Here is a 112,665-nt window from a genome sequence, read left to right as displayed (position 1 = left end):
GCAGTTGCCAGTCACCCCGGATCCAGCGTGAACGTCGTGCAACATCCGACAGATAATTATTAGGGTACTGTTCGTACAGTAACACCTCGCTCAGCAGACCCGAACGTGCATAGCATCCTTCAAGCAGATCGTGGCTGAGTACCAGATTTTCCGGGCAGATGTTCGTAGTGGCCTGCATAAAAATATCAACATCGTAAATCCCTTTGCCCACAAACGAGCCTTCCCCAAAGAGATCCTGATAAATATCCGAAGACATCATCGAATAAGGGTTATTGCCCGGTACGCTGCTGCGCAGGGCTGCGTAACGCCCCTGACCGTTGCGTGGTATCTCCTCCGCAAGACCGGGCTGTAAAATACCGAATCCTTTGACAACCCTCTGGCGTACCGGATCATACTCAGGCGTATTCAGCGGATGCGCCATCGTCGCGACGAGTTTGTGTGCCGTATCGCGCGGGAGCACCGTATCGCTGTCCAGGGTAATGACGTATTTTATGTGACCCGGTAAAAGGTGGGCAGGCATCTCTGCAACGCTGACGAATTGCGTTCCGGGATGGCGCAACCAGCTGTTCAGTAACGCCAGTTTTCCCCGCTTGCGTTCATAGCCCATCCACGCGCCTTCCGAGGGGTTCCATTCAGGCTGGCGATGTAACAGATAAAAACGTGGTCTGCCGGAGGGGTAGCGGCGATTAAGCGCCTGCGTATCGGCGATAGCCTGTCTGAGCAGTGCGTGACTTTCCGGCGAGGGTTCATTTTCAGAATCAGCAAAATCAGTGAGCAGCGCGAATCTGAGATTTTCGTTTTCATTCCCCAACCAGCAGACTTCAAGACTGGTGAGGAGCTGGCTGAAACTTTCGTGGCTGGTCAACATGCAGGGAATAACTAACATGGTGGCACTGTCAGCGGGAATACCGGCTGAAAAATCCATCCCCGGCAAGGGTCGAGGAACGCGAAAACGGGTGGTTGCATCACTGAGTAAATCGCTCATTAACTGAGTTAATGCGATAATCAGAGGTAATATCACCGCGATCAATAGCCAGTCTGCGCCCTGCATGGCGGTTTCGTGCAATATTGCTGCGGTCGCTGCGGTTGTCAGCAACGCCAGGCTTCCAAGCCATGACAGCAGGGTTATTCTGTTGAAACTGTGCCGCAAGCGTATGAGCCTTGAGGCGTCTGCCAGGAGATGAATATCCAGCGCCTGTCGACCTTCGCCCGCAAGATAATAACCAACATGATGTTCCGGTGTATCGGGCGCTTTTTCCTCTGAAAGCGCCAGCACCTTCTCAGCAACCTCAGGCTCGCTGAGACCGCTGTCCCTGGCCAGAACCTCAACTATGTGCCGGTAATGATCCCGGGTATTGAAGTGCATCCGGGGATAGATGCCGGCAGGATCATTGCGTAATGCCTGTTCGACAACGCTTATCGTTTCGGCGAAATCAGCCCAGTCCGTTTCACTCAATAAACGCAGGCCCGCGATGCTGTTACTGACGGACAGCTGGCTGGCGGCAAGCTGCTGATTGAAACTATGTATGAGAACGTCAGTGGTGATCCCCTGTTCCCGAAGGCACTGATCAACCCAGGTCAGAGGTAACGACAGCGCGTTGCCATGCCCCTGCAGGCGCCGTACCAGCTCTGCGACAAACGCACTGGTTAACGGAGGTCGGGAGCGCGCCATATCGGCAACCACCATGATTAAATCACCAGGCGCACTCTCTGCGCATTCGACAATCCTTGTTATCCACGTATCAGCAATGTTTCTGTCCTGCTGCGCTTTTATCACTTCCATACTGATACGACGAAGATTTTCAATCAGCGCAAGGCGCAGCATTCCCGGTAACGCCCAGACTTCACCCAGCGTCAGCGGCGTCACCTGTTGATAGGCAGTGAGATAGCTGGTCAGGCTTGCGGCATCCCAGCGGCCATCGCCGTGAGCAATGGCCTCTGATGCAATATGATAAATTCGTGGGCAATTCAACGGCGATACCAGCGACGGAAGACCTTTGCCAAAGCTTTTCGGCAGATGCTGGCGGACAGTGCGGATTTGTTCCTCAATCAGATAATAATTGTCCAGCAGCCATTCAGCGGCAGGCATGATACTGGTCTTTTTACCCGCGTTAAGCTCATAGCAGTTTTGGGTAATGACGGCTTCATTGTCGCCAAGCCGTTTCAGAAGATAATAAGGATGCCTATCCGGTGATACTTTATGAGTCCGCGCCAGCTTCTGGCCGTAGCGTTCCATCTGGACGGTCGAAAAGAGTTCTGACCGCGGCGAGCTTTCACCGGCAGGATCGTTCGCCGAAAATGTTATGTTTTCGGCAGCATTCATCAGAATACGGGAGCGGTTAAACCACGCTCTTGGGTTCATTTTCATAGCATTGCTCTGATGCGACGTTAGCGCGCAGGAGCAGTTGCGAAATCAGTTCAGAAACGTTCTCTCAGGATGGGCGTCAGGCATCAGGGATTTAACAGCTGCCGGAATCTAACATAAGTATAGGACATGAGCTCTGTTTTACGGTTTTGGTCGAGCTAGCGTCGGAAGATAAACAGAGCCTGACATCCGGGGCAAAGCATGGTCTGGTTGAGCCGGATTTTTGACAACGGTTGTACTGATTTTAAGCCACAAACAGGACAGGCAGCAGTGGCAGTAGACGCACTGCTGAAGAATTTCATTGCGTAATTGATAACAGACATAACCATTAACCTTTCAATGAATGAGCTTCACTGTACCACATGTGGTTAAGTTTTAACCTATCTATTTTGACACACTGAAAATCAGGAAAGATAAATGTTCGCAGCCACAGGCCCCCTGAGACCGTTTATCCGGCAAAACTCTATGCGGCTTCCAGGGATGAGTAATTCTGATTCGCGGGAGTTAACGGCTGAAATGTGAAGCAGAACGTCTTTTCGTCCATCAGATGGGATGATGAGGCCTTTACCACTAAGAATATCAAAGCTTTTGACAATTCCTGTCATTTTATGGGACAAGTCAATTCCTTATTGAAAACAAGTAAAGACTATACATTGGAAATGGCATTCAGCCACTTTTATTTTCCCTACAGGACCTCTGGACGGCTAAAAGATAATTTGCTTATATCGATTCCCTGTGCCTTAATGAATCCCATCAGTTCGATGTACTAATGAAAGTTAGAAATTTTCCGGGCAGTTCTCATTACCAGGCGCTATCGTTGATATCCCCTCTTTTTGAGTCCATACGTTTACTATCAATACAATGATGTATAACAGGAGTCAGTATGACCACTAGAATTACAGGCCTGGTAAAATGGTTTAACGAAGACAAAGGTTTTGGCTTTATCTCTCCTCTTGATGGCAGCAAAGATATCGTTGTCCATTTTTCTGCGCTTAATGGCGACAACTTTAAAACTTTATTTGAAGGACAGAAAGTTGAATTCGCCATTCAGATCGGAGACAAAGGTCCTGCTGCTGCAAACGTAATACTTTGCGATAAATAAATCAATATGGATCTGCGATAACGATTAAGGATTATCCCTGAGTAGACAGATTCATAACTTAAATCAGTGAAAAGTCGTTTATTCTTAATATCTGATCAGAATATTTTTCACAATTATGAGTGCGCTGACCGATGTAATGGAGTGCAGGACTACTGCATAAAAATTTTAAAAGCACAAACTAACTGCTTGTTAAATAAGAAGTGCGTAATGAGCGAGGCTATCTCCGAAAGCACCACGTAATGGCTTTAGCCTTAATGGCATCTGCCAGTTAACACCCACGAGAGAACAGGGTGATAGAATATGATTAAAGTCCTTGTTTTCTTTAATGCTGAATCCTGTAAAGTCATGACCGTTCTGGAAGGTATATCTTCTATCAGGCAGGAATATCCAAACGGTGAAGAAACACATCTTCGGATTATGTCTGCAGGTTTTCCTTCCTTAACTGGCGATCATGATATTGTTTACGTGGCTACTGACAGGGAGTTAACGTCACAGGAGATACTTGATGCGGCCAGGAAATATTTATAGCATTTTTGTCATGCTCTCTGCTCCACGTTTAATTGCATGCTTACCCTATTTATCAGAATCGAACAAAAAATGAGTTAAAAACATTTATGGCCTGCTAACAGCAGGCTTTTTTTACATTACACTTTTTAGAAACACCTCTATAAAGAGAGAGTAATTCGCTACCCTCTGACAAAATGCAGGTGTCTCTCCCCTGCGTGCCATCTTGCCATTTGTGAAAAACCTTGCTAAGTGGCGGCGCTGTCTCTCTTCATTTTAAATCTCATCAGGTGTAACTGAAGCAATAAGTTATGAGGGTATAAAAAGGCTCTCGGGATGACTCCTGGCATCATAGTTTTAAGTACCTTCAAAAATGCATGGACATTTCGTAGGAGTTGGAATTTAGTTCTTGCACATTCTTCTTAATTTTGTCTTGCGATAAGAAATTTATATAAGTAGTCTAAACATCGTTAATAACAATATGTACCAATCAGATTAAAATGCTCGGTGAGAAAAATCGGGTTGATGAGCAACCGTCGACATTGGTATTTTCTGAACAACGAAAAAACTTTAAAAGGTCTCTTTATGTCAGATGCTCTTACACAGTTAAACAATATCCGTACCTTACGTTCTCAGACTCGTGAAATGTCATTAGATGTACTGCAAGATGTTCTGGAAAAGTTTAAAATTATTCTTATAGAACGACGAGAAGAAGAGACATTACGTCTTGCAAATGAAAGTCAGCGCCGCGATAAACTGGCAACACTTCGTCAGATGATGCTTGATGAGGGTATCGACCCCTCCGAACTTTTAGCTGCTATTGGCTCTCCGGGTAAGGCTAAAAGGACGCGCTCCCCCCGCCCCGCGAAGTATCGATATACTGACGAAACTGGAGAGTCAAAAACATGGTCAGGTCAGGGGCGAATGCCGAAGCGGATCTCAAATCTTATTGCTGAAGGTGGGGAATTAAAAGATTTCGAAATCAGCTAAAAAGAGCCGGGCATAACCCGGCTCTTTTTTGTGTAGGCCTCAAGTTGCCTTAGAGAATAGTCGAAAAACATTTAGTTCTGTCGATGTAGCCGAGAAGCTGTTTAAAATCACAGTGCTGCTTAAGAGACAAACCGGTTATCTTGCAGATCGTTACAGCGAGCAAAAAGAGAGCCATCAGGAGCTTTCATCCCCATTCAATCAGGACAATATATAATGTATGTTCTTCGTGAATTGACCTGCTCCCCGTTGATTAGTACACCCCGATGTTAGTAATGTCTTCATAAGCCACATGAGGACATCCCCATGAAGAAGCGTTTTTCCGACGAACAGATCATCAGTATTCTCCGCGAAGCCGAAGCTGGGGTATCCGCCCGTGAACTCTGCCGCAAGTATGCCATTTCCGATGCCACGTTTTACACCTGGCGTAAGAAGTATGGCGGTATGGAGGTGCCTGAAGTTAAGCGCCTGAAGTCGCTTGAGGAAGAGAACGCCAGACTCAAGAAGCAACTTGCCGAAGCCATGCTGGATAAAGAGGCGCTTCAGGTGGCTCTTGGGCGAAAGTACTGACGACAGACCAGAAGCGGGAAGCCGTGATGTTGATGTGTGATGCGACCGGTCTGTCGCAACGTCGTGCCTACAGGCTCACAGATTTATCCCTGTCGACCTGCCGCTATGAGGCTCACCGTCCGGCTGCTGATGCGCATTTATCAGGGCGCATCACTGAGCTGGCACTGGAGCGCAGGCGTTTTGGCTACCGTCGTATTTGGCAGTTGCTGCGCCGTGAAGGGCTTCATGTTAATCATAAGCGCGTGTACCGGCTTATCACCTCAGTGGCCTGGGCGTAAAACGCAGAAGACGTCGTAAAGGGCTGGCAACAGAACGTCTGCCGCTGCTCCGTCCGGCGGCGCCCAATCTGACCTGGTCGATGGATTTCGTCATGGACGCACTGGCCACCGGTCGCAGGATCAAGTGCCTTACCTGCGTCGATGATTTCACAAAGGAATGCCTGACGGTCACTGTTGCCTTTGGGATTTCAGGTGTTCAGGTCACGCGTATTCTGGACAGCATTGCACTGTTTCGAGGCTATCCTGCGACGATAAGAACTGACCAGGGGCCGGAGTTCACTTGCCGTGCACTGGATCAATGGGCCTTTGAGCATGGTGTTGAGTTGTGCTTAATCCAGCCGGGCAAGCCAACGCAGAACGGATTTATTGAGAGCTTTAACGGACGATTTCGCGATGAATGTCTGAATGAGCACTGGTTCAGCGATATCGTTCATGCCAGGAAAATCATTAATGACTGGCGGCAGGATTATAACGAGTGCCGCCCGCACTCCACGCTGAATTATCAGACACCGTCTGACTTTGCGGCGGGCTGGAGAAAGGGTCATTCTGAGAATGAAGATTCCGACGTTACTAACTGAGTGTTGTATCTAATACTGGGTGTAGGTCATCCTGAGGAATGATAATAGGCATGAAAATTGAGATTATAAAAAAGATAAACAACAGAATCGCCAATGAGAAAACGGCCGCACAGCAGACCAGAGCGAACAGGCTTTTTATGCTCATCACCTCAAAGAAGACATCCAGCCTGTCAAGACGACTGAAATATCCCCAGAGCACAGTCAGCGCGATCCCTGATATGATGCCAGACGGAGTTAATACCGAAATTAACAGCGTCTTCCATTTCTGATTCATTGTTAACATTCCCTCTTTATTATGGTGGTTAAGCTAAATTAGCAGCGTTACAGCGTACAGGCACCTACCCGAATCTGACCGTCAACAGCTGTTCGAGCTGCAATGACCGAAGAATGGTTTCAGTTTTTTCTGCTTATTAAAATGTATATTTGAAAAAGTAGACTTTCTGCGGTACGCTCTGACGGTATCATTTCCCCCGATTTTTCACGCAGCGCGCCGGACGGTTTCCAGCCCGGACGGAGCCCCGGATGAGACAGATGCCTGATGATGATCCTGAGCTGTCCATGTCGCCGGCGGTCATTCCCCCTGATGGGGATTTCCTGCCGGCGCTGGCCGGTGGCGCAGGCCCGGTCAGCCCCGCCCGGGCCTATCTGCTTTCCCTCAATTCGCCCCGCAGCCGGCAGACCATGGCCTCGTTCCTTGGCATTGTCGCCGGCATGCTCGGCGCCACGTCCCTCGATGCCTGCAGCTGGGGCAGCCTGCGGCGCCATCACGTGATGGCCGTGACCGAGCTGCTGCGCGACACTGGCCGGGCCACCACCACCGTCAACACCTATCTTTCGGCGCTGAAAGGGGTAGCGAAGGAGGCCTGGATGCTGAAGCTGATGGATGTTGAAAGCTTCCAGCACATCCGGGCGGTGCGTAACCTGCGCGGCAGCCGTCTCCCGCGCGGCCGGGCTCTGCCGCCGGACGAAATCCGGGCGCTGTTTGATTCCTGCGTGGCGGATGATTCCAGTATCGGTGTGCGCGATGCGGCGATGCTGGCCGTCATTCTCGGCTGCGGCCTGCGCCGTTCGGAGGCCGTAGGGCTGGATTTGAGTGACGTTGTCACAGATGAGCGGGCGCTCAGGGTACTGGGTAAGGGGAACAAGGAAAGGCTGGCCTATATGCCGGCTGGCACCTGGCAGCGCCTCAGAATGTGGATCGATGACGTGCGCGGTGAAAAAGACGGACCGCTGTTCACCCGTATTCGCCGCTTTGATACCCTGACGAACGACCGCCTGACTGACCAGGCGGTGTACCATGTCCTGCAGGTGCGCCAGAGCCAGGCCGGGATAGGGAAATGTGCGCCGCACGACCTGCGTCGAACCTTTGCTACTGCCATGCTGGATAACGGCGAGGACTTAATCACGGTAAAGGATGCCATGGGGCATGCCAGCGTCACCACCACCCAGCAGTACGATCGCCGCGGCGAAGCGCGCCTGCGCACGGCTCGTGACCGTCTGGATCTGATATGAACTTAATAACATACCAAGATGATAAGTTAACAAGATAGTGTGCAAAGATGCTCGCAGGCTGCGCGATTTTCTCGAATGGTTCAACAGTGGAACTTCCGTTAAAGTAGGTCTGCCGGTTATCCTGCATCCCCTTCTGAGCCGGGGTGGTTTGGATATGCGGGATGGCCGGTCCTTTTCGTTCTTTCGCTGGGTACCATATGTGATTTTGAGGTTTATGAAGCGTGAAAATCTTCTGCAACTTCAGAAAAGTAGCTGAGTAACCGGGTATCTCTCGCTGGCATACGTTCATGAGCCGGTGTTATCAGCCCCATCAGCAGAAAGCGGCCGCTATCCCACATGTGTTCTGTGTAAATGAGATAATGATCTGAGGTACGGTTGTAATTCTCTTGTCTGGCACTCCAGGTGAGCTGGAAATGCAGATTAACGTGAATATGCTGGACGTTAGCATCGACAGCGAATGGCGGGAAATCAAAGGGGGCGTCCCTTCCAAGAAGATTCGACGGTGCGCCAGTTGATTTATACGTGATGAACTCTGCTTGTAACTGGCTCTCCAGCTCAGGGTAAACGGCAAACGTGGGCTGGAAAAACGAATCCCACGTGACATGACTGTACTCAGCCGTTAACGCCATTTGGCCGCAGCCCTGTCGCCTGAATCCAGCAGGTGATTCATGGCCGAGAGGTTGATTCCAGAGTCACGCACTTCTGTCGTTTGCGTGATTTGATCAATCAGACTAAGGTAGTTTTTGGTCGCAAGACTGACCATCTTAATGGCCTTAAAGAACGCAAACTCAACAGAATTCCTGTCATACGACTGAATGATGTTTTTTTCCGGCAACATCAGAACAAAGGACTCTGCGATACCTGCGACATGGATAGTATGATTTCTGATGTCGCTGGCGACTTTGATAGCGCCGGAGAAATCGCTGTCTGCATACCGGGCCAGCTCAATGCGACTTGAGCGTAATTCTTCAGCTACGTCATTGAGAGCAACAGTGAGCTCGCTGATATCGGTTTTGTTGACTCTGGAGCCCATTTCGTAAACCCGTTCAACAATCGTAGGCTGACACGCAACCGCTTTGGGTTGCGGCTGGAAACTGGCAAGAACCAGTGCCACTGCGGCCTGCAAGTGCTGGATTTTAAATTTCACGACGACGGACTCCATAATCATCATCTCTCGACGAGGCGCTGCATTTTACTACTGAACTTAACTATATGCTAAAAAAAGTTGGTTGCATATGTGGCTGGCACAGCAAACAGGAAATTGAAATCCTCTATCTGGCCGTGGCTTTCAGGATTGCTGCCTGGAGTCTTTCAGCGGTTACGGCTTCCGGGAAAACCGTGATGGTGTCAGGAGTCGCTCCGCTAACGGGCATGACGATGATCCCCGGCGTTCCGGTGAGTCCCAGCGCCTCAGCCAGGTTACTGTTTTTCTCAAGGGATGAGGTATGGTCGCCAGGAGCTGGGGTGGTCAGTCCCGCCTTTGACGCTGCTCCGTGAATATCCTCCGCCGTCAGTTTGCCTTCATTATGATCGGTGGCGTAGATGGCATTGTGATAGGTGACATAGGCCTGCGGCCCTTTCTTTTGCCAGACCGTCAGCCCCTGTTGAGCTGCCTGCAGTGAAGCTTCCCAGCGACCACCAAAAATTGGCCACTCCTTAAAGAGGTAGCGGACGTCCGGCTGCGCTTTCATGACCTTCTCCAGCTCCGGCGCGAAACGGCTGCAGAACACGCACTGGTAATCAAAGAATTCAATCACCGCGACCTTTGCATTATCAGGTCCGTAAGCCGGTGTGTCCGGATCATGCAGAAGGTTCGCCTGATTCTCCATCACGCTGAGTGCGAACATCTTCTGCTTGCGTGCCTCCTGCTGTTCCTGCAGCTTATGACTGACCGTCACCAGAATCTCCGGGTGGGACACCAGATAGTTGGCAGCGATTTCGCCGATACGCGCCTCCTGCTCCGGGCTGAATACTGGCTGAGGGGCCGAAGCGTGTGCCATTGAAATAAAGCCAATGTATGTTGTAACTATTAATGCAGCTAATTTGTTTGCTTTCATTGTCTGATTCTCATGGTTAAAGGGGGATTAACGTTCTTTCTGAATGGTTCGGGTGAGAGTCTGTTCTTCACGCTCCGGCGTGCGGCCGCGTTCAGTATTTTCTGCCGCCCTGAGCATGTCGCTTTCCGCGTTTGCCAGATCTGCAATCACACGCGATGCCCGCGACTGTTCACCGGAGGTCTTATCAGCACCTTCCAGCTCGCTTCTGACGCCTGCAGCGGCTTTTATTTCCCGTCCATCGGTGTTTTCCTCACCTCTCACCCTGGCGATCACATCAGCATCCGGGTTGAGTGGTTCCGGTTTACGCGGGTTAATGTCTTCCGGTTTCAGTCTGATCACCTCTTCCTGTGGAACTTCCGCCAGCAACGACTCAGGCTGCCTGCTACGTCCGGCTTCTTCATTGCGAACCTGGTCTGCCAGCATCTGCTCGCGCTGCTGCTGTACGTTTTGTTCGTCCGTCAGCGTGGAGACAATACCCGGTGACACATCCTGTTTTGTCCCACCGCTTACCTTAAGCAGCCAGGCTGAAGGCGGCTCATCGCCGGTCTGCCAGACCACGCCGTCCTTTGGATGATTTCGTACTGCATCAAGTGCGGCCGTCAGGTCGCTGGCCACAATCGTGTTTCCGGACTGACTCCGCTGCAGCACGGCTCCACGGGCACGCTCTGTCATGACCATTCGGGTCTCCCCCTGAGTCATCCGCCCCTCCGGACTGGCGACCAGGGATACCAGGGCCAGACCCGCACTCCTGCCATTGTTGTCATACACCGGCAGCGCCAGCGCCGGTTCAGGAAAGCGCCGGGTGGCCGGGATGATTTTTGCTGTCAGTGACGCATCCTGCATGCCCTGATGGCGCACCCAGGCGCGACCGATGGCCGTTTTATTCACCGGCTGCCCCATTGCCCAGATGGCTTTCGCCTGTTTGCGCTGCGTTTCTGGCGCCAGCGCATCGTGCGCCGTTTTGATATCACGCTCCGGCGTTTTTATCGCCTTAACCCAGTCCGCTTTCTTGTCGGTGTAAATCTGGACGTGCTCCTTGACGCGGGAAGTTGAAATATAGAAGGCACGTCGGGAAGCCAGTGCCTTACGTCCGTCTTTCGTGCCCTCAAGCGCAATGACATAATCGCTACTGGCCCCCTGTGCGCCGTAGCCGGTGACGGCCCAGCCGTAGTCGAGATGCTGCTGCGCCCGGACCTTCTCAGGATTGATGGTGACGCGACCGTTCTCCCCCTTCAGACGGATATTCCCCTCCTCGCTGACCGACTCCACCGTATAGCGCTGGTTGGCCATCTGCCCCTGTTCGCGATCGGTCGCAGTGAACTTAAGCAGATCGCCGGAACGGACTTCCATCTCGCTGCGGCGAAACAGCTGCACGTCACCGGTGATCAGCTCCTTCGGTGAAACCAGAGCAATCTTCCCCTCCTCATCACGTACCGTCACCGTGCTGCCGTTACGGTCAACGGCCACCACATCCTGGTAGCGGTCACCGCGTTTAACCACCATCCCGGCTTCCCAGGCCTCTGTTTTATTGAACTCATGGCGCGTATGGGTGATTTTATCGAGCACAGGCACCTTAATAGCCTTCTCCCCCAGTTCTCCCCGCGCTGCAAGCGCGGCATGAATGCCGGCATTTATCGCCTTACGGTCGGCGTTCAGCTGCGCAATGATGAGCGTACGGGACCGCGCCTCCGGTGTCCGGTCCTTCCAGTCAGCCACGATGTCGTTAACAGGCGTCTCCGTTTCCTGAATCGCACTCTCCGGGAGCGCGGCTGAAGCGCTACGCGCCACGCGGTCAGCCGGCTGGGTTTCAATGCGCTGCAGGGCCGCATCGATCCGGTTATCAATGATGTCGTGAACGGCGCCGCGCAGCTGCAGGTCTTTCTGGCGGACGATTTGCTTCATAATGGCCACATCCATCGGGCTTCGCTCCTGCATCAGCTTAAACGGCGCGCCCACGTCGATCGCTTCAAACTGGTCGATATCTCCCATTGAGACCGCGCGACCGCCGCCACTGGCAATAGCCTGGAACAGTGCCGCCGTATCCTGGTTGCCTGCCATTGATGACTCATCGATAAGAAACACCTGTCCTTTATAGTCAGGCTTCTCGCCTGCGGCCGTCGCCTGGTCATGCTCAACGACAAAGGATTTGATGGTCTGCGCCCGGACACCGACGTCGCTCATTTCTTTCACCGCCTGGTGCGTAGGAGCAAGCCCCGTAATCACCGGACGAACGTCCGCCGGCAGGGTCTCCAGTGCAGATATCACCGCCTTCAGCTGCGTGGTTTTCCCCACGCCGGCATAGCCCTGAATCCCGATAAACTGATCCGTTGTACCCAGCACCAGGGTGGTCGCCTTTTTCTGGCCATCGGTGAGTCCGTTCAGCACTGCCTCCGGTACCTGTTCCAGCAACGGTTGCTGCGTACCTTTCCCTTCCTCCACCACGCGCAGAATGGCTTTCTCCATCTCCCAGGTGGACCGGGAAACCAGTACCGGCTCTCCCCCTGCGGATACGGACAACAGCTCGCCATTTTTAATCATCGCGCCAATTTCATTCCCGATAGCCTCAAGGTCGGGATGATATTTCTGCGCTTCCGTCGCCAGCTTAAGCTCGCTGATCACCACGGTGCGCTGGTCGTTAATGGCACGCCACACGGCCAGGCCCGCGTCCGACCGGACGCTGTCATGCAGTGAATCAACCGCCTGACTGACGTCCTGGTGACCGCTCAGGTTTCTGACCAGCTGCACGGGAGAGGCATTTGTCTTCATGCGCTGCAGCCGGGCTTCCGCCCGGTCCTGCACTTCGGCGGTGAACACTTCCGCCCGGTGGCCACTCTGTGCCAGCGAGTTCATGGTCTGGGTCGATATGTCGCGGCTGTTCAGCGCGGCCAGCACCACGCCGGTGTCGTTATCCCGGCCGCCCGGCGCGGTCACGTAAGCATGTGACAGATAGAGCGGCTGGTCTTTTGGCAGCGTCAGGGTGTCTTCCCCCCGTTTAACCTCTATCCCCTTTTCACTTATCCCGGTCACCTCAAGACGATCTTTGGCCTTCAGGCTGTGCTCGCGGTCACCCGCCACGGCCAGCAGTTTTTCGCCGGTGGCCACGCTGAGGGTTTCACGGCTGAAGAGACGCCAGTCAGCGCTGATATCGCCGATTTTCATCCGGGTCAGCACGCCATCCCCGTCGATGAGAGAGAGGACTCGCGTGTCCTCATGCACCCGGTCAATCACATAGGACTTACGCTCTTTTGCGTCCGTGCGATCCTCAAGCACCATGCCGGAACGGTATGAACCGGGCATGCGCCGCGTTTTGCTGTCGAGCCAGACCGGCTGCCGGGCCTCTATCTCCACGCCGTCACGCCCCAGTTGTCCTGCGTTCTGCAGCGCCTCTCGTACCAGGCCTGTCAGCTGTGCCTGTTCACGCCTGCCGACCACGACGGCGGTGACGTTTTCACTGCCTCCGCTCAGCTCTGCAAACCGGTTGGCCAGCGCTTCGTAACGGTCGCGTTTGTTCGGAATACTGACCACTTCGGCCTCAAGCCCGGGCGCCGGCTCCGTGCGGCGGGAACGGGCAACCCCTGCGGACTCCAGCACGGACATGGCGTTACCGTTCGCCTGCCGTCCGGCACTGTCGAGAAAGACCAGCTGTGCATCCTGCGCACGCGCTTCGCCCAGCAGAACCAGCGTCTCCTTGAGCCCCAGACGTTCTGCCCCTTCGATTATCAGCGTGCTCTGGGGTTTCATGTGGAAATCACCGCTCAGAATATGCTGCCGGCTGATAATCCGCTCCCGTAAATCGTCGGATTTCGCCAGCGAAATGGCGCGCTCGGCAGAGCTGGCCAGCACCTGCACATCACGACCGTTCGCCCCGGAAATACCGGCCAGCTGGGCGGTCAGGTCACGGATGCCCGCCACGCCTGACGGGGCATTCATCAGAACCAGGGCGTCTTTCTCCACAACTTCCAGCGCCGCCGGCGCGTACTGTGCCGGGCGGGTGAAACTGACGACTTTTGTGGATTTGAGATGCTCCTGACTCAGCGCCTGGATCGAGAGTTCATCCAGCAGGTGAATACGGGAGGTGAAAACCCCTTTCTCACTGTCCAGCGGCACAATCATGCCGTCCTTCAGCGCCGCATCGATGGCCACACGAATATCCTTAATCTCCGGCAGCCGTTCGCTCAGCTCAGCGGTGGTCATCATCAGCTCGCCAAAGGTGAAGCGCGTTTTACTGTCGCTAAGCTGCGAGATGGCCAGCCGGACAGCCTCAGTCAGTTCCGGGCGGGGTATTTCAGTGTCCAGCTGCGCTGCAGGAAAGCTTCTGGTCGCCGGCGTCTTTTCGGGAACGATCTGTGCCGGCTGACTCAGCGCGTCAGTCTGTTGTGGTACTGGCTGACGGGACAGGCTTTCCCGTTCTGCGGGTTGAGCAGGTGTGTCGACGCTCTTTTCTGCCGTGGACGACGTCTGCGGAGAAGCCTGTTCAGGCCCGGCAGGAACCGGCTTAGCCTGGTGATCTCGCTCCGGCTGAGGCGCGGTCTCACGAAGACCTGCATCACGCGGCACCACGCTCTCCTGATACGCCTTCAGGTCAAATCCCTTCTCCTTCATCTGGCCCAGCCAGCGCTCCATCAGGCGCATCCGCGAAGGGTCAACTTTCGCCCTGCGGGTGTCTTTGGCGGCCACATCCCGGCTGCGCAGCGTGGCTTCAGCCCCCACGGCCCCCTGTATTTCCCTGCCCCGTGAGGAATATTCGCCCCTGACTTCTTCCGGAACGCCCTTGATCTCCCACATGCCATGCTTGCCTACTTCTTCCACTTCATGGCCGAGCGCTTCAACCCTCTCGCGCAGCGCGCTGCGATAGATTTTCCCGAGCGTGACCTGGTGCTTCATGACGGTCTCGATAAAACCGGCGTTATGGATATAGTCCGTGGCCAGGGCTTTCCATTTGCCCGCATACTCCGTCATGTTGGCAATCAGGAGATGGGTGTGCAGCTGCGGGTCGAGATTGCGCGAGGTATCATGCGTATATGCGGCCGCCACCATCTTGCCGGTGTGTACAATGGACGTAACGCCGTCTTTCGTGTCGCGGGCCGAGATGAGCTTCTCCACATAGCCGGCCGCCACGCGGACGGCATGATTATGTGCTTCCACCATTTCTTTATCGTTGCCGATGAGTGCAAGAATGGACACGCTCTTGGGGGCGGAAAAGGTCAGGTCATGACCGGGGCGGTGGACGTGCTGTCCGTTAACCTCCTTTCCAAGCCGTGAGCCGTCCGGCAGACGTCCCTCGAGCACGGCCGTCAGGTCATCGCCACGGACATTGCCCTCAAGGCCCAGCTCTTTTGCACCTTCCCCCATCCAGAGGCTCTGCAGGCTGCCCAGAAAATAGTAGTTATCGGAATTGCTGTAGTAGCCTGCAGCCTCGCCGGCTGACGCTACTGGGGCGACTGACATCATAGTTCAGGCTCTCTGTCGTAATAGTGATGGTCGTTTTCGTCGTAACCCGGATCGTCCGCGTGACGGTGAATTAAAATGTTCTCTTCTTCCTTCGCCAGCTGCCGGCTCGTCCGGTGTGCTTCATCTGGGGTCTGCGGTGTCACTGACTTCCCAGCCGTCGTCAGACTCAGGCCGCCGTCTGGCAGTGCTGTCACCTTCATATCCAGGTTCATTGATTCGCCCGCATTCTCGCTGGCCTGACCTTCTTCTCCATCTGAGGTGGCTCCGGTATTGAGCCGCCGTTTCAGCATCCCCAGCGCGCCGGCTGCAGCAGGCCCGGAGGAAGTATCCAGCTGGGTTCTGCTGCGGATTTTTTGCAGTGCTGCAGGTATTTCCGGTTTGAGGGGCGCAGTCTCTTTTTGACGAGTTACTGAAGGAGGAGAAGACCGAAGTGAAACGACGTTGTCTTTTTTGTCTTCGATGACAGGGTCTGTCACCGTGCTGTGATTTTCAGTTACGACTTCCGGAGCCACTGACGCTGTTCGCAAGGTAACGGGCTCCCGGGGTGGTACCGGCTTCTGTTCAGGTGCAGCGCTGCGCGAAGGTTTCGGTTCTTCCATGCGAGTACGAGCCACTTTTTCGACGGTCGACGTTACCGGCGAGCCGGAAGATCCTGAAGAAGAAACCGGTGCAGGAACGTCAGCTGCAGATGATGTCTCGCTACCCTTCTCCAGCACTTCGTCACCGGTCGGGAACGTCAGACCTGCTGCTGTCGCTGCGCGCTCATTCTCCTTAATAACTTTCTCCAGTTCCGGACTCAGTGCATCGCGGATATTGCGCTCGATAAGGCCAGCGTGACGTTTTTTCAATGGACGGTATTTCAGCTTCAGGCGAACGACCGGATACTCGCCCGGAAGACGCACATAAAAGTTGAGGTTTGGCAGACGCATTATCTGCTCGTAGTCGACAATCGGGTTATTGACCTCGTCCTTGCCGAGGGACACACCGTCACGCACCTGATCCATACCGTAGCTGTTTGATTCACGGATTTTGCGCGTACGCTGCTTACCCAGTTCTTCTTCGACCACTTTGGCCATCTCCGCACTCGGCGAACGACCGTACATACGGGTATTCATCAGGTCGAAAATGCTTTTAGCCAGCTCGCGGCCGTAGACGTGAACCAGCTGCGCCATGTTCTGCATCCCCAGCACGAAACAGCCGCCAAACTTACGCGCCTCGGCAAGCGTCTCAGCCAGCTCGGGGATGCGCTGCAGGCTGGGGGCTTCATCGATAATGAACCATACGCGGCGGTCGCTGTTCTCCCCCATGCTCTGCAGCATCAGCGTGGCCAGAGATACCCACAGCGAGATCAGCGGGCGTACACTCTTGCGGTGACGGGCCTGTGTTGAAATAAACAGCCAGCTGCTGTCATAGCGTTCCTGCGTCATCCACTCCCGGATGGTGAACGGCGGCTTCGTTCCGTCATCCAGCCCCTGCAGGTAGCGAAGGGCTTTGGCGTAGTTGGTTACCACTGAGCGAATGGAAATGGCCGTTTTCTCTATCTTCTCTTCCACCAGATTGGCTGAGGGCGTGTTGACCAGATATTCACGCAAACTTTTCATGTCGAGTGACAGCAGGGTTTTGAGGAACTTCTCAATGCTGCGTTCCGGGTCCGTCGACATACGAATTGCAAGGTCGGCATAAATAGTTCGCGAGCTGGATACCCAGAACGGATCGGACTCCCCTTCCACCGGAATGAGACTGGCGGCCAGGTTGTCGTAATCGACCGCGTCGACACACTCCCCCCACATCTGCCAGTTGGCACAGCGCTCGTCGTGGGCGTTAAGGATGATATCGGTAGACGGGTTATAGTGGGTTTCTGTGAAGGTACAACCGGAGTCGTAGATGATGGCCCGGTCACCACGTTTTCGGATGTAGTCGAGTAACCAGCGTATCAGCGTCGACTTTCCCACCCCGATAGTGCCATGCATCAGGAAATTGAGTACCTCCGCCATCCTGACCATATGCAGATCACCCACGCGAAGGTCAGAGAACTCACCGTTTTTACGCAGCAGCTTATTCACTTCAGCAGGCTTGTCGGTCAGCTGCATCCCGGAAATGTATTCGTCTTCACTTTCCTTTCGACCGATATTGGCGATAAACCATGTCACGGCGATAAACACCACCATACTGAACAACCCGCTGGCGCCGGCCGCCCACTGCAGCTCAGTCAGGCACTGGTTGCCCATCTCCTGCATGTACAGGTCGGTATAGATCTGCGGCAGGGTCATTTTGAGCACCATCATCGTCGCGGTTGGCGCATACCAGTAGTGGACGTCGTAAATTTTGGGCGTCCCCGTTGCCGGCATCAGATCGATAAAACTGCTGTTGATGCTGGCGAACCACCACAGGGAGCCGTTATCAAGGGCTTCCTGTGGAATTCGCCAGAGAAAAATGGCGGTAGTCAGCACGGCGAACAGGATGAAGATCCAGAATCCTATCCAGTTGTTCACCTGAATGAACATGCGCCAGCGGTAGGCGGTCATCTGCCCGCCCTGGGTGAGGTTTTTTCCTGCGAAGCTCATAGAGTGTTGTCCGGCCGTTATCGCATCACCTGTTCGGTGATGTGTGTTATCAGGGGAGAAACGTTGAAAGGGGTGATGAATTACGTGATAGCGCGAGTGGGAAAACGTCGGGTTATTACATCAGACTCAGTTCATATCTGGCCTGCTGACATCCGTCCTCCCAGTCCTGTGCATTAATATATGCAGCCACAGAACGGACTGAGGAAGCCACATCCTTATAAACCGCTGAATGCCACTCCCGGGGCTCCAGGCCATATAGAGTGAATTCATAGCCAGCCCAGCCAGCAATGATGGTCATTCCCTGCCCCTCAGGAAGTGAACCTAAGACATTCAGATAAGCCCTCGCTACCATCAGCTCACTTTCCAGATGGATAAGCGACCAGAATTCAGCTGAGTAATCTGCACGTTCATTTATCTGATGCATCATGATGGACGAACTCCTTTGAAATTAAGGACGCAACGCTCGCCGCAGACAGGGCTGCGCCATGCGCAGTCATGCGAGGAAGCGTAATTACTGGTAACTGACAGAAAGCACTGACGCACCCTGCCCGGAATGAGCACGGTTAAAAATCAGCTGTGAGGGAGAACGGCTGCGACGATCGCCGCAGCCGCGGGTATTACATGATGCCGGCGATGGACTTGGCCAGCTGCGCTTCCAGGACAGGTTTTGCCTCTTCAAACTTGAGGTTCACCTTGTTGGCGTTGGATACCACGCGAGTCTGGTATTTAGCACGGTTGCCCTGCTCCGTGCTGGTCTGTAGCTTAATACCTGACGTGCCCTGTTTCAGGGCGGCAATATTGTCGGTAGTGACGGCTGCTTTGCTGCGCTCGGAGATTTGCAGATCGGTCACCATCGTGTAGTTGACGTCTTCCACCATTGCATCAGCAGCCATACCAATCAGCCCGGTGGCCAGCCCTACACCCAGCGTTGCGCCAGCTGACGACGAGTTATACGCCGTAATACCCGCGCCCAGTGCCGCACCCATTGCCGCACCTTCATACCCGGTCTTAAGGAACCCCTGGGCATCGCGCAGATCCATTTTTTCAGCTTTCAGTACGTTTGCCTGAATCCAGTAGTAGGCCGTGTCCGGAGAGCTGGAGACGCGGTAGCCTTTCGCGGCCAGTTCATTTGTAATTTGTGCCTGCAGACCAGACATGTCCTTGTCAGAGGTATTACGGATCTGCAAATAAACAGTCTTCTCTGATGATGGCTCCAGCCAGATGGTTTCACTCATCTGGGTTTTGACATCGAGGTTACGTTTCTTCACCGCTGTGGACATGGCACCACAACCAGACAGAGCGAGAGTAGACGCGATCAGACCAACAACGGCTAATTGTTTTAATTTCATGAATTCATCCTGTGCATAGAAAAACGTCCCCGTTAGCGAGATATAGCTAACAGAGACGTTATCGGCTGATTTGAATGTTAATTTACAGCGAGAGGGTATAAAAATCCCGGCAACGTATGAAGTTCCGGGACTGTATTTTCATCAGAGGTTAAATTTCACTTAAGATAGAATATTGACCATTCCTATCTACTCATCATCTTACTGGCCGTTGACATCAATGGCCCCAGACCGTAACGAGTGCTCTGTATTCCAAGATATCCATTAGTAACAAATATTGATATGAATAAAACTGCTGGAATACTCCCTGCCAGTAAAACCCCCCAATCAGTTATCATCCCTACGACAGATAACAAGGTGGCGCTACCCCATAGGTACAAGGCTATTTTCTTAACTGTGGACCTTAAGGAAGTGATTAATGTCGAACGATTCCTGATATCTTCAGGTATAGATAGATATACCAGTACAGTAGAATAATTTATGAGTATGAAGAATATTGCTACAACAGCTGTCGCCCCTATAGATATCCATCCTCCATACCCTAAAACGAGCTGTGCTGCTTCAAGATAGAACTTCCAGCCTAGCCCGCTATTATCTCCTGCTTGAATCAGACTGACATAATAAGCAAACCACATCAGAATGGCTGTGAGGATCATAATTACAGGGTATATAGCTACAATCTGGAAAGCCTTCTTCGGCGATGAGACTGGACGTTCATCACTACTAATCCCTGAGATAATCTCAGCAATTTCTTTTTTTGCATCACCATTTGAGAATGCCATATACCCTCCTAATCAGCCCGTCTTCCTTTCTCTTAGCTCAGCTAATCTACGTTTCATTTCATCATCATGTTCAGCAGGAGATGATTCCCCCTGCCTGATTTTCTCTTTATTTAAACCATTCGAGAATGAACTTTGTGAATTATGAAGCTCTCCTTTCAATATATCACTGGATGCCTGAACAGTGGATTGTTTTTTACCAATTTCTCCAGCACATTCGTTGATTTTATGCTCATTTTCAGATCTTTGTTCCGCCACTCGTCGTTGTAACTCATTCTGTGGACCAAAACCCTGCGAGGAATGTTCGTGCAGCTTAGCCTGATTTTCTTTGTATGCCTCCTGCATAGCATCACCACGTACTTTTTCGCCGCCGACATTAATACCAGAACGGTTATGAGTAACTTCACTTTCCTGGCCATGCACAGTCCCTTGCTCCCTAACAACTCCTGAATGACGGAACTCCGGATGTGATTCTGCAATATGGCCGGCATTTTCATCTGCAGCTGAGTGTCTTCCGGTGTTAACCATACTTACCGATGAGGTGATATTGCCCGAGCTGCTTCTCTGTCCGGCAGATTGTCCTTCATGATTTGTTGGTTGCTCATTCCCTTGCGAAACATACTCGGTTGTTCTAGTAGAAATATTTTCACCTGCAGGTGTAATCTGCCCACCCTGCTGGCTTCCATAACCTGTGACCTGAGTCGTTCCTGATGTCTGGACATTGCCAACACCTCCCTGGCTATGAGCATCGCCATCCAGAGAACTGTAACTTACTCCTCCTACATTACCGGATGTACTTGATACCTGCTGACTGCCATGGGCTGGCTGAACAATATGCTCACCGCTGAATGCCGCATGCTCATTACCGCTTCTAAGATCCGCTCTCCCCTGCTGATAGTCGCCCATAATTTCAGGTTTAAGACGCTCATTAACGAATTCCATTGCCGCTTCGCGCGCCGACGGCGCACTTGTCAGCATGGACTGAGCCTTATCACCGTATTTATTCGCCGCCCAGTCCACAAACTCCTGTGTATAGTTCGTATCGAGGCTTGCACTCTGGTTCTGAGCAACGGTGGCCATACGGCTGAACTCGTTACTCTGCGTTGAACTGGTGGTGTATTGATGGTACTGGCTTTCAGCATCATTGAGTGTTGCGGCAAACTGCTGAACATTGTTGCTTGCTGCATTCTCTGAATGGTTTGCACCCTCGGTGATTCGGCTACTTTTAACCATATCCATACCCTGCCGGAAGTCATTAACTGCCTGGCTGTTCTGGTCGTGTCGCATATCCTGATTACTGGAGTGAGTTTCCTGGGTACCATGCGAACTTCCGCTCGCCCCTTTAACTTCTGCACCAAGATGTGCTTCTGCACTGACTCCTGTTGCCCATTTCCCAATTTTCCCGAATGCCTGATCGCCGGTGTTGAATTTACCGCTTGCTCCCGCATTAACACTGCCTTCAACAGATTTTGACATCAGCTGGTTGTAAGCCTCCTGCGTAGAGATATTATTCGCCTTCGCGTAATTCTCTGCAGCAGACATCATCATACTGGCACCGCGCGTTGCGTTAGTGGCCTGGCTGTTTTCACTGCCTTTGATCAGGCTGTCGCTGGTACCGGTCTGATGAGAAAGCTGGGAGAGTTGTGACCAGCCACTGGTAACGCTGTGGTTGTAGCCATCGAGAGCAGACTGCGCCTGTACCTGAGACTGACGAGCGGACTCCTGGAAACCACTGCTGGCCAGCTGGCTGAGCTTCATGTTCACCGGCAGATTCGACATTGCACCCGAGCCGTCGATAACCGTATGGCCACCGGCTGTCTGAGTCTGCGTGGAGCCATTATCTGCCTGCCACGTTTGCTGACCCTGACGCTGCATCAGGTTGGTATCCATCTTGTTCTGGCTGACATTGTCCATCGACATGTTGTTAAACGACCAGTTTCCGTCCGCTGTGGTCGCTGCCACACCGGCTGACGTGAAGGCGCCCGAGCTGAGTACACTTCCTGCCACCTGAGAGCCCATTGCCGCAGCACCCTTGGTCAGATAGAACGACAGCACCGGAATGGAAAGGGACAGATACCCTGCCAGATTCGCCACGTCCGAATGCTGCAGCGCAACCACATCCTTGTTGGCCAGCACCAGGGGCGTGCCCCCGGACTGGCTCTGCAGCCAGTAGTTGGCGGCATAGTTAAGAATGGCGAACATCACCGGCCACATCTGGAAGTAGATAAACCCCGAAACGTATATTTTCAGGGTGTTCAGGCCAAAAAGCGTGTGGTTTGACGCGGCCAGCGCAATCATCAGCGGGAACAGGCACACCAGGATAAGCATCAGCAGGGACTGTGCAAACGGCAGCGTGCGGGTCGCCAGTTCGTTGCCTGCCGCCCAGCTGAGTCGCTGTTTGGTCGCGGCGTTCTCTGTAGCCAGATTCAGCAGGTTAGCCGTGTCGGATGAGCGCGCGGCAAAGCCCTTAATTCCCTGACGGACTGCACTGTTGGTGATGTTGTTCTTCATGATCTGCGCGGCCGTCATGCCCCCGGCATAGAAGAACCCGTAACTCTCACCCATTGCGTTGGACAGAAGCGCCGCGCCGTTCAGTTTGTTACCGAAGACCTTACGCGTCAGCCAGGTGAACGTCGCACTGCCCGGATTCACGTCGGTATTCGCCAGCGTTTTAATCTCCGTTGCGGCCTGCTGACAGGTCAGGAACTGGCGCGTGGTGGAGGTCATCTTAAAGATGCCCCGCAGCGGGCTTGGGTTACTGGTAATCAGCGTCAGCGGGTCTGTGGAGTTGAGCAGCTGATTGATCGTGTATTTGCCATTCAGCAGAATGTCGCCGATCACACAGTTTTCCACGTAGTCGGGCAGCATCTGCGCCAGCTCCGGGTTTTGCGTGGTGAAGTCACTGGTTTCCGCCACAATCTGCGAGCCGAACAGCATACCGGTTTTGCTGTAGGTCACCGAGTCGGGTCTGGCCATCAGCATGTCATACGTCGACGACATCTTGTACCCGATACTGGTCGTCAGCGACGCGATGGCCGCCAGCCCCACCGGCACGTTATCAGTTACCCAGACCGCCCCCGGATCAGAGAGGTCAATGACCTGCACTGAGCGTTTCGGTACCAGCAGAATGGTAGTCAGGATCATGAAGACGGCCAGCCACTGGACGAAGACCATCGGGTTACGTTGTTTAATGAAAGTCAGCAGTACGGCCAGCACCCCGAAGGTGCCGGCAATACGCATTAAGGTGTGGAAGGTATTCTGACCGACGAGGGTGACAACGGCGTCCAGCGCCGTTTTCCACATTCCCCCGCCATAAATGGTGTATATCTCAAGCATCAGCGATCACCCCAGTGATAGTTGCTTTGATAGGAGCCTGAAACGATTGTGGACACCTGCTGCTGCAGGTACTGCATATTACGGTCGATACCGTCCAGCGCGTTCTGGTCAGCTGCAGACTGCAGCTTCATGTCAGCAAGAAGTCCCTGCGCATGAATGATGTTGTCGCGTAGTTTGGCGGCAGCCTCTTCAGGGAAGTTCTTGCCAGCCAGAGACAGGCTTGCCTGTTTCACCAGCTCCTGGAGGTACTGGATCATCAGGTCCTGAGCAATAAAGTCGGAAACCTGCAGCAGATATGTGGCGCTCATCCCCATACTCTGAGCGTTAGTCAGGTACTTCAGTACCGGCACAGAAGTGGTGTTCACAAAGCCTTTTTCCTGATCGGTCAGCGCAGTATCGTCAACCAGCTTGTTCTGCATTGAGAGCATCAGGTTTTTGACCAGAGTGACCAGAGCATTGGACTCTGAAATCGTCAGGTTAGTGACGACAGGTCCCAGACACAGAGTGGATTCATCACATCCGTAGACCTTAGCCGTTCCCCCGCGCATCAGGACTTTAATCAGGTCGCGGTTATCAACCAATGGCGTCAGAATTGTCACATCGCCATTCTTGTTGAAAATGATGGAGCCGATGGTACTCATGACCAGTTCCTTCAGCGCGCGGTCGTTGCCGAGAAGACCATTCTTACTGAGGGTGTCCCAGATAAGGTTTTTGTTCTTCAGCACCTGATCCTTCTCTGCATCACCGGCTTTAGCCGTGACTTTGTCGCCCTGTCCTCCGACGGTGCAGCCCTGACGGGAAGCCGCCCAGTCGGAAAACATGTTGGTTTCGCCGGCAATGTCCTGGCAGATTTTCTGCTGGGAAACCTGCGTCACGGGCCACAGCCCGCCGATGATGCCCTGAGCAGCCTGGCATGAACTCATGTTCATGGAGTTAACATCGCTGGCCAGTTTCTGCAGGAAATCTTTAGCCTGCTTCAGCTCCGGTACCATCGTCTGCAGGGCCAGATCGAAAGCATAGCCGGCGGCGTTGCTCATGATTTGCTTCACGAATCGCTGGATTTCCTCGCCGCTGATCATACTGAACGACCCGAGATAGGCATCGATACCGCCGCAGCCGGCGTTAAGGGAAGGCAGCTGCATCGAGATCAGCTGGACGTTTTTGACGGGGTTTCGCAGGTAAACTGAGCCGCCGGAGAAGTACCCTGCCGCCTGCCCCTGCCAGGCCTGCGCCTGAGTCACGTTGCCGCTGTAGCCCAGATTATTGAAGAAACCGTTCAGATCGCCGTTGACGTCCGCCTGAGCAGGCAGAGCAGCCAGGCCTGAGAAGAACACAACCCCTGCCGTAATAAGCGCCTTAATCATTTGGCACCTCCACAGCTTGTGTATTCTTGCCTGCCGGGCTGTCAGCACGGTTAATTTTGCGGCAAAGATATCTGGCCAGACTGAGCCAGCTGCAGACGAGTAAATTCACCGCAATGAGCGCGATAATCGCGGCCAAAACGCTCCACAACAGGTACTGCGGATAGTGGATGAGAAGCGAGAGCGTAAACTGTTCGGAGCGTTCAACTGACATCGCACTGAGCGTTGTGATGGCACACTTCACGTATACCCTTTCGACTACGACGGTAAAAATTAAGGCATAAAACAGTTTCAGGGTTAACAAATCCGTCCATTTTCGGGTTTCCGTATCCGCACTACAGTTTTTCACTATCGCGAAAACCTGGTTCCGGATAAACGTCTTCAGTCTGATAAGCCTCATGCAATCTCCTCCCGGGGTTTCCTGGCCAGGGTCTGCCGGCAGACGTAAAGCCCGGTGACGGTGAAAAAGAATCCGATGCTCAGCGAGATGAGCAGGAGCACCGGAAAGTCCTGCAGACAAGTTGTCAATTCGGGGCGGTCCATAACGCTGACCACCCGGTGGGCGAGCACCCCGTAGAATGCTGCGGACACAAGCAGCGTCACGCTGAATAACAGCCACACGCGCTCGGTACGCGATAACGCATACGTGTTTGTCGTCATTTTGTAGTCCGTTTGTATTACTGAGGGGTGACCTGCGCGCTTGCCGGCATTGGCGGCAGCATCTTCGGATCGACGTTATCCATGTCTGCCTGAATCAGGCTGGCCATCCGGCTCTCAAGTGCGGGGATGTCCATTACGCCCTGGGTGAGTGGATAGGCTTTCAGGGTATTGACGTTGACCATAAAGGCCGTCGGTGTCGCAATCGGCAAACCGTTTCCGAAGAAGGTGACAATCTCGTCTGCGATGGGAGAGTTAGGGTCAATCTTACGTGGGATCATCGGGGTCGGGTAAGATACGTCCCCGCCCCCGTCAAGGGTGTACGGGTACACCCTGATGGCATGCTCATCAGCCCAGCCCTTCAGCAGCGGGTCAAACTTTGCGCTGTACTGGCAGTGCGCCTGCATAAAGAGCACCACGGCATAATCTTTCATGTTAGCCCGACGTCCGTCCGGCAGCGCCATCAGGCTGGCTGGCGCGGGTACCGGAATGGTGGAGGCGGTGATGGCTGCAGCATCAGCGGTTGAAGCCGTTTTTGTTGATTCAAGCGCTATTAATTCCTCACGCGCACCGGCGTTCGCCAGCAGGGGCAGGGATAACAGGAGCGCAGTGAATACGGATTTAACGTTCATGATCGGCTTCCTTATGCGTCTGCCCTCTTTCGTAACGGAACCAGCGATACACGGCATACACCACCATGCCAGCCGCACCGGCCCACATACCATTGCACAGCCACAGCAGCCCCTGCTGCGTATGCTCCACGGACCAGGCCATCAGCTCGCTCAGTACGCGCGCCATCGTGCCCCAGAAAATCAGTCCTGCGAGAATAGCGGGTTTCATTCGTGTGTCTCCTTGTTCTGCCGTGCCAAAACCGAATGCGTGTCTGGTGAAATTTTCTTTCGGGCGGCCAGGTTCAGGCCCCGGAATACAAACCACACTCCAAAGCCAAATATCACCGCCATCAGCCAAAAGTTGCGTAGCGTTGCATCAACCGAACGCGCCCAGGAATCGCTGTCCACCCAACCGCGCTGACATAACACTTCAGGCGGTGCTTTCTCTAAAGCGGGGGGCACGGGCTTTAATGACTCTCCGGGTTGAGGTGGCGAGAAGCTTCCTGCCATCACATTTTCATTAACACAAGCCATCACCTTGCCGGCAGGTACGCCATCAGTCAGGTCATGAAAAGTCGTCAGGAATTGCCGGGAAAGTGAGCCGTCTGACGCCGCCAGCATTACAAACACATACAGCATCAGTGCCGGGCCGAGGACAAAGGAATACAGGGCCGCCCGCCCTGCATCGCGAATGAGGGTAAACAGTGTTTTTGTCATAAAAGGCTCTCATGAATTGGGTTTAAAGCCGGTGGCCACGTTCAGGAATCGCTTCGACAGGTCATCCTGCGTCATGAAGCCATAGGACAGCGCGCGGTAATTCTTGCTTCGTGGGTCAACAAGGTAGAGCGCCGGGAAATGCGTAATATTCATCGACCGGGACTGCCCCGTATCCGGACGGCTCTGCGGCAGGGAGGCAGCCACCTGACCGTCAACCGATACCGGGATAAGCGAAATACCGTTGGCTTTCGCAAAGTCCGCCACCACGCCCGCCATCTGCACGTCAATCGGGTCACTGCCCCGGTAGAAGTAGAACAGACCGTACTGCTGCGCCAGCTGCTCCACGGCGCTCTGCCGCGTCTGCTGGTCACGAGTCTGCATAAACGGCGCCATGCTGTTGTAGTGCGGATACTCCAGGTTGTAGTCGAGGTCCGGATGGCTCAGCTGCGCCGCCGCAAAGGACTGGCTGAACATCGATGCCCGATCGGTCCAGAACTTCTGCCAGCGCAGGAACGTCGCCGTGTTTTCCCGCGAGGGAAACAGGATGGCGCGGTTAAGCGCCTCTTGCGTGTACCCTTTCAGCACCCGGGCCTGTTCCATAGGGGACATTTTGCTGAGATCCGGAATGGCCTGCGGTGCAGGCTGTTGTGGCTTTCTGGACTGCTCCGGCGGCTTTTTCGGCTCGTTGTACCAGGACCAGCCGGTGAACGGCTCTGCCGGCGTCACAATCTCTTCGGCCATCACCGTATGGCTCGTAAGCGCCATAAGCAGGCCACAGAGGACACGCTTCATTTACCACCTCCCTGCTGATTGACCTGCGCGGCAATACGCTCCTTAATCTGCTGGACCTGCGTGCTGGTATCGGGGATTTTCTGGTTCTTCATCAAATCCTCGTAGAAGTCAGAGAAGTTGATTTTGTCGAAGTCGATGCTCTGCAGCTCCGGGACGGTGATCCCCCGGCAGTTCGGGCTGTCGCCGCTGCCGAACTTAACGCCCAGCTGGTCGCGACGCCCCTGCTCCTGAATGATGCGGGCAAGCTTGCCGTCAAAGACACAGTAGACCTGACTTTTCTGGATGCAGGCACCCAGCACCTTGCGATCGCACCGCTCGCCGACGCTGACGGTGATTTTCTTCGCCTTCGCCTTCCCTATAGCCTTTTCTTCATCATCACATGCGGCCAGTCCGGCACTTTGTCCCCAGCCAGAGTCTTTGCAGCAGTTAGAGAAACCGGCAAAGGCTTTACGGCAGCGCATGGCTTTCCCCGTGAAGGCTTTAACTTCAATGGTACTGCTTGCGTCTTTTGCGTCTTCAGCCGCCGAGGCAAGTCCTGCCAGTTTGGCCACGGCCGTATCAAAACCGCTGCTTCCGGCACCATTGGTGTCGTCACACTCGCCTGACTTACAGATGTAGTCGCCGCCGCAGACCAGGCCGCCCGACTGATGCGTGGTCTGACACTGGTAGGTGTAGCTCATATGGGTACACTGCCCGTCGGTCGATTCAGTGCAGGTGTTGCCTGCCGCCGTACAGGAGGGGTTTGTCATCAGCGTTCCGCAGGTTCCCGTGGAGTCTGACGGTACGACATAGTTATCGGTGTACTCCCAGCAGTCGCTGTAAACGTCATAGCTCTGGCCATTGTTAACAATGGTTTTATTTCCGCCCGGAGAGGTGCAGGTTGACGTGGTTTTTTGCGCCTTCGACATATCCAGGCCACAGGATGAGGACCAGTTCACTTCCGGGACAAAGGTAGTATCAACCGCATTCATAACGAGCACGAGCGTGAAGCCTGACGCACCGGACTGAAAGTCAGCTATCTGCTCCCGGATATGTTTTCTACAGACATCCTGCTTTCCGCTAACACATCCGGTGCTTTGATAGGAACCGGCAGGTAACGAGCCCCCCTGCGACAACGGTGTACCCGGAGCGCCCGGCATTTCCCAGTTAAAGGCTTTTCCGACAATCGTCTGACTGACGCCCCACCAGGAGATTTTCCCGGCATTGACATCGCGATCCGCCCAGTAAAAATGCGCGCTGATCACCGGTCCTGATGCCGGCGCTTTAAAACTAAAACTTAAGGAAGTACCGTTATTCGTAAAAACAACATCGCCATTGGCCGCCGTCAGTGTGAAAGTTTTCTGCACTGTCGTGGTGGAAGTATGTCCGCCAGGTGTTGCCGTTCTTGAACAGGCTTCCACTGAGGCCACATCCTTATCGCAGGTATAATTTTCAAAGGTGGTTTTCGATACCGTCACCTCCTTACACTGGTTCGCGGTCCCGTTTAGAACACCGTCAGCGCCAGCTTCCGCATTTTTACCGATAGTGATGAAAGGTGCGTTCGGGTCGATGGCGGGCGTCGGGTTCGTTTTTCCGGAATTGATAATCGACTGCGCTGCGTCATTGCCCTGCAGAGCGGCCTGCCCTTTGTTGGCGAGCCCACCGTCACCGCCATCCACGCCGCCGTAATACCCTTTCTCCGGTGGGTTAGCGGTATAGCCTGGTATTGCCCCCGTGACGGTATCCGGATTTTTCAGGGCTCCCGTCCCGGCGGAAGCATTGCCTTTGCCAAAGCTCGCTCCCGCCTCAAAGGCAGGATCAGCTGCACCAGCCAGAAGCGGAAAAAGCATCAGCACCGTTGAAAGCAGTTTTTTCATTTTCCGGCCTCCAGAAGATGGCGTGCCGTTGCCGCACAATCACCACTTTCAGCTACTTTTTCGAGAGCCTGCTGCAGGGGCAGACTTCCCCTGATTACGTCATAGTGGCCAGGGCAGGTCACCACCAGGGCGGGCACCGTGGTGATGTTGTACTGAGTGAACAACGTTGGATCGATTTGCACGCCGGCGTCCTTGTCCTCCTTACTCAGCTCAAACATTGCCGCCGCGGTCTGTCGCATGTCGTTATTAACCAGGCCTCGCAGCGTTGGCGGAATGTTGTAACGGCGGGCATCCTTCAGCATGGGCAGCAGACCTTCACGTGGAATACCGAGGCTCACAAAGTAAATAGCCGGGAACGTGTCTTTTTCCCCCATCGTGTTGGTCTGGGCTGCGATATCGCCCTGCAGGCGGTTAATCAGGTCCAGTTGCTGCTGCGGTAAGACGGGTGCGGCCGCCGGATGCCCCTGCAGGTCTTCCTTCATCGCTGTCAGCGCATCCTGCTGACCTTTGATCCAGCTATGGTCGGAGACGGAGATATCGGTCTGGGCGCTCGCCAGGGCCAGCGGCGCGAAAGCAATCATGACGCTGATCGTCAGCGCCCGGAGATAAGCGTTTTTCATTGTCATGTCCTTAAAGGAATACGCAGTTACGTTTGCGCCAGAAGAGGTAGCCGAAGTTCTTTTTGGAGGATGGAGAGTTATGCGTTGTGCCCCAGAGCTGCGTGCTGGCCCCGAAGGGATGGCAGTTGCCCGGTTCGGGGTACATGTTCACCATCTGGTATCGCCATCGCTCTTTCGGGATGATCGGGGATGGATACTGGTTACATACGGCGACGTCCGCGCCCACAGAGTTCCATACCAGCCCCTCACGATGCATCTTGAAGGCCATTCGCTCTCCGACCAGCAGAGAGGCCTCGAGCGGAGAAAACTCACCGCTGGTAAAGCCTGTTAGCGGGTAGATAGAACCCTGACTACCTGCGCACCAGAACAGCGGCGACAGAGGAAGGCCAGCTGATGATGCAGCTGCGTCAGCAGTACAGGCCCCCTGAGCGATCAGGTTGCCGAACAGCGCTGCCTCGGGGTTAATCAGCATCGAGAGGGTGCTGTCATTCCAGAGAGGATCAACTTCGGAGAGATAGGCAATATCCATGTCGCCGGTCTGCAGACACCCCAGACTGGTGATGATGTTCAGCCAGAAAATCAGCGGGTATTTGTACCAGTGAACATGGTAGAACGTGCCGGCAGCGGGCCGGTCACTCTGCCCTGCGGTTCCCGTTCCCGTTCTCCCGAGATCGATTTTAAAGCCGCCCATGTTGACCATGACGCCAGGCTCACGGGTTACGTCCACCATCGCCATTGGCTCCCAAAACCCGATGGCCAGACCGATACGATAAAACACACCATATGGACAAATCTGGATCGGCGAAGCCGGGTTGTTGGTATCCTTTTGTGGGCCGGCGGCCAGCTGAATATTGCCGAGCGTCATCGGAAACAGACACTTCCAGCAGACATCGCTTATCGGGTTAACCCAGCGGCCATCACCCGCGTTGCTGGCTGCGGCCGTTGCCTGAGCTGGCATCCAGGACAGCAGGACCAGCATCACGCCGGCAAGCCATGAGAAACGCTTCATTTCACCTCCCGCAGCCACACACAGACCGGGCCGTCCTCAGTGTCATGAATGGAGCCAATGAACCAGCCATCGCCCTCTGGCGCGGAAGGGAGCCAGTCAATGATGTTTTGTTTCCCTTTTTCCCAGTCGGCGATCACCTGGGGAGGCGCGTCGTTTTCCATCCAGCGGGTGGCGCAGGTCAGATTGTGCTGGCGCATCCAGTCGCCAAATTCAGTCTGTGTGGCCTTATCACTGGCGGGTGCAAAATAATGAGGGTGCGTCCAGAAGCCGTTGCGGTCACGGGTAACCGTCACCGGCCTGACAGGTTCAGGGTGAGTCATGGGGTATCTCCGGGAGTGCCGCAGCCACCGGACGGCGGAAGGGCTTAAAAAGGATCAGTGGTTATTGGCTTTACCGGCCGCTTTCATGATGATGGCCAGACGTTCTTCCTGGCTCATTTCGTACAGGGCAAGAATGGCGCCGCGCAGAACATGCGAGGGTTTGTACAGTGGATTATCGTTGAGGATTTCATCCATCTGTCGGGCCGAACCCTCATCGTGACGTACTGAGGTGACATTCCGGCCCTTTTCAGTAACAGGGTCTTTTTTCATGGCGTTACCTGGTCGGGGTTAATCGGAAACCGGGATGACATTCAGGCTGAGGCGGAGCGCAACGCAGTGAGCACCGAACATCCTGAAGGGCAGCGCGGTTGTATCAGGGCGTGTTTTTTGCAGGCGTCACGGCGAAAGCGTAGCCGCTGTCATCTTCGTAGCTTGCTCCGCTGGATTCCCCCTGTTCTATCCTGCGACCAGCTTCATCAATATAGAAGGCAAGTGCAGCCGGGGTATAAAACCTTCCTGCCTGCGCCCGGACAATGAAATGCCGGTATTCTGACCTCCCCGCCGGCGGGAATTGTCCTTCAGCGATATCGTCAGGAACATCATTTCCAGACGGAGAATTAAACCAGCCTGGCGCCACCTTAACCTGCCGCTGATCAGCTCCATATAACAGTTCAGTGCTAATTACACCACCTGCAATACGTTCCGGTGTTTCAGGAAATGAAGGCTGTTTTTTCACTTTTTCAGCCACATCGTTGATGATTCTCACCACATCCCGCGTCAGGACAGACTGTTTTGCACTGACAGTTATGGTGACCTGTTTTAAAGGAAAGTTCGTCGGGACGAATTCCGGTTCCGGTTTTGTGATGTACCACCCTTCCCGCTCACTACCCCGGATAAGCAAATTCAGCCACGAGCCGGCGTATCCATCGTTCACTGCCGCATCTTCGCTATCCTGCATCGCCTGCTCAGTGACTCTCGGCGCCGTATAACACTGGCGCGCCCGGAAAATACGTCGGCTGATTTTTTGCCGGTCTGCCTCTGGCATCGTCACGCGCAATGATTCCTCACGCGTCAGTTCGTAGCCCGCGTCAGTCAATGCCTTTTCCAGTTCGGCCAGCATCACCTGGTAGTATTCCCGGTTAGCAAAGGCGTGAACCGCGTCAGCATGTCGGGCACCGCCAAATTGCGCCAGAGGGACGGGTATTCCCGGTCTGCTCTCCCACGCCCGTCGTTCACGTCTTGCACATGCTACGTACTGAACAACAATCCAGCCAGCGAGTAGTGCAACGACGACCAGAATACCGGTCATGCCCTCGGTATCGCGCAAACAGGTGAGCACTCCCTGCAACCCCTGAGTGGCGGTGAAGCAGCTGATTAACGCCATGCGTTCATCTCCTCCATTCTGTTGCGGATAAGCCTGACGAGGTACAGGGGAAACGCCTCATCACGTTCGTCTGGCGCTATCGGCTGACGCTGGTTATTCGCGCACCACTGATGCCAGGCACCGGCGATCAGCGCCGGTTGCCATGAAGCGATCTCAGGGTACAGCTGACAGAGTTGATTCACGGTTTCGTCGCCGCCTTTGGTATCAGCATTGTGGCCTGTCATGTGCTGAGACGCAGGTGACACAGAGTTATTGTGTATCAGTGACATTCGGCGTTCTCCTGCCCTTCGCCTGCAAACAACCTGTCGAGACGCTCGGAAAGTGACAGCGTCGGGCCTTTTTTACGTTTCGCGCTGTCCTCGGCCCGCATGTTCTCCAGTAAGAGGTGAATGATGTAGTCCGGGAAACGTTCATCACGCCTGGACGGCTCCCGGCTGTCCTGCTGGTTCTGTTCACACCAGTGGAGCCAGGCTTTGGTCACCAGTACCGGATGCCAGGAGTCAATTTCGGGGTACAGCGTCTTCAGTCGTTCTGCTGTTCCCATGCGCGGCGTTATCTCAGCGGGTTTGCGCGGTTTTCTGCCGTAACGTCGATGGGATGTGACCGCCTGACGCATTTCGGGAAACAGGTCACCTAACGTTGTTGCACTCATTTTTTCGCTCCTGATACCGGAATCTCTTCCACTTTCATCACGCGGCCGTCGCGCGAGATCCGCGCGGGGACGTGTTCAAAACCGAATTTACGGGTCAGTACGCCAGACTGGTCGAAGTAGATACGTTCATTCAGCGCATCACTGGTTTCTTTGATGTTGCCGTTCACCAGGATGACCTTCACGCTGGTCTGGCCGGCGAGCTGCTGTCGTGCCCAGTTCACCTGCTCCTTATCATCGCCGTCGATAAAAAAGAGCACCTGGCTGAAGGGCACCTTATCCAGAGGATTGACCGTGTCACCCTTGCGGGCGATCACGTTGCCCTGCATGTCTGTGATCGTCTCCTTCACGGTAAATGTCGGGTCCCAGGCAAAGCTGCGGTATTCCTTCGCTTTCGTGAGCCCTTCCACCGGCGTGGGACGTACCGCATGCTCCTTCACTCTTTCCGTTGCCTCTTTGCGAAGGCGGTCCAGCTCGCCCGTCTGCTCCATTCCCTTCAGGCGATTCTGGATAAACGCCAGCATGTCCTGCTCTGCAGGTTCGAAGACGTTGCCCCAGGTACCAAGATCTTTCGCCCCGCTGCCGGCGGAGAGTATCAGTAGCATCATGGCCGTCAGCTGCAGTCTTTTTTTCACTGGCCCCCCTGGGTGCGTCGTGCGATATCAACACGGATTTCATTCGTGATATCGCGCTGCGGGCTTATCACCGCCGGTTTCACCAGGATGATGGCGTTATGTGAAGCCTGCCATTCCGTGAGGCTGTCCGTTAGCGCCGCGTTGAACTGCACTGTCATCGCTTTTGCCCGACTTTCATCGAGCGGCAGCTGCGCGGACTGCTGCTTAAAGAGGTCCACCGTACCCTTCATGTCGAAGACCACCACCTCCGGGGTGACGGCTTTCGCCGTCACATATGCCACGCCTGTCATAACCAGAAGTCCCGCCAGCCTCAGCATGCTGGCTTTAACCCAGCGGGATGTTTTGCTGGCGATTGTTACACCGTCGCGGACGGTGTCGCCGTCATACGGCTTGTCCTGTTGCTCACTCATGCTGCTTTCACCCACTCTTCAAGTTCACGAAGTTCACTGCCGTATTTTTTCTCCGCCAGCATATACGCCGCTTCTTCCGCAGTTGCCCCCGCTTCTTTCTGCGCTTTCTGCATGAAAGCAAAGTCCTCGCCGCGCGAGCTGAACATGGCACGCGTCACGGGATCGACGAACAGGCGATGGAAGGAGCTGTATTCACCGGCATTTATCAGCAGGGAGCTGTAGCCGGTCTGCAGGGCTGGCTGGAAGCCACGGATAACTTCTTTTTCCATGTCCGAGAACTGATCCGGGTTATCGGCAAGGTACTGTTTAAACGCCTTCGCATCCTGCAAGAGGGTGATTTTGGTGGAGCTGTTGTTCCAGGCGGCTTCCGCTTCCTTACTGGCGCTGAAGTCCTTAATGCCCTGGGTGATGGTGATAAACGCGCCACGGTGACGACGCACGGTGCGGTAGCCGGTTTCGATAAACCGTGCCGCGTGCGGGTTGGAGCCACCCAGCAGACGCCAGGCTTCGTCGATGATGCACACTTTTTTGAGGTCGCGCGGGCTGTGGTACATTTTTTCCTGTATCGCCAGAATGAGCGAGAACAGGATGGACGAGAGCAACTTCGGCTTGTCTTCCAGGCTCAGCAGCTCCAGCACCGCGAAGCGGGTTTCACCATCGAGCGTCGGGGTGTCGGCGTTGAAGTATTCTCCGTCAGGTCCCCAGGTGCAGTACGTATCGAGCAGCATGGCCAGCTCAGCGAGACGCGCGATGATGGTCGGCTTGTCAGCGAACGCCTGGTTCACATCCTCATTGGTCAGGTAATTATGAACGTCGTCGATACGGGCTTTGTTTGCCTTCTTCTCCCACGCATCCATTACCGCTTTCTGCAGGATCGCTTCACAGACGCCATCCAGCGGCTCAGTCGGACTGGCGAGTACCGTCAGCAGGCGCACAATCCCTTCCGCAGAATGGTTAATGTCCTTAACGTTGGCGAACGGGTTAAAGCGCAGTTTAGAACCATCGAGATAAACCCCGCCGGCCTGGTGACAGTAGTTCTTGTAGCTGTCCCCCATATCGATAACCCAGCCGTAACCACCGGCGTTTAGAACATCGCGCAGCACCCCCTGTATCAGAAACGATTTCCCTGCCCCTGAAGTGCCGGTGACCGCGATGTTAAAGTTGGTACTGCCGTTCTCCTCGCCAAACATGTTGTAAAACGCGACCTGATTGCGGTAGGTCGGGAGCGGCATTCCAACGTTGGACAGCTGGCGTTCTGCCACGACCGGCATCAGGCTCACAGCGTTCCATGACTTGGCTCGCAGCGTTGCTCCCGTAATCTTAAGGTCTTCCCACATACCTTCCTGCATGACGAACGGGAAGCTGGCCAGCCAGTTACGCATCTGCTGATACTGTATCGTCACCATTTCCAGCTCGTTCTTACGGAACACGTTGACGGCGGCCAGTTCACACTTCTGCGCCTCGGTATTGTTGTCCGGCGCGAACAGGGTCAGGTTGAAGTAGGTATTGCAGAGCGCGATTTCATTGCTGTGCAGCTGTTCACGGGTACGGCGCCATTCTTCTGCCGCTTTTTTGGTACCGGGAAAGAGTGCTGCATAGGCTGAGTTGGCCTTTTTCGACAGGTCCTGGTCTTTACGGAAAGACTCGCTCTGGCTTTTGGTCTGTTCCTCCAGTTCCGTCGTCCATGTCAGCATAAAGGGACAGGGTATCCCGAGGTCGGGAAAACGCAGGTTCTGGAGATTGTCAGCCCCCTGCCAGAGAGCGAAACGTTTAGGCGTTTTGGCAAGCTGCATGTTGATGATGCGGCATGCCGATGCCGGCAGGCGTGTCCCGCGCGCGTCTATGGTCTCCGGCAGTTCCATCCGGATATGCGATGGATGAACCTTCAGGTCAATCCCCGGGTCAACCACCTGACGGTTGAGCTTTTCATCCTCGTTGTAATCCCCGGAGGACGTCAGCACCTGCTCCTGACGGTAGTTCATCTGCTCGCGTACCGCAGACAGGAAAGCGTGCACATCGGTATTCATGCTGTCGATGCGCGCAGCCCCCAGGGAGACGCGGATGGTGTTGCGCGTCTGAATCAGGTCATCCATCACCCGCTGCATCTGGGAAGCGCGCTTAATGGGCTGACCATAAACAATAAAGATTCGGTAGTTACGCAGGTAGAGTGGGTATTCACGTTCGTTGGCCAGGCCGTGCAGCGCTGAGCGCTGCCAGAACGCGCGGGTAATTTTATTGAGGTGATCGGCCATCCCCCCTTTCCACATGTCGTTACTCACGCCGCGATCGATACGTTCCCCGACACACTTGCTGGCCAGCATAATGACGGTCACAGGAGTCTGGCGGGGCAGCTTTTTACGCAGCATGTCATCGAGAGCGGCCATCACCTGTTCGTTCGCGCCGGGAAGCGGGGCGGCCTCCATAATGAAGCCCGCAGAGCCGGCGTTGACGAAAATTTCATTCTTATCGTCGTAATACCGGTACGGCAGCGCAGCGACCAGGGACGGATAGTCCCAGGTCTGGGAAAGGTTGTTGCGGGCCGTTGCTGCACCGTCTTCCTCTTTCCCGTTTTTCAGCATATCCATCAGGCTGTCGACAAAACTCATTTTCGGCCCTCCGCAGCGGCCCGGATTAACTCCAGGCGACGCAGCTTCTCTTCGTTCATCTGCCCGGTGTGCGGTGCATCACCGGCGGTCTTAATCTGCCACTCACAGCTCACGCTCAGAACGGCCAGCGTTTCATCGTCGGTATCGACTGACTGTGTGGCGGTGATTTGCGTCGTTCCTTTCCGTGAATGGGCTAACGATTTCGCCAGATGATCGACGCCGTTCCTGCCGGAAATGTAGTGGCTGCTCATTCCCCTCCCTCCCCGATGACGCGGTAGCTCTCATCCCAGTGGGATTTGTTTTTCACGAACTCGACCACAGCCGGCTGATGAAAGTTGTCGTCCGTGTCCACCCAGGGTGCAATCCACAGGCGCTGTGTGGCGTCAGGAATACGCTGAACCGGAACGCGGCCCGCAGTGTTAACCGGCACGGGGGTCGCATGACTGGACGTGGTCAGCGGCGTGACCAGCGAGCCAGACGATTTCGCCGGTGCAGTGGTCAGAGGGCGCGGTGCAGTAGGCTTAGCGGCGGTGGTTCCGGTTGCTGCGGCGGAGACAGGACGGAAGGGATTCACGACCGGTGCTGAATTGCGCAGTGCCGGCAGGGTTTCACCCGCAGGCTTTTTTGCGGTTTTCTCGGCCGTCAGGTCATCCAGATTTTTACCCTGAGCGGCCAGCTTGTTTGCCTCGGCGGTCGTCAGGCACAGGTCGGTCGCGGTCTTGTTGCAGTCGAAATCAGAATTGAGACCGGCGCAGCCGGTCATTGCGCTGCACAGCAGTGCAGCGCCCAGTAGTTTTTTCATGGGGTAACTCCGGTTTTAATTTAAGGGGGGTATTCAGGGAGGGGTAATACTCAATTTCGATTATTTGCAGTTGCACTGAATCACAGTGAAAACCAACTGCACAGCAAGGCTGCCAAACACGCCGGCATAAAATAAATCCAGCGTCAGAAAGTTCAGGTTCATCTGGATAAAGCCATAAATACTCGCCACTATCAGCATTCCGCCCCACGGAACGACTGAACCATACATAAGAAACCCACCATCGAGTTTGTTAAAGGCTGAGTCGCTAAAGCATACGAGGAACACGCTTAAGAGCAGACACACTCGCCAGGAGACCCAGCCCATATCACCCACGCCTTTAAGATTGAGCACTGCCCACACTGTCAGTTCGATAGTGAATACCAGTGCTGGAATCAGGATATAGCGATAGTTGTGCAGGATTTTGAGTAATGGATAGCGCGCCATGTTGGCAGACATAAACACTCCAGTGAAATGAATTACAGGGTTGTGATGATGAACGAATTAGAGGCTGTCAGAGGTTACTTCACCGAAAGGAAAGGGACGGAACCTCCGGGGATCATTGATGCCGGAAGCTTTCCATCCCAGCGTTCAGCCGTCGTCAGACTGACCAGGCCGGGGTTATCCCGAAGTGCATCACCGCGCTGGCGGATGGATTCAGCTTCTGCGGCTCCACGAAGGCGTATTGATTCAGCGTCTGCCTTTGCTGCCGCCAGTTTACTGTCAGCCTGGGCCTGAGCCTGAGTGACCGCTATCTGAGCCTGAATTTTCTCTGTCTGGAGGTTCTGCGTCCGTGTGGCAATGGCCACCTCTGCTTTCATTCTGTCTTCAATGGATTTCTCATATGCCGGCGAGAAGTCGATGTTTTCAATCTGTACGGTATCAATCACCACCGGTCCATCAACACTTTTCCGCAGCGCGGCCTGCATATCCTGTACCAGCTTCGCTCTGTCCTGAACCGCGCTTATTGCGGTATATCGTCCAAAAACGTTTTCCAGCTGTGTAGGTATCTGCCGGGCAATCAGCCGCGTTTTCATGTTATCAACCGTCTGATAGCCACTGTAGACGCGTTCCACTTCGGTCGGCAGAACATGGAAGTTCACGGATACGGTCATTTTTGCGGGTTGCTGATCGAAGCTGTAGGCGCTCATACCTTCATAAAGCATGGCCTCATTCCTAACGGTTATTTTCTCCACGCTTTCGATGATCGGCCATTTCAGTCCCAGGCCGGGCTGAGCGACTTTAACAATACGTCCGTTTCGCAGCAGCACTCCCCTTTCACCTTCGTTAATACTGTAAAATGAGAGCCAGGCAATAAGCAGGCTGGCGATGACGATAGCTCCCCCCATGATGAGGAAAAGACCGCGGGGGTTAAGACCTGTTTCTGAATCGGTTGTGTATCTCATATAGCCACCATTGATTTTGATTCCAGTTTTGATGCAGGAGACGGGGTAATTAGGGGTATTGCCGAATTACGCTTCACTCCTCTCCTGTTTTCACGCTGCGGTCAGTAGTTTTATGGAGGAATTTCAAGCCTGGTTTCTTTTCTGGCCAGACACCCATCGCTTCCAGCTGATACCATCTGCTGACGATGCTGGCCGTCAGCCCCTCCGTTTCAGCCTGGTGCTTAAGGTGTTCCCAGGCGGGAAGATACAGGGGTTCATACTCAGAAAGCATCCTGTCGAATACCTCCGCCCAGCTTTCGTTGTAGCGGGGGACAATTCGCCTGCATATCCATTGAGTCAGAAATAGCCAGACAATCAGGAAACCCAGCGCCCACAGTGAGGGGTAATACGAAAGAACTGGCCCCCCAACACCGAGAAAGATGGCAACCCCCAAAAACATGTACCTGCTTGCTGCCGGAGTGGGCCGACCAGCCTCCCATTCAGCAATATGCATCCGCATGTTCCTGAGCAGACTGTTATTACGTTCTTCATCACGCATTCCGTTTATCCTTTTTGCTGCCGCTTTGGATGTCCGGTCTGTTGCAATGCACAGGCACGATACGACACAAAATACCGCCGATAACTAATGCGACGATGCTCCATATGTCGTCGTGGATTTGCCCATAGACAAAAAGCGATGACACGCCTACCAGGCACAGGAACTGAAGTGTTCCGTATAACTTGTCGCCCAGCTTCCTGTTCTGCCTTACTGTACTGGTTGTATCGCGATTTACCCCCTCCTTTGCTTTGCCGTCGGGTCCGCCTCCCTGTGTTGTTGTTTTACGTACAAACATCTGCATTTCCTCATCAGTTGATGGTGTCGCCGAGGCGCAGCTGGCTGGCCTGGCGGAGAACGTCATCAGGGTTGATGTTACCAACCGAGGTGGTGCTGGATGCTGTGGTCTGACTCGCAGGCTGCGGCGTTACAGCGTTCTGCGCGGCGTTGCCGGCTTTCTGCAGTTCCTCTTTCGCTTTCGCGTCCTCGGCATCCTCGATGGTTTCAAGGCGGAAGCCCTTCTGGAACACGACGGTGACCTGGTTGCCGGCACCGATATCAATCACCGGGTGGTACTGCTCGGCGCGCTTAATCCAGTACTGGCTCAGCGTGTCGGCAGCCTTACTGGCTCCGCCGCCTATGCCCTGTTTAAACACGTCACCTGCACCGACATCCGCTGTGGCGCCGAGGCCTACGGATGGCGTGGCAGCAGATTTGATACCTTCGCCAAAGCCTGACAGGAGGCCTGCTGCACCGGCGTAGCCGACAATCATGCCGTTTCGCATAACGGGCTTGCCGCGAATGCCGCCTTTACCCTGGAAGCTGACATGTCCCTGAAACTCCATGTCAACGTGCTTGCCGTTTTTCAGGATGCAGCTGATGGACTGGGTGCGGACGTTTCCGCGCTCGCTGGAGATATCGCCCCACATCTCACCCACAATAAAGCAGCCGTCAGCGTTGAACTCCTTGTTGTTGGGCATCTGAATGTTGCCCTGCAGGCGAATGGTAACAGGGCTGGTATTCTGCTGGCCGGTGACGCTGGCGTTCGCGGCGGCGCCTTCAATCAGAACAGCATCAGAGAATGAGCCGGATGGAATCCAGGGGAGTTTGGTTGGCCTTTTCTTCAGGCTGTCGTAGCTGAACTTTGTTGTCGAGAGACCGCCTGTCATGCGCTGGCCAGAGCCGCCCGGATAGAACGCTGCGCCCTGCCCCATATTCACACCAGTGGCGGCCGGTGCACCTGCGGGGGTCACATTGTATTCGGGTGGTCGGGCCTGGCCGGCAGCAACGGGACCTGGGAGTGGTGTTCCGTTCGTACCTGCAGGTGGTGTCTGCTGGCCAGTGGTCTGGTTGCTGCCGGGGGCTTTCGTAAGCTGGTCATTCAGGCGCTGAATTTCAGCGTCCTTCTCGGCGAGCTTCTGGTCGGTTGTGAGCTTGTTCTGCGCAAACTGCTGGGCAAGCGTGGCAAAGTTTTGCTCAAGAGCAGAGGTCTTTGCCTGCTGCTGTGTCAGTGCGGCATCGTTGACCTGTTCGTTAAACGCCGCTGTCACAACGCCGGTCAGGTTTGGTGTTGCAACCGGTGCGGGTTGCTTTTGTTTTTGCTGGTATTGCCCGTACCACATTACGCCGCCTGCTGCAGCTGCGCCGCCAATGATGACGGCGGCCAGGATGGCCAGCTGCTTGCGGCGGGTTTTCAGGTTTTCATTCAGGCTTATGGTCATGAGCGGGTGTCTCCATCATCTGAGAACACAATCCAGGCATACCCTTCGCCGCCAGCGTAGAGCTGGTTCTGCGACAGCATTACGGCCCGCACACCCTTGCGCCAGAAATCGCGCTCGCGGAGGCTGCGGGTGATGCTGCCCGGATTGCTCATCCGGAAGCGAACCACGCGAAGGTGGTTGCCCACAAACTGACGCTCAGGCGTCAGGCGTACATCACTGGCGGGTGAGTAAGCCGGCATGCGGCTGACCGGGTATTCCCGGTAGTCGTCCGGTACCTGGCCATTGACTACGGCGCGGGATAGCGCAACCAGCGTTTTTTCATAGGTCTGCCCTTCTTCCCATGCCTTCGCATCGTCGTTCTTGCGAAGTGGTGGTGACATCGGGGTGAAGCGCAGTGTTTTGCCGTTACCCGGTTGCGGCCTGACGTTCAGGCTCAGTGATGAGCCGTGGTCAGTCTGGATAAACAGGGTGAAGTTCTGGCCGACAAGCGGAGACAGGATAAGCGCTCCGTCCTCGGTCTGGCTCTGGTCATACGCACCGGTTGGTCCGCTGATGCTGGTAATGAGTTCTCCGTCGACAACAACCTTGCTCGGGTTGGTGTTGCTGAGGGTGACGTTAAAGGCGGCGTCGTTCTCAAACGGAATGGCTGCGGGTGCGGAAGCGGCCCGGAGGCCGCTTGTGAATAATCCCGCTGCCAGAAACACAGCAGCAGCTGCCGGTGAAATGCGAAATTTCATGGGCATTCCTGTCAGTTAGTGGGAGATACCGGCTTGAGTTCTTCAAAGCTGTGGAGGTTAATCACACCATTGTCATAACTCAGTTTCAGTCGGTAGGTTTTTTCCTGGTCTTTCAGTGGCGTGATGATTGCGCCGTTTGTGGTGGAGGATTTCAGAACTCCGCTGTACTGCACGGAGCCATCGTCCATGACGCGAATTTCTTTCGTGTCGAACTGGGTGGTGATGCCCGCTTTCTGGATGCGCTCAGTTTCTATGTCCAGGGCTTTCTTGAGTGCGTCCCGTTCGGCGGAAGGGACAAATCCAAGAATCATTTTCTGGTTGTGTTCGATGTTTTCCGGGGTAACGTTGAGTCGCCAGTAAATAAAGGAAGCGGCGAACTGCGTCAGACCGGTAGCGTCGACACTTTTTGAATCTGATGCAAATGGGCGGTTAAACATTAATGGCGTGGTGATTGTTTTCTGGGTGGTGGCGAAATACCACGCCAGTGACCCTGTCAGTACATTCCCGGCGCCCATGAGTAAAGTTAAAGCTGAAAGACCAATAAACGCATAGCGTAGTTGTTTATCGCGCTCTCCTTTAATATTCAGTTTCATGAAAAACTATGCCCTCCAGTGCCGGAAACTTGAATCAGGTATCTGACGAAAGGTTACTTTGAATAAAAGTGATGGCAGGTGCCAGTAACAGAAATTAAGTAACCAGTATGACCCCTGCCCTTTTTTCAGATATCTGACGATAAACCAGAGGATTCCCGCGATTACACCAAGTTCGAGTGACAGGTTGTTAAGTACCCCCAAAACTAAAAGGGGTGCGGTAACAATCAATTCGTCAATCGGTAAGCCTAAATAGCGGTCCTGCTGGTTCATTGTTTCCGGGAAGTTATATTTATCTCCTTCCCCACTCATCATTTAGCTCGCGATGCCGAAGGCGACACGGGTAAAGATGATTGCCATAACGATACCGACGAACACCAGTGGTGAGCGGGCCTTAATGTAAATAAACAGGCCCATGATGATTTCGGCGATGTAGAACCATTTAACAAGTGAAGAACCGGAACCGAAGGTGGAATTTACCGTGGTGTTCTGTGAGGAAAGAAGGTCGGTGCCGCCAGCGAATGCCGGGTGGGTGACCATAAGTGCAATTAAAAAAGCGCCTGCTGACTTTAAGTAAAATTTAGCTTTGCGATTTTCGCGTGCTTTGCGGAATAAAGACGCTACCGCCCATCCCTTACCGACGTTAAGGGCACTGCCTTTGGTTAACATGTTTGTTTTCTCCGAAGTAAACAAAAGTGAATCGCGTAAGTGCTTGTTTACGCGGGCGCAATTGTCCCATGACCCTAAAAAAAAAAAACTGTGACGCATGTCGCACTTTTTGGAATCATTCAGATTTATCCGAATATGTAAGTGGGTAGGCTTTGTTGACCAGAAAGTTCAGAAATGGCCTCCGGGATCTATAGCTATGAAAGTAAAAGAAAAAATGTGGGATGGTCGCGGCCGTCCACGCAAGTTCCAGCCAGGTGAAGCGGTGGAGTGGCGATTGCGTGCTCCGGATAATCTGCTTATGGAGCTGAGAATATGTGCCAGAGCTGGCAACAGAAGTGTGAATGAGGAAATTATTGCCAGGCTTTTATTGTCGCTGAATTATCAGCCCGGCAAGCCTGTCATTAAAACTGCGGAGGGTGAGCGGCTCATTGCGCTGGCGGTGAGGTTTGAAGAGTGGCTTGGGCAATTGCTTGATAGTGAATCTATTGATGTTGCTAATGAAATTAAATCCACGCCCAAGCAGGAGCAATTGTGGATGTGGCGAGAGGGTGAAAGAGTTTTGCTTCCGGGGAAAACAACCGGATATAGCATGCGTATTCCTGAGAATCTTGCTGATGAAATCAGGGCAATGGCGAAGGTGCATAACCGTAGTCTGAATGACGAAATGCTCACTCGTCTGATGAATACACTGGGTTATTTTACGGAAAGGTTACTTGACCAGGACGAGGATGCACAGGCGCTTAAAGTTCTTTGCATGGAGTTCGAGGTGTTCCTGAAAGAAAAAATAAAGGAGGTGGAGAAAAGTGACCTTTCCTGGGATGAAAGACCGTCCCTGTGATCGATGTGGGCCGGGGTGTCCGGCTCACAGATTTATTCTTTTTCGTTGATGAAGTGCCTTGCTTCTGCTTCGTTCTCGGCTGTGTTTATGCCGCTTAAAATCATATCAAGCGTATCTTCAAGGCTGCCTTCGCCGTCTTTTCCTGTCATTTTTAAATACATCTCAGCGATTAGGGTGGCAATGAGAACTGTGCCTTCGCGTGAGCCGGCTGCTTTTCTTATGAGGTCTCTTCGATATCCTTCGATATCAAATTGATTGCCATCCTCGCCATCGCGTTTATAAACAAGCAGTCCAAGCCTGATTAATTCGTTGCAGGTAGCTGATATGTTTGCTTCTCCAGCATTAGCGCCGTTCTGCAGGTCTTGTTGAACAATATCGCGAACTTCACGTTCAATTTTATCTTTAAGGTAGATGCCGACTCTTCCCATATTTCTTACCTGTTTTAAGTTAGTGTCGGAACCGACACTATGTATGGCCTGTTGGTGGATTACCAGATTGCTGTGCAAAGGTGTAATGGGTTGATACTGCTGTGAATTTCTGTTTTATACAGTAGTACAATCCAACTCTATGATGTGCGACAGTGTGACACTGTGCGATATATAATTCAATGTAATTACAGCATATCTACAATTGTACGATACATGTGAGACATACCGACACTAACAGGTATCAGGATTATACGATAGTGTAGTGTCGGTATGTACGACATTAAACGGTCACATTCCAAAAGCGCGCAAAATTCTTGCAAACATCCCACTGAAATAAAAGGAAAAATCTGCAAGACGAAGTCTTGCGTGGGGTGTGATGTTTTAAAGGGTTAGTAAAGAGCGGCATGTTAATACCGCCTACTGCTCTGACATGTTTATTTCGGACAGGCGTTAAATCCCATCAGGAGAGCGCTCACGCGCGTTTGTAGTGGATTTACTTGATTACGACGATCCGCCGGGGTATTTTTTAAAGCGCCTCTCCAGAGCCCGTTTATTTCGCTAAAAGGCCAAACCATGAAAATATCGTTACTGCCTGCTGCTTTGCTGACTCTTTCACTATCTGCTGGCGCAGCTCCGCAAATGTGCTTTGATCAGGCCGGGAAAGATTACCAAATTGATCCGCTTCTGCTTATGTCAATTTCGATTAAAGAGAGCCATCTGGTACCAGATGCGATAAATGGATCAAACAGGAATGGGACAGAAGATGTCTGTGGGATGCAGGTGAACAGCTCACATTACGGTAAACTTAAAAACTTCAATATTACCCGTGAGCGCCTGCTGAATGATCCATGTATCTGCGTTTATACGGGGGCATGGGTGCTGGCGCACAACTTCAGGTCATACGGAAAAAACTGGGACAGTGTGGGGATGTATAATACAGGGCCGAGCAAAAAGCTCATTGCGCAGCGCAAGGCCTATGCACAGGACATCAAAAATATATATCGTGTATTACTGGCCAGAAAAAAGTTACTTTCTGAACGTCTCGCGCCAGCTGCTGGAAAGGAGAATGAGATTAAAATTGCAGAAACAGCATCGTTAAACAGCGGACAGTAAAAAGCCGCTCTGGTGAGCGGCTTAATTTTCAGGCCTTCAGTTTTGCAAACTCCTCGGCCATTTTCCAAAGCACCTGATTTAATTTGATGTCTCCGTCAATTCCGGTGACTTCCCGCGTTCTGATCATCTTCCCTTTTTCTGTTCTGCCTCGAATACCCCCACGGATCACATTTTCCTGCACCACGTTAAACGTGGTCCATAAATCCTGGCCTCTGTCGAGCACACGGCGTGGGTTAATAATTTGCTCCGGTGTAATCGGCGCTGGTTTTCCATCGTACTTAAGTTCCATGGCGGTCGCACCAAAAAGGCGCTGCTCAGGCAAAGTGAGCTGAATGCTTTTCATGAGGTCAATATTTTCATCAACCGCGTCAAATGTTTTCAGCACCGTGTAAGCGCCTTCAATAACCTGCCCGACAATATCCCCTTTGTGGGGTACGCGGATTTCACCAAAATCCTTCCATGCAACCAGACCATTACTGCAAACCTGACGGAACATACCGGGGATCATTTTATAGCTACTTGAACCATCATGGCTATTCAGCAGAATAATTTCCGGTACTTCTTTTCCGTTAATCTGGTCATGACGGCGCAGGCGAAGCATATGCTTTGTAAAGTCGCGTTTATCCTGGTCACGTGTACGTGACTGAGTTGCATAATATGGCTGAAAACCTTCATCACGTAAGCGATCAAGAATGTTAATGGTCGGGATATACGTATAACGTTCAGAGCGTGAATCGTGTTTATCCGATGAGAACGCGCTCGGAACGATGAGCTGTAATTCATCATTCGTCAGCGGACGGTCTTTACGGATCGAGGTAGGCATACGATAACGGCTTGCGAAACTGACCATTTTTATTTACTCCTGATTATTTAGTAAGAGATGAAGAAATAACACGGTGAAAATTATCCAGCGGCATTGCAGCTGCCACCGGGCTACCATCTACAACCCAGACAGAGATATAATCCGGGCATTCGTCATTTATTAACGTCAGCTCAGTGGCATTCTCTGGCGGCGTAAAAATTGCCGGTTGTGGCTCCCCTTCCGATGCTGCCAGGACCCAGCAAAACAGATCCGTGAACTGGGACGTGGTGAGGTTTGAATCACATCTTCCGGTAGATTCTTGAGCGGCGGTTTTGACGTTGACGTTTCGTGTGTGCATCCTGGTTTTCTCCTGTGGTGATGGTTGTCCATCTCCCTGGTGAGTTCTCTCGCGGCAAAGGGCAAAAGGAGCAACGGCGAAGGGAGGAAGGAAAGGGGCGGAGACTAAAGTTTTTGCGGCACGCAAAAAGTTTTGGCGGAGTGCATTTCACCCCTTGGATGACGACCCGACGGTGCTACAAGCAGCCCTCCGCGTGAGGACGCACGGGGGATGGCTTCACCGGGGGAACAGGATGCACACACCCGACACGTCGGAACGGCGTGGCGCCATTAAAGCGACGGCATCAGCCGGCGCGGTGAAGGCGTTCCGGACGGCACGGCCGGAGAAGCCGCAGCCCTTGACCTTCGCCATCAGACCCTAGCGTCAGCCCGAAACCCGGAGGGGTTCGGCGGAGCCCCGCGGGTGCGCAGCGGCCGCCCTGGCGGAGTGGGGCTCGACGACCGGACAGCAGCACTGGCCGGGAGCCGAAGGGGGCCATCGCCCTGCCCTGTTTTCGGGTTATGGCCACGGAGCTGCTGCAGCTGAGAAAGTTAACCAGCAGGACGCCGGATATGACGCCCGGGATGAAGAACACAGGGAAAACCAGGCTGAAGCCAGGTACAGGCAGGTAACTCATGGCGCTCTGACTTCAGCAAAATCAGGCAGGAGAGTGGGCTAGGCGGAGGGAGCAGAGGGGCAGCGCCGAAGGCGCGTCCCCCTTCCCCCGTTCCCCGCAGGGGAACAGCCCTTCCCGGAAGTTCAGGCGTGCGGTCGCGTCAGGAAGGAAAAAGGGGCTACCGGTAAACCGGCAACCCCTTCATAAAGGCGCTTCAGGCATGTCCACACAGTCTCAGCCCCTGAATGGCGGGGGTTTCCCCCCGCCGGGGTTAGCTACTTAGCGGATTCGTAAGCCATAAAAGCTGCCACCTCCCTGTCCGTGTCCCTGTATCGGATTTCGCAGAGCGATTTCCGTGTCAGGTAAGTGAATATCAGCAGTGTGAGGCACACTATTAATACGCACCAGAGCAGGGTGTTTCGCGGCAGTTTCATGGCCTTCTTCTCCTGTCAACGCAAAGCAGAAGTGGCACCTTTACTGCGAAACAGAGATGTCCTGCTTTATTTCAGAGAACGCGTTTGACCGCCTCGCTATAAACTTCCGAGCGCTCTCTTTTCCCGACAGAAATCACAAAGACGACAACCTTCTCGTCTATGACCTGATACACAAGACGATAGCCTGAAGACCGGAGCTTAATTTTGTAACAGTCCGGCATACCCCGAAGCTTGTTCGCTTCAATTCGGGGTGACTCAAGCACTTCAGCCAGCTTCTTTTTCAGCTGTTCACGTACCGTCGAGCCCAGCTTTCGCCATTCCTTTAGTGCACGCTCGTCAAAATCCAGAAAATATGCCATCAGAGCTCATCCAGCGTCACACGTACTGGCTTAGGATTGCGAAGACGTTCTTTCACTATCTCCACGAGCTCAGCATCCTCATCACTCAGGAGTGTCTGTTTGAACGGCAAACGTTCATTGTCAGCAATATATTCAAGCATGAGACGAAGCGCCTCAGAGGGAGTTACACCCATTTTTTCAAGCGCAGCGTAAGAACGCGCTTTAAGTTCATCGTCAATACGCAGGTTGATGCTACCCATGTCTCACACCTCTTGTAAATACAAATGTCATTACAAGTATCGCACTACAACATGCTTAGGGCAAGTCACGAAGGAAGTCAGAAAACGAGACGTCAGAAGGGTGAACACAGTCCGCTTAGTGCCAGAAGTGGACGTTTTCTTTGAGCCTGAACTGCCAAATTTCTATCAGTATCAAAACAATTAAACTGTGTGTGCCGCAAAGCGGTTTTCAGGTAATCCGGGACTGAGATCAGATTTACCTTTGAGCAATGCACCGTCATATTCAGACAGCGCAGTGAGTCCCACTGTAGCCGTGGTGCAATAGAGACGGGTAAAACCCTCACCGGCGAGTGTCGGACAGGTGCTCTGGATTGCAGGTGACGTCAGAATAGCGTCTGTGGTCCCATCCGGGCGGTAACGGACAACACGGTTCCCCCCCCATTCAGCATTCCATAGATAGCCCACCTCATCCACGCAGGAGCCGTCAGGCGCGCCGCTGCCTTCGCTTTCGGCGAACACGTGCTGGTTCTGCAGCGAGGGGTAATCACAGCACATTATCTGACCCTGCATCGAGTCACAGTAATAGAGCGTGAAACCATCGGGGCTGAAACAGATGCTGTTCGGTATAGCGACATCGGGCAGTGCAAGCGTCTCAACAGTCAGCGTTGCCGCGTTGAGTCGATGAAACTTACCGATGACTTTAACGGGATAACCGTCATCCATCGTCCCGAAGACAAAATTACCGGCACGGTCACATCGTCCATCACCTATGCGGGTGCCGGTGTATCCCGGTGAAGCGGCCACTGGGGTAATTAACCCGCTGTTGAGATCATAGAAAGCCAGCCTTGACGCGAATCCCATCAGCAGATTGTGACTTTGTTCAGTCAGTGCAAAGGAGCCAAGGCGTTCAGGCAGCGACCAGCGCATCACAGCATCATTGCCTTCTTCTATGGCGAGCAGTTCACTGGCTTCAATGTCAGTCCAGTAGAGCCTGCGGGTTCTTTCACACCACAGCGGGCACTCTCCGAGCGTATTCCTGACCTCAGCTGCAATTGAAAACATGATAATCCTCCGGATATAAAAGGTCGTACTGCACGAGTGTAAAAGTGGATAACGCAGTTACTGCAGAAAACGTGCAGAGAGCCGATCGCCGAAAAGCATGATGGCAAGTCCGATCAGCATAACAACCATTCCCCCCAGCCTGAGTAACGAAACTGGACGCCGCACAGCGCCCAGCAAGCCAAAATGATCAATCATCTGCGAGGAAAGTAACTGTCCGACAATCGCCAGCCCGAGCAGAGCTGAAAATCCAATTTTCGGCGCAAGCACTACATAGCTGAACAGGGCAAATGCGCCTATCATTCCGCCCGCCAGACTCCAGAGGGGTTGCGACGGCATCGCCGCCAGCGATGTCATTAACCCACCCCGCAGCAGCGCGTAAATCCCCAGACTGAACGCGCCCGCCGTAAATGAAAACAGCGCCGCAGTGACCGGGTCGCCGCCCAGTCCCTTTGCCAGCTGGCTGTTCAGGGTCGTCTGCAGGGTGATCCCCAGACCTGCGGCAAAAGCGATTACGTAATAGATCATGCCCATGCTTTTCATCCTGGTCAGTCGGCCTGCACCAGCGGCAGGAAGTTGTCAGCAAAAATGTCAGGCTGGTAGCCAGAGGCTGCAAAAAGGTGCTCACGCGACTCATCAATCGCTGCACGCAGGCGCGCGCTGTCTACGCCCAGCACCTTACCGTTCTGTTTAACGATGCGTCCGCCGATCATGACGGTGTCGATGTTGCTGCGCTCGGCAGCATGAACCACCGTGCCAAAGGCATTGCCGGAAGGGTAAAGATTGAGATCACTGCCGTTAATCAGCACCAGGTCGGCTTGTTTGCCTGGCGTCAGGCTGCCCACTTTATCCTGCAGCCCTGCACAGGCTGCGCCATCAAGAGTCGCGGCTTTAAGGAGTTGTGCCGCCGGAAGCGTTTTCAGCGAATGTTCAGAATCGCAGCACTGCTGCTGATGCATGCCCATCACGCGCTGCAGGTAAAAGGCGACGCGCATCTCCATAAACATATCGGTGCTGTACGATGTTTCATTGTCTACGCTCAGGCCAGGATTGATGCCATGACGCTGCGCGGCCTCTATGGCGAACATTCCGCTTTCGATGCCATAGTGCGAATCTGAGCGCGGGCAGACGTTCACCCGGACACCGGCCTCCCGCAGAATTTTCCATCCCCGGTCGGGCAGCGCCGTGCAGTGATTGAAAATATTGTCCGGCCCCAGCAGCCCCTGCTGATGCAGCGACTCAAGTTCAGAACCCATCTCAGCGCCGAAGAACTCAGTGACAATCGACAGTCCCAGCCTGCGGGCCTCGGCCCATAACTCCGGCTCCAGCTGGGCCATGACGGCGAGAGAGACCAGGCTTTCAGGGTTATTGGTGAAATATTTATCCTGCAGTCGCTGCCAGTTTCCCGGCCAGTGCCCTCTATCCCATTCGCCAGCTACCGGTGCGCCGGAAGCATGAATGGCGCGAATGCCGGTATCAAGCAGGGCCTCGACGGCGGCATCGGAATGCGCTGCGGTTCGGCTGTTGTGCGAGTTATCGATCATCGTGGTGATGCCCGCGTCAATAGCGCCAAGCGCCGTCAACAGGTTGCCAACATAGATATCGGCAGGACGGTAATATTTCGCGAACGAGAAGTGTGTGGCATTGCTGTAGTCGTCCAGGCAGGTAGCATTTGGGTTAATGCGGCGCAGCTGTCCTTCCCATGCATGACGATGAGAATCGACCATTCCCGGCATGGCGATCATGTTAGTGGCATCAATGACATGCACACCCGGTACATCAAGGTTCTGGCCCACGGCGGTAATCGTTGAGCCGTTGATGAGAATATCGCCACGCTCAATGTTACCGACGTTCTCGTCCATGCTCAGTATCGTCGCGCCGCGTATCAACGTAGCTTGTGGAGTGACATTCTGATTGTTAACAATATTTCTGATGTAGTCGGTCATTAAACCTGCCTCTTTCCTGATTAATGGGGAAAAGATACGCCACGTCATTAGCCTGAAAAAGATGCTTAAAACGTTTTTATAATTCATAATTCGCGAATAATTAGACTCACTTTTACCCAGGAGCAGGACGATGGATCGGATTCAGGCTATGCAGGTTTTCACGCGGGTTGCTGAAGCCGGGAGTTTTGTACGCGCGGCAGAAACACTGTCGCTGCCTTCTTCCACCGTCACCAGCACGATTAAAAATCTGGAGAAATACCTGCAGGTGCGTCTGCTTAACCGGACGACAAGGCGGGTCAGCCTTACTCCTGAAGGCCTGCAGTATCTGGCGCAATGCCGGGAAATCCTGTCGCTAATTGAACATAGCGAATCCAGCCTGACTGATTCCATCAGACGCCCTCAGGGGAGGCTGCGGGTTGATATGCCTGGTGGGATCGCCCATTTCATCGTCATGCCCAATCTGAAAGACTTTTACCGGCTTTATCCGGATATTTACCTGATGATTGGCGTCAGCGACCGGCAGGTCGATCTTGTTCAGGAAGGAGTGGATTGCGTCATTCGAACCGGGGAATTAACTGACTCCACACTGGTTGCCCGTCCGCTTGGCCGGTTTCGCTGGGTAACCTGCGCCTCTCCGGATTATCTCAGGGAGTACGGTGTCCCTGAGACGCCGGAAGCGTTGTCGCAGCATCGGGCGATTCATTACTTTTCCGGTTCGGTAAGGCGCACTAATGAACTGCGTTTCACACGAGGCACTGAGCCCTTCTCTGTTCAGGTTGAGGGGGATGCAGCCGTTAACGAAACGGGACTCTACATCAGACTATGTCTTGAAGGTTTTGGGCTGGCGCAGCTTGCTGAGAATGTGATTTCGGAGAATCTGCAACAAGGCAAACTGGTCGAGGTTCTGGCGGACTGGCAGCCACTCTCCGTGCCGGTGACGATACTCTATCCGCATCAGCGTTTTCTGTCTCCCGCCGTGCGTGCTTTTGCTGACTGGGTCGCCGGACTTTTCAACGAAGGGGCAGGTGAGAAAAGGTCTTCCCGGTAAAAGACGGCTCCGGTAACAGGAAACCGCTTCAGAACGACAATTAATAGCATCCTCAGCAAAGAAACCGATCGTTTCCCCTGCTGTGTCAGCTATTCAACCCTGCTGCTGTAAGGGTTCCAGGTGAGCGTTTCGTCCGGCAGTCATTCCGGTGCAGGCACCTGCGACTGCGATTGCTGCGGTCATCAGTAATGGCACCGTCCAGCCTCCGGACAACTCCTGTACTTTGCCCAGCAACAGCGGACCCATCGCGGCCATCAGATAACCGACACTCTGCGCCATGCCTGACAACGCGGCAGCATCACCGGCGTTTTTAGTACGCAGCCCGATGAAGGTCAGACCCAGCATCATGCTGGCACCTGAGCCGAAGCCGAGAAGCGCAGCCCAAAGCAACGCCAGATTCGGCAAATACAGGATGCCGATAAATGACACCGCGGTTAACAGGCTGACGCCAGCAGCAGCTAATTTCTGATCGTTAAGACGACGCAGCGTGGCTGCCAGAATCAGGCCGGGAATGGCGGTGGTAAGCTGAAGGATGCCATGTACCTCACCAGCCAGAGCTGAGGAGAGTCCACTGTCCGTAAGAATGGCTGGCAGCCAGCCGACAGCAACATAAAACGGCATCGCATTCAGGCCCATAAACAAGGTGACCTGCCATGCCAGAGGCGAGCGCCAGACCGCGACGGTCGCCGCTTTTTTCTCACCCGCAGCTGGCAGCTGATGCTTCTTCTTTAACTGGGGCAACCATAAAAGCAACGCAAGCAGCGGTGCAATAACCAGCATGGCTAACGCGATGTTCCAGCCCCAGCTCTGCGTCAGAGGAATGACAATGGCAGAGCCAATTGCGCCAGCGGCGCCCATGATGATGGAATATGCCCCTGTTACGGAAGCCACGTTGCCAGAAAAGTCGCGTTTGATAAGACCAGGCAGCAGGACATTGCCGAGGGCAATCCCGATACCTATCAATATGGTTCCGCCATAAAGCGCCCAGACGCTACCTGTGGAGCGAAGCAGGATACCCGCTGAAATCACGGCCAGGGCACCAAAAAGGGTGCGTTCAAGACCGTACTTGTGTGAGATGGATGCGCTCAGCGGTGAAAAGGCGGCAAAGGCCAGTAAAGGCAGCGAGTTAAGCAACCCAACGGCAGTAATATTTAGCCCAAAATCATGGCGAATAGACTCTAAAACGGGTGCGATAGCGGTAAAAGGAACACGCAGGTTGATAGCTATAAAAAGGATGCCGGTCACAAGTATGATTGAAGACCACTTGTTCGTAGTGTGGGACATAAATTTTGCTTTCTCTGGTAAAAAGAAAGACTTTAAAGGACGCATGAGTTACAGAATATAGATAACCTGACAACATATAACTAAATCATGCCAGTTAATAAAAAACCGGTGACCTCACCGGATGAGTTTAATACCGATGCTTTCAGTCAGGCTGCTATCGCGCTGCATGTATCATCGTCAGGCGAGTATGCAGATCAGAGTCCGCATGCTCACCGTAAGGGACAACTTATTCTCTCTTTGCGCGGTGCAGTGAGCTGTAAGGTTCAGGATGCGCTGTGGCTTGTTCCACCAGGACATGCTGTCTGGGTTCCGGGAAAAATCCCCCACAGTTGCCGGGTCACGAAGAATGCAGACACCTGTTTTTTATTTATCGAGCCCGGCGCGGCAGAGATGCCGGAAACCTGCTGTACCCTTGCTATTACTCCTCTGGTCCGCGAGCTGGTTCTGTTTCTGGCAGAGCAGGAACATGCTTATTCGCCTGACAGTAAAACCGCGAGGCTGGCAACGGTGCTGCTGGAACATATACCGGATGTGCCGGTTAAAGCGCTCCACCTGCCTGTATCCGACCATCCTAAAATCCGGAATATGGCTGAGGCACTTTTTAATGATCCTGATGACCGGCGAACGCTAAAGCAGTGGGCTGCGCATCTGGCTACCAGCGAACGATCTCTGGCCAGGCTGATAAAAGGTGCGACAGGAATGAGCTTTGGTCGCTGGCGTCAGCAACTGCATTTAATGATTGCGCTGAGCCATCTGGCAGAAGGCCAATCCGTGCAGCACGTAGCCGGAACGCTGGGATATGATTCGGTCAGCGCGTTTATTACAATGTTCAGGAAAGCGCTGGGTAAATCGCCGACACAATATTTTTCGTCCCTAAACTAATGCAACCCAACACAAACCGGATTTTTACAAAGAACGCCAGCGTCCGCTTTTCGCAGTGAGTTCAGAATATTTACCATAACGTCTCATTACGCGTACCGCTCAGACGGCCTGAGCGCGTTTCTGACGTGTCCCCGTTAAAAACAGTAACAAACCACCCGAAAATGCACGCCAGAAACGCTACGTAAGAATCTATCCTATGACTGGATATGCACTCAACTGAATAACGCCTGGTTTCAGTCCATTTTATCGGGATCAGCCTTCTTTCTGGGTAATTTAGGGGGCTTCACTTGCTGATTACTTTGCGTGCGGCGCGTGAGCCAAGGATGGTCAGCTTTAGGTTTTACGTAGAATTTTGAGCGTAAATCAAAACGGGCATTATCCACACGTTCATGGACACTTTTTTCATCATCCAGTGGTATAGGCTCCGGGCCATCAACATATTTTTCCCATCCCAACGCTTTCCCATCATACAGAACCTTAATTTCACCGTTAAAGCTTTCGCATACCGTGACAACCGAATGCCGAAGTCGATATCCCCGGCCTTCACTGCGAATCTGAAACGCACTGCTTTTGTACTGGAAAGTGAGATTTTTGGAGAGAACGCGCTTCGCCTGGAGGCTGAAGATATAACCCAGTTCCTCTTCAGAATGGTGTACATCAAGATGGGCGTTATCAGCAATACGAGGCGGCGTAGCAAACCGGTTGTTATAGGCTTCAATAAAGGTCGGCAACCATGCGTTTGCTGTTTCAATATCACTGATACCCTGAAGCCGCATTTCTTTGACCAGCCTGTCCTGCAGTGTCTGATTGGCACGCTCTACCCGCCCTTTTGCCTGCGGGCTGTTGGCATGGATTGGCTCGATGCCCAGTGTCTTTATCGCACGTGTGAACTGAGTCAACTCTCCTTCCCGCTCCGGGTTATTTACTCTGAATATACTGTGTCTGTCAGAATAGAGAGCCAGTGGTACGCCATGATCATTAAGGTAACCCCGGAGGGTTTCCATGTAAGCCCGGGTTGTTTCTGCAGGAGCGAATCGTAGCGCCATCAGAGCGCTGGTAGCATCATCGATAAAGACTATCAGTGTGCATTTGGGGCCCCGACCTTCAAACCAGTCATGAGGCGAGCCATCAATCTGGATGAGTTCACCGTAGGATGGGCGCCGCATCCGGCGCTGATAAATTCGGGCAAACTTACGACGACGTTCGCGCCATATGCCCTCCTCTACCATCCACTTCCTGAGAGTTTCAATGGATAAACACAAGCCGTGTATCTCGCGCAATTTTTCGCACGCAAGCGTAGGTCCAAAATCAGCGTAGCGGCCTTTGAGGAGTGAAATTACTGTTGCTCTGAATTCGGTAGAAAAGGAATTATTGGGACGCTTTCCACGTCGGCGGGAAACTAGACCAGAAGGCCCTTCATTTCTATACCGTTGTACCAGACGTTTAACCTGCCGAATAGAAATGCCAATGCGTGCCGCAGCTTGTTCCTGAGTAATATGGCGATTAAGTGACTCCTGAATAATGTGAAGTCGGTCGAGTTCCTTATGACTCATCGTAACAGTCTCTTTGATCATGAAAAATCCCCCAGAGAATTGTCTGGGGACATTTTAGAATGGTTCAAAGGGGACATTACAGCTTGGTGTTAACATGGCCTTCTTCTCCTTGCCTTGCGGCATCTAAGAGGCTATCCTGATGTTGTCTAGGCATACAGGTGGCCTCGTGGGTTAATGAAAATTAACTACGGGGCTTTCTGCTTTCTGCCACACAACACGGTAACAAACCACCTTCACGTCATGAGGCAAAAAGCCTCAAGCGCCATCGCCATTATATCCCGTCGTCGATCATCTGCCCAGGAATAACAGTCTGAAAACTGTATAAATCCTCATCGTTTTTCCGCGTCATTCAGCCCCTGAAATACCCAGCGCCTCACGAATCTCAGCGGCTCTCTGTTCGCTTCCGGCGGTCACGCCGGCGTTATAGACAAGGCTGATCATCGCCTGCAACATTTCCCAGTCATCCCGCTCCAGCCGGGCATCAAGGCGGTACAGGATCTTCCCGCTTTCAGCATGCCGGAACACGGTTCCTGTCTCTTTTTTGTCGAACCTGCGGCTGATAATGCTCAATAGCCCTCCCGGTTATCCGTACCTTCTGACCACTCGCGGATCTGGTCTTCGAGCGCCTCAAGATGCCTGTCCATACTCTCAGCCAGCTGCTCGCTTTCGGTTTCCAGCCAGCCACTGAGTCCGTCCCACTCGCAGCACATCTCTTTCAGCTTTGCCGACATGGTACGGAGCTTGTTACGCTGGCTGCGGGCGACTTTCAGCTCCGTCTTGCAGGGGTTATTTCTCATTCTGCCCCCTGCTGATACCGCAACTTGTTCGGCACCTGCCAGCGCTCAGCAGTACGGACAGGTTCCGGCGTCTCCCGCACGATAAACGGGATTTCGTACATCACTGCATACAGCGGCTCGCCGCTGATGCGAAGCCAGTCAAGTTCCTTCAGCGACGAGAACCGCGACTGCCAGCGCCAGAACGGTCCGGCAAGCTCTGCCGCGTCAAACTCGTCACTCCACCGGGTGTACCAGGTGCAGACGGTTTCCGGTGACTGAAAATTCAGGTCGATTTTCGCCTGCTCCAGCAGGTTCTGGCGCAGTTTCCAGCGCTGTTCGTACTCACGAGACTGGCGGCGCATCTGACGCGTGGTCTTAATGCCGGACCTGTGCAGCCGTCGACCCGTGCGGGTGTGCATGACCTCAGGAAACAGTTCGGCCTGTACGTCAATTGTGAGCGGCAGCGGGCAGGCTTCGCCACTGGTGGCGATCATCGTGTTAAGCGCCTCCTCGACCTGTTTCAGGTTCGAATAACGGTTATTTGGCACCCAGTGCAGTCCAGGTATTTTATTGGCCACCGTGGCGTTGAGGCGTCCGCTGCCCGTGAGAAGACGCAGAAAGGTACGCACATACGGCATGGCGGGCAGTCGTGCGCCGCGTTCGCGGGCAGACTCAACATGGCTGATAGCCTGTATTGCAGCCTGACGGGCGGGCTTCAGGGAAACGAGCGCGTGTGAGGACGGGATCATGCTGTCACCTCCACATTCATCAGCTTCGCCACGGTGCGGGCAGTGCAGTTAAAGCGGCGCATACCTGCCAGCTGCGCGATCAGCTGATTTATCCGGTCAGGCTGGAGCGTGTCGCTCTGGTAAAGAGTACGCACCACATCACCGCCGGAAGAGAGCAGTACCAGAAGCCAGTACGGAGAGACTTCGCCGGGGCTGCACACGCACAGATGCCAGTCATCACTGCCGTCCGCGCTGAAGCGGCACTGGACGGGGAAGAAGCCGCCGAACTCGCTGCGGTATTCGGCGCAGACGCGCCATCCTTCTGGTGTCGACAGGAGGCCGGTCACGGCATCGCTGAGGGCGCGGCGCGCGTCCTCGCCCTGCTGACGGATAAACTCCAGGTCGGAGGCGGTCAGGGTATTGATTCGGTTCAGGTCATATTGCATGGTCATGTCTTTTCCCGCCGCCCGAAGGCGGCGGCCTCCGGTATTAAGCAGCGTGGTCAGTGGTATCAGCGTCGGATTCAGTGGCTTCTTCAGCCTCAGCGGCTGGCGCTGTGCGCACCATCCAGTCAGGCAGCCAGCCCTGAGCATTCAGATCCTGCTCGGCGGCCTTCGCCGCATCGCGGCGCTTGAGTTTCACAACTTCACCCGCACGGGCGCTGAGTCCGGCTTCTTCATAGGCTTTGCCAATCTGGGAAATCGTGAGTTTACCGAAGTAGCTCTCAGCATCCGGCTGCCACCATTTGCGCAGGTCAAAGTCCAGCGCCGCTTCCAGCCCGTCCAGTTCGCTTTTCTGCGTATGGTTATACATACGTTCCTGAATACCGTTGATACCGTGCGCTGCACAGAATCCCAGCAGGGTGTTCACCTGCTCTGCTGACCATGACAGCAGCCAGGTGAAATCGAGATGCCAGTTTTCGGGAAGCGTTGCCTGAAGCGCCTCTTTCTGTGCTTTGAGCGCCGTCAGCGCCTTCCCTTCCTCACCGGATGGAGCCAGTGATGCAAGGTGATACTGATTCGAGGACACGGAGGCTTTCAGCGGTTCATTGCGCTTGCCGTGGGTGCGGTCAAAGAGCGCAAGACACAGCGTCCACGTCAGGAGCGCCACCGATACATCAGGGCGACCCGCCAGTTCTGCCTGAACGGCGAGAGTGCGCTCCGCAGACATGGCCTTAACCAGCGTTGCCGGATAGGCGTCAGCGGGTATTTCAGGCGTGGTGTGTCTGATCACGTTGTTTTCACGTTCCTGACGCGCCTGTTCTTCTTCTGCCCGGTCTTCGTCGGTCAGCCTGCGGATACCAGGCTGAACCTGGAAATTGTCACCATCCCATGACACCCAGATACCGTGCGCGGCGCGAAATTCCGGCGTGGCTTCGCGATACTCCGCCTCGCAGTAAATGTCATCGATCTGCTGCTGAAGCTCGTATTCGTCATCGTAGTTTTCAGTAGCTTCCATTTGTTCTTCCAGCTCACTGACACGCTTCTGTTCTTCTTCCGTCAGGACAGCTTTCGGCATGGCAAAACGGTACAGTTCACCGTCCTCACCGCTGGCGCGCAGTTCCGTCATGCGGAACTCAGCCCAGCCCCAGCCCTGCTCCTGCTTAACGCGAGCGGCGAGCACGGTAAGCTTGCCAGCCAGCAGGGATCTCACCAGCGCCGCATCGGCAAAGGTACTGTCCCTGTCGCTGAACAGATCGGCGGTCAGCGTACCGCCAGCGGCGGTATAGGCTTCCTCGCCCACATACTCAAACATCGGGTGGCTGATGGCCATCTTGTCGTCAGTCACCATTTTGCGAAGTGTATGGGGCATTGGCATACTGCCGTTCCACTGTGCCTTCGCTTCTTCCCAGACCTGTAGCTGCCGTTCATGAGTGTCGGCAAGGGTCATCACTTCACAATGCTCAAGGGTGATTTCATCCCGCGCCAGCGCATCCAGCAGGGAGGGGGCAAGATTCGCCAGCTTCAGGCAGCGCTGAACGTGGCGCGGGTGATAACCCATCAGTGCACCGATCTGAGAAGCCGTTTTACCTTCCTGCTGAAGGGTACGAAAACCGATAATCTGCTCGGCGGGATGCATGTTTTTACGTCGACCGTTCTCGATCATCGAGGCCGCCACAGCCATCTCCACGGGCAGGACTTTCACCGGAACAAACGGCGTGTCTGCATCGAGAACACCGCGCATCACCAGAATGCCTGTGCCTCTGCGGCGACCTTCCCCGCCGACAATGCCGATCGTACCGTCCGGCAGTTCTGCACCGATCAGGTTTTGCAGGATGCCCATTGCCTGAATGCTGTCTGCCATCTCTTCCACTTCCTGATCGGTATGCGGAATGATGCGCGTGTTTAAGCCCGTGTGTGACAGGCGGGAGTACGGGAAGATTTGCACGGGCGTATCAGAGAGCAGCTGGACGAGCTTCTGTTCGGTAGACTGCGCGATTTTTTCCGCAGATTTTGTCTGACGGGTGGTCTTAGCTGGTTTTTTTGCCGTAGTATTGGTGGCGACCATGATTTTTACCTCTCAGTGATAGTTGTGGTTAGCCGTGGCCGGAGTGCGATCCGGTCACGGCACTCGGTTAACCGGAAATGCGTTTCGGGTGTGCTGCCAGTGCTCCAAAGGACGGATAGCCATCAAGAAGCTGCATCATGACTTTTGCCCCTTCCAGCATCGCTTTATCCGTTACGCTGCCGCTGTTTTCACAAACGTTGATCGTTGCCACGATCCCCGATTTCACATCTGAAAAACGCTCATACATGCGGTTGCTGAACAGGACTCGTTTGCCTCCTGCCATCACCTGCCAGTTGTTGCAGTCATTAAATCGGGTGTCCACGTTGTCAAACTCGACCACGTGGGTGTTGCTGGCCTGAATGCGCAGCAGCTTCACGATTTCGGTGCTCTGCCCGACCTTACGGGTCGCCGGACGGGTGTTAAGGTTCTGCATGTTTCCTCCTTCTCTGGGTTAAGGCCGGACATCCGGCCTCCGGTTAAAGCTGCACGTATTGCAGATTGCGTTTCAGTTCAAAAAGAAAATCCGGTTCAAACGACCAGGCGCGCCAGTTAAGCGTTCCGTTGGTGCGGATCTCCACCTGCACGTCGCCGTATCGGGAAACGTCGGACAAGGTGACGGTGACCCACGCCTTCAGCGAAGTGGCCTGAACCACCCACTCCCGTGCGACAGAAACAGGGTTTTGTTCTTCCCCCATCTTCCTGGAAGATTCCTGAGCGGCGGTTTTGACGTTGACGTTTCGTGTGTGCATCCTGGTTTTCTCCTGTGGTGATGGCTGGCCATCTCCCTGGTGAGTTCTCTCGCGGCAAAGGGCAAAAGGAGCAACGGCGAAGGGAGGAAGGAAAGGGGCGGAGACTAAAGTTTTTGCGGCACGCAAAAAGTTTTGGCGGAGTGCATTTCACCCCTTGGATGACGACCCGACGGTGCTACGACAAGCCCTCCGCGTGAGGACACACGGGGGATGGCTTCACCGGGGGAACAGGATGCACACACCCGACACGTCGGAACGGCGTGGCGCCATTAAAGCGACGGCATCAGCCGGCGCGGTGAAGGCGTTCCGGACGGCACGGCCGGAAAAGCCGCAGCCTTTGACCTTCGCCATCAGACCCTAGCGTCAGCCCGAAACCCGGAGGGGTTCGGCGGAGCCCGGCGGGTGCGTCAGCGGCCGCCCTGGCGGAGTGGGGCTCGACGACCGGGCAGCAGCGCTGGCCGGGAGCCGAAGGGGGCCAGAGGAGGGATTCTGGTGTTTTGAGGATTTGCTGATCGGGTTTCAAAGCCGGCGACCACGTTACGCAGGACCGTATCAGTGACAATTTGCCCTCACAATGGCTTTCATCTGCAACGCCCCGGGCTTACACCAGGGCGGGAGGAGGCAGCGCCGCAGGCGCTGGCCTTGCTGTCCATCAGCCCGAAGGGATAACAGGGTTTTCGATCGCGAACAGGCGGCGCATATGCCCAGCCCAGATTATTTACTTTCCGTCGCTTTGACCGCCCTGGAGGATATAGTGGCCTCATAGATAGACGGCACACTGGCGGGTTTCCGGATTGCATAGGATCAGGCTCTCCACGTTAGGCGCCAAATATCCGCCCCCTTCAGACAGCCGATAAAACTGCCAGAATTCCCTCTGATACTCAGGGAAGTAGCGCAAGGCGTAGGCGTCTCGGACACCATAAAGTCGCCGCAAAAAAATCAGGTAGGAATGTCATGCACTGAGCCCCCTCAAGACGAATGATATCTGATGTCACGGCCTGGTTCATAGCTCCCCCACGGTTAACGTATTTTCGGTTTAGGCATCGCCGTGACGACACAGAAGACCGGAGAAAAGCGGAGAACAAAGGAGCAACACCGCAAGCCGCAGCACAAAGCCTTCACGGCCTAAATGCTCCGTGAAGGGTGCGAACAGGTGAGCAGCTGTGTTTACTTTCAATATATGAATAAAAAAACAACATTGATACAGTGGTTATTCGGTTGTATATTTAAACATGCTGGATATTAAAACAGTTAACTACTCGTATAGGCGGGCTAATGGCTGAAGATTCAGAGTACTTTTCTAGTTTCATTGATATTGATAAGCGTCCTTCCTTCTCATCAAAACATGAGATCAGTCCTGAAAACTTCCAAAAACTAATAGGTGAATACAAATTCACTGAAGATGTAATTTGCCAAGTAAAAGCATTAAATGGCGTGTGCCATCAAAAACACAAAAGTGGTTGGTTAGGTGTAACCGCGGATGGTTTTGAAGTCCTGATTGGCGGACATTGTGCAAGAAAATACTTTAAGGCTGATAAATCCTTTACCAATGAAAGAAACCGGGTTCGCAAAGAGATCGACAGAAAGAAGGCTCTTCATAAACTAAAGGACTATCGTGATAAATCACTGATTATGAATGAAGAACTATCTTATCTGCGGGCTACAATCATTAATACAAGAGTAATTTTAGATCAGATACTTAAATCATTTCCAAATGCAGTTTTGTCATTCATCACTACTGCGCAGAAGACTCATAGCTGGGATATCAAAATTGATGTCCTGCAAAAATTTAATGATGACAATAACCCCATATGGGTTACCAGTTCATTGGGCAATTTAAAGTCGCTACCTTATATGTATGAGGTCATTAGTTTGATGACCCAGGCAAAATCGCTCGCAGAAAAATTCTCCGAGGCCTGCAGCCTGAATCCAGAAGATTTATCGACACCAAAACTGAAACGGATCATTGAGACCCTGAACGACAAAGATGATCTGATAAAATCAGCTACATCTTTAAGCCAAGAAGTCACGCGATTCATTGATACCAAAAACTTAGAGCTACTTATCTTCGTATGCGACAACTACGAAGAGGAGTTCCTCGCAACCAGAGCAATTATGGCTATATCAGGAGCAAAAGTCTCAACTGATGGACATGTAAACCTGCGGTTACGTCGGATTAAGGACAAAACCACAAAACTCTTTGACGGAAAACTGATTAGAAAGAATCAGATAGTCGAGAAATTCCAGCGTAGCAAGGCATTCACTAGTTAGCTACTCCTTTCACCAATGACGGGTGCCATTCGGCATCCGTTATGATTTTAGCTGTGCCCACATCCGCTCATCACGAAACATTACATCGAGTGTACGGGCCGGATTTAGCCTATAGGTGCAACACCTGCAGTGCCACAATAACCAGTGTGCGTTCGTCTCCTGACAGTTCTTCAAGCTTCATACCGTTTCCTTCAGGCTAATGTTCATATTCATCCCCGCCCCTTTGGTTTTTTCTCGTCAAACGCCAGGAGAACCCCGAGGCCGATCAGCGAGGCGTAGAAGACCTGCATCGCAATTTTCACCGGCAGGGAGATATTATCAACCAGGACACCGGGAACCACGACGGCCACGCCTGCCAGTATCATTCCCCTGCCGGTCTTTTTGACCAGTTCCGGCCACTGAGTTTCAGGCACGTTCTGGGTGCGCAGAAAATTATGAATGCACTGCTCTGCCTTCTGTTTAATCACTGACATGTTTTATTCTCCGAATACCCGTCGCATATTTTTCTTTATCCTGGTCGCTTCACCGGTTACCGGTGCGGCAGGCTCTGCTGGTTTCTCCGGTACTGCAGCTTTACTCACGTCAGCCGTACCGGCCATCTGCTGGATCTGAACCTGCAGCTCGCTGACCGAGCCAGGCGGCACCGGCATACTGGCCAGCAGACGCGGCAGCTCCTGTGCGGTCGTGTGCAGGGCCAGACCGGTGATAATCAGGTTTCTGAGCTGATCTCCACGCAGACGGGATGACACCCCCGTCTGCACACGCTCAACCCGTTCACTGCTCCGGTCATCCTGAAGCGTCAGGGTGTAACGCCGGCGCTGGTATTCCGTCTCCGGTGACATGGCCAGAGCCGCCACGGTACCATCAGACTCATCAGGAAGTCCTGCGAGTGAAGACCAGGTGCCAGATACCAGCGCCATCACGGCGCAAAGCCGGTGTGATGCTGAATGACTTCACCGGCTCCGGCGTTTCGCAGCTGCAGCTGTTCGACGAACGTCCGCCACGTCCTCATAACGCTGAACTGATGAAGTTTCTCGATGGCATTAATCATTCAGGTCTGGGACAGGTATGGTTTTCCGGACGAGGGATTGCGTTTGCATGGCAAATGAAACGCGAGATGATCTCCCCTGCGTACACCACCCGCAGGAAAGTAAATCCCCATTGCGAGGATCAGTTAAACTTCGCTTTTCAGAATGAGTCAGTAGTGCTAGGCGCAGCCGAACGACAGGGCGAAGCCCGCGAGTGGGTGAAGAAGCACCAGGCAACAAAACGAACATAATCTCCTTACGCACTGTATATAGGAATTACATTCTCTGAATTTTGATTATGAAAGTAACAGCAGAATAGTGTGGGACCGTGGTCCCAGTTAACTCCGGAGTGTGGTGTCGACTATCCGGGCCGGGTTGCCGGGTGAAAGTTTTGACTCTCAGGACGGAAGTGGGACCGTGGTCCCAGTTAACTCCGGAGTGTGGTGTCAACATTCCAGGCCGGGTTGCCGGGTGAGTTTTGACTCTCAGGGCGGAAATGGGACCGTGGTCCCAGTTAACTCCGGAGTATGGTGCCAACAATCCGGGCAGGGTTGGCGGGTAAGTTTTGACTCTCAGGGCGGAAACGGGACCGTGGTCCCAGTTAACTCCGGAGTGTGGTGTCAACATTCCGGGCCGGGTTACTGGGTGAGATCTGGTACGCATGTAGTAAGTGGTTCCGTGGCGCCTGATAGGAAAAAGTAACCGGAACTGGATCTTGAGATTGTGATAGCAATCAGGCAGAGAGAAGTAAACAGACCTGTTTAACAAAACTGAGGCTATAGTGCAGTGAATCGCTGCTCCGGAATAAATGTGTTCCGAAGCAGCAAGATAATAGAAATATCAGAAATTTAAGATGAGCTTACTAGCATCACCAGGCAGGCTAACCATGTTGTAAGTCGCGAAGTATGCTTTCTATCTTCTCGATACACTCGGCAGGCAAGCGTGATTTGTCGAGATTAAAAATGACCCTATCGCCTTTGTAAAGAGCTGTAGCTCCAGGTACAAACTGATGACGGGTACTGAGATTAACTTTTTTACCGGATGGCTCTTTAAGTACATCTGTTAGTAAACCGATAACTTCCTCGGGTTCAAATATAACCCCCGCTGTCTTTTGCTCATGAAGCTGCTGTGTCTGTTGCAATAGTAAAGCTTCTTTTCCTGAGAATGCCTTGTACAGCGCCTCACCAGAGCGGGCAGAAAGTTCACCGGGATGAGTAAAGAGGGCAACCACGGATTTTGGTAACAGGGACGTGTTTATGCAACGCGTGATAATTTTACGGGAAATATTTTCGGCTTCTGCCAGGGCAGAGACATTGCCGCTAAATTCATTTTCCAGCCTTAGTGCATAGCGCTTGCCCCGTTCATAAGCACTGACTGGGCGGTAATCATTACCCAACCTAGATAACGACATCATCTGTTCGTCATCGAGATCGCCCACGAGAACGCGATAATCCGATGATGTCATTATGGCGGCTTTACGGCGACGACTGCCATCTGCAATCTCAATTACACCTTCTATCCGTCGTCCGAACGCAGGCGTCTGCTGACCACTCAGGAGAAAAGAGGGGATCAGATCATCAAGCGCGTCTTCGGTCAGTAGTTCCTGATCACGTTCATTACCTGACCAGACTCTTGATGCCGTTTCAACACTCTCGCCCGGGATGGCTTCTAGAACAAATTTCACTTCCCGGCCACAAACCGGAAGCAGAATGGTATTCCCGCGGGCCATAGCTCCCACCCGTGCAATTAATGAATCAACCATTGGTGCAGCGGGTGCCGCTGACGGTTCAGTTTCGGGGCGGATATCTTTTACGGTATGTTTTGGAATGACTGGTGCACGTTTCATTATCTGATCTCCCAGCGAGGTTTAATCAGACGATCAAAAATTTCATTACAGACAGGTTCCCAGATAGACAGCGCATTTCGCCAGGCTCCTGTAGATGAGCGCTGATCGATAGCCTGCTCAAACACCGTTCTCATACGGATCTGACCTTTACCGACTTCGTCGGTCTCGCGAACAACGTTTTTCAGTACCATGCTTCCCCAGGCATCGCGGATCTGTTCTTCCATCCAGGGTGACTGTGAGCCATTGTTATTGCTGTACTTGGTCAGAAGAATTCTGACGTCAGGTTCAAAACCCTGCAGGTCCACGTTTTTTAACAGATCGCGCAGCATGTCAAAAAACTGAAGGGCAGAGGTGTAATCAAATAACTCTGCTGGCGTTGGCACGATGAGTACATCAGCAGCACAAACGACATTGATGGTACCAATACCGAGGTTCGGTGCACTGTCGATAACAATAACATCATAATCATGAGCCACCGTTTCGATGGCCAGACGAAGCATCATATGAGGTTCTGTCGGCAGTTTCCCGTTGTCAAACCTTCCCATGAGCTCTGTCTCAATGCGATGCAGGGCCAGGCATGACGGAATGATGTCGAGACCCGGCCAGCAGGTGGGTTTGACGGCATAGGCTGCATCATCGCGCTCACCAAGATAAAATGGTAGCAGTGTGTCTTCGGCATGGATATGCAAATCAGGGACCCAGCCGTGGTACATGGAGGCTGTGCCCTGTGGATCGTTCCCTTCGACAAGCAGTACCCGCAGCCCTTTCAGCGCCAGATCCTGTGCCAGGTGGACAGATACCGATGTCTTATAGACACCCCCTTTATGTGCTGCCACCGCGATGACGGGCGGAACGCTGTCATCAGGACGGCGCAGACGGGTGCTAAATACATCCCGCATATGGTTAATTTGTTCAATGGTGTAGCCCACTCGCTGCTCCACACGTCCACGCATTTCCATATCAGGATGGGGAAGGCGTCCTGCTTTTTCTGCATCACGGATTGCCTGAGAAGAAACGCCAATCAGATCGGCGGCCTCACCCACACGCCAGCGACGGGTAATTTTCCTAGCTTCCGGGCTATCATCGTTAAACTGTGCAATCGCGATAGCTTTCGTCATTTCATGACCGGCAGTAATGCACTGGTCAAGCGTTTCCATCAGTCCCATTTTCTGTTCCTTGTTTTCAACTTTGCATTAATCTATTAAATCTTGATGAAAGGCGCAAAGCAACATTAAAATTGCAAACCATCTTAAAAATTGCAAAGCTGATCAAAATGTAGCCGTATTCAGTTTAGCATCCGCCTGAAGGTTGCCGCATGCTGCAGTCAATATCATCCGCTCGCCGCAGAAAGCGTGCGCACGCATGCGCATGCGTCGAGGAAGCGGAATTACTGCGTGCTAACAGGGTGTGGCTAACGCTCTGAAGCTAACGAAGATCCACCGGATGGATCTGAATGGTGAGGAATTGACTACAGTATGCAGATTATTGACTGCGGTATGAAGCAGAACAGGAATAGAGAAGGGTAATGAAATGTATTTTTCTGCATATCACAGTCAAGATTATTGCCTTTCAGGGTGTTGTATTACCGGGTTGTTGTACCAGGATTCATATTGTGTCACGTCAGTCGTCCATATGTACGAGATGCTGGCAGTTATTCCATATTTCGATCCAATAATTGATCCTTAAGGAGATCATGGTGAGATCAAAAAGAGATCCCCGGATCGTGCAGCGCCCCGCTACGCCTGAGCCCGGAGACTGTCTTCATTAACTGTGGTGTGTGGTATGTTGACTGTTGTGTGCAGGATCACCTATTGCGGTATGCAATTGTATTAACTGGGGTATGTATTTCCGTTGACTGTGATATGCGTATATACTTTCCTTTGTGGATAATCGCGGGTTAATAAAATGGCTATGGAAAATAATGAGTTACCCCTGAATCTTCAGGAGATCAACAAGACAACGGGCGAAGTTGTTAAGCTGGATGTCAACAGCGCCAGTACTGTTCAGCCTGTTGCACTCATGAGGCTTGGTCTGTTCGTTCCTACACTGAAATCGACCTCCAGGAGTAAGACGAACCGCAAAAACGTCACGGATGCGACTGAGGAGCTCGTACAGCTGTCCATTGCCCGGAGTGAAGGGTATACCGATGTCAGGATCACCGGATCGCGCCTCGATATGGATACGGACTTCAAAGTCTGGCTTGGGATCATCCGTTCAATGTATGATTTTGGCGTCAAGGATGACACGCTCAAGCTGTCTTTTGTTGAGTTCGTTAAAATGTGTGGCTTTGACTCCCGGCGCTCTAACAAGAAAATGCGCGACAGGATCAGCAACTCCCTATTCAAGCTGGCATCCGTAACCCTCAAGTTTCAGAGTGAAACGAAAGGGTGGACTACGCACCTAGTTCAGTCTGCCTATTACGACATCACTGCTGATGTCGTGGAGATCAGGGCAGAGCCCAAGCTATTTGAGCTTTATCAGATGGATAGACGGGTCTTGTTGCGTCTGAAGGCCATCGATGCCCTGCAGCGCAAGGAGTCCGCACAGGCACTCTATACCTACATCGAAAGCCTGCCGCAGAATCCGGCCCCAATCTCCATGAAGCGTATGCGAGACAGACTCAACCTGACATCTAACATCTACACGCAGAACCACACGGTGCGCAAAGCTATGGCGCAGTTGAAGGATATCGGCTATCTGGATTACACCGAATTCAAACGCGGCCGGGCCACCTACTTTAGCGTGCATTACCGTAATCCGAAACTCATCAGTAGCAAGGTCGTTGTTCCCCGTGAGCCGGAAGAGGAAGTACCTGAGCAGAACTATGACGAAGTGATTAAAGCCCTGAAGGCTGCAGGTATTGATCCTCAGAAACTGGCAAAAGCGCTCGGCAGCGTGAAACCGGAAAATGACTGAGGTATGCCGTTTTAGGGTTTGTTGACTGTGGTATGCGTTCTGCATACCACAGTCAATTTATACTGATTCATCATCCCATTTAGGTTTTGCCTGCCTTGACTGCGATATGCGGATACGCCTACCGGGATATTGATATTGACTGCGGTGTGTGGAAGAGCGGGCAGTCTGCTGAACATCTTCACTGCGATATGTTTCCCTTCATCACTCAGTCAATATTGTGCGTCAGGCCGGATGTCCTGAGCCCGGTAATTTCATAAAGGGTCTTAGCCCGTCGAGATCAAAGTATTCCGAGTCAGCGTCCGGGATTCACCGATCCGAACACCGGTGTTCCAGAAAGTGGAGAACATCATGTAATGGCGCAGATCCGGCATATAGAAGAGCAGAGCTTTCACTTCGGATGCGAGGAGGTACGCCAGAGGGGCACCGGTTAAGGTGGCCATCCTACTGAGTGCGACCGCGGTCGCAAAGTCGACCCCATGGGCTATCGGCAACAGTGATATGCGTTCTGGTGAAATGGGTTAATGCTAGGATGAACAGGCTCGGAACTAAAAGGTGAGTTGTAGAGGAAGAGAGAGGAGATGCGCTACGTGAATTCTGACCTGGTACCCCCCTGTAACCCTGTCAGTTTTCACGTAACGCAAAATTAATTTATTATCGATCAAGTGGGTTTCGTTACTACTGGCTGTAAATGCTATAAAAATACAGTTATCTGATTTTCAGCATTGCAACAGCATCAGCCCCTGCCATTGAAAATTGCACTCGATGCTGTGCCGCCACATCAAGGGCAAAAACCTTCGTGTAGACCTCCGTCGAACTGACTGACTTGTGTCCCATTAAGCTCTGCAGCACCTTCAGCGGAATACCGGCGTACAGCATGTGCATCGCGTAGCTGTGGCGGAACGTGTGCGGGGTCACCGGCACTGAGAACGTTACCCCGTCGGCGGCTGCCGCATCAACAGCTTCATTTATCCAGGTCCTGACCGTCCTGTCTGTGATTTCCCAGATGCGTGCCTTCTCGGTTCTGCCGGTGCGTTTATTACGGCGCTCCAGCGGAATTTTCAGGGTGGCCACCATCATCTCCAGCTGGCTGACATACTGCGGATCGGAAAGCGGAACCAGCCTGTGCGTCTGACTGCCGGCGGGTGCCCGGCCCGCCGTTCTGGCGGCCTTTTCAGTCCTTTGTTTGAGCGTGGCCAGCTGCACGAACGGGTAGGGCGGTGCCAGCGAAAAATCACTCCGGGTCAGGGCCAGTACTTCGTTAATACGGGCGCCGGTGTTCCACAGGGTGGCCAGCAGCATCTTACGGTGAAGATCGGGCACGTAGTGGAGCAGGGCGCTCACTTCCGGCGCCAGCAGGTATTTCGGCAGTTCGTCCTGAACGAGCGCCATCTGGCGCAGTGCCAGCGCGGCCGGATAATCGATGGCCACCGGCAGCTGAGCAGAGGAAAAGGCCCCGATCTGGCCTGGCATTGCTGGCATCATGTTATGTCACCATGGTCAGGTAAATACTTCGCGAGCAGATATTCCAGTTCGGTGCCGATTGTGGGCACAGATCGGTATCCTGTTCAGCCGTGGTGGTGACAAACGTCCCCGTATCAAACTGATACGAATTTTCCATTCCTGATGTTCCTGTGTTGCCGGAAAAATGTGCTGTGCTGTGCTGTGCTGTGCTGTGCTGTGCTGTGCTGCGCTACTGCCATACCGGATGCTTTGCACAGGTCATCACATCCCGGATAGACTGCGGTCCTGTCACCGGTGTGACCGCCCCGTTCTGCTGATCCACTTTCCAAGTTCGCACATAGCATTGGCTGCCGTCGGGAGTGAGCTGGCTGCGGACCTCGTAGAGCACGCCTTTTTCCGGTTTAAACCACGGTGTCATCACGGAGCAAATCTGATGATCTGTGGTGAAAATGGCCGGACGGAGCTGAATATAATGGCCGGCCGGCAGGGTGACCTCCATGTAATCCAGGGGCGCGTTATCTTCTGGCACGTCAGCCTTTTTGTAACCCCGGTCTGACGCCTTTGATGGGTTCCGTTCCGGATGGTCAGGATCGCGGAGACTGCCCAGGAAAAAGGCCTGCTCACAGCTGTCGACGCGATACACCGTCGTGCTGTCGGTAAATCCACGCACCCTGAGTTTTGCGGTGTTTTCACCTGCAGATGGCTCCTGATAAAGATGAGCAGGTTGCGGTTTCGGCAGACAGCCGCTTAGCAGTACGGCGACGACAACCATCCCGGTACGTTTAATCATAATCTTTTTCCTTACGTTAAATTATACTTCCAGCGAAATACCCCACGCTGAATGACTCCCGCCGCACAGCTTACCGGTCTGACCGTTTTTCTTTACTGAGAAATCCCGCCGTCCGTGTCTGTGTTGCTTCGGTCAAGAATACAGTCAGGAGGTTATGGGTATATCAATGAAAGCTGAAAGGCCGCCGCTTTGTCAGCAATGAAGTGATCACCGGTCTCATTCCCGTAATCGTCCCAGTCCTCAACATTATCTTGGTCAGTACGCACACGCCAGACGTTCTGCGAGGAACGCCAGATGGTAATCACCTTCCCGCTATATGAAATCAATTCGCGGTATTGTGGCGAATGCTCCTTGAACCACATTTTCGGATTTGAACCTGGTTTACTGGTCAGATACTCATACACATAACAACGTTCCAAAAATGTTCTGCGGGACGTCACAGACCTCGCATGACTGTCATGCCCATATTTTCGTTATAGTCATAATAAATTTCCTTATTATTTGATGGCTATTAGTTCTATTTATTTATCACTCATGAGACATTCCATTGCCCGCATGAAGTGAATAGCCAGATAACAGTCACCATCCGCAATTACCGGGCACAGCGTTCCTACACTTACGAAAAATCCATAGTAGAAAAGTTTCCGGAAGCGATGATGAACAGATTAACAGGATTTACTCGTCAGGTCGGTCTGATGCGGGGAGGATGAAAGTTATCTAACCAATTAAAGTGTAGCACATTTTTAATTTTCGTTTCACAAATCTGCGCAGAAAATCGCCGTGATCCGGAACTTGGGGTTTTCGGATCCAGGAAGAAAAATAAATGGATTAATGCCATATCAGCATTAATTAAAGATAATTGTTGCGATATTTTTATTATTGTGTTGTTTGTATGAAATTGACACTATTATTGCTATAAAAGGATAAATGCCTCTGTCAGTTGATCAGCGACGAAGCGACACTCAAAATTTCACCCTGACCGCACATCCTGACCTTCGATTTCATGTCCGGTCATTAAAGTCAGCTTAGTGCCAAGAGCGGAAGTTGCCTGCTCGTTGTACTTCGTATTTTCAGGATAGAAAACATGAACATATCACCATGATAATCATGGCAACATTTGGTACTATTTCCTTACTTTTACAAGGGAAGAGGATTTTTAAATGGTCCTGGGACTAGCAATAGCGGTAGGTGTTCTTGCTGTTTTATTCGTGGTTATGATTGCGATACATATTTTATTGAAGAAAAAGCATGCAATCGATCTTTTACGTTATAGCAAGATTGTTGATCTTGAAGAAGAAGCACGAAAAATGAAAAAGACTATGGATGATGAAGAAAAGTCCAGTCGCAATGCTATTGATAAAGAAGTGAAAGATAAGCGTACTGAAATAGATAGTGAAGTGAATGAAAAACGCCAGGCGATAGATAAAGAGGTTAAAGATAAAGATGCAGATATACAGAGGCGTGAAAAAATAGCGAGAGAGCTCATTGCGTCTCAGGAGCAAGAGCTAACCGACTTAAAAAAATCTTATAATGAAAAGCGCCAACTCTTGTTGGAACTCTCTGCAAAATTAGCAGAAGTAAGTGATTCTGTTGATATGATTGATTATGGTATATATAAACCGCGTTTCGACTATCATGATTCCAAAGCTTTCCAGGAAGCCATTAGTTACAATAAAGAAAGGCAGAAAAGTCTAATTCGACAAGATGCTGCTTGTGACTTTAATACTAGTTGGGAGGTGAATGGTAGTAAGTCGGAAGGTAAAAAAATGATCAAGCGCTATGTGAAATTGCTCGTAAGAGCATTCAATAGCGAGTGTGATGCTGCGATAGGAAAAATTAAGGTAGGCAATGTTGAGCAACTTAAAAAACGCATTGAAAGCGCTTTTGATGCACTCAATAAATTTGGGCAATCAATGAATATAAGTATCACTTATGATTATCTGAATTTGCGGCTGGAAGAGTTACTGCTTTGCCACGAAAAAGAACTTAAAATTCAGGATGAGAAAGAAATCCTTAGAGAAGAACGTGAATTGCAACGAGAGGAAGAGAAAGCACAGCGTGAATACGAGAAAGCTATTCGCGATGAACAAAAGGCAGAGAAAGACTTCCAGAAGGCAATGGAAAGAGCCAGAAAAGAGCTTGAAAAGGCAAATGCTGAAGAAAAATCCCGTATTGAAGCCAAAATTGCTGATCTCGAACTCCAGGTAGAAGAGGCAAGAGCTTTGTCTGAGCGCGCAAAATCTCAGGCGCAGTTAACTCGAAGCGGTCATGTCTATGTGATTTCTAATATTGGAGCGTTTGGAGAGAATGTCTATAAAATTGGTTTAACCAGACGACTTGAACCTGAAGATCGTGTTAATGAACTGGGTTCTGCATCAGTGCCTTTTAAATTTGATATTCACGCCTTGATTTACTCAGATGATGCTCCAGCACTTGAAACTAGCTTGCACAATGAATTTTCCGCACACCGGATAAACATGGTAAATAATCGCAAGGAATTCTTTAAAATTAATTTATCAGATATTGAAAACAAGGTTAAATCACTTGGTTTTGATGCGTCATTTACGGAGTATGCACTTGCTCCTGAATATCGTAGTACGCTCTCTATTTTGAATTCAAAAGACAAAGAAAAATCAATTGCAGATGCAGTAGAGCATAAAGTTGAAGAGTTGTTCCCCGAAATGGCTTAAAGGAGTTTTAATTTCATATTAAAGGCTAGACAAACTCGTCGAAGTGAGTTTGTCTAGGTAGTTTAGTTTATGCAATTATAGCATTTCTATAATAATTAAGATTAAACATGAATTTTTCAGGCTATTATCGATAAAGCTGCTGCACCACGCTCACGTGATTGCTTCTTTTGAATGTAAGCATCCAGCTTAACCAAATCATTCGCTTATCAAGAATTTCTAGAGAACGGTTCAGGTAGGATATAAGGCTAATGTCCGCTCCTCGCTCAAAGCTACCTGTCATGCCTGCTTAAAAAACAGGCTTAACGTAGGTTGTTTTCCGTTTTCCAAGCGGCCCCCTATATACCCGCCAGGAGGAGAACCCGGCAGAATAAAGAAAAACACCGCCGAAAGGCGGTGTTTTTGTATTAGCGAACCAAATGTAAGAAGTGAAGATGCTTTTCATACTGGTCGAGAATATCGTTGATAATCTGTTCCTGATTCCAGCCCATCACATCGTAATCCTGACCGCCTTCTTTCAGGTAGATTTCAGCCCGATAGTATTTATGCTGTTCTGCCTGCTGCTCCTCATTATCCAGCCCGGAGATCGCAAAGGTAGGAGCAACATAACCACGGAGTCTGACTTCGTAGATGAAGTTAAGCTCATTGCCTAAATCCACTTCGAAGCGAATACGGTCTTCGCCACTGTTGTTGATATGGCTTACGGTGCTCTGTTTGTTCAACTCATCCTGAACCATTGTCATGGCAGGCTGAATGACATCATCCATAAAACGTTTAACCAACGAACGTTTTGGCAGATGGGCGATATTGCGCAGTCTGCGCTGCCACGGAATAGGATTACGCGCAGCGGTAGGTGCAATGGTGGTCATATTCTGGCTGTCGCGCTTGGTGATGTCCCGTCGCAATGCTTTCAGCAATCCGTATATCGATATCAACAAAATCACCGAGAACGGCAGGGCGCTGGCAATGGTCACCGTCTGCAAGGCGCTAAGGCCGCCCGCAAGCAGCAACGCAATGGCGACCAGCCCCATCAGTGCAGCCCAGAAAATACGCTGCCAGACGGGCGTATTGCTGGAGCCCCCGGAGGCCAGGGTATCCACCACCATCGCTCCGGAATCTGCCGAGGTGACAAAAAATACGATGACCATCGCCATGGCGATGAACGACAGAATGCTTGAGAACGGGAAGTGCTCAAGGAAATTAAACAGCGCCAGGGCCACATCCTGCTGGACGGTATTGGCGAGGTCCGTCGCCCCTTTCTGCATGATCAGATAAATCGCGCTGTTTCCGAAGACGGTCATCCATAACAGGGTGAAACCCGCCGGGACGAAGAGCACGCCGGTCACAAATTCGCGGATGGTTCTGCCGCGCGAGACGCGGGCGATAAACATGCCGACAAACGGTGACCAGGAGAGCCACCATCCCCAGTACAGCAGCGTCCAGCCACCTAACCAGTTGCTCGATTTAGGCTCGTAGGCATACAAATTAAAGGTTTTACTGACCATTTCGGACAGATAACCGCCAGTGTTCTCAACGAACGATTTCAACAGCAGAACCGTAGGTCCCAGCAACATCACCATCACCAGCAGCAGCAGCGCCAGGCTCAGGTTGATCTCGGACAGAATACGAATGCCCTTATCCAGTCCCGACACCACCGAAATCGTTGCCAGGCCAGTGATGACCACGATCAGGATCACCTGCACCGTTTCATTAATTGGCACGCCGAAGAGATGATTAAGCCCGGCGTTAACCTGCAGCACGCCATAACCGAGGGAGGTGGCCACGCCAAGCACGGTGCCGATAACTGCAAAGATATCGACCGCATGGCCAATCGGTCCGTAAATACGATCCCCGATAATCGGATACAGCGCCGAACGCAGGGTCAGTGGCAAGCCGTGACGATAGCTAAAGAAGGCCAGTATCAACGCCACTATCGCGTAAATCGCCCATGCATGGAGTCCCCAGTGGAAGAAGGTCAGGCGCATGGCCTGCTTGGCGGCTTCGACCGTTTCCGGGGTACCAACCGGCGGAGAGAGGTAATGCATCACCGGTTCTGCCACCCCGAAGAACATTAGGCCGATCCCCATCCCGGCGGAAAACAGCATCGCGAACCAGGAATGATAGCTGAAATCAGGTTGGGCGTGGTCGGGCCCAAGTTTAATATCGCCGTAGCGCGACAGCCCGAGGAACGTCACGCTCAGGAGGATCAGCGCTACGGCCAGAATGTAAAACCAGCTGGCGTTGGTGAAGATTTGATTCTGCAGAAGTTTGAAGTTTTTATCGGCCAGATCGGGGAAAGCCGCGGCAAAGGCGACAAGGAGAAATATTAACAACGCCGAGGTGAAAAACACCGGCTTGTTAATATGGTTTTCAGACTTTTTTATTGGGGTTTCATTCTCACTCATAAGCTCATTTATTCCATTGTGTGTTCACTTCGCCCTGGATGGATGAATTTTGTCACAGCCCGATCCTAACAAAAGAAAAGGAGTGATGCCTAATGACCTTAAGAATAAGCTGAATCGCTTCTACGATACCTATAATGATAATCGCTGTTCAGGCTTGTGCCAGGATTTGCTCCGCCGCCGCCAGATCCGCCAGCGTATCAATGTCGTGCACTACCCCGACATCGCAGAGCGACAGCTCCAGAACCTCCCCCTGACGGCGTGCGCGGGGCTTTGTTGAATAAATCGGATTTAGATAAAAGCGCTCCTCGTCGCTGACTTCCTCAGGCAATCCGTACACTTTCTGGCATGCCTGCACACGTCATTTTGTTTAAGGCACGGATCATGGCCATAGCCTCTCCAACCTGCGCATCATAATCCCGAAACGTAAGATGCCCGCCAAACAGCTGTTTGACACGGTACATTGCCGTTTCTGCCACCGAATGTCGGTTGTAAGCCGTGTGCCATTTCCAGTACGCATTACTTCCCGTCAGCCGTTGCCGGGTAACGGCCTGATTTCTGTCGGCATATTCAGCCGGCCAGTAACCTGCGCGGGTTAACTCCGGGATCAGTATCAGCGCCATTGCGTGAATTTAATACCACCCGGCAAACCATTCTCAGGGAAAAGGCAGGGCAATAATGATCCTGAGTTCACAGCTGGACGGTCTGCTATAAAGTGAGGTGCAGACATTGTCACAGACTTCCGCTCCTCGCTCCCTCCTGCCTTTTGCCCTGAACTCATTCCTGCCGTATCTCCATTGACTGTCCATATGATTACTCAGTTCAAATCCGACTTCGGGAGTTTTCGGATCTCCGGTGAAAAGAGAAGAAAACATATAGGTCATGCATATCCACATGCCTTACATCCGCATAGGTATGGCATACGCATATCCTCACCATCTACATATGTCATAGCTATGCACATACTCAACAGCTGCCTATACTTAACATGTGCGCACACCCATGCATGAACTTCATATCGGAAATGTCATGCATATCCAAAATATTCGGGAGTTAAGTATGAGAACCGTATCGATATTTAAAAACGGCAACAACCGCGCCATCCGTCTGCCCCGCGATCTGGATTTTGAGGGAGTGAGCGAGCTGGAGATCGTCCGGGAAGGGAACTGCATCATCCTTCGTCCCGTCCGGCCGAGCTGGAGCTCATTCGCCATGATGGGCAGGGCCGATCCGGAGTTTATGGCGGAGCGCGGGGACGTTGTCAGCGACAAAGGAAGGAGTGAACAGTGAACAGGACGTATATGCTTGATACTCGTTTCTGCGCGTTCATCCTGCGCGAGCAGCCGGAAGCCGTGCTCGCGCGACTGGAGCAGGCGGTGCTGCGCGGCCACCGTATCGTGATCTCTGCCGTCACCTGGGCCGAACTGTCACAGGCGGCACGAGCGTCCGGTCCCGCCACGCAGGCACTGGCCGACGCGTTCTGCGCCAGTCTCGATGCCGTGCTGGCCTGGGACCGGGCTGCTGTGGAGGCCACCACTGAAGTGAAAGCGTCCCTGGCTGCAGCCGGAACGCCCATCGGTCCGAACGACACGGCGATCGCCGGGCACGCCATTGCCGCCGGTGCCGTACTGGTGACGAGGAACGGGGGGGAGTTTGAGCGGGTGCCGGGACTCACGCTGGAAGACTGGGCCCGCTAGCTGCAGTCTGATGCAAAAAGCTTGCGTAATGCCAGACGTGAGCTTTTCTTGCCCTGTATCAGCGATACCATCGGGAGTGGTGATACAGATAGTCCCCCTGAGACATAAAAAAACATCTGAGAGGGAGGTTTTTAGATAACGCTGCTCTTGTCTATTACAACCTGATCATTACGTTTTCTCATCAAATGGATCAGCGCTGAAAAAATACTGACAAGTGCACCTGTCGCTCGCTCACTCATTTTTCTATCAGAAAACTAATCAGTAAGAAGAGTACAGCACAGTATCATGAACTTCGGAAGTTATGGCGTTCATGTACAACCTATGTCATTTTAAAACATGAGTTTTTTATTATCATGAAATGGTTGCGGTAAGAATATTGCCGATGAAGCAGTCACGCCGGGCTGATCATAATGATAAAAAACTCCTTCCGAATCAGGCACTTTCAGACCAGCCCCGTACATTTACAAAAGTAAAGACAGAGTGAATTGCCAAATCATGATGCTGATGATAAAAAGGCGTGCCCTCTGTCTTAAGATAGATTTTATACGTTATTAACTGATTAGAGCAGCCAGTCATAATCTAAGCAGGGTTATCTGACTGTATAAAAAAATAAAATATGATAACAGCTACTTTCCTTTCAGCAATTTATCGGCAACGGTGTCCGTGCTGCCGTCAGATTCTCTACTGATGAATAAAGATATGCGTGACAGAAAAGAAGAAAAAAGATTACATTCACTCTACACCATGGGCATCCTCGACAGTAACACTGAGGAGCGTTTTGACAGGCTGACAAGGATCGCCTCAAAACTTTTCCAGGTTCCTGTTGCGCTGATTTCATTGGTTGATCGAGATCGCCAGTGGTTCAAATCAGCCTGTGGTCTGGATATCAGATCCACGCCGAGAACTGATTCTTTTTGTGCTGTTGCGGTTGAAAACGGGCGTCCGCTTGTTGTCAACGATACGCTCAGTGAGCCAGCATTTTCTCATAATCGTCTGGTGCTTAATGAACCCAATATCCGCTTTTACGCAGGCTATCCCGTACACCTGCCGGACGGCGAAATTGCCGGAACAATCTGTATCCTTGATACTAAACCCCGTGAATTTACAGCTGATGAGTTTTCCTTACTGCAGGATCTTGCTTTTATTGTTGAAGACGAATTCCGGATAATCAACCAGGCAACGACTGATGCCTTGACCGGGCTCTGTAACAGACGTTCTTTCACACTGATAGCGGACGAAATACAGCGAAAATCGCTCAGGAATAACAATACATTTTGCCTGATCATCATAGACCTTAATGATTTCAAGCTAATCAACGACACCTACGGGCATGCGGAAGGCAACAGAGCCCTGAAGGATTTTTCTGAAATACTGCAGAACACAGTAAGTGAAAATGGTTTCATTGCAAGGATGGGGGGGGATGAGTTTGCCGTGCTCATCCCGGAAGCATCGGAAACGGAAGGTGAGACGTTTATAACGCAGATGAACGAATCCGTAAAAAAATATAATTTAAAGCATACAGACTACAGACTTGATTTCTCTGGCGGAGTGGCTGTCTTTGATAAAGACAAACTAAACTCTGTTTCACTTATGATGAAACAGGCCGACAGAGAGATGTATCGTAAAAAAAAATCATCAATATGATGCTGTCAGGAGTTGACGGTCGAGTCATACAGCGTTATCGTTAGCCCGAATAGCCTGTAAAACAGTAAAAATGAAGTATTATAAAATTTTCCCGCCCCGTGCGGGCTTTTTTTTGAGGAAGGAATGCTGCGGCTGAAGATTTTTCAGTATTTCCTTCTGCCTGCCTTGAGTGAACGTCAAGGGTTTAAAAAAATGGAGCTGAAAACCTTCGCACGGCGCCATATACAACCATCTGTCATATTGATTTAATGTAAATCAGTATAACTTAGACGAAATTACACCATCTGTATTAAGCAGCAGGGACTCTTTTACCTTCGTTGCCGCGCCTGCCATTAAATAAATAAACTTTTAGCGAAGCTAAATATGGTGTGTTTCTTTGTGCTAAGCTATATTCGATACATTATACAGCCTTCAGGAGGTCATTATGGGTTCTGTCAACAGGTTCGGACAGAAAACTGGTCGTGAAACCAGAAACTGGTCCAGACGGGAAAAACCGGAAAGTATAGAACTGAATGGGTTATGGTGTCAGATCAGACCATTAAGGACAGATGATGCAGAAACTCTTTTTCATGAATGGTATAGTATTGATGATGACAGGGACTGGACCTACCTCAGTCACAATAAACCACAATCTATACTACAATGCATCGACTATTTTAAAAAACTAAGTGAATGCAGCCATTCTATTCATCTTGCAGTGACAGATAAAAATGACAACCTCGTCAAGGGGATATTCTCTGTAGATAATATTGACTGTGATAATGGTGTTTTTGAACTTGCTGATGTCAACTGGACTCCGCAAATGAAAAGAACAAGAGTAAGCACTGAAAGTATCTACCTTGTTCTGTCTCTCTTTTTTAATAAACTTGGCTACAGACGATGCGAATGGAGAACAAACATTTATAATGAGGATGCCATCAAATCAGCGAACAGGCTGGGTTTTACTCATGAAGGTATATTGAGAGACAAAAAAATCACAAAAGGTTATTCCGAAGATATTTCCGTTTTTTCTGTAACTTCCGGTGACTGGCCCGGGATAAATGATGCATTGATAGCCTGGCTCAGGAAGGAAAATTTTGATGAGCGCGGGAGACAGATAAGACACCTCAGTGATTTTTATCTCCCCTGATCTTCTGACTGCCAGGAGCATCTGGCAGCAGAGACAAAATTCTGTTCAAATTATTTTGTATTATGTCGGCATATAAGTTCTGTCGCTTCTGCAAGTGTCAGCGCCCGGGAATAATACCACCCCTGAGCACTACTCTGTGGCCAGAACTTCTTCAGATAATTCACCTGCTCCTGCGTTTCCACCCCTTCAAACACAATTTTATCAGAAATATTCCGGAACATTTCATATAAACCGGGAAGCAGATTGTAACTCAGCGATTCTGTGCCGATAGCATCCGTCAGTGATTTGTCTATTTTAATTTCATCAACATCGAGTGCTGTAAAAATATTCAGGTTAGAATATCCTGTACCAAAATCATCTATAGCAAACCTGACTCCATACTTTTTATAATTTTCAATATGTACTTTCATATCCTCAAAATCACCACCCTGACGCTCGGTAATTTCAAGAAGGATTGTTCCGGATGGTATGTTGTATTCAGAAATTAGTGCAATAAGTGTGTCCCTGAACTTTCCGGAATCAAGATCGCTGGCATTAATGTTCACGCTCAGAAATATCTTTTCCTGCATGGCCGTATGGATGAACTCCCGGATGGCATGGTTAATAACATATAATGTCACGTCTTCCTGCAATCCTTGCTTTTCAGAAAGGGGGATAAAAACATCAGGGCCAATATTTCCGAGTCTTTCATCCTTCCATCTGAGCAGGGCCTCAAATCCGCAGAGATTTTCGCCGTTAATTCTGTAAACAGGCTGATATACAAGAGATAATCCATTATTTCTTAATGCTTTTACGAATCTTAAGGAAAGGGAGCTGTTGAGCTCTGTACGGTTCATAATGATAATATAAATCATTAACCCGGATATTACTGACGCTGCGGCCATCAGCATCTGTATACTCCAGTGTCCAGAAAGCACCCCCGTAAAGTATCCCCCCCCGGCTACACAGAGATCATACTGAAGGCTGCATGCTCTGAACACTCTGAATTTCGGAGGAACGTCATCATGCTGATCCAGAAAAGCAGCATCAGGTCCAATTTTGAAGTAGTGCCCGTCATGCTTGCGATTACCGACAACTGCGCTGAAATTTACTGTATGTGTATCAGTTTCAAATCGTCTGAACACAAAAGGGGAGACAATAACCATTACATCTTCTGAGAGATAAGCATCGGCAGAGATATCGTCCTGAAGTTTAACACCAAAGAGCCACAGCCCTCCCCGTGAAGACCATTTTTTATCGAATCGCTCCAGGGATAACGGTGTGGACAGGCTTCCCCACAGTGCGCTACAGATTAATCCGTTTTTTGTGGTATAGCCTGCGTCCTTAATCAGCGGGTAGGGCCAGACAACCACCCGCAGATGACGAAGATTTTCATGAGAGCAGGGCCATCGGCCGTTCTCCGGCCCGGTCTTTGCTGCAATCCTTACAGACTCGAGCTGAATCAGGAGAGATTCCGCGCGAACGAGAACATCAGAAGTGTAGTCTTTTATTTTATCCCGGAAAATGAGGTAAGCTACGCCCTCGGATGCCATAAAAAAGAGTAAACCAGATAAAAATAATGAGAAAATGAGAATGGAAAGGTTATGCTTCCATTTTACTGGTCTGATCCATCCTTTTATCTTACGCCTGGCCATGCAACTCCCCCTGGAACCTTTATCACGGAAACCAGTATATCGTTTCCCGCCAGCGACGCTTACCTGCTGGCTGACACTAATCATATGATATCGGCATTCTTTATCATTTCTTTACTCTACAGCACCAAGGTATGAAACTCTGTGACAGAGTATGGAGAGATACCGTAGCGGCAGATAAATTCTTCAGACACCTAAAAATCATATCTTATGATACAGAGGTATGATGTTCTTATTAATTAGGATAAAGTTATTATGCTCATCATATTAAATAAAAAAGAATGCAGACTGGATAACACAGCCTGCATTCTCGTCGTGTACCGTGAGAGACTGATTTTCAGGGCAGCAATATATCCTGCCTGATTGTTATAATCAGTTGGTTAGTTTCAGCCAGTGACGCCAGTTTTGGCAACGGCAGATCTCTTATGGTCGCCAGCAGTTCACAGTTAACTCCGGCAAGCACTGAAGCCTCCTGAGTGCAGGAAATACGCTGAAGGAGAAGAAGATATGACAGATTAAGATAATGAATATCTGTAAGGCAGGCAGAAACTGAATACATTCATACAACCTTTAAAAATGGCTGCATGGTTCCTTCCATATGCAACGCAGACTATGATACATGGTGAAAACACTGAATGCTTTATCATAATAAAAATTTCATGAATAATATACCGGCCACCTGATAAATTACATATTTGCACAAAACTTTACACTAAGTCGGGTAGTGTAATTGTCTGACGAGCTTCTTCAACTCCGTATCAGTAATCATCCTTTCTGAAGCAGTGATGATTGTGGAAACATTTTTATCTTCCTTTTCAAGGAAATGCATGTTCACGTCCAACACCTGTACATTTCCCTTACCATCCTGATACAGAAACACACTTTCATACTTCGGCATCGTAAAAATAAAAGGACTTTCATTATTGCAAACGACTATCACTTGCATTTGCCCCCCTCAATTTAATTTGACCCTCGCATTATAAGTGTAGAGTGCTAATGAATAAATATCAAATATATAGAAGGCATTTATAAATAATAATTGCGAGCTTAATAAGCTAACCAGTAGTGGGTACCATTCCAGTAATCGGTAGAACAGTAAGATATATCTGATATTTATTTTCCGCTCAGTTATGAGCCCCTGACAAGGGTATGCGAAGACGTGATCCGAACCCACCCTGGCAGGGCTGATTCTCTGGTGGGGGGCTTGAACAGACAAAGACCTATGCCATTCTGAAAGAATGGTCTCAGCTGGCTGTTGTTGACGATAATTTGCTTGAATTTGCTTGTTCTTAACGAAGCCGGCAGGATATATCTGCTGCAACTCATTTCCTGAAAATATCATTCAGGACTGTATCAGACCAGACGTCATTACAAATGAATCTACCATCACCACTTCAGTGGTGCACCAGCCAGACTATATGAAGCCCTTCCAAAGATGTACAGAAGAACGGCTGGCACCTGTTCGGGATGACAGTCACCCCTTAGTACCGTCGACTTTTCTGACACAAGCCTTGATAAAGTTCCACCACTGATCGCAGAATTAGTGTTGCCCTTTTAAGTAGCTGAAAGGCCAGCTCTTATACTACCTTTCTCTCCGGGGGAGATATCTATGGGGTTTACCTGTCACCCGGACATTTTTATTATACAGGGCATCAGGTCGCGCACTGATACTGTAGCCTGAGGCAGGCTCATGGTGATCAAGTGAAACCGTGGACAGTGTCACCACGATGGCACAGGAAAGCCGCATATCTGCCGGCGAATTACATGTGTGCCGATCACCCATCGCTTTCATCATCGAGGTTGCTGAACCGCCGGTGCAGGAAGTCAGGCACCTCAGTTCCTGGCGCCTGCGCGACGGTTTCATCGCTCTGGTTCCTGAACGCTCTCACGGGAGATTCGTGCACCACCCCATCAAGGATCTACTGTGGCGAAGGTCATTATTTGCTGTCATAACGCCAGCAGCGTTCCTCAGGAGGCTCACGCAGATAAGAGTGATATATCCGTTCTGCGTTGCGGCCGCGTCAATCGGATCGACATTGGGAGGTATTTACGTTCCGCCTGCGGTGCCCTGTAAAAGGAAAAATGCTGACTGACAGGTTCTTTTTTCTGACTTATACTAGTGTAAAGGTGATGGCGTTCCACCTTTCCCAACCGCCCCGCCCGGGGCTGATGACGCCTGATATAACTCTTGAATTTCAGGAGGTATGTCAGGCCGTCCGTAAAACCTTCTGGCCTGTATACTTCCCTTAACGGGGATACATCTTTGATTAATGTTTTTGGTCATCTCAATCCGGACAGTGATGCCATCTGTACCGCCGCTGTCACCGCTGACTGGCTTTCCCGACAGGGCCGCCCTTCCCGTGCGTGGAGGACCGGTGAAGCGAACCCAGAAACCCGCTATATTTTTGAAACAGCCGGTCTCACCCTGCCACCTCTCCTCGATTTCCCCCTGAAAGGGGAACGAGTATGGCTGGTCGATTTTACCGAACCGGCGCAGGGGCCTGCTGACCTTCCTGAGAGTAATATCATCGGGATTATCGACCATCACCGGCTGGGAGGACTGGTCACGTTACTACCGCCGGAGGTCTGGATAAAACCGGCAGGCAGCAGTGCGACGGTACTCTGGTCGCTGATGGATGCAGAAATGCGCAACACCATGCACCCGACTCATGGCATCCTGCTTCTTGGTGCGCTGTTCAGCGACACTGTAAACCTGCGCTCACCCACCACGACGGAAGACGATATCCGGACAGCCACTGAACTCTTCGTGCTGTCGGGAATAAAACACAAAGCTTTTGTTCACGGCCTTCTGGCCGCTAAAACCGATATCACCGGACAGACGGCCGGTCAGATTCTGAATAAAGATCTTAAGACTTTTTCGCTCGCAGGCACAGATGTGCGTATTGCCCAACTGGAGGTGAGTTCACCTGATCAGGTCGCTCCTTTACTGGAGGAACTGCGGAATACGATGGCGCAGATGGTGGTAAATACAGGAGCCGGGCTGATCGTGCTGATGGTAACCGATATCAATAAATGTTTTTCAACACTGTATTTCGCCGGACCGGAGAGCGGTAATGCCACATCATGCTCCTTACCGGGCATGGTCAGCCGCAAGAAACAGCTTCTGCCCTGGCTCGAACATTTCCTGAGGCAACGCCGGAGACAGCCATGAAAATCTATACTCACGCACTTGTTCTGGTTCAGGGGAAAGAGGATGGCGTTCCCCTTCTCGCACTGGCGGCGACGCTGTCCCGTCTGCTTGAGATGAAAATCACGCTTGCCCATATCTGTAACGACTACCGGGAGATGAACTATGTCTCGGACAGCCTGATGGACGATACCGTCTCCAGGGATGTTGTCCTGGCGAAGGCGCTGCTCAGTGAGCTGACATCCTCGGTGGATGAGCACGTTGACGCCCGTGAGCTGGTCACCATGCGGCGTTTCGAGGATATACAGAAATGCATCACCGACACCGGTGTCGATCTTGTGATTGCAGGTCACCGTAACCGGTTTATGGGCACGCTGACCTCACGTTCAGCTGAATACGTTAACCACCTGAACGTGGATGTTCTGATTAAACACATCTACGACTGAGTTACAGGAGATTGCCATGAATTTTATACTGGAAAAAGTCACCGCTCGCGAAATACTTGATTCCCGCGGTAACCCCACTGTAGAGGTGGACGCCTGGGCTTCTGACGGGCTGATGGCTCGTGCATCAGTGCCCTCCGGGGCCAGTACCGGTTCGCGGGAGGCAACTGAGCGCCGCGATGGTGACCCGGAGCGTTTTGGTGGCAAAGGGGTGCTTGATGCTGTTAAGGCCGTCAATACAGAAATCTGTGATGCCATCAGGGGAACCGATGTGCGTGAGCAGCGGCGGCTGGATAATATTATGCGGGAGCTTGACGGCACGGAGAACAAAAGCCGGCTCGGCGCCAATGCCATTCTGGGTGTATCGCTGGCAGTAGCCAGACTGGCTGCACAGTTCACCCGTCAGCCACTGTACCGCTATCTTGGGGGGCTTAATGCCGGTCTTCTGCCCGTTCCGTGCATGAATATTATTAACGGTGGCGTTCATGCCCGGGGTCAGGGCGCTGACTTTCAGGAGTTCATGATAGCACCGCACGGTGCCTCAACGCTCACTGATGCTGTTCGTCAGGGCAGTGAAGTCTATCAGGCCCTGCGTCAGATCCTTGTGTCGAGGGATCTCTCCGCTGCGGTGGGTGATGAAGGCGGATTTGCCCCGGTCGTCTCTTCAAACAGGGAGCCTCTGGAATTCATCGTTCAGGCCATTGAAAAAGCCGGTTACCGTCCGGGGGAAGACATCAGTATCTGTATGGACCCGGCTTCCAGCGAATTTTATCGTGACGGGAAATATCATCTTCGCACCGAAAACAGCGCCCTGAGTGCTGAAGAGATGACGGATTATTACGGGGAACTGATGAACCAGTTCCCCGTAATTCTGCTTGAAGACGGACTCGCAGAGGATGACTGGACTGGCTGGAAATATCTGCACGACAAACTGGGCGGGCGTGCTGAACTGGTCGGCGACGACCTGTTCGTGACCAATGTGAAGTATATCCGCCGTGGCATTGAGGAAAACCTTGCCAGCGCAGCCCTCATAAAACTGAATCAGATAGGCACGCTCAGCGAGACATTTGACGCAGTTTCACTGTGTCATGAAAACGGGTGGGGGGCTTTTATTTCGCACCGCAGCGGTGAAACCATGGACACGTTTATCGCCGATATGACTGTGGCGCTGCGTGCGGGACACCTTAAAACCGGCGCACCCTGCCGCGGAGAACGAATTGAAAAATACAATCAGCTTATGCGCATCGAGCAGGAGCTGGGCAACGAAGCCCGGTATGCAGGTATAAGCGCCTTTGTTCGTCATCTCTGACGGGCATATCACGGGCATCAGAGCCGCGTATACCGGATGAACCCGGTATACGCCTTAATTTTCCTTAGGTGGGGAACGCAGCATTGAGTCAGCTGGCAGCAATTATGATTGGTGGGGCCGCGGGATGTATTATCCGCTGGTTTTTTGGGATGAAACTCAACAGTTTTTTCCCGTCTCTTCCACCCGGAACCCTTGTAGTGAATTTGCTGGGAGCATTTATCATTGGTGGCGCAATGGCATATTTCATTCGTCATCCTCACGTGGATCCGGCCTGGAAACTGCTGATCGTCACCGGTCTGTGTGGGGGGCTGACTACCTTTTCAACATTTTCTGTCGAGGTTTTCACCTTATTGCAGGCAGGAAATTACACGTGGGCTTTCACCTCCGTACTGGTGCACGTGATGGGATCGCTGCTGATGACCGCGGCGGGTTTTTATCTGATAACGTGTCTTATATGATTCTCAGGTACCAGGCAAAACTAACCTCCAGGCATAATCAAGCACATAATTAATGGTGTACCCTGAGAACAGCTTTGCCGGTGAAGGGCTTTGGAGGCAATGCCGGTAATCCGGCTAAAGACAATCACAGTCCGCGACATTTACCTGGGCAGACATTCAGCTACTCAGACAGAGGTGGGTTTACGGAAACCCTCCTCTGTGGCCCAGCGTAAGCAGCCTTACTGGGGGCAGTTTGGATATCGAAAATTATTGTACGTTAAGCTCATTTTTTAATTATTTCTGTTTTTTTTGGAAACGTAATATTCTGGATGTTAAGACGGTCATGCGGGGACATTGAACACAGATAATCATGTCCAGGTACGAACGTCCCATATAGAGTGTGAGCATTGATCGTGCTGTATTTTCGTTTATAGTAGATAGATTCTGTATCATACAGAGCACGTGGTCAGCACTAAAGTACATTACGCTGACTTATTCTGTTCACTGAGGGCTGAGTACCTGCTTTCAAGGATTTATCTGCTGATCATGCGCATTACGCCACCCTGAGTTTTCCCTTCCTCCGCCGTACTGAGCGAGCCTCAGAACGCACGTAATAACATCCCGTCTGCGGATGTGTTTTATCGTATTTGAAACTTATGTCCTCCGGGGCTAACTACATCTAAAAACTGAGAAATTACTATGTTGCTGTCCTCGACGCGTAAGGACTGGCTGGGTAACGTCCGTGGTGACGTGCTGGCTGGTATTGTTGTCGCGCTCGCACTCATTCCAGAAGCGATCGCCTTTTCCATTATTGCCGGTGTTGACCCTCAGGTGGGGCTTTACTCCGCTTTCTGTATCCCGCTGATTATGGCCTTCTTTGGTGGTCGCCCGGCGATGATATCTTCATCAACGGGGGCAATGGCGCTCCTGATGGTGACCCTGGTGAAGGATCATGGACTACAGTACTTACTGGCTGCCTCCGTACTGACCGGCGTATTCCAGCTGATAGCCGGTTATCTTAAACTCGGCGGGCTCATGCGCTACGTCTCACGCTCCGTGGTGACCGGATTCGTTAATGCACTCGCGATCCTGATTTTCATGGCGCAGTTACCTGAGCTCACCAATGTGACCTGGCATGTTTATGCTATGACGGCAGTAGGGCTCGCCATTATCTACCTCTTCCCGTATCTGAATAAAACAATCCCCTCACCCCTTGTCTGTATCGTGGTGCTTACGGCGATTGCCATATGGCTGCATCTGGACGTGCGTACGGTCGGGGATATGGGCAAACTGCCTGACAGTCTGCCGGTCTTCCTGGTGCCGGATATCCCGCTGAATCTTGATACGCTCCTGATTATTCTCCCTTACTCCGCAGGCCTCGCCATTGTAGGGTTACTGGAATCAATGATGACAGCCACGATTGTGGACGATATGACGGATACCCCCAGTGATAAAAACAGGGAATGCAAGGCTCAGGGCATCGCTAATATCTGCACCTCATTTGTCGGGGGAATGGCGGGCTGTGCAATGATTGGTCAGTCTGTTATCAACGTGAAATCCGGCGGTCGGGGCCGTCTGTCCACCCTCACTGCCGGTGTGGTCCTGCTGTGTATGGTAGTCTTTCTCAGGGACCTGGTCTCGCAAATCCCTATGGCCGCGCTTGTCGCCGTAATGATCATGGTTTCGATTGGTACCTTTTCATGGCGTTCAGTTACCGACCTTAAAAGCCATCCCATTTCTACCAGCGTGGTGATGCTGGCAACAGTGGTGGTGGTGGTGGCCACTCATAATCTGGCATTCGGGGTACTGACCGGTGTGCTTATCGCTTCCCTGAATTTTGCCACTAAAGTGGCGCGTTTTCTGGCTGTCTCTTCAGAACTCAGGGAAGAGTCCCGGCTCTATAAGGTCACCGGGCAGGTGTTCTTTGCCTCCGCCGACCGCTTTATGGCGTATTTTGATTTTCGCGAAGCTGCAGAGAAAGTTGTCATTGATGTTACGCATGCCCATTTCTGGGATATCACGTCGGTCAGCGCACTGGATAAGGTGGTTATTAAATTCCGCAGAGAAGGAACAGACGTTGAGATCCGCGGGATGAACGAAGCAACCCGTACTATCGTTGATCGCTTTGGTGTTCACGATAAACCCGAAGAAATCGAAAAACTGATGGGAGGTCATTAATGTCAGGAATTAATGCTATGGACAACACCGTTATTGCCTGCGTGGATGGATCGTCATCAACACGCGCCGTGTGTGAGTATGCAGCCTGGATTGCCGGGAAGCTTGACGTTCCTCTTGCCCTGCTGCATGTGCTTGAAAAAAATGAACAACCGGCAGTTTCTGACCTTACGGGGGCTATCGGTATTGACAGCCGGGAGCAACTGACGCAGGACCTTGTCCGAATAGAAGGGGAGCGTAACCGCCTGCTGATGACTCAGGGACGCGCCATTCTTGCCGGATGCGCGGAACTGCTCAGCCAGATCGGTATCCCGGATGTTCAGCAACTTCAGAAACATGGCGCACTGGATATCATCCTGGCTGACCTGAAGGGTATTCGTATGATGGTGCTCGGTCGCCGGGGAGCACAGAACCCGGTTGGCAGCAATCTGGAGAGCATTATCCGCCTGCAGAAAAAGCCGGTAATGATTGTACCTGAAACTTTTTCTGTACCTTCAAGAGTCATGTTTGCGTTTGATGGCAGTGAGGAAAGCCGGAGAAACCTGCGTCGACTGACGCTCAGCCCTCTGCTGCAGAGCCTGGAATGTCATATCGTAATGGTTAACGGCGATGCTCATACCCTCGAAGAGGCAAAGCGTAGTCTGCAGTGCGCTGGCATCAGTGCGATATCCCGGTTAGCTGAAGGACGCTCGGTAACGGAGGCGCTTTGTCGTTACGCCGCAGACAACGGCGTGGATTTGATTGTCATGGGGGCATATGGGCACTCTTCCCTGCGACGTTTTTTCATCGGCAGTAACACAACTGCGATGCTCGAACAGACCAGAGTCCCGCTGTTAATGCTCAGATAAGTCGGAACCCGGAGGAAACTCCGGGAAAACTTAATTCCAGACTGGCATTAAAACCCTGAGTCGGGAAGAAAAGGCGACATTATGAAGAAAATCCTTATGATTGATGAAGTTCTTGCGCTTGCCCGGCTTAGCCAGGTTGCATTTGATAAACCCATAAAATATATGGATGACACGGATGCTGAACTCATCGCTCGTTTTAAAAAAACCATCACACCAGAACTTATTGAGCAGATGTGTCTCAGAATACTTGAGCTTGAAGCGAAGTTTCAGACTTTAAACGAATAAGCGTCAGGAATATGATAACTAAAGGCTGAACAGGGACTGCAGTAAGACGGCCAGCGGTCAGAGAGCAAAAAACGGACCTGAACTGACTGTGATAAGTGAGATATCAGAGTGTAAACTTTACCTGCTGTGGCGGAGCTCCGCGACAGAGATGAAGGTATACCTTCATCTCTGGGTCTGAACTTTTCATTAAAAAAGGGGCTGCCGGGAGTCCTCTACAGAGATCAGAGCTTGATATTTCAGGCAATGAACGAACAGGAATTATTTCCCTGCCTGCAGGTCAGAGCCAGCTTTCGATAATGTCTCTTGATGGTATTCCTCCGGTATGTACAACGATGTTATCAACGACAACCGCCGGGGTCGCCATCACTTTGTGTTTCATTATTTCAGACAGTGACTCCACTTTTTCAAGCTGAATAGCGACGCCTCTCTCATCAGCCACCTGCTGGATAAGGCGGATGGTTGTTTTACAACCGGAACAGCCTGTACCCAGTACTTTTACATGCTTCATTTTATAATCCTCTTCAGGGAATTAACGGGAATACAACGTTAAAAATCCAGCCAACCAGTGTGAAAGAGGTCAACAACAGCAACAGCAGGGTGCACAGTAATTGCCACTTCATCACCTGTTTGAGCAGAATGAACTCAGGAAAGCTGGCAGCCACAGTGCTCATGCAAAAAGCCAGAGTTGTCCCCACTGGCAGGCCGTTCGTGATCAGACTCTCCATCACAGGGATCACACCGGTAGCATTGGAATAGAGAGGTATGCCAACCAGCACAGCTACAGGGACAGTCCACCACTGATCGGCACCGAGATGCGACGCGATCCATCCGTCGGGCACAAATCCATGCAATGCCGCACCAAGTCCTACTCCGAGAATGACCCAGAGCCAGACACGCTTAAAAATGGTGAGAGTTTCCTCTTTAGCAAAGGCATGTCGCTTTGAGAGAGGCATATGCGGTGCCATGGTAGATTGTCGGATCTCATCAGTTTGATGTTGCTGCCCGTCTCTGAGGGCATCGGCGGCAAAATCGGCTAACCAGCGTTCGGCCTTAATCCGATCAAGAAAAGCACCGCCAGCCATACCAACAGCCATTCCGACAGCAATATAAATGAGCGTGAACTTCCATCCGAGCAGGCTGACCAGAAGCAGGACGGCGACTTCATTGATAAGGGGGGATGTGATGAGAAAGGCCATGGTAATCCCGAAGGGGATACCAGCCGAAGTAAACCCCAGAAATACCGGGATACTTGAGCAGGAACAGAACGGAGTAACGGCGCCAAAGCAGGAGCCCAGTAAATACCCCATTCCACGGTGCTTACCTGCAAGATAGTTTCTTACCCTCTCAATATCCAGCGAGGCCCGTAGTATGGCCACAAAGTAGATCATGACCAGCAAGAGAACGAAAATTTTGCTCACGTCTTCGACAAAAAAGTGGATCGCCTCCCCGAGTTTGGTTGCAGGACTCAGACTAAGGCATTCATAGACCAGCCAGGTGGCAAAATCAGTGAAAATCTGGAACATAACGGACAGGCCTCACGACGGTTGTTTTTCGGGAAGACGCTGTTTGACAGAAAAGGATGCAGTTTTTTTCGATTTATTTCATTTGCTGAGAAATGTTATTGAACAGGATTTCACTGCAATAGCTTATCGGTAACCCCAGAAGGGGAAACAGATTCTTCACTTGGGAGTGAAACAACATACCCGACCATACTCATCCAGTCTGATCTGGCAATTGCTGGAAAGTTTCCTATGCAGCCTATCCCTCGCCCGGGATAAACGCGATTTGGTTGCCGCAAGTGTCAGACCATTTCGGTCTGCAAAATCAGCCTGTTTCATCCCCTCAAGATCACAGAGCGTAAGGATAATCCGATCAGACTCTGCCATTTTATCCAGGATGCGGGGCAGACAACCAGCCAGTGAGTCGACAGTTTCAGGCGTATTATCCGGCAATGATAAATCATCGTGGAGAGGCATAAATGGACGCTGCTGGCGGCTTTTATCAATAAGCAGATGCCGGGCAACCTCAAACAGCCAGGCTCTGGCATTCACGATGGCACAGAATTTCCCATGTTGTCGTATTGCCCGGAGAAAGGTTTCCTGTATCAGATCATCAGCATCAGCCTCATTACCCACTTGTCTGAGTAACCAGCAAAGAAGTTCGTGTTCATGCTTCTTCCACGCCTTCATAAGGCAAGGCGGCGTGCCGTTCAGTTGCTCCATTTATGACTCTCTCGTTAAATACACCGCATAGCGGGAGGATATTGGTTCTGATGCTGTCGGGGATGGGGTCCGGGAACTGTCGGTGCCATGATGATGTGATGGACTGATAGCATCCGATCAGTTATCCACCTTTCGGAAACCTCTTCCTGCAACAGGGTATGCTGTCTTGTGTTCAGTATCATGCAGTAAACCGTCATGCGCAATACCATCAATTTCCGCGCATTCGGTTCCGGATAAAACGTCAAAAAAGCGGTCCGGAATCTGCCTGATAAGCCAGCTAATGACTTTTTCGATACGCATGTTAACCCCCTTTACTCAGCATCATAATTATAGATTGTAATATTCGATTTTTCGAATGTGTTGTTGACATGAATTCAGAGAGGACTAAGATGAAGCCGAACGAAACCATGGAGTATTTATGTCCCCAATCACCGCGCTTCAGCTTTTCAAAAATCTCTCGGATGAAACTCGCCTGAAAATCGTGCTGTTGCTGAGAGCGTCAGGAGAACTCTGTGTTTGCGAGCTTTGCGGAACGCTGGAGGAATCCCAGCCCAAGATATCCCGCCACCTTTCCATGCTACGGGAAAGTGGGCTGCTTATTGACCGCCGTGAGGGTAAATGGATCCACTATCGGCTTTCAGCGCACATGCCCGCCTGGGCGGCGGCAGTCATTGAGCAGGCTTATTTGAGCCAGGAAGAGGAAATTGCGCTTCTGGTCAGACGGGTTGCCCGTAACAGTTCCACAACCGGTGGCAGAGCGGTATGTCTTTAACAGATATAAAAATTTATTTAAACATATATGATTTAACGAATTTATATGGTGGCATTATGAATATACTATTTTTGTGTACCGGTAATTCCTGCCGCTCCATCCTGGCCGAAGCAACATTTAATGCGCTTTCACCGAAAGAGCATCATGCATTCAGCGCCGGCAGCCAGCCAAAAGGTGAAGTCCATCCCCGTTCCCTGGCTCTTCTCAGAATCAAAGAGATACCCACGGATGGGTACTACAGTAAATCGTGGGACAACCTCCCGGTGACACCTGATGTGGTGATCACGGTGTGCGGTAATGCGGCTGGTGAAACCTGTCCTGCGTATCTTGCTCCGGCAGTCAGGGCACACTGGGGAGTGGAGGATCCTGATAAGGCTACCGGGAGTGAACAGGAAATCGACGCTGCTTTCGAAAAGGCCTGGCAAATTCTTCATCACCGGATTGAAGCTTTTCTGTCGCTTCCGTCATCAGTCATTTCCGGCCCTGAAGAGCGTCTTCAGGCTGAACTGAACCGGATCGGTGAGACCATTTTTTAACTTAAACCTGAAGGAATAGAGATAATGAAAACACTGTCAGTATATGACCCGGCACTTTGCTGCAGTTCTGGTGTGTGCGGTACGGAAGTTGATCAGACTTTAGTGTCATTTTCCGCAGACGTGACATGGCTGAAACAGCAGGGTGTATCGGTGGAACGCTTTAATCTGTCACAGCAACCGATGGCGTTTGCTGAGAACCCGACAGTTAAAGCCTTTCTTGAACGCTCCGGCGCTGAAAGCCTGCCATTGATTCTGCTGGATGGCGAGTTCGTCCTGTCCGGGCGCTATCCGACGCGCCAGGATCTGGTTCGCTGGTTTGGGATTGTTGAGGAGAAAGCTGGTAGAGCTCTGGTAAAAAGCTGTGGCGGCGGCAACACTTCATGTTGCTGAACTCAGCCGGACAGGAGCCCATCGTGAACTATCTGAACAGTATTCCGAAGTTTCTCTTTTTTACCGGGAAAGGCGGGGTCGGAAAAACCTCGCTTTCCTGCGCAACGGCTATTCGTCTTGCTGATGAGGGAAAACGTATCCTGCTGGTCAGTACCGATCCGGCGTCAAATGTGGGGCAGGTTTTCGGGCAGCAGATCGGTAATACCCTGACGGTCATCTCTGCCGTCCCTGGACTCACAGCGCTTGAGATCGATCCGCAGGCGGCTGCACAACAATATCGTGCCCGCATCGTTGATCCGGTTAGAGGCGTTCTTCCCGAAGAGGTGGTGCGCAGCATTGAAGAACAGTTATCCGGTGCCTGCACAACAGAAATTGCTGCCTTTGATGAGTTCACCGGCCTGCTAACCGATGACGCGTTACTGAATGATTTTGACCATGTGATTTTTGATACCGCCCCTACAGGACACACCATTCGCCTGCTCCAGCTGCCGGGAGCCTGGAGCAGTTTTATCGAGACAAATCCTGACGGTGCGTCCTGCCTTGGTCCGCTGGCCGGACTGGAAAAACAACGGGAACGCTACTCGCACGCCTTATCGGTACTGGCAGACGGGGAAAAGACACGGGTAATTCTGGTCGCCCGCGCTCAGCAGTCAACGCTGGCTGAAGTCGCCCGCACGCATGATGAACTGCTGCATGTCGGTCTGAAGCACCAGTACTTGGTGATAAACGGGATGATGCCGGCCGGAGAAGCCTCACAGGACAATCTTGCCAGTGCGTTGTACCAGCGAGAACAACGTATTCTTTCCGGAATGCCGCCGGTACTTACCGCACTACCGACTGACAAGTTAAGCCTGCAGCAGGAAAATCTGGTTGGAGTGAAGGCGCTTCGGCGTCTGCTGGACAAAGATAACATCCCATGTGTATCAGCTGATGCGATATCACGCTCTGAGGTCATCTCTGCACCGTCCCTTGAAATGCTGGTTGATGATATTGCCAGGGACGGACATGGTCTGGTGATGTTGATGGGCAAAGGGGGTGTGGGAAAGACCACTCTGGCCGCTGCTGTCGCCGTGGCGCTTGCAGACAAAGGGTTTGATGTTCACCTGACCACCTCCGATCCCGCAGCTCACCTTGAAAACACCCTGAACGGACAATGCCATAATCTCCAGGTCAGTCGTATCGATCCGCATACGGAGACAGAGCGCTACCGGGAACATGTTCTTGCCACGAAAGGAAATGCTCTGGACACACAGGGACGCGCGTTACTGGAAGAAGATTTACGCTCTCCCTGTACGGAAGAAATTGCCGTGTTCCAGGCGTTTTCCCGTGTGATCAGGGAAGCCGGGAAGCGTTTTGTTGTCATGGATACAGCCCCGACGGGCCATACCCTGTTGCTGCTTGATGCGACGGGTGCCTACCATCGTGAAGTGGCCAAACGGATGGGAGATAAGGGACATTATCTGACACCAATGATGCAGTTGCAGGATCCTGAGCGGACCAAAATTATGCTCGTTACCCTGCCTGAAACTACCCCAGTTCTGGAAGCCGCCGGTTTACAGGAGGATTTGCGCCGGGCCGGGATTGAACCCTGGGCATGGCTCATCAATAACAGTCTGGTCGCAACAGAGACAACTTCACCGCTGTTATTGACGAGGGCCGCACACGAAGCTACTCAAATCAATAAGGTCAGGACCGAGCTGGCCTCTCGTATGGCGCTGATCCCTCTGCAACAGGAAGCGCCGACGGGTGTTGAGCAACTGCAACGTCTGATCCGTCAGGCGGAAAAATAATAAAGAAGGGCGGGTATCGTTCTGCCCGACAGGAGGTTTTATGTGGCTGGCTGCAGCTATTTTTATTCTGACCATTGTACTGGTCATCTGGCAACCCCGCGGACTGGGAATTGGCTGGAGTGCGATGCTCGGCGCCGCACTTGCACTGATTTCAGGCGTGGTTCACGTCGGTGATATTCCGACCGTCTGGCATATCGTCTGGAATGCGACGGCAACATTCATTGCGGTCATTATCATCAGTCTGTTACTCGACGAATCGGGTTTCTTTGAATGGGCTGCTCTGCACGTCGCACGCTGGGGAAACGGGCGCGGACGCTGGTTGTTTACCTGGATTATTTTACTGGGTGCTGCGGTAGCGGCCCTGTTTGCCAACGACGGAGCGGCGCTGATCCTGACACCTATCGTAATTGCCATGCTACTCGCTCTGGGATTCAGTAAAGGCACAACGCTGGCGTTCGTCATGGCAGCAGGGTTTATCGCGGACTCCGCCAGCCTGCCGCTCATCGTTTCGAACCTGGTAAACATCGTCTCGGCAGATTTCTTTAAACTCGGGTTCAATGAATACGCGTCAGTTATGGTGCCGGTTGATATCGCTGCCATCATTGCCACACTGGTGATGCTGCATCTGTATTTCCGCAAGGATATTCCTGCAACCTATGAAATCTCCCGTCTGAAAGCACCTGAAGTAGCTATCCGCGATCTGAACACCTTCCGGACAGGCTGGGGCGTACTGGCTCTATTGCTGATCGGGTTCTTTGGTCTTGAACCTCTGGGGATCCCCGTCAGCGCAGTTGCTGCTGCCGGGGCACTTATTCTGTTTCTTGTCGCCAAAAAAGGACATGCGATTAATACCGGAAAGGTGCTTCGCGGAGCCCCCTGGCAGATTGTGATTTTCTCCCTGGGTATGTACTTGGTGGTCTACGGGCTGCGTAATGCCGGACTGACTGACTACCTGTCAGCCGTACTTAATCAGTTTGCCAGCCAGGGGCTGTGGATGGCCACGCTGGGCACGGGCTTCCTGACCGCCTTCCTCTCCTCGATCATGAATAACATGCCAACCGTCCTGGTGGGAGCACTGTCTATTGATGGCAGCACGGCGACCGGGGTGATTAAAGAGGCCATGATTTACGCCAATGTTATTGGCAGCGATCTGGGACCCAAAATCACCCCTATCGGCAGTCTGGCCACCCTGCTGTGGCTACATGTACTGGCGCAGAAAGATATCCGGATCTCCTGGGGATATTACTTCCGGGTCGGCATTGTAATGACCCTGCCCGTGCTGTTTGTGACGCTTGTAGCCCTGGTATTACGTTTATCCGTTTCGTTGTGATTAACCTGGCTCCGGTCGTCACGGACCTGTGCCCGTCAAACCTGAAGAGAGTGATTTATGAGCGCAATTACGATTTATCATAACCCGGCCTGCGGTACGTCCCGTAATACCCTCGAGCTGATCCGCAACAGTGGTGTGGAACCCATGGTCATTTTATACCTTGAGACACCGCCAGCGCGTGCTGAGCTGGTCAGGCTCATCGCTGATATGGAGATCAGCGTGCGTGCCCTGCTGCGAAAAAATGTGGAGCCTTATGAGCAACTGGGCCTGGCAGAGGATAAATGGAGTGACGATGAGCTGATTGATTTTATGCTGCAGCATCCCATCCTGATCAATCGTCCTGTTGTGGTCACACCTGTGGGTACCCGGCTGTGCCGTCCGTCTGAAGTGGTGCTGGATATTCTGCCGGACGCACAAAAGGGAGCGTTCAGCAAAGAGGACGGCGAACAGGTGATTGATGCCCAGGGGCAGCGTGTCGTGAAGTAATTCCAGCGGTCGGGCTGTCAGCACCTGAGCGGCCCGATCATACCTTTCCGGCCTGACAGAAGGTAAGCCGCGATGATGAGTAAAACATACAATGTCCTGTTCCTGTGTTCCGGGAATTCGGCACGAAGCCTGTTTGCTGAAGTGCTGATGAACCAGCTCGGCGGGGGAAAATTCCGGGCATTCAGCGCCGGTACTCAACCGGCCAGTTCACCTCACCCGCTGACGCTCAGGGTGCTTAACGATCAGGGATTCAGCACTGAAACGCTGAAAAGTAAACACCTGCAAACTTTTCAGCATCCTGATGCTCCGCGAATGGATTTCATATTTACGCTGTGTGACAGAATGGCAGGAGAAGGATGTCCGGTGTTCCCGGGTGGCCCCATAACGGCTCACTGGGGCTTTCGGGATCCGGCTTTAGCAGAAGGAACGGATGAGGATAAATACCACGCCTTCGTGGATGTTGAAAAACAGATAGCTACACGCATCCGGCTTTTTTTGAGTCTTCCCCTGGATAAAATCGACCGGCTTTCATTCCAGAATCAGTTGCAGGCAATGGGGAATGCTGGATCTGACGCTCATTGATCAGGTCCTACCGACGCATGCTGGATGAGAAGCTGAAAAACGCTGCCCAGCCACAACTCGTTACAGTCGCTTATGATGGCACGTCAGGGGATATCGCTGTCGATACGGACCATATGGATGGTGATTCAAGCCCACAATATTAATCAGGTTAATAGAAATATGCATGGAGTCTTTATTGATGTTTCATCCTTTTGATATTCTCACCTTAGACAATGGCGCTAAGCTGATTTTTACCCCTTGCCCCGGAACAAAAGGCGTTCCCGTTGCTGATTCCTTAAAAACATTAAAAGAAGCCGGTGCGCAGGCCGTTATCACCATGATGACACTGGCTGAACTTGCTGAACATCAAGCTGATGCACTCCCGTCTCTTTGTGCTGAACTTCATATGGACTGGTTTCACCTTCCCGTTAAGGACAGTTGTGCACCTGAAGAGCCGTTTGAACAGGCATTTACCCGACAGAAAACGAGTCTCCTGACTTTAGTCAAATCAGGTGTGACGATGGCAATCCATTGCCACGGAGGGTCTGGCCGGACAGGTATGATGGCCGCCATTCTGATGCTTGAGTCAGGTTATGCGCCAGCGCAAGTGAAAAAACAAATCAAGATTATCAGGCCGAGATCGCTGACTTCTCCGGTTCAGGTTAATTATCTTAATAAGCAATACGGTTACGAATAACAGCGCCTTTCTCAACGGGCATACCTGACAGACAACAGGGTTAACCATCAGAGGAAACTAAAATTTCCCCTGATGGTTATTGACCTCTACCTTTCAACTGACCGATACCAACAGGCTCTTTATATTGCATGGTGCCACCACCGGAAGCTGTATACAGTTGCAGATATTTTTCTTATCCTTCACTTCTGTAATTCTGGAAATATAGTATTGAAGCAAGTGCCCGCTTGCGTTAACCTCTATATAATTCGATAAATCCAGAAATACAGAAATACAGAAATACAGAAATACAGAAATACAGAAATACAGAAATACAGGGGTTTGATATGTCCTCACAACTGCAGGATGCCATGGGCATGTTTGCGTTTCTCGCCGTTGAACTGTCCGCTTTATTTTTATTCATCAGTTTACTGGTAGGAGTGTTGCAAAGGCATATCCCGCCAGCACGCATCGAGGCTTTGCTGAGCGCTGGCCGCTTCAGGAGCTACTTTCTGGCAGCCGGTCTGGGGGCAATCACTCCTTTTTGCAGTTGTTCAACTATTCCTGTTTTGAAGGGGCTTATTCGCGCCCGCGCCGGATTTGGCCCCATGATGGTATTTCTTTTTGCATCTCCTTTACTGAATCCGGTCATTATTGCCTTAATGATCGCGACATTTGGACTTAACCTGACGGTGATTTATGCAGGTGCCGCGCTTATGGTCTCACTTTTGGCGGGGTGGTTACTGCAAATACTGGGATTTGATAAGTATATACGCAGCGAGACGCATACAGCCGGGCCTTCCTGCCCGTCGGTTAAAAGCTGCAATACCATGGAAAGCAGTAGTTCCGGCTGTGGCGAAAAATTCTCCGGAGACAATTCATTTCAGGCTGATATTACGACCGCTGAAACGGGGAGTTGCTGTAACCTTCGACCTGACTTTAAAAAACAAACCAGCCGTTACAGTGGATTATGGCGTGAAACCTGGGCTGATTTCATCGGCGTTTTACCCTACCTGCTGACGGGGATAGCTATTGGGAGTGTAATTTATGGTTACCTGCCAGCGGCGTGGCTTGAACGGTATGCGGGACAGGAAAACCCTTTTGCCATTCCGGTTGCGGCGATTATCGGCGTGCCCCTTTATATCCGGGCTGAAGCGGTTATTCCTCTGGCAGCTGCACTAATGGCTAAAGGTGTGGGTGCCGGAACGGTACTGGCCCTAATCATTGGTAGCGCAGGCGCCAGCCTTACTGAAGTGATCCTGTTGCGTGCTCTTTTCACATTCAGATTGCTGGCCGCATTCGTACTTGTCATTATTACAATGGCAATAGTGACGGGTTACACCACTTATTTCTTCATCTGATCAATCCTGGGATGTGTGATGTGCTTTCTTTGTCATGACTGCCATCAGATTAACAGGATTGCTAAATACGTATATACCATTATTCTGGAAATATAGTTTTTAGGGGGGTGTTATGGATATTGTTAAGGCGGCAGATGCACTGAAGGAGCTGGGCCACCCAACGCGGCTCGGTATCTTCAAGGAGCTGGTTAAATTCGGATATACAGGGTTACCAGTGGGGGAGTTACAAAAGCGGCTGGATATCCCGGCCTCGACGCTGAGCCACCACCTGTCTGCTTTGTTGTCAGTGGGTCTCATACAACAGGAGAGGCAGGGACGTACCTTGTACTGCCAGCCGCAGTATAAACAACTAAGCCAGATTATCGGTTTTCTGCTGGATGAATGTTGCATGGGCAGCGCAGCCAGTGTTTCAACAACTACATCAACCCGTGAGTAAAGCCTGCAATGAACAAATTGAATGACAATCTGCCAAATATCATCCCTGAAATTTTCGATGCTCCAGGTATCACTGGAAAACCTGACGCTGAAACACCTGGGTATGCGCCGCGTATTTTGATGCTTTATGGATCTGTACGTGAACGTTCTTACAGCCGGCTGGCTACGGAAGAAGGAGCACGCCTGCTTACCGCTATGGGTGCTGATGTCCGTATTTTTAATCCGTCCGGACTTCCCCTGCCAGATGATGCTCCGGATAGCCACCCAAAAGTTGTCGAGTTACGTGAACTGGTGCGATGGTCAGAAGGAATGGTGTGGTGTTCTCCTGAACGTCATGGCGCTATGACAGGTATTATGAAAACACAGATCGACTGGATCCCTCTGACAGAAGGGGCTGTACGCCCTTCCCAGGGGAAAACGCTTGCCATCCGGTTGTAATAACCTGCGAACTTCCGCTTCTCGCTCATAGCGGACCTGACATGCGCGTCTGCTTCGTGCCAAAAGCAGCTGTTAAGGCTCACGCTAGGTCACCTCATACAATAATGCGTCGGTCGCATACTTACTCAAAACACTCGAAGATGACGCTCAATCGATCACCAATTTCGCTGCTGTCTCCATCGCTTCGATCAATTGCGCTGACGCTCGATAAAGGGGGACATGGCCGCGCACCAAGATTTGGGTATTGCGTCGGTAAGCAGCGGCGCGAATGTCTATGCTCTCGGCATGAGCCTTGACACTGACCGTAGTATCCAACTTGCCCGCCGGATTCTCGATACTCACCTCCACATCCGAGTACGTCGCTGATGCGCTTTTAAGACCCACCGCCACCGCATGGGCGGTACTTCCCGACAGCAGGCATGCGGCGGCGAGACAGCAGCCGCCAGAGACGGCCATCGAAGCGTGCCCCGTCTGGGGCGTGAAATACCGGACTGAAATGTGCCCGCCGTGGCGTGGCGCGCCCACGATGCACACTTTGGGAATGGTTTCACTTCGTTCGAGATCGGCACGGCTCATTAGCTCTCCGTCGCGACGGCAAAGCTTCATCTTAAGACCAGCCTCAATCCAGACATGCCTCAGTTTCGCCATGAACACAGCGTCGGCTTCAAGTTCTGAAATGGCTTCGTGACCTGTCTTGCCAAAGCTGGCGGCATCGGCAATGACCATAGGCACAGCCACGTCTACACAAGAAACATTATGACCGGCGATCGTATCCATGACGTTACCTGTAGGTAGAAGAGTACCGGTCTTGTTGCCTACCGGTGACTGCAGGAAAAGATCGACGCGGGGGAATGCGCCGGCAACCCCAGGAATTTCGGCATTCACGAATCCTCCCTGGAAATCGCGGGACATCCGTGCGACGGTAAGAACTCCGGTGTTGGTGTTCTTGATTTCGATGTCAAAGCTCCCAGTAGCAGGCACTTCGATCAAGCCCGTGTCGATAGCCCAGAGCGGCAACGCGGAAGACATGTTGCCGCAGTTCACGCTCCAGTCTATGTCGCTATGATCACTGGCCAGTTGGGCAAGCGTACTGACGATCTGACGCCCCGAAGGCGTGTATTCCACCCGAGCCAAAAACACTTTGTTGCTGGTCGCAGGGCCCCGGCCAAGCCCGGTTATCTGCCGATTACCCTGTTGACTTCCATCAAGAGGGACGCCCATGAGATGGCGCAGTAGCTCTGCTCGCAGCCTCTCCTCACGGGGTAGCAAGGGCTCCCAAATAACCACGCCCGTCGAAGTACCACCTCTCATGTAATGCACTGGCAACTCCAACACGCCAGCATTCATCCGAGAGCTAAAGGCATCCCTGCAGACGGGAAACATAGGTGATTTTAACATCGATAACTCCACACATAATTGAGGCAGCCCTCAGATAGGCTCCTGCACGGTTTCAGAAGTGTTGGTCGCTGCTACGGCTCTAAATGGCGCCAGGCGTTTGACCTGTAACAATGCTGCAACGACACTTGATGACAATTGCAAGGATGTGAGCACTATACCCAGGATAAAGGAACCAGTTTGGTCATTAATAAGACCAATTATGTAAGGCTCTATGACCCCGCCGAGATTGCCAAACGCATTGATGAACGCTATACCCGCCGCCGGTGAGAGAGCCGCCCGTTAAACGGTCGCGATGTAATCACATCCAGGGTGCTGATTGAAATGCCCACCATGACTCCGGACAGTGTGGGCACAGCAGCAGCTATCAACAGGTGACCTGCTCTCCGCAGATTTACAGGTCAGCGATAAGACACGGTTTTTTTGCAGCCTGGGGGTGAGCGACCGCTGGGGATCACGCTTTGACACTCAGTTCAACTGGCAGCTCCTTCCGCAAACCAGCCTGATGCTGAACCACAGTCAGAGCTGGTTCCAGGATGATTATGCTTATACAGCCTCACGCCAGCACACCAGTGGTCTTACGGTAAATCACCGTCTGGACAACGGGGACAGTCTGTCGTTGCGCGGTAATCACTACAGCAGGCAGTCCGGTACAGGTCTGGATGCGAACTGGCGTACGCGGTTTAAGATCCAGGATACTCCGGTATCACTGTCAGTTAATGCGTCTGACCGCCCGTACAGCCAGAGCAGCAGCCAACGCAACCGCGGTGTGAACCTCAACATGTCATTCTCGTTTGGTGAGAACAACCGCAGCATCTATATTAGCGGGGCTGAATCTGAGGTAACAGAAAAATCTGGGGTTTCGGCGGAGCCCCCTATTACTGTACTGTTTGATTAGGAAATCTATTTAATTTTGCAGAGCCTGTTATATAACACCATGTAAACAATTCTGCCAGAGTAAAACATGACGGTTGCGAGTTTTCATGCTGACATGCGAGGGTGCAGTATAAAGCCTCAACATGAAACCCAGAGTGCCAGCAAGCCACACACCACCAACACGGCGGCGAGATTTTGGCTCCATGCGGCGAGATTCAAGCCGGCGCCTATCATCAGGTAATAACTTAATCCAAATAGAGCCCCAGCCGTACCGGCACAATCCTGATAACACACCAGAGCCCTGCTTAATACATTGGGTATCGCGATGCCAAAACCCAGCACCACCAAAAGTACGGGCAGTGTAAATAGCCAGTTATTCTGCAGCATGAACACGCCGATACCTCCTGCCAAGGCAAGTACACAACCGTAACGGGTTAATTGATCCGGCTCAAGACCACGCCATAGCAGGATACGGTTGAGTTGGGATCCGGCGGCAGAGCCGCATGCCATTATCAAACCAGTATAGCCAAATGCTTGGGTGCTTAAACCGATATGCTCGAACATAAATGGCGCCAAGCTGTAATAGCTAAACAGACTGACGTTGAACAGTGCAACCAGGAACGAGAATCTCCAGATGACCGGGTCTTTCAGCATCCGCCTTATGGTAGCCAGCAGAGCTGGAGTGTCGTTCAGCAGTGGACGCGTCTCGGGTAAGCTGAGCCAAGCCCAGGTGAAAAGAAATAGTGACAACGCTCCCATGCCGGCGAAAATACCGCGATAGCCCAGGCTGCCACTAAGCGCAGCCCCACCTAGCAGGCCAACCGCTGGGCTGAGTGACAATGACAACATAATAATAGAAAACGCATGCGCCAAATTCGTGCCACTGAAATTATCACGCAATATGGTTTGCGTCACGACTGAGCCGACCGCAGAGCCAAATGCCAAGATGCTCCAAGCGAGCATCAGGCTGTTGAATTGCATCGTACTCAAGCTAATCCAGGTCGCTGCGGAGCCGAAAATCATTATACCTGTCAGCATTGCAGGGCGTCGTCCGATCCGGTCGCTCAGTTGCCCCCAGAACATAATGCCGAAAGAAAAAGCTATAAAAAACAGTGACATTGTGCGCGATGCGTTTGTGGTGCTTACGTCAAAACTATGCTGAATGTCGGGCAGGGCAGTACTGTAGAGCGTCTCTACGGTCTGAGGAAACATCACCAGTGCACAAGCAAGTGGCAGTCCTATTTTGCGTTTCATTTTTCTGCTCTGAAAAGAAGGAATTACCGTTCATGATAGAGCAAACTAAATGCTGCTGATTACAATTTTAGGAACAAATAATATCGAACGTAGGACAACTTAATCGTTTGGATGCATCAAATTGATAATTTTTACACCGATATAATGAGCCTGCCCGTGAGAGTCATCGCAACGACTCTGGACGTTGACTATGAGGACGGCTTGCATCGGCATAGCAGGTGTCAATTTGAATATTGAAAACTATTTTACTATAACGACTTCCCCAGCATGTCAACGCCGGTGTTTACGGTTTCTGTCTACACTTCTGCCAAAAATAAAAGGGAGAGACTGCGGTACTATAAACAGCCATCCCGAATCAATATCTATTCAGACCCAGACGAAAGACGCGCGTGAGGTTCTTGTTCGTTAAGCGGATACATATATCCTGTAACATAGCCAGATAAGCCTCACAGGGTCTAACCCTTTTTCACCCACGAATTGCAGGTAAGATGGTTATTCTCTTTCGTGCGTTAGCTGGTTGAGTACAGCTTGAATTTATCACCTTAATACAATGATGCACAGCACAGCACAGCATTGCGTTTATCTCGGCGATTGCTTCAAAGAGCAGACCCATCGACTGAATGAGCCAGTCCTTTTCTCAGCGGAACGATCCCCCTGAATCAGACGTGTTCTCTCCTGCTTTCATTATCCTTCCAAGTGTTAACTTTCCGCCGTTGCTGTACTGCGATGGCTTAAGCTCCAACCAGATTTCCAGGTTACGCCTATTCTTTAAATCCTGGTCATTACTGATACAGGCAACCAGCGCGCATGCTGTTGTAAGACCAACTATCTTCAGATCCATTAGTTATCAGCCTGATATTTATTACTCTGCGAAGAAGAGTGTCTGCGCTGAGCCGAAGACCAGCAGCCGTGAACCTGAGAAGAGAGCCAGTGATTAGGCAAAAATTTTGCGTGAACAGGATGGGCTTCGGCAATACCTGTAGCGGGCGGCAAATACCAGCCAGAGCGCCTGGCAGGAACAGGGTAGATGCTGTATCCGACGCTGCCGGCAGCTATAAACGGAACGGCTGCGTTTAAGGCATTATCCATCCGTATGGCAACTGCAAAAGCGTCTTAATTGAGGGCATAACGTTATCTACAACTTAAAACAGCTTAGATCTTTGTTAACTATAAAGTTCCATTAATATGTTTCTCCCCACGTTGTGGAAGATCCACTTTATACCCGTCGTTGACATTTATTCCTCGTTAAACACATTTCTTACCCATTCAGCCAAAGCCTGAACGCCCGGTCGTTTAAGGTTTTCTCGTGGCATAATGAGGTCATATCCTCGCCCGGCGGGTATTTCTATTCCAAAAGGTGCAACCAGTCTGCCCTCATCGAGGTAATGTCGAATGAGTCGTTTTCTGCCCATGATGATACCGCAACCATTTAGTGCCGCTTCAATAGACATCTGACAATTGTTGAAGCTCAAAAAATTATCTTCAACTGGCAGTTTTTTGCCAGACTCACTGCACCATTCTCGCCATTCGGAAAAAACATTATGGGAGTCAACAGATTCAGACGTATGAATAAATGGGATTTCAGCTAACCAGTGGTTTGATTGCCTGATTTTTTTTGCAAGAGATGGAATGCAGACGGGAACCAGAGTCTCTTCGGATAACCGTTCGCAGTAGAGATCGGGGTATTTTAGATTACTGTAGTAGATAGCGACATCTACCCTTTCGAGATTAAAATCTACCAGACCGGCTCTCACTCTGAAATTGATATTTAGTCCCGGCCACCGTTCAATAAATACCGGTAAGCGAGGCATCAGCCAGAGAAAAGCGAAAGTAGGTGGAAGGCCGAAAGACAAGGTTCCTCTCAGCCCCTGCACACGAATATCTTCTATTTCATCACTGATGTGTTTAAGTGAAAATGCGAGCACGCCAAGTAAACGCTCCCCTTCATCGGTCAACTGAATCTTTCTGGTCATTCTGATAAATAGCCTGAATCCGAGCCTGGATTCAAGAGAACGAATGCGTTGGCTAACGGCTCCTTGCGTCAGATTGAGGGTAGTTGCCGCCTTAGTAAAGCTCATATGCAGTGCTGCTGTTTCAAACGTATGCAATAGTGCCAGTATATTCTGTTGAGCGAGAATTCGTCATTTTCCTTCTTAATTTTTTTATACATCATTTAAATTAATGCATACCTCAAAATTGATCGTTTGTCCACTAAGTCCTTTATCCTCTTTAATTTGCCCAACAGATGTTCTGACAAAAACGATGAGGGAAATATCTTATGAAGGGTCTTAAGTTAGTGGTTATTGGAGCGGGTTCAAGCTATACACCTGAACTTATGGAAGGCATGATCAAGCGTCAAAATGAATTTCCGATCCGTGAGTTATGGCTGGTTGATATTGAGGATGGTCGTGAAAAAATGGGGATCATCGCGTCCCTCACCCGACGGATGCTGAAAAAAAATGGGCTGGATATACCGGTTTATGAAACCCTTGACCGTAAAGAGGCATTGCTCGGTGCCAATTTTGTTTGTTCTCAGTTCAGAGCCGGGTGCCTAGAAGCACGGATCAGCGACGAAAGGATATCGCAAAAGTACAACATGATCGGTCAGGAAACCAATGGTCTGGGTGGGTTTGCTAATGCATGCCGCACTATCCCGATTGCATTGGCTATAGCGAAAGAAATGGAAGAACTGTGCCCGGATGCCTGGTTGCTGAACTTTACCAACCCGTCGGGAATGGTCACGGAAGCGATACTGAAACACAGCAAAGTCAAAACCGTAGGGCTGTGCAATTTGCCTGTTATCATGCAAAAAGGTATTGCCATTGCTTTAGGTGTCAACGATATCAATGAATTTATCGTGCAGGTCGCGGGGCTTAATCACTTCATTTTTGCGCGCCATATTTATCATGAAGGTAAGGATAAGATTTCCCAAGTTATTGAGCTGATTTCAGAGGGGAATGATCCGTTAGTGCCTAAAAATATTCCTCCTTTCAAATGGCCGGATCGGTTGTTGGCGAATATGGGAATGATACCTTGCCCCTACCTGCGTTATTACTACATGAGCGACGACATGTACCTTCAGGAGCTTGGCGAAGCACAAGGAGAAGGGACTCGTGGTGAGATCGTAAAGGAGCTCGAAAGAGAGTTATTCGAAATTTATCGAAACCCGGAACTCGCCGAGAAACCAAAAAAGCTGGAAAGTCGGGGAGGGCAGTACTATTCGGATGCGGCATGTGAATTGATGAGCGCGATATATAACGACAAACGCATCATCATGCATGTCAATACGTGAAACGATGGTTCTATTGCGGGCTTGCCGGATGACTGCGTGGTTGAGATCAGTTCAATGATCACCCGTTCAGGACCGATACCACTGAATGTCGAACCTTTCCCGGATGATGTACTTCGTCTGATTCAACTGATGAAAAGCTTTGAGCAATTGACCATTGAGGCAGCCATCAGTGGCAATCGGTATACGGCATGGCGCGCTTTGGTTATCAATCCCTTGATCAAAAGTGGTCAACTGCTTGAAAATGCATTGGATGATGTGTTAGAACACAATAAAGCATTGATGCCAGTATTCCAACACAATAAATTACACTAAGTAGACTGGTCGGCTATTTTATACCAAAGCGGTTATTACTCTGAGCGATGGGTAACCGCTTGCTGACGAGGCATCAGAGCGCTAAGAGACTTTCTAAGCAACATACACATCAGCGCCGAAAAAAGCTGCCAGGGAGCCATTCGAGCCTGTACATAAATTTGTGTAATTGCCTGATTTTGATATGTTCAATCCAGCATCAAATGAAGGTTAATTTATGGACGAAAAGCAATTGCAGGCTCTGGCTAATGAACTGGCCAAAAATCTCAAAACCCCTGACGATCTCAACCAGTTCGATCGCCTGCTGAAGAAAATCAGCGTTGAGGCGGCTCTCAACGCCGAAATGTCCCACCATCTGGGCTACGATAAAAACCAGCCTAAACCGGGTGCCAACTCTCGCAACGGCTATGCCACAAAGACCGTTACCACCGGCGATGGCCCTCTGGAACTACGCACTCCACGCGATCGTGATGGCTCTTTCGAACCGCAACTGGTGAAGAAGAACCAGACCCGGATCACCGGGATGGATAACCAGATTTTATCGTTGTATGCCAAAGGGATGACCACCCGCGAGATAGCGACTGCGTTCAAAGAGCTGTATGACGCCGATGTCTCACCGGCGCTGGTCTCGAAGGTCACCGATGCCGTGATGGAACAGGTTACAGAATGGCAGAATCGTCCACTGGATGCGGTCTATCCCATTGTTTACCTTGACTGTATCGTTCTGAAGGTCCGGCAGGACAGTCGCGTCATCAATAAATCCGTGTTTCTAGCGCTGGGTATCAACATCGAAGGCCAGAAAGAACTGCTGGGTATGTGGCTGGCCGAAAACGAGGGCGCGAAGTTCTGGCTCAATGTGCTGACCGAACTCAAAAACCGCGGCCTGAACGACATCCTCATAGCCTGTGTCGACGGCCTGAAAGGCTTCCCGGACGCCATCAACACAGTGTATCCGGAAGCCCGCATCCAGCTGTGCATCGTGCATATGGTGCGCAACAGCCTGCGGTTCGTCTCCTGGAAGGACTACAAAGCCGTCACCCGCGACCTGAAAGCCATCTATCAGGCTCCCACGGAAGAAGCGGGCCAGCAGGCGCTGGAAGCGTTCGCCAGCACCTGGGACAGCCGCTACCCGCAGATAAGCCGGAGCTGGCAGGTAAACTGGACCAACCTGGCGACGTTCTTCGCTTACCCGGCAGACATCCGTAAGGTGATCTATACAACGAATGCAATCGAGTCGCTGAACAGCGTGATCCGGCATGCCATCAAAAAGCGTAAGGTGTTCCCGACGGACGACTCGGTGAAAAAGGTGGTGTGGCTGGCAATCCAGGCTGCGTCACAGAAATGGACGATGCCGCTGAGGGACTGGCGTATGGCAATGAGCCGCTTTATTATCGAGTTCGGTGACCGCCTGGACGGTCACTTCTGAGAAAGGCATTTACACAGAATCATGTACAGGGTCAGCCATTCTTATGTCAATTATCATAGCAGAATTCCTATCTACTGCCCCCTTTTCGGCTCGATAATCCGACTGTTATCTGTATGACATCTGGTTTTCACACAAGCTCTTCCGTCCACCTTCCTTTACACCTGTTTCAGGGACACCGTTTTCAGCGCATTCCAGATCAACAGCTTATCCCGATCGTTTAAATTTTCCTGTCGGATGTCGTGCATGAAGCGCGCTTTTTCCTGTTTAGTGAACGGCTCGCCTGACTTTAACCTTTCAGCCACGGTCTGCAGAATGGCATAGCTCAACCGGCTGATTTTATCCCTGACTTCATTGAGTGGGCGTGGTTTCCAGTGGGTTTCCGGCACCGAGAGCCAGTCAGCACGATACCGGTACTGAATCGCTTTCGCGGCATCCATCTGAGCCTGAATAAAAGGTTTCACCGTTTCCCTTTTTATTCCCAGTGCCCCGGCATCCACGACGGCTTTTTCCAGCACCTTTTTTTCTTGGGACAAATCTTCGATCGCCAGATGGTATTGTGCCTTATTGCCGGCAACGTCTTTCATATACGAAAAACGCTGATTAATAAGGCTCCCGACTGAATGACGCTCAGCAGACTCCGCCGTGGTTGTAAAACCTGCTGCAGACAGGGTTAGTATCACTAAACACTGCTGTTTTTTCATAACGCTCCCTTCATATCAATTAACATGATTCAACCACACAGGCATCTGTACAAGCATAGTCCGCCTGATGAAACAATAAGGGTAAGAATCCTACGGGATGCAGTGTCGAACTCCGGCCAGTCCTAAGTCGAGAACCGCATAGAGCATCATGCCTTTTATGTCTTTTGGCTCCGCGGTAGAGAAAAACCGCCTTTTAGGAGATAAAGCAATCAAGTTTATCCATATCGCCTTCCGCACTCGTCTGCTCATCAGGCTTCAGCAGCACTTCTTCTGGGTAGAGGCTGCCAGAGCGACTGCTTTCCAAGTGCTGGGTTTTGGCAGACTGAAATCGCATTGCTTACTCCCAGCAGTATATGTCATATATTCTAGTGTAAGAATGCATTTGGTCTAGTTCTAACTGCAGCAGGATCATACGGAGCGCACTATCAGCTCGTCGTGGTCTGCGCTGCGACGAAGCGGCAGCGGCTTCAGGTGAGGACGCTACTCCTTAACCCGATCCTGATTGTCGCGCCTGTGCCGCATGACCTGCTGAGTGATCAAGGTTTGGTTTACGCCATGATAATGAAAGTACGAGCCGGATTATCCACCACTGAAGAACCGTCAGTGCTTAGGAGTAGATGCGTCGACTCAAGAAGGAGGTGAAGTGAGTTACTTACAAACGGGATATATTAAAAAAACTTCATATTCAATATTTTAACGCAACTCCCCTTTCAATCATCTCTTTCAGTGCTATGACACTACAGTGTCATTCTTGGTTTGTTCTTTAGTTTATCTGCAACTTGATTCAGGTCATGCTGCGTATATGGGACAAGGAACTTCTTTTTGGGAAAGTACTATGAGATTAGCCCATTAGTGATCTTCCGACATACTGATGATGTCCCCAAAGGAGATCGCCATGCATAAAGCCCGATTCACCGAACACCAGATCATTGCCGTTCTGAATTCCGTTGAAACCGGACGTACCGTCAAGGATGTCTACCGTGAAGCCGGTATCTCTGAAGCCTCGTATTACAACTGGAAAGCAAAACATGGCGGTAGGAAGCCTCTGATATCAAAAAGACGAAAGACCAGAAGGATGAA

At 51.7% G+C, this 112,665-nt stretch carries 114 protein-coding genes, 16 pseudogenes and 1 riboswitch (2 of these 131 running past the window's edge); of the genes and pseudogenes, 42 read left to right on the top strand and 88 right to left on the bottom strand.

Annotated features, from left to right (window positions below):
- The 3 genes from ACWHWP_RS24690 to cspF all read right to left on the bottom strand — a co-directional run.
- On the bottom strand, positions 1-2,368 hold the 5' end (the start) of the coding sequence (locus ACWHWP_RS24690; protein WP_447856786.1) for a GH36-type glycosyl hydrolase domain-containing protein. Its footprint begins 6,215 nt before the window's first position; 2,368 of the gene's 8,583 nt are visible here — the first part of the coding sequence; the start codon lies at positions 2,366-2,368; its stop codon lies off the left edge, out of view.
- A gap of 155 nt (positions 2,369-2,523) precedes the next feature.
- Positions 2,524-2,688, bottom strand: coding sequence for a YnfU family zinc-binding protein (locus ACWHWP_RS24685; protein ID WP_278248747.1), 165 nt, complete (start codon positions 2,686-2,688; stop codon positions 2,524-2,526).
- Between the two features lie 81 nt (positions 2,689-2,769).
- Positions 2,770-2,982, bottom strand: a complete 213-nt coding sequence (gene cspF, locus ACWHWP_RS24680; RefSeq protein WP_001446195.1) for a cold shock-like protein CspF — start codon at positions 2,980-2,982, stop codon at positions 2,770-2,772.
- A gap of 266 nt (positions 2,983-3,248) precedes the next feature.
- On the opposite strand from cspF, the gene ACWHWP_RS24675 reads away from it, so the two are divergent.
- The 5 genes and pseudogenes from ACWHWP_RS24675 to ACWHWP_RS24655 all read left to right on the top strand — a co-directional run bounded on the left by ACWHWP_RS24675 (position 3,249) and on the right by ACWHWP_RS24655 (position 6,384).
- Entirely contained in the window at positions 3,249-3,467 is a 219-nt protein-coding gene (locus ACWHWP_RS24675; protein ID WP_086533270.1) for a cold shock domain-containing protein, read from the top strand.
- A 300-nt stretch (positions 3,468-3,767) separates the two neighbouring features.
- Complete coding sequence (locus ACWHWP_RS24670; RefSeq protein ID WP_086533269.1) at positions 3,768-3,995, top strand: hypothetical protein; 228 nt, start codon at positions 3,768-3,770, stop codon at positions 3,993-3,995.
- A gap of 561 nt (positions 3,996-4,556) precedes the next feature.
- Positions 4,557-4,961, top strand: coding sequence for an H-NS family histone-like protein (locus tag ACWHWP_RS24665; RefSeq protein WP_207622579.1), 405 nt, complete (start codon positions 4,557-4,559; stop codon positions 4,959-4,961).
- A 52-nt stretch (positions 4,962-5,013) separates the two neighbouring features.
- Positions 5,014-5,175 (top strand): annotated as a pseudogene (locus ACWHWP_RS24660) (arsenical resistance protein ArsH); the annotation flags it as partial.
- 89 nt (positions 5,176-5,264) lie between these two features.
- Positions 5,265-6,384 (top strand): annotated as a pseudogene (locus ACWHWP_RS24655) (IS3 family transposase).
- A 28-nt stretch (positions 6,385-6,412) separates the two neighbouring features.
- On the opposite strand, the pseudogene ACWHWP_RS24650 reads toward ACWHWP_RS24655, so the two are convergent.
- A pseudogene (locus ACWHWP_RS24650) lies at positions 6,413-6,658 on the bottom strand (hypothetical protein); the annotation flags it as partial.
- 248 nt (positions 6,659-6,906) lie between these two features.
- Here ACWHWP_RS24650 and ACWHWP_RS24645 point away from each other — a divergent pair.
- On the top strand, positions 6,907-7,896 hold the full coding sequence (locus ACWHWP_RS24645; protein WP_086533265.1) for a tyrosine-type recombinase/integrase: 990 nt from the start codon (positions 6,907-6,909) through the stop codon (positions 7,894-7,896).
- 212 nt (positions 7,897-8,108) lie between these two features.
- Here the strand turns inward: ACWHWP_RS24645 and ACWHWP_RS24640 are convergent, their stop codons facing one another.
- From ACWHWP_RS24640 to ACWHWP_RS24455, 38 genes are all read right to left on the bottom strand, one after another.
- Positions 8,109-8,525, bottom strand: coding sequence for a type II toxin-antitoxin system YafO family toxin (locus ACWHWP_RS24640; protein WP_023338064.1), 417 nt, complete (start codon positions 8,523-8,525; stop codon positions 8,109-8,111).
- The gene (locus ACWHWP_RS24635; RefSeq protein ID WP_242669359.1) at positions 8,516-9,043 is read right to left on the bottom strand and encodes a hypothetical protein; all 528 of its coding nucleotides are present in this window, start codon (positions 9,041-9,043) and stop codon (positions 8,516-8,518) included. Before ACWHWP_RS24635 ends, ACWHWP_RS24640 begins: the two co-directional genes overlap by 10 nt.
- Positions 9,044-9,167: 124 nt before the next feature.
- Positions 9,168-9,953 (bottom strand): DsbA family protein, encoded by a 786-nt coding sequence (locus ACWHWP_RS24630; protein WP_086533263.1) that lies wholly within the window; start codon positions 9,951-9,953, stop codon positions 9,168-9,170.
- Between the two features lie 27 nt (positions 9,954-9,980).
- The gene (gene traI / locus ACWHWP_RS24625; RefSeq protein WP_447724501.1) at positions 9,981-15,404 is read right to left on the bottom strand and encodes a conjugative transfer relaxase/helicase TraI; all 5,424 of its coding nucleotides are present in this window, start codon (positions 15,402-15,404) and stop codon (positions 9,981-9,983) included.
- Positions 15,401-17,968: a type IV conjugative transfer system coupling protein TraD gene (gene traD, locus ACWHWP_RS24620; protein WP_447727779.1), complete on the bottom strand. Its 2,568-nt coding sequence runs from the start codon at positions 17,966-17,968 to the stop codon at positions 15,401-15,403. Before traD ends, traI begins: the two co-directional genes overlap by 4 nt.
- A gap of 115 nt (positions 17,969-18,083) precedes the next feature.
- Entirely contained in the window at positions 18,084-18,395 is a 312-nt protein-coding gene (locus ACWHWP_RS24615) for a hypothetical protein (RefSeq protein WP_447727777.1), read from the bottom strand.
- A 190-nt stretch (positions 18,396-18,585) separates the two neighbouring features.
- Positions 18,586-19,317, bottom strand: coding sequence for a conjugal transfer complement resistance protein TraT (gene traT / locus ACWHWP_RS24610; protein WP_032641144.1), 732 nt, complete (start codon positions 19,315-19,317; stop codon positions 18,586-18,588).
- Positions 19,318-19,499: 182 nt separating this feature from the next.
- Positions 19,500-20,096: a hypothetical protein gene (locus tag ACWHWP_RS24605; protein ID WP_049019365.1), complete on the bottom strand. Its 597-nt coding sequence runs from the start codon at positions 20,094-20,096 to the stop codon at positions 19,500-19,502.
- Between the two features lie 12 nt (positions 20,097-20,108).
- Positions 20,109-23,429: a conjugal transfer mating-pair stabilization protein TraG gene (gene traG / locus ACWHWP_RS24600; protein WP_447727774.1), complete on the bottom strand. Its 3,321-nt coding sequence runs from the start codon at positions 23,427-23,429 to the stop codon at positions 20,109-20,111.
- Complete coding sequence (traH, locus tag ACWHWP_RS24595; protein ID WP_447727772.1) at positions 23,429-24,793, bottom strand: conjugal transfer pilus assembly protein TraH; 1,365 nt, start codon at positions 24,791-24,793, stop codon at positions 23,429-23,431. Before traH ends, traG begins: the two co-directional genes overlap by 1 nt.
- Entirely contained in the window at positions 24,786-25,139 is a 354-nt protein-coding gene (locus ACWHWP_RS24590) for a hypothetical protein (protein WP_286049135.1), read from the bottom strand. The genes traH and ACWHWP_RS24590 overlap by 8 nt, the downstream gene beginning before the upstream one ends.
- 47 nt (positions 25,140-25,186) lie before the next feature.
- Entirely contained in the window at positions 25,187-25,450 is a 264-nt protein-coding gene (locus ACWHWP_RS24585; RefSeq protein WP_032641305.1) for a hypothetical protein, read from the bottom strand.
- Positions 25,451-25,467: 17 nt separating this feature from the next.
- A complete protein-coding gene (locus ACWHWP_RS24580; RefSeq protein ID WP_447856782.1) occupies positions 25,468-26,079 on the bottom strand; it encodes a type-F conjugative transfer system pilin assembly thiol-disulfide isomerase TrbB in 612 nt (203 codons plus the stop codon).
- Entirely contained in the window at positions 26,069-26,287 is a 219-nt protein-coding gene (locus tag ACWHWP_RS24575) for a hypothetical protein (protein WP_447727730.1), read from the bottom strand. Before ACWHWP_RS24575 ends, ACWHWP_RS24580 begins: the two co-directional genes overlap by 11 nt.
- Entirely contained in the window at positions 26,284-26,775 is a 492-nt protein-coding gene (locus ACWHWP_RS24570; RefSeq protein WP_447727728.1) for a hypothetical protein, read from the bottom strand. The genes ACWHWP_RS24575 and ACWHWP_RS24570 overlap by 4 nt, the downstream gene beginning before the upstream one ends.
- Before the next feature lie 9 nt (positions 26,776-26,784).
- Positions 26,785-27,567 (bottom strand): type-F conjugative transfer system pilin assembly protein TraF, encoded by a 783-nt coding sequence (gene traF / locus ACWHWP_RS24565; RefSeq protein WP_447727726.1) that lies wholly within the window; start codon positions 27,565-27,567, stop codon positions 26,785-26,787.
- On the bottom strand, positions 27,564-29,423 hold the full coding sequence (traN, locus tag ACWHWP_RS24560) for a type-F conjugative transfer system mating-pair stabilization protein TraN (protein WP_447727724.1): 1,860 nt from the start codon (positions 29,421-29,423) through the stop codon (positions 27,564-27,566). The genes traF and traN overlap by 4 nt, the downstream gene beginning before the upstream one ends.
- On the bottom strand, positions 29,420-30,043 hold the full coding sequence (gene trbC / locus ACWHWP_RS24555) for a type-F conjugative transfer system pilin assembly protein TrbC (RefSeq protein ID WP_325821517.1): 624 nt from the start codon (positions 30,041-30,043) through the stop codon (positions 29,420-29,422). Before trbC ends, traN begins: the two co-directional genes overlap by 4 nt.
- Positions 30,044-30,053: 10 nt before the next feature.
- Positions 30,054-31,052 carry a conjugal transfer pilus assembly protein TraU gene (gene traU, locus ACWHWP_RS24550; protein WP_447727721.1) on the bottom strand — a complete coding sequence of 333 codons (999 nt, stop codon included), beginning with the start codon at positions 31,050-31,052 and terminating at the stop codon, positions 30,054-30,056.
- Positions 31,049-31,372 (bottom strand): hypothetical protein, encoded by a 324-nt coding sequence (locus tag ACWHWP_RS24545; RefSeq protein ID WP_047650739.1) that lies wholly within the window; start codon positions 31,370-31,372, stop codon positions 31,049-31,051. Before ACWHWP_RS24545 ends, traU begins: the two co-directional genes overlap by 4 nt.
- Before the next feature lie 54 nt (positions 31,373-31,426).
- Complete coding sequence (locus tag ACWHWP_RS24540; protein WP_047650740.1) at positions 31,427-31,642, bottom strand: hypothetical protein; 216 nt, start codon at positions 31,640-31,642, stop codon at positions 31,427-31,429.
- A 103-nt stretch (positions 31,643-31,745) separates the two neighbouring features.
- A complete protein-coding gene (locus ACWHWP_RS24535; protein WP_193807404.1) occupies positions 31,746-32,756 on the bottom strand; it encodes a hypothetical protein in 1,011 nt (336 codons plus the stop codon).
- Positions 32,747-33,025, bottom strand: coding sequence for a hypothetical protein (locus tag ACWHWP_RS24530; RefSeq protein ID WP_193807402.1), 279 nt, complete (start codon positions 33,023-33,025; stop codon positions 32,747-32,749). Before ACWHWP_RS24530 ends, ACWHWP_RS24535 begins: the two co-directional genes overlap by 10 nt.
- Positions 33,016-33,408, bottom strand: coding sequence for a hypothetical protein (locus ACWHWP_RS24525; RefSeq protein WP_032638128.1), 393 nt, complete (start codon positions 33,406-33,408; stop codon positions 33,016-33,018). The genes ACWHWP_RS24530 and ACWHWP_RS24525 overlap by 10 nt, the downstream gene beginning before the upstream one ends.
- Entirely contained in the window at positions 33,405-34,040 is a 636-nt protein-coding gene (gene traW / locus ACWHWP_RS24520) for a type-F conjugative transfer system protein TraW (RefSeq protein ID WP_143346237.1), read from the bottom strand. Before traW ends, ACWHWP_RS24525 begins: the two co-directional genes overlap by 4 nt.
- The gene (gene trbI, locus ACWHWP_RS24515) at positions 34,037-34,450 is read right to left on the bottom strand and encodes a type-F conjugative transfer system protein TrbI (protein WP_143346236.1); all 414 of its coding nucleotides are present in this window, start codon (positions 34,448-34,450) and stop codon (positions 34,037-34,039) included. Before trbI ends, traW begins: the two co-directional genes overlap by 4 nt.
- Positions 34,447-37,056 carry a type IV secretion system protein TraC gene (traC, locus tag ACWHWP_RS24510; RefSeq protein WP_447727717.1) on the bottom strand — a complete coding sequence of 870 codons (2,610 nt, stop codon included), beginning with the start codon at positions 37,054-37,056 and terminating at the stop codon, positions 34,447-34,449. The genes trbI and traC overlap by 4 nt, the downstream gene beginning before the upstream one ends.
- Positions 37,053-37,307: a hypothetical protein gene (locus ACWHWP_RS24505; protein ID WP_447727715.1), complete on the bottom strand. Its 255-nt coding sequence runs from the start codon at positions 37,305-37,307 to the stop codon at positions 37,053-37,055. The genes traC and ACWHWP_RS24505 overlap by 4 nt, the downstream gene beginning before the upstream one ends.
- Positions 37,304-37,858 carry a type IV conjugative transfer system lipoprotein TraV gene (gene traV / locus ACWHWP_RS24500; RefSeq protein WP_447727713.1) on the bottom strand — a complete coding sequence of 185 codons (555 nt, stop codon included), beginning with the start codon at positions 37,856-37,858 and terminating at the stop codon, positions 37,304-37,306. Before traV ends, ACWHWP_RS24505 begins: the two co-directional genes overlap by 4 nt.
- Positions 37,859-37,918: 60 nt before the next feature.
- Positions 37,919-38,314, bottom strand: coding sequence for a hypothetical protein (locus tag ACWHWP_RS24495; protein ID WP_447727711.1), 396 nt, complete (start codon positions 38,312-38,314; stop codon positions 37,919-37,921).
- A 62-nt stretch (positions 38,315-38,376) separates the two neighbouring features.
- Entirely contained in the window at positions 38,377-39,261 is an 885-nt protein-coding gene (locus tag ACWHWP_RS24490) for an SPFH domain-containing protein (protein ID WP_084832868.1), read from the bottom strand.
- Positions 39,262-39,334: 73 nt separating this feature from the next.
- Positions 39,335-39,799 carry a hypothetical protein gene (locus ACWHWP_RS24485; RefSeq protein WP_447727709.1) on the bottom strand — a complete coding sequence of 155 codons (465 nt, stop codon included), beginning with the start codon at positions 39,797-39,799 and terminating at the stop codon, positions 39,335-39,337.
- Positions 39,792-40,094, bottom strand: coding sequence for a hypothetical protein (locus ACWHWP_RS24480; protein ID WP_447727707.1), 303 nt, complete (start codon positions 40,092-40,094; stop codon positions 39,792-39,794). The genes ACWHWP_RS24485 and ACWHWP_RS24480 overlap by 8 nt, the downstream gene beginning before the upstream one ends.
- Before the next feature lie 13 nt (positions 40,095-40,107).
- Positions 40,108-41,511: an F-type conjugal transfer pilus assembly protein TraB gene (traB, locus tag ACWHWP_RS24475; protein WP_447727733.1), complete on the bottom strand. Its 1,404-nt coding sequence runs from the start codon at positions 41,509-41,511 to the stop codon at positions 40,108-40,110.
- A gap of 2 nt (positions 41,512-41,513) precedes the next feature.
- Positions 41,514-42,254: a type-F conjugative transfer system secretin TraK gene (traK, locus tag ACWHWP_RS24470; protein ID WP_447724505.1), complete on the bottom strand. Its 741-nt coding sequence runs from the start codon at positions 42,252-42,254 to the stop codon at positions 41,514-41,516.
- Between the two features lie 11 nt (positions 42,255-42,265).
- Entirely contained in the window at positions 42,266-42,847 is a 582-nt protein-coding gene (locus tag ACWHWP_RS24465; RefSeq protein ID WP_447724507.1) for a TraE/TraK family type IV conjugative transfer system protein, read from the bottom strand.
- Positions 42,848-42,853: 6 nt separating this feature from the next.
- On the bottom strand, positions 42,854-43,156 hold the full coding sequence (traL, locus tag ACWHWP_RS24460) for a type IV conjugative transfer system protein TraL (RefSeq protein WP_032656210.1): 303 nt from the start codon (positions 43,154-43,156) through the stop codon (positions 42,854-42,856).
- A gap of 3 nt (positions 43,157-43,159) precedes the next feature.
- On the bottom strand, positions 43,160-43,513 hold the full coding sequence (locus tag ACWHWP_RS24455) for a type IV conjugative transfer system pilin TraA (RefSeq protein ID WP_447724509.1): 354 nt from the start codon (positions 43,511-43,513) through the stop codon (positions 43,160-43,162).
- 196 nt (positions 43,514-43,709) lie between these two features.
- On the opposite strand from ACWHWP_RS24455, the gene ACWHWP_RS24450 reads away from it, so the two are divergent.
- Positions 43,710-44,351: an Arc family DNA-binding protein gene (locus ACWHWP_RS24450; RefSeq protein ID WP_447724511.1), complete on the top strand. Its 642-nt coding sequence runs from the start codon at positions 43,710-43,712 to the stop codon at positions 44,349-44,351.
- Between the two features lie 32 nt (positions 44,352-44,383).
- Here ACWHWP_RS24450 and ACWHWP_RS24445 read toward each other — a convergent pair whose 3' ends face one another.
- Complete coding sequence (locus ACWHWP_RS24445) at positions 44,384-44,779, bottom strand: relaxosome protein TraM (RefSeq protein ID WP_023327730.1); 396 nt, start codon at positions 44,777-44,779, stop codon at positions 44,384-44,386.
- Positions 44,780-45,352: 573 nt separating this feature from the next.
- Between ACWHWP_RS24445 and ACWHWP_RS24440 the strand changes: the two genes are divergently transcribed.
- Positions 45,353-45,892 (top strand): lytic transglycosylase domain-containing protein, encoded by a 540-nt coding sequence (locus ACWHWP_RS24440; RefSeq protein ID WP_048245162.1) that lies wholly within the window; start codon positions 45,353-45,355, stop codon positions 45,890-45,892.
- Between the two features lie 28 nt (positions 45,893-45,920).
- On the opposite strand, the gene ACWHWP_RS24435 is transcribed toward ACWHWP_RS24440, so the two are convergent.
- The 5 genes from ACWHWP_RS24435 to relB all read right to left on the bottom strand — a co-directional run bounded on the left by ACWHWP_RS24435 (position 45,921) and on the right by relB (position 48,679).
- Positions 45,921-46,742 (bottom strand): DUF932 domain-containing protein, encoded by an 822-nt coding sequence (locus ACWHWP_RS24435; protein ID WP_447724514.1) that lies wholly within the window; start codon positions 46,740-46,742, stop codon positions 45,921-45,923.
- A 16-nt stretch (positions 46,743-46,758) separates the two neighbouring features.
- Entirely contained in the window at positions 46,759-47,052 is a 294-nt protein-coding gene (locus ACWHWP_RS24430) for a hypothetical protein (RefSeq protein WP_447724516.1), read from the bottom strand.
- 870 nt (positions 47,053-47,922) lie between these two features.
- Positions 47,923-48,081 carry a type I toxin-antitoxin system Hok family toxin gene (locus ACWHWP_RS24425; protein ID WP_013087178.1) on the bottom strand — a complete coding sequence of 53 codons (159 nt, stop codon included), beginning with the start codon at positions 48,079-48,081 and terminating at the stop codon, positions 47,923-47,925.
- A 71-nt stretch (positions 48,082-48,152) separates the two neighbouring features.
- A complete protein-coding gene (gene relE / locus ACWHWP_RS24420) occupies positions 48,153-48,440 on the bottom strand; it encodes a type II toxin-antitoxin system mRNA interferase RelE (RefSeq protein WP_447724518.1) in 288 nt (95 codons plus the stop codon).
- Positions 48,440-48,679, bottom strand: a complete 240-nt coding sequence (gene relB, locus ACWHWP_RS24415) for a type II toxin-antitoxin system antitoxin RelB (protein WP_000534858.1) — start codon at positions 48,677-48,679, stop codon at positions 48,440-48,442. Before relB ends, relE begins: the two co-directional genes overlap by 1 nt.
- A 24-nt stretch (positions 48,680-48,703) precedes the next feature.
- On the opposite strand from relB, the pseudogene ACWHWP_RS24410 reads away from it, so the two are divergent.
- A pseudogene (locus ACWHWP_RS24410) lies at positions 48,704-48,803 on the top strand (hypothetical protein); the annotation flags it as partial.
- Positions 48,804-48,859: 56 nt separating this feature from the next.
- Here the strand turns inward: ACWHWP_RS24410 and ACWHWP_RS24405 are convergent.
- From ACWHWP_RS24405 to ACWHWP_RS24395, 3 genes are read right to left on the bottom strand one after another with little or no spacing between them, the layout of a single operon-like run.
- Positions 48,860-49,720: an SMP-30/gluconolactonase/LRE family protein gene (locus ACWHWP_RS24405; protein ID WP_447724522.1), complete on the bottom strand. Its 861-nt coding sequence runs from the start codon at positions 49,718-49,720 to the stop codon at positions 48,860-48,862.
- Between the two features lie 57 nt (positions 49,721-49,777).
- Positions 49,778-50,251 (bottom strand): DMT family transporter, encoded by a 474-nt coding sequence (locus ACWHWP_RS24400; protein ID WP_447724524.1) that lies wholly within the window; start codon positions 50,249-50,251, stop codon positions 49,778-49,780.
- Between the two features lie 14 nt (positions 50,252-50,265).
- A complete protein-coding gene (locus tag ACWHWP_RS24395) occupies positions 50,266-51,663 on the bottom strand; it encodes an amidohydrolase family protein (protein WP_447724526.1) in 1,398 nt (465 codons plus the stop codon).
- Between the two features lie 130 nt (positions 51,664-51,793).
- Here ACWHWP_RS24395 and ACWHWP_RS24390 point away from each other — a divergent pair, with 130 nt between their 5' ends.
- Positions 51,794-52,711 (top strand): LysR substrate-binding domain-containing protein, encoded by a 918-nt coding sequence (locus ACWHWP_RS24390; RefSeq protein WP_447724528.1) that lies wholly within the window; start codon positions 51,794-51,796, stop codon positions 52,709-52,711.
- 93 nt (positions 52,712-52,804) lie between these two features.
- Here ACWHWP_RS24390 and ACWHWP_RS24385 read toward each other — a convergent pair whose 3' ends face one another.
- Positions 52,805-53,995 (bottom strand): MFS transporter, encoded by a 1,191-nt coding sequence (locus tag ACWHWP_RS24385; protein ID WP_447724530.1) that lies wholly within the window; start codon positions 53,993-53,995, stop codon positions 52,805-52,807.
- A gap of 87 nt (positions 53,996-54,082) precedes the next feature.
- Between ACWHWP_RS24385 and ACWHWP_RS24380 the strand changes: the two genes are divergently transcribed.
- On the top strand, positions 54,083-54,877 hold the full coding sequence (locus tag ACWHWP_RS24380) for an AraC family transcriptional regulator (RefSeq protein WP_447724532.1): 795 nt from the start codon (positions 54,083-54,085) through the stop codon (positions 54,875-54,877).
- A gap of 233 nt (positions 54,878-55,110) precedes the next feature.
- On the opposite strand, the gene ACWHWP_RS24375 is transcribed toward ACWHWP_RS24380, so the two are convergent.
- From ACWHWP_RS24375 to ACWHWP_RS24330, 10 genes are all read right to left on the bottom strand, one after another.
- Positions 55,111-56,451: an ISNCY family transposase gene (locus tag ACWHWP_RS24375; RefSeq protein ID WP_000589001.1), complete on the bottom strand. Its 1,341-nt coding sequence runs from the start codon at positions 56,449-56,451 to the stop codon at positions 55,111-55,113.
- Positions 56,452-56,506: 55 nt separating this feature from the next.
- Complete coding sequence (locus ACWHWP_RS24370; protein WP_158409081.1) at positions 56,507-56,584, bottom strand: DUF5431 family protein; 78 nt, start codon at positions 56,582-56,584, stop codon at positions 56,507-56,509.
- Positions 56,585-56,775: 191 nt separating this feature from the next.
- Entirely contained in the window at positions 56,776-57,000 is a 225-nt protein-coding gene (locus ACWHWP_RS24365; RefSeq protein ID WP_074146975.1) for a hypothetical protein, read from the bottom strand.
- A complete protein-coding gene (locus tag ACWHWP_RS24360) occupies positions 56,997-57,227 on the bottom strand; it encodes a hypothetical protein (RefSeq protein WP_063161577.1) in 231 nt (76 codons plus the stop codon). Before ACWHWP_RS24360 ends, ACWHWP_RS24365 begins: the two co-directional genes overlap by 4 nt.
- On the bottom strand, positions 57,224-57,955 hold the full coding sequence (locus tag ACWHWP_RS24355) for a plasmid SOS inhibition protein A (protein ID WP_334759883.1): 732 nt from the start codon (positions 57,953-57,955) through the stop codon (positions 57,224-57,226). The genes ACWHWP_RS24360 and ACWHWP_RS24355 overlap by 4 nt, the downstream gene beginning before the upstream one ends.
- A complete protein-coding gene (gene psiB / locus ACWHWP_RS24350; protein ID WP_447724536.1) occupies positions 57,952-58,386 on the bottom strand; it encodes a conjugation system SOS inhibitor PsiB in 435 nt (144 codons plus the stop codon). Before psiB ends, ACWHWP_RS24355 begins: the two co-directional genes overlap by 4 nt.
- 37 nt (positions 58,387-58,423) lie before the next feature.
- A complete protein-coding gene (locus tag ACWHWP_RS24345) occupies positions 58,424-60,442 on the bottom strand; it encodes a ParB/RepB/Spo0J family partition protein (RefSeq protein ID WP_447724538.1) in 2,019 nt (672 codons plus the stop codon).
- Positions 60,443-60,509: 67 nt separating this feature from the next.
- A complete protein-coding gene (locus ACWHWP_RS24340; protein WP_086533262.1) occupies positions 60,510-60,875 on the bottom strand; it encodes a hypothetical protein in 366 nt (121 codons plus the stop codon).
- Between the two features lie 43 nt (positions 60,876-60,918).
- Positions 60,919-61,191, bottom strand: a complete 273-nt coding sequence (locus tag ACWHWP_RS24335; protein WP_086533304.1) for a hypothetical protein — start codon at positions 61,189-61,191, stop codon at positions 60,919-60,921.
- 760 nt (positions 61,192-61,951) lie between these two features.
- A complete protein-coding gene (locus ACWHWP_RS24330) occupies positions 61,952-62,089 on the bottom strand; it encodes an antirestriction protein (RefSeq protein ID WP_230863576.1) in 138 nt (45 codons plus the stop codon).
- A gap of 377 nt (positions 62,090-62,466) precedes the next feature.
- On the opposite strand from ACWHWP_RS24330, the gene ACWHWP_RS24325 reads away from it, so the two are divergent.
- On the top strand, positions 62,467-63,462 hold the full coding sequence (locus ACWHWP_RS24325) for a hypothetical protein (protein ID WP_063161582.1): 996 nt from the start codon (positions 62,467-62,469) through the stop codon (positions 63,460-63,462).
- Between the two features lie 209 nt (positions 63,463-63,671).
- On the opposite strand, the gene ACWHWP_RS24320 is transcribed toward ACWHWP_RS24325, so the two are convergent.
- Together ACWHWP_RS24320 and ACWHWP_RS24315 are read right to left on the bottom strand one after the other, a co-directional pair.
- A complete protein-coding gene (locus ACWHWP_RS24320) occupies positions 63,672-63,935 on the bottom strand; it encodes a hypothetical protein (RefSeq protein ID WP_063161583.1) in 264 nt (87 codons plus the stop codon).
- Between the two features lie 3 nt (positions 63,936-63,938).
- Positions 63,939-64,397, bottom strand: a pseudogene (locus ACWHWP_RS24315) (plasmid partitioning/stability family protein); the annotation flags it as partial.
- Between ACWHWP_RS24315 and ACWHWP_RS24310 the strand changes: the two are divergent.
- Positions 64,391-64,640, top strand: a pseudogene (locus ACWHWP_RS24310) (DUF4113 domain-containing protein); the annotation flags it as partial. The pseudogenes ACWHWP_RS24315 and ACWHWP_RS24310 sit on opposite strands and share 7 nt — an antisense overlap.
- 730 nt (positions 64,641-65,370) lie before the next feature.
- On the opposite strand, the gene ACWHWP_RS24305 reads toward ACWHWP_RS24310, so the two are convergent.
- On the bottom strand, positions 65,371-66,336 hold the full coding sequence (locus ACWHWP_RS24305) for a ParB/RepB/Spo0J family plasmid partition protein (protein WP_063161596.1): 966 nt from the start codon (positions 66,334-66,336) through the stop codon (positions 65,371-65,373).
- Complete coding sequence (gene sopA, locus ACWHWP_RS24300; RefSeq protein WP_086533260.1) at positions 66,336-67,502, bottom strand: plasmid-partitioning protein SopA; 1,167 nt, start codon at positions 67,500-67,502, stop codon at positions 66,336-66,338. The genes ACWHWP_RS24305 and sopA overlap by 1 nt, the downstream gene beginning before the upstream one ends.
- Positions 67,503-68,241: 739 nt before the next feature.
- Between sopA and ACWHWP_RS24295 the strand changes: the two genes are divergently transcribed.
- Positions 68,242-69,252, top strand: coding sequence for a RepB family plasmid replication initiator protein (locus ACWHWP_RS24295; protein WP_086533259.1), 1,011 nt, complete (start codon positions 68,242-68,244; stop codon positions 69,250-69,252).
- Between the two features lie 246 nt (positions 69,253-69,498).
- On the opposite strand, the pseudogene ACWHWP_RS24290 reads toward ACWHWP_RS24295, so the two are convergent.
- The 4 genes and pseudogenes from ACWHWP_RS24290 to ACWHWP_RS24275 form a co-directional block, all read right to left on the bottom strand.
- A pseudogene (locus ACWHWP_RS24290) lies at positions 69,499-69,767 on the bottom strand (tyrosine-type recombinase/integrase); the annotation flags it as partial.
- A 190-nt stretch (positions 69,768-69,957) separates the two neighbouring features.
- On the bottom strand, positions 69,958-70,734 hold the full coding sequence (locus ACWHWP_RS24285) for a site-specific integrase (RefSeq protein ID WP_063161594.1): 777 nt from the start codon (positions 70,732-70,734) through the stop codon (positions 69,958-69,960).
- A gap of 1 nt (position 70,735) precedes the next feature.
- On the bottom strand, positions 70,736-70,870 hold the full coding sequence (locus tag ACWHWP_RS24280) for a hypothetical protein (RefSeq protein ID WP_269059475.1): 135 nt from the start codon (positions 70,868-70,870) through the stop codon (positions 70,736-70,738).
- 72 nt (positions 70,871-70,942) lie between these two features.
- The gene (locus ACWHWP_RS24275) at positions 70,943-71,503 is read right to left on the bottom strand and encodes a hypothetical protein (RefSeq protein WP_063161593.1); all 561 of its coding nucleotides are present in this window, start codon (positions 71,501-71,503) and stop codon (positions 70,943-70,945) included.
- Between the two features lie 1,160 nt (positions 71,504-72,663).
- Between ACWHWP_RS24275 and ACWHWP_RS24270 the strand changes: the two genes are divergently transcribed.
- Complete coding sequence (locus tag ACWHWP_RS24270) at positions 72,664-74,193, top strand: DUF4041 domain-containing protein (protein ID WP_086533256.1); 1,530 nt, start codon at positions 72,664-72,666, stop codon at positions 74,191-74,193.
- Between the two features lie 404 nt (positions 74,194-74,597).
- On the opposite strand, the gene ACWHWP_RS24265 is transcribed toward ACWHWP_RS24270, so the two are convergent.
- The 3 genes and pseudogenes from ACWHWP_RS24265 to ACWHWP_RS24255 all read right to left on the bottom strand — a co-directional run.
- The gene (locus ACWHWP_RS24265; RefSeq protein WP_086533303.1) at positions 74,598-76,595 is read right to left on the bottom strand and encodes a BCCT family transporter; all 1,998 of its coding nucleotides are present in this window, start codon (positions 76,593-76,595) and stop codon (positions 74,598-74,600) included.
- Positions 76,596-76,743: 148 nt separating this feature from the next.
- Positions 76,744-76,923, bottom strand: a complete 180-nt coding sequence (locus tag ACWHWP_RS24260) for a hypothetical protein (RefSeq protein ID WP_447724544.1) — start codon at positions 76,921-76,923, stop codon at positions 76,744-76,746.
- Positions 76,916-77,203: pseudogene (locus tag ACWHWP_RS24255) on the bottom strand (IS5/IS1182 family transposase); the annotation flags it as partial. The pseudogene ACWHWP_RS24255 and the gene ACWHWP_RS24260, both read right to left, overlap by 8 nt.
- On the opposite strand from ACWHWP_RS24255, the pseudogene ACWHWP_RS24250 reads away from it, so the two are divergent.
- The 5 genes and pseudogenes from ACWHWP_RS24250 to ACWHWP_RS24230 form a co-directional block, all read left to right on the top strand.
- Positions 77,181-77,271: pseudogene (locus ACWHWP_RS24250) on the top strand (helix-turn-helix domain-containing protein); the annotation flags it as partial. The pseudogenes ACWHWP_RS24255 and ACWHWP_RS24250 sit on opposite strands and share 23 nt — an antisense overlap.
- Before the next feature lie 380 nt (positions 77,272-77,651).
- Positions 77,652-77,882: a type II toxin-antitoxin system VapB family antitoxin gene (gene vapB, locus ACWHWP_RS24245; RefSeq protein ID WP_045295158.1), complete on the top strand. Its 231-nt coding sequence runs from the start codon at positions 77,652-77,654 to the stop codon at positions 77,880-77,882.
- Entirely contained in the window at positions 77,879-78,289 is a 411-nt protein-coding gene (locus ACWHWP_RS24240; protein WP_086533302.1) for a PIN domain-containing protein, read from the top strand. The genes vapB and ACWHWP_RS24240 overlap by 4 nt, the downstream gene beginning before the upstream one ends.
- Before the next feature lie 687 nt (positions 78,290-78,976).
- Positions 78,977-79,933 carry a sensor domain-containing diguanylate cyclase gene (locus tag ACWHWP_RS24235; protein WP_242669370.1) on the top strand — a complete coding sequence of 319 codons (957 nt, stop codon included), beginning with the start codon at positions 78,977-78,979 and terminating at the stop codon, positions 79,931-79,933.
- Between the two features lie 424 nt (positions 79,934-80,357).
- Entirely contained in the window at positions 80,358-81,062 is a 705-nt protein-coding gene (locus ACWHWP_RS24230) for a GNAT family N-acetyltransferase (protein ID WP_045295164.1), read from the top strand.
- 50 nt (positions 81,063-81,112) lie between these two features.
- Here the strand turns inward: ACWHWP_RS24230 and ACWHWP_RS24225 are convergent, their stop codons facing one another.
- The 3 genes and pseudogenes from ACWHWP_RS24225 to ACWHWP_RS24215 all read right to left on the bottom strand — a co-directional run bounded on the left by ACWHWP_RS24225 (position 81,113) and on the right by ACWHWP_RS24215 (position 83,252).
- A complete protein-coding gene (locus ACWHWP_RS24225; RefSeq protein WP_242669377.1) occupies positions 81,113-81,952 on the bottom strand; it encodes an EAL domain-containing protein in 840 nt (279 codons plus the stop codon).
- Positions 81,953-81,973: 21 nt separating this feature from the next.
- A pseudogene (locus tag ACWHWP_RS24220) lies at positions 81,974-82,594 on the bottom strand (CSS-motif domain-containing protein); the annotation flags it as partial.
- A gap of 436 nt (positions 82,595-83,030) precedes the next feature.
- Entirely contained in the window at positions 83,031-83,252 is a 222-nt protein-coding gene (locus tag ACWHWP_RS24215) for a flagellar transcriptional regulator FlhD (RefSeq protein ID WP_072049942.1), read from the bottom strand.
- A 1,558-nt stretch (positions 83,253-84,810) separates the two neighbouring features.
- A riboswitch (Fluoride riboswitch) is annotated at positions 84,811-84,879 on the top strand.
- Between the two features lie 77 nt (positions 84,880-84,956).
- Between ACWHWP_RS24215 and ACWHWP_RS24210 the strand changes: the two genes are divergently transcribed.
- From ACWHWP_RS24210 to ACWHWP_RS24180, 7 genes are all read left to right on the top strand, one after another.
- On the top strand, positions 84,957-85,865 hold the full coding sequence (locus ACWHWP_RS24210; protein ID WP_086533299.1) for a DHHA2 domain-containing protein: 909 nt from the start codon (positions 84,957-84,959) through the stop codon (positions 85,863-85,865).
- Positions 85,862-86,287, top strand: a complete 426-nt coding sequence (locus ACWHWP_RS24205; RefSeq protein WP_086533298.1) for a universal stress protein — start codon at positions 85,862-85,864, stop codon at positions 86,285-86,287. The genes ACWHWP_RS24210 and ACWHWP_RS24205 overlap by 4 nt, the downstream gene beginning before the upstream one ends.
- Before the next feature lie 16 nt (positions 86,288-86,303).
- Complete coding sequence (gene eno, locus ACWHWP_RS24200; protein WP_086533297.1) at positions 86,304-87,593, top strand: phosphopyruvate hydratase; 1,290 nt, start codon at positions 86,304-86,306, stop codon at positions 87,591-87,593.
- A gap of 83 nt (positions 87,594-87,676) precedes the next feature.
- The gene (gene crcB / locus ACWHWP_RS24195; RefSeq protein WP_086533296.1) at positions 87,677-88,051 is read left to right on the top strand and encodes a fluoride efflux transporter CrcB; all 375 of its coding nucleotides are present in this window, start codon (positions 87,677-87,679) and stop codon (positions 88,049-88,051) included.
- Positions 88,052-88,729: 678 nt separating this feature from the next.
- A complete protein-coding gene (locus ACWHWP_RS24190) occupies positions 88,730-90,208 on the top strand; it encodes a SulP family inorganic anion transporter (protein WP_046499366.1) in 1,479 nt (492 codons plus the stop codon).
- A 17-nt stretch (positions 90,209-90,225) separates the two neighbouring features.
- Positions 90,226-91,053, top strand: coding sequence for a universal stress protein (locus ACWHWP_RS24185; protein ID WP_021314635.1), 828 nt, complete (start codon positions 90,226-90,228; stop codon positions 91,051-91,053).
- Between the two features lie 81 nt (positions 91,054-91,134).
- Positions 91,135-91,338, top strand: coding sequence for a hypothetical protein (locus ACWHWP_RS24180; RefSeq protein ID WP_021314636.1), 204 nt, complete (start codon positions 91,135-91,137; stop codon positions 91,336-91,338).
- 277 nt (positions 91,339-91,615) lie between these two features.
- Here the strand turns inward: ACWHWP_RS24180 and ACWHWP_RS24175 are convergent, their stop codons facing one another.
- From ACWHWP_RS24175 to ACWHWP_RS24160, 4 genes are all read right to left on the bottom strand, one after another.
- Positions 91,616-91,846, bottom strand: a complete 231-nt coding sequence (locus tag ACWHWP_RS24175; protein WP_021314637.1) for a thioredoxin family protein — start codon at positions 91,844-91,846, stop codon at positions 91,616-91,618.
- A 13-nt stretch (positions 91,847-91,859) separates the two neighbouring features.
- Positions 91,860-92,861 carry a permease gene (locus ACWHWP_RS24170; protein ID WP_447727703.1) on the bottom strand — a complete coding sequence of 334 codons (1,002 nt, stop codon included), beginning with the start codon at positions 92,859-92,861 and terminating at the stop codon, positions 91,860-91,862.
- 156 nt (positions 92,862-93,017) lie between these two features.
- A complete protein-coding gene (locus ACWHWP_RS24165; RefSeq protein WP_022652305.1) occupies positions 93,018-93,560 on the bottom strand; it encodes a sigma-70 family RNA polymerase sigma factor in 543 nt (180 codons plus the stop codon).
- A gap of 117 nt (positions 93,561-93,677) precedes the next feature.
- On the bottom strand, positions 93,678-93,860 hold the full coding sequence (locus tag ACWHWP_RS24160; RefSeq protein ID WP_025714552.1) for a hypothetical protein: 183 nt from the start codon (positions 93,858-93,860) through the stop codon (positions 93,678-93,680).
- A gap of 118 nt (positions 93,861-93,978) precedes the next feature.
- On the opposite strand from ACWHWP_RS24160, the gene ACWHWP_RS24155 reads away from it, so the two are divergent.
- From ACWHWP_RS24155 to ACWHWP_RS24105, 11 genes and pseudogenes are all read left to right on the top strand, one after another.
- On the top strand, positions 93,979-94,332 hold the full coding sequence (locus tag ACWHWP_RS24155; protein ID WP_025714553.1) for a metalloregulator ArsR/SmtB family transcription factor: 354 nt from the start codon (positions 93,979-93,981) through the stop codon (positions 94,330-94,332).
- 56 nt (positions 94,333-94,388) lie between these two features.
- A complete protein-coding gene (locus ACWHWP_RS24150) occupies positions 94,389-94,868 on the top strand; it encodes an arsenate reductase ArsC (RefSeq protein WP_025714554.1) in 480 nt (159 codons plus the stop codon).
- A 24-nt stretch (positions 94,869-94,892) separates the two neighbouring features.
- Positions 94,893-95,258, top strand: coding sequence for an arsenite efflux transporter metallochaperone ArsD (gene arsD / locus ACWHWP_RS24145; protein ID WP_025714555.1), 366 nt, complete (start codon positions 94,893-94,895; stop codon positions 95,256-95,258).
- 23 nt (positions 95,259-95,281) lie between these two features.
- A complete protein-coding gene (arsA, locus tag ACWHWP_RS24140; protein WP_447727700.1) occupies positions 95,282-97,048 on the top strand; it encodes an arsenical pump-driving ATPase in 1,767 nt (588 codons plus the stop codon).
- A gap of 40 nt (positions 97,049-97,088) precedes the next feature.
- On the top strand, positions 97,089-98,378 hold the full coding sequence (locus ACWHWP_RS24135; protein ID WP_447727698.1) for an arsenic transporter: 1,290 nt from the start codon (positions 97,089-97,091) through the stop codon (positions 98,376-98,378).
- A gap of 57 nt (positions 98,379-98,435) precedes the next feature.
- Entirely contained in the window at positions 98,436-98,864 is a 429-nt protein-coding gene (gene arsC / locus ACWHWP_RS24130; protein ID WP_047716085.1) for a glutaredoxin-dependent arsenate reductase, read from the top strand.
- Positions 98,865-98,936: 72 nt separating this feature from the next.
- Positions 98,937-99,446, top strand: coding sequence for an arsenate reductase ArsC (locus ACWHWP_RS24125; protein WP_047716084.1), 510 nt, complete (start codon positions 98,937-98,939; stop codon positions 99,444-99,446).
- A gap of 163 nt (positions 99,447-99,609) precedes the next feature.
- The gene (locus tag ACWHWP_RS24120; RefSeq protein ID WP_165764077.1) at positions 99,610-100,122 is read left to right on the top strand and encodes a phosphatase domain-containing protein; all 513 of its coding nucleotides are present in this window, start codon (positions 99,610-99,612) and stop codon (positions 100,120-100,122) included.
- Between the two features lie 323 nt (positions 100,123-100,445).
- Entirely contained in the window at positions 100,446-101,459 is a 1,014-nt protein-coding gene (locus tag ACWHWP_RS24115) for a permease (RefSeq protein ID WP_047716082.1), read from the top strand.
- A 112-nt stretch (positions 101,460-101,571) separates the two neighbouring features.
- Positions 101,572-101,895, top strand: coding sequence for an ArsR/SmtB family transcription factor (locus ACWHWP_RS24110; protein ID WP_047716080.1), 324 nt, complete (start codon positions 101,572-101,574; stop codon positions 101,893-101,895).
- Between the two features lie 8 nt (positions 101,896-101,903).
- Positions 101,904-102,323 (top strand): annotated as a pseudogene (locus tag ACWHWP_RS24105) (NAD(P)H-dependent oxidoreductase); the annotation flags it as partial.
- A gap of 156 nt (positions 102,324-102,479) precedes the next feature.
- Here the strand turns inward: ACWHWP_RS24105 and ACWHWP_RS24100 are convergent.
- Complete coding sequence (locus tag ACWHWP_RS24100) at positions 102,480-103,730, bottom strand: PrpF domain-containing protein (protein ID WP_086533295.1); 1,251 nt, start codon at positions 103,728-103,730, stop codon at positions 102,480-102,482.
- 343 nt (positions 103,731-104,073) lie between these two features.
- Here ACWHWP_RS24100 and ACWHWP_RS24095 point away from each other — a divergent pair, with 343 nt between their 5' ends.
- Positions 104,074-104,625, top strand: coding sequence for a hypothetical protein (locus ACWHWP_RS24095; protein ID WP_086533294.1), 552 nt, complete (start codon positions 104,074-104,076; stop codon positions 104,623-104,625).
- Positions 104,626-104,741: 116 nt separating this feature from the next.
- Here the strand turns inward: ACWHWP_RS24095 and ACWHWP_RS24090 are convergent, their stop codons facing one another.
- The 4 genes and pseudogenes from ACWHWP_RS24090 to ACWHWP_RS24075 form a co-directional block, all read right to left on the bottom strand.
- The gene (locus ACWHWP_RS24090; RefSeq protein WP_086533293.1) at positions 104,742-105,857 is read right to left on the bottom strand and encodes an MFS transporter; all 1,116 of its coding nucleotides are present in this window, start codon (positions 105,855-105,857) and stop codon (positions 104,742-104,744) included.
- A 542-nt stretch (positions 105,858-106,399) separates the two neighbouring features.
- Positions 106,400-106,701: pseudogene (locus ACWHWP_RS24085) on the bottom strand (transposase); the annotation flags it as partial.
- A 13-nt stretch (positions 106,702-106,714) separates the two neighbouring features.
- Positions 106,715-106,938, bottom strand: a pseudogene (locus ACWHWP_RS24080) (ISL3 family transposase); the annotation flags it as partial.
- Positions 106,939-107,092: 154 nt separating this feature from the next.
- Entirely contained in the window at positions 107,093-107,995 is a 903-nt protein-coding gene (locus tag ACWHWP_RS24075) for a LysR substrate-binding domain-containing protein (RefSeq protein WP_086533291.1), read from the bottom strand.
- Between the two features lie 140 nt (positions 107,996-108,135).
- Between ACWHWP_RS24075 and ACWHWP_RS24070 the strand changes: the two are divergent.
- Positions 108,136-109,461 (top strand): annotated as a pseudogene (locus ACWHWP_RS24070) (6-phospho-beta-glucosidase).
- Positions 109,462-109,675: 214 nt separating this feature from the next.
- A complete protein-coding gene (locus tag ACWHWP_RS24065) occupies positions 109,676-110,884 on the top strand; it encodes an IS256 family transposase (protein WP_447856777.1) in 1,209 nt (402 codons plus the stop codon).
- Positions 110,885-111,039: 155 nt separating this feature from the next.
- On the opposite strand, the gene ACWHWP_RS24060 is transcribed toward ACWHWP_RS24065, so the two are convergent.
- The 3 genes and pseudogenes from ACWHWP_RS24060 to ACWHWP_RS24050 all read right to left on the bottom strand — a co-directional run.
- Positions 111,040-111,585 (bottom strand): chorismate mutase, encoded by a 546-nt coding sequence (locus ACWHWP_RS24060; protein ID WP_086533289.1) that lies wholly within the window; start codon positions 111,583-111,585, stop codon positions 111,040-111,042.
- A 193-nt stretch (positions 111,586-111,778) separates the two neighbouring features.
- Entirely contained in the window at positions 111,779-111,919 is a 141-nt protein-coding gene (locus ACWHWP_RS24055) for a hypothetical protein (protein WP_165764076.1), read from the bottom strand.
- Between the two features lie 351 nt (positions 111,920-112,270).
- Positions 112,271-112,439 (bottom strand): annotated as a pseudogene (locus tag ACWHWP_RS24050) (hypothetical protein); the annotation flags it as partial.
- Positions 112,440-112,480: 41 nt separating this feature from the next.
- Between ACWHWP_RS24050 and ACWHWP_RS24045 the strand changes: the two are divergent.
- Positions 112,481-112,665, top strand: a pseudogene (locus ACWHWP_RS24045) (transposase) (its annotated part continues 803 nt past the right edge of the window); the annotation flags it as partial.

It is taken from the genome of Enterobacter sp. WI-ESBL-E8, from assembly GCF_053364895.1.
The sequence above is the reverse complement of the archived record's forward strand: the minus strand, read 5'-3'. Positions and strand labels throughout refer to the sequence as shown.

Coding starts and splice junctions, on each gene's coding strand:
- sopA (WP_086533260.1), bottom strand. CDS start 67,502: ATGGGACTGATGGAAACGCTTGACCAGTGCATTACTGCCGGTCATGAA.
- relE (WP_447724518.1), bottom strand. CDS start 48,440: ATGGCATATTTTCTGGATTTTGACGAGCGTGCACTAAAGGAATGGCGA.
- traI (WP_447724501.1), bottom strand. CDS start 15,404: ATGATGTCAGTCGCCCCAGTAGCGTCAGCCGGCGAGGCTGCAGGCTAC.
- ACWHWP_RS24275 (WP_063161593.1), bottom strand. CDS start 71,503: ATGATTAAACGTACCGGGATGGTTGTCGTCGCCGTACTGCTAAGCGGC.
- ACWHWP_RS24630 (WP_086533263.1), bottom strand. CDS start 9,953: ATGAAAGCAAACAAATTAGCTGCATTAATAGTTACAACATACATTGGC.
- ACWHWP_RS24120 (WP_165764077.1), top strand. CDS start 99,610: ATGGAGTCTTTATTGATGTTTCATCCTTTTGATATTCTCACCTTAGAC.
- ACWHWP_RS24640 (WP_023338064.1), bottom strand. CDS start 8,525: ATGGCGTTAACGGCTGAGTACAGTCATGTCACGTGGGATTCGTTTTTC.
- ACWHWP_RS24305 (WP_063161596.1), bottom strand. CDS start 66,336: ATGAAACGTGCACCAGTCATTCCAAAACATACCGTAAAAGATATCCGC.
- ACWHWP_RS24170 (WP_447727703.1), bottom strand. CDS start 92,861: ATGTTCCAGATTTTCACTGATTTTGCCACCTGGCTGGTCTATGAATGC.
- traD (WP_447727779.1), bottom strand. CDS start 17,968: ATGAGCTTCGCAGGAAAAAACCTCACCCAGGGCGGGCAGATGACCGCC.
- ACWHWP_RS24675 (WP_086533270.1), top strand. CDS start 3,249: ATGACCACTAGAATTACAGGCCTGGTAAAATGGTTTAACGAAGACAAA.
- ACWHWP_RS24340 (WP_086533262.1), bottom strand. CDS start 60,875: ATGCAGAACCTTAACACCCGTCCGGCGACCCGTAAGGTCGGGCAGAGC.
- trbC (WP_325821517.1), bottom strand. CDS start 30,043: ATGAAAAACGCTTATCTCCGGGCGCTGACGATCAGCGTCATGATTGCT.
- traF (WP_447727726.1), bottom strand. CDS start 27,567: ATGAAGCGTGTCCTCTGTGGCCTGCTTATGGCGCTTACGAGCCATACG.
- arsC (WP_047716085.1), top strand. CDS start 98,436: ATGAGCGCAATTACGATTTATCATAACCCGGCCTGCGGTACGTCCCGT.
- ACWHWP_RS24425 (WP_013087178.1), bottom strand. CDS start 48,081: ATGAAACTGCCGCGAAACACCCTGCTCTGGTGCGTATTAATAGTGTGC.
- traK (WP_447724505.1), bottom strand. CDS start 42,254: ATGAAATTTCGCATTTCACCGGCAGCTGCTGCTGTGTTTCTGGCAGCG.
- ACWHWP_RS24445 (WP_023327730.1), bottom strand. CDS start 44,779: ATGGGAAGAGTCGGCATCTACCTTAAAGATAAAATTGAACGTGAAGTT.
- ACWHWP_RS24505 (WP_447727715.1), bottom strand. CDS start 37,307: ATGAGCAGCCACTACATTTCCGGCAGGAACGGCGTCGATCATCTGGCG.
- ACWHWP_RS24370 (WP_158409081.1), bottom strand. CDS start 56,584: ATGCCTAGACAACATCAGGATAGCCTCTTAGATGCCGCAAGGCAAGGA.
- ACWHWP_RS24525 (WP_032638128.1), bottom strand. CDS start 33,408: ATGAGTGCAACAACGTTAGGTGACCTGTTTCCCGAAATGCGTCAGGCG.
- arsD (WP_025714555.1), top strand. CDS start 94,893: ATGAAAACACTGTCAGTATATGACCCGGCACTTTGCTGCAGTTCTGGT.
- ACWHWP_RS24535 (WP_193807404.1), bottom strand. CDS start 32,756: ATGGCGTTAATCAGCTGCTTCACCGCCACTCAGGGGTTGCAGGGAGTG.
- ACWHWP_RS24570 (WP_447727728.1), bottom strand. CDS start 26,775: ATGACAAAAACACTGTTTACCCTCATTCGCGATGCAGGGCGGGCGGCC.
- ACWHWP_RS24295 (WP_086533259.1), top strand. CDS start 68,242: ATGGCTATGGAAAATAATGAGTTACCCCTGAATCTTCAGGAGATCAAC.
- ACWHWP_RS24115 (WP_047716082.1), top strand. CDS start 100,446: ATGTCCTCACAACTGCAGGATGCCATGGGCATGTTTGCGTTTCTCGCC.
- ACWHWP_RS24455 (WP_447724509.1), bottom strand. CDS start 43,513: ATGTTAACCAAAGGCAGTGCCCTTAACGTCGGTAAGGGATGGGCGGTA.
- ACWHWP_RS24540 (WP_047650740.1), bottom strand. CDS start 31,642: ATGAAAAAAGACCCTGTTACTGAAAAGGGCCGGAATGTCACCTCAGTA.
- eno (WP_086533297.1), top strand. CDS start 86,304: ATGAATTTTATACTGGAAAAAGTCACCGCTCGCGAAATACTTGATTCC.
- ACWHWP_RS24320 (WP_063161583.1), bottom strand. CDS start 63,935: ATGTCAGTGATTAAACAGAAGGCAGAGCAGTGCATTCATAATTTTCTG.
- traC (WP_447727717.1), bottom strand. CDS start 37,056: ATGAGTTTTGTCGACAGCCTGATGGATATGCTGAAAAACGGGAAAGAG.
- ACWHWP_RS24430 (WP_447724516.1), bottom strand. CDS start 47,052: ATGCACACACGAAACGTCAACGTCAAAACCGCCGCTCAAGAATCTACC.
- ACWHWP_RS24205 (WP_086533298.1), top strand. CDS start 85,862: ATGAAAATCTATACTCACGCACTTGTTCTGGTTCAGGGGAAAGAGGAT.
- ACWHWP_RS24615 (WP_447727777.1), bottom strand. CDS start 18,395: ATGATGCATCAGATAAATGAACGTGCAGATTACTCAGCTGAATTCTGG.
- ACWHWP_RS24055 (WP_165764076.1), bottom strand. CDS start 111,919: ATGCGATTTCAGTCTGCCAAAACCCAGCACTTGGAAAGCAGTCGCTCT.
- ACWHWP_RS24385 (WP_447724530.1), bottom strand. CDS start 53,995: ATGTCCCACACTACGAACAAGTGGTCTTCAATCATACTTGTGACCGGC.
- vapB (WP_045295158.1), top strand. CDS start 77,652: ATGAGAACCGTATCGATATTTAAAAACGGCAACAACCGCGCCATCCGT.
- ACWHWP_RS24215 (WP_072049942.1), bottom strand. CDS start 83,252: ATGTATTCAGTTTCTGCCTGCCTTACAGATATTCATTATCTTAATCTG.
- ACWHWP_RS24175 (WP_021314637.1), bottom strand. CDS start 91,846: ATGAAGCATGTAAAAGTACTGGGTACAGGCTGTTCCGGTTGTAAAACA.
- traT (WP_032641144.1), bottom strand. CDS start 19,317: ATGAAATTAAAACAATTAGCCGTTGTTGGTCTGATCGCGTCTACTCTC.
- ACWHWP_RS24405 (WP_447724522.1), bottom strand. CDS start 49,720: ATGTTTTCAATTGCAGCTGAGGTCAGGAATACGCTCGGAGAGTGCCCG.
- ACWHWP_RS24450 (WP_447724511.1), top strand. CDS start 43,710: ATGAAAGTAAAAGAAAAAATGTGGGATGGTCGCGGCCGTCCACGCAAG.
- ACWHWP_RS24375 (WP_000589001.1), bottom strand. CDS start 56,451: ATGATCAAAGAGACTGTTACGATGAGTCATAAGGAACTCGACCGACTT.
- ACWHWP_RS24335 (WP_086533304.1), bottom strand. CDS start 61,191: ATGCACACACGAAACGTCAACGTCAAAACCGCCGCTCAGGAATCTTCC.
- ACWHWP_RS24150 (WP_025714554.1), top strand. CDS start 94,389: ATGAATATACTATTTTTGTGTACCGGTAATTCCTGCCGCTCCATCCTG.
- traL (WP_032656210.1), bottom strand. CDS start 43,156: ATGAGTGGGGAAGGAGATAAATATAACTTCCCGGAAACAATGAACCAG.
- ACWHWP_RS24465 (WP_447724507.1), bottom strand. CDS start 42,847: ATGAAACTGAATATTAAAGGAGAGCGCGATAAACAACTACGCTATGCG.
- ACWHWP_RS24325 (WP_063161582.1), top strand. CDS start 62,467: ATGGCTGAAGATTCAGAGTACTTTTCTAGTTTCATTGATATTGATAAG.
- ACWHWP_RS24100 (WP_086533295.1), bottom strand. CDS start 103,730: ATGTTAAAATCACCTATGTTTCCCGTCTGCAGGGATGCCTTTAGCTCT.
- ACWHWP_RS24480 (WP_447727707.1), bottom strand. CDS start 40,094: ATGTTTGTACGTAAAACAACAACACAGGGAGGCGGACCCGACGGCAAA.
- ACWHWP_RS24185 (WP_021314635.1), top strand. CDS start 90,226: ATGGACAACACCGTTATTGCCTGCGTGGATGGATCGTCATCAACACGC.
- relB (WP_000534858.1), bottom strand. CDS start 48,679: ATGGGTAGCATCAACCTGCGTATTGACGATGAACTTAAAGCGCGTTCT.
- ACWHWP_RS24580 (WP_447856782.1), bottom strand. CDS start 26,079: ATGAACGTTAAATCCGTATTCACTGCGCTCCTGTTATCCCTGCCCCTG.
- ACWHWP_RS24125 (WP_047716084.1), top strand. CDS start 98,937: ATGATGAGTAAAACATACAATGTCCTGTTCCTGTGTTCCGGGAATTCG.
- ACWHWP_RS24265 (WP_086533303.1), bottom strand. CDS start 76,595: ATGAGTGAGAATGAAACCCCAATAAAAAAGTCTGAAAACCATATTAAC.
- ACWHWP_RS24230 (WP_045295164.1), top strand. CDS start 80,358: ATGGGTTCTGTCAACAGGTTCGGACAGAAAACTGGTCGTGAAACCAGA.
- ACWHWP_RS24685 (WP_278248747.1), bottom strand. CDS start 2,688: ATGTCTGTTATCAATTACGCAATGAAATTCTTCAGCAGTGCGTCTACT.
- traG (WP_447727774.1), bottom strand. CDS start 23,429: ATGCTTGAGATATACACCATTTATGGCGGGGGAATGTGGAAAACGGCG.
- ACWHWP_RS24160 (WP_025714552.1), bottom strand. CDS start 93,860: ATGCGTATCGAAAAAGTCATTAGCTGGCTTATCAGGCAGATTCCGGAC.
- ACWHWP_RS24390 (WP_447724528.1), top strand. CDS start 51,794: ATGGATCGGATTCAGGCTATGCAGGTTTTCACGCGGGTTGCTGAAGCC.
- trbI (WP_143346236.1), bottom strand. CDS start 34,450: ATGAGTGAGCAACAGGACAAGCCGTATGACGGCGACACCGTCCGCGAC.
- traN (WP_447727724.1), bottom strand. CDS start 29,423: ATGAAAAAACTGCTTTCAACGGTGCTGATGCTTTTTCCGCTTCTGGCT.
- ACWHWP_RS24440 (WP_048245162.1), top strand. CDS start 45,353: ATGAAAATATCGTTACTGCCTGCTGCTTTGCTGACTCTTTCACTATCT.
- ACWHWP_RS24180 (WP_021314636.1), top strand. CDS start 91,135: ATGAAGAAAATCCTTATGATTGATGAAGTTCTTGCGCTTGCCCGGCTT.
- ACWHWP_RS24190 (WP_046499366.1), top strand. CDS start 88,730: ATGTTGCTGTCCTCGACGCGTAAGGACTGGCTGGGTAACGTCCGTGGT.
- ACWHWP_RS24545 (WP_047650739.1), bottom strand. CDS start 31,372: ATGACTCACCCTGAACCTGTCAGGCCGGTGACGGTTACCCGTGACCGC.
- ACWHWP_RS24605 (WP_049019365.1), bottom strand. CDS start 20,096: ATGGCATTCTCAAATGGTGATGCAAAAAAAGAAATTGCTGAGATTATC.
- ACWHWP_RS24090 (WP_086533293.1), bottom strand. CDS start 105,857: ATGAAACGCAAAATAGGACTGCCACTTGCTTGTGCACTGGTGATGTTT.
- ACWHWP_RS24225 (WP_242669377.1), bottom strand. CDS start 81,952: ATGCTGATGGCCGCAGCGTCAGTAATATCCGGGTTAATGATTTATATT.
- traU (WP_447727721.1), bottom strand. CDS start 31,052: ATGAAGCGTTTCTCATGGCTTGCCGGCGTGATGCTGGTCCTGCTGTCC.
- ACWHWP_RS24345 (WP_447724538.1), bottom strand. CDS start 60,442: ATGGTCGCCACCAATACTACGGCAAAAAAACCAGCTAAGACCACCCGT.
- ACWHWP_RS24490 (WP_084832868.1), bottom strand. CDS start 39,261: ATGAGATACACAACCGATTCAGAAACAGGTCTTAACCCCCGCGGTCTT.
- traV (WP_447727713.1), bottom strand. CDS start 37,858: ATGAAAAAACTACTGGGCGCTGCACTGCTGTGCAGCGCAATGACCGGC.
- ACWHWP_RS24585 (WP_032641305.1), bottom strand. CDS start 25,450: ATGACGACAAACACGTATGCGTTATCGCGTACCGAGCGCGTGTGGCTG.
- ACWHWP_RS24235 (WP_242669370.1), top strand. CDS start 78,977: ATGAATAAAGATATGCGTGACAGAAAAGAAGAAAAAAGATTACATTCA.
- ACWHWP_RS24400 (WP_447724524.1), bottom strand. CDS start 50,251: ATGGGCATGATCTATTACGTAATCGCTTTTGCCGCAGGTCTGGGGATC.
- ACWHWP_RS24065 (WP_447856777.1), top strand. CDS start 109,676: ATGGACGAAAAGCAATTGCAGGCTCTGGCTAATGAACTGGCCAAAAAT.
- ACWHWP_RS24485 (WP_447727709.1), bottom strand. CDS start 39,799: ATGCGTGATGAAGAACGTAATAACAGTCTGCTCAGGAACATGCGGATG.
- ACWHWP_RS24665 (WP_207622579.1), top strand. CDS start 4,557: ATGTCAGATGCTCTTACACAGTTAAACAATATCCGTACCTTACGTTCT.
- ACWHWP_RS24110 (WP_047716080.1), top strand. CDS start 101,572: ATGGATATTGTTAAGGCGGCAGATGCACTGAAGGAGCTGGGCCACCCA.
- ACWHWP_RS24165 (WP_022652305.1), bottom strand. CDS start 93,560: ATGGAGCAACTGAACGGCACGCCGCCTTGCCTTATGAAGGCGTGGAAG.
- ACWHWP_RS24380 (WP_447724532.1), top strand. CDS start 54,083: ATGCCAGTTAATAAAAAACCGGTGACCTCACCGGATGAGTTTAATACC.
- psiB (WP_447724536.1), bottom strand. CDS start 58,386: ATGACCATGCAATATGACCTGAACCGAATCAATACCCTGACCGCCTCC.
- ACWHWP_RS24645 (WP_086533265.1), top strand. CDS start 6,907: ATGAGACAGATGCCTGATGATGATCCTGAGCTGTCCATGTCGCCGGCG.
- ACWHWP_RS24280 (WP_269059475.1), bottom strand. CDS start 70,870: ATGGAAAATTCGTATCAGTTTGATACGGGGACGTTTGTCACCACCACG.
- ACWHWP_RS24355 (WP_334759883.1), bottom strand. CDS start 57,955: ATGATCCCGTCCTCACACGCGCTCGTTTCCCTGAAGCCCGCCCGTCAG.
- ACWHWP_RS24495 (WP_447727711.1), bottom strand. CDS start 38,314: ATGTCTGCCAACATGGCGCGCTATCCATTACTCAAAATCCTGCACAAC.
- ACWHWP_RS24285 (WP_063161594.1), bottom strand. CDS start 70,734: ATGATGCCAGCAATGCCAGGCCAGATCGGGGCCTTTTCCTCTGCTCAG.
- ACWHWP_RS24360 (WP_063161577.1), bottom strand. CDS start 57,227: ATGAGAAATAACCCCTGCAAGACGGAGCTGAAAGTCGCCCGCAGCCAG.
- ACWHWP_RS24435 (WP_447724514.1), bottom strand. CDS start 46,742: ATGGTCAGTTTCGCAAGCCGTTATCGTATGCCTACCTCGATCCGTAAA.
- ACWHWP_RS24135 (WP_447727698.1), top strand. CDS start 97,089: ATGTGGCTGGCTGCAGCTATTTTTATTCTGACCATTGTACTGGTCATC.
- ACWHWP_RS24155 (WP_025714553.1), top strand. CDS start 93,979: ATGTCCCCAATCACCGCGCTTCAGCTTTTCAAAAATCTCTCGGATGAA.
- ACWHWP_RS24395 (WP_447724526.1), bottom strand. CDS start 51,663: ATGACCGACTACATCAGAAATATTGTTAACAATCAGAATGTCACTCCA.
- ACWHWP_RS24575 (WP_447727730.1), bottom strand. CDS start 26,287: ATGAAACCCGCTATTCTCGCAGGACTGATTTTCTGGGGCACGATGGCG.
- ACWHWP_RS24270 (WP_086533256.1), top strand. CDS start 72,664: ATGGTCCTGGGACTAGCAATAGCGGTAGGTGTTCTTGCTGTTTTATTC.
- traH (WP_447727772.1), bottom strand. CDS start 24,793: ATGATTAAGGCGCTTATTACGGCAGGGGTTGTGTTCTTCTCAGGCCTG.
- ACWHWP_RS24670 (WP_086533269.1), top strand. CDS start 3,768: ATGATTAAAGTCCTTGTTTTCTTTAATGCTGAATCCTGTAAAGTCATG.
- ACWHWP_RS24060 (WP_086533289.1), bottom strand. CDS start 111,585: ATGAAAAAACAGCAGTGTTTAGTGATACTAACCCTGTCTGCAGCAGGT.
- ACWHWP_RS24530 (WP_193807402.1), bottom strand. CDS start 33,025: ATGTCACTGATACACAATAACTCTGTGTCACCTGCGTCTCAGCACATG.